The sequence below is a fragment of the Variovorax ginsengisoli genome (genome assembly GCF_030811835.1).
Classification (GTDB): Bacteria; Pseudomonadota; Gammaproteobacteria; order Burkholderiales; family Burkholderiaceae_C; genus Variovorax; species Variovorax ginsengisoli_C.
The window spans coordinates 54378-167339 of sequence record NZ_JAUSRO010000005.1 but is presented as its reverse complement, the minus strand read 5'-3'; the positions used below and the strand labels follow the sequence as shown (position 1 = coordinate 167339).

Sequence of the window (112962 nt, the reverse complement as noted above, 5' to 3'; positions counted from 1 at the left end):
GCCATCGCGCTCGCGTTGGCGCGCAACACCCGCGTCATGATCTCCACCGCCACCGTGGCCCTGCAGGAACAGTTGGTCAACAAGGACCTGCCCGCACTCGCCGCGCTCATGCCGCAGCCCTTTCGCTTTGCGCTGGCCAAGGGGCGAGGCCGCTACGTCTGCCAGCTCAAGCTCGGTCGCCTCACCGGCCTGGCCGAGGAAGACGATGGCGAAGACGCCGACGATCTCTTTGCAGAGGAAGAGGCGATGCACCGCGCAGCGCGTCCTCAGCACGAAGTGGACGCTCGCATCCATTTCTACACCCACACCGCGCAGGCGCTGGCGCGCGGCGCCTGGGACGGCGACCGCGACACGCTCGATACGCCCCCTGCGCCCGATGTCTGGTCGGCCATGGCGGCCGATGCCGCCTCGTGCACCGGCAAGCATTGCCCGTCCTTCAACGGCTGCGTGTACTACGAGCGCCGCAAGACGCTGGTGGGCGCGCAGGTGATCGTGGTCAACCACGACCTGCTGCTTTCCTCGCTGGGCAATCGCCTGCTGCCCGAGCTCGACAACTGCCTGCTGGTGCTCGACGAGGCGCACCACCTGCCGGCGACCGCGCTGGCCCAGTTCGCCTGCCGCATGGACCTGGGGCGCCACGCCTGGGCCGAGCGGCTGGCGCAACGCGCGGTGCGCGTGGGGGTGCTGCTGGAAGTGACGGAGGTTGCCGACATTCCGACCCACGCCGCGCAGATGCGCCAGGCGTTGCAACAGGTCGAACGCCTGGTGATCGACCTGTACGGCGAGCGCCTGCGTGCCGATCTGGCGAACGGCGCGCCCGGTCGCGGCCCGGCGCGCGCGCGACTGCCGCGCGGCGAGTTGCCCGAGGCGCTGCAGGAGCCCCTGGGCCTGGTGGCGCACCACGCCAACGGTTTTCTCGATGCGCTGCGCGCCATCGCCAAGGCCTTGCGCGCCGAACTGCGCGACAAGCCCGAACAGGCACGCCGCCTGTCGACGATGTACGCGCAACTCGGCGCCATGGCGCCCCGGCTGGAGGCGGTGCTCGAAACCTCGCAGCTGCTGCTGCGCGAAAGCGCGAGCGGCGCCGTGCCCGCCGCCAAGTGGTTCACGCTGGAAACCGACGGCGAGCAGGCCACCCTGCAGGCCCACGCCAGCCCGCTGCTGCCGGGCGCTACCCTGCGCAACCATCTGTGGAGCAAGGTGCGCGGTGCGGTGCTGACCTCGGCCACGCTCACGAGCTGCGGCCGCTTCGACTTCTTCCTGCATGAAAGCGGCCTGCACCAGTTGCACGACGAGGGCGCCGCCACGTCGCTGGAAGTGCCCAGCCCGTTCGACTACGCCAGGCAGGGCCGGCTCATCGCCACGGAAACCCTGGCCGACCCGCGCGACGCGGCGGCCTACACCGCCGAGATGGTGCAGGCGCTGGTGGGCGATCTGGCCGAGGTGCGCCACGGCGCGCTGGTGCTCTTCACCTCGCGCGAACAGCTGCGGCTGGCGGTGCTGGCGCTCACCCCCGCACTGCGCCCGCGCGTTCTGGTGCAGACCGCGCTGCCGCGCCAGCAACTGCTGGCCACGCACCGCAGCCGGGTGGCCGACGGCGCGCCGTCGATCATCTTCGGCATGCAGTCCTTTGGCGAAGGGCTCGACCTGCCGGGGCGGCTGTGCGAATCGGTGTTCATCACCAAACTGCCCTTTGCCCCGCCGGACGACCCCGTGGGCGAGGCGCGCGCCGAATGGCTGCGCACGGTGGGGCGCGATCCCTTCACCGAGCTGGTGGTGCCAGCCACGGCGATCCGCCTGGCGCAGTGGGTGGGCCGGGCCATCCGCACCGAGGAAGACCGCGCGAGCGTGTACTGCTACGACCGGCGGCTGGTGCGCACGGCGTATGGGCAGCGGTTGCTGCAGGGGTTGCCGCCGTTTGCATTGACGACGGTGCGGGCGGGGGAATCGGCGGCCGTCGCGCAGTAAGCGGTTCAGCCGCCGTTGCCCGCCGGCTTGCGCATCGCACTGGCGCGCATCGCAAGCGCTCCGCTCAGCCGCAGGCGTTCGGTGTCGTTGAACAGGTTTTCGCGCAGCTGCGCCTGTTCGGCCTCGGAAGCGGCCGCATAACGGTCGAGCCGGGCGGTCCACTCCTGGTCGCGCGCGCCCGCTGCGGCCAGCTTGTCGGGATGCCGTAAAAATAGTCGATGTTCGTCGGACGCTGGCGCGCGAGCCGTCAACAGTATCGACACGCCGCTGGCCGCTGCATGGGCGACCGGCGCCGTGGCGATGATCGCCGCGGCGGACACACCGAGCGCACCGCAAAGAACAGCATTCAGTTTCCTGGCCATTTGAACTCTCCCGTCATTCGCCGGCTCGGCGATATAAAAGCACGAGCGTTCGTTTAAGCGGGCGCGTGAGTTTTTGTGCGTGCGTGCCTGAATGGAAGTGAGGTTTCCCCGCGACTCTTTTCGAATCGCCCTAAAATGCGCAGCATCCCGAGGAGCGTTGCAGCAGCCGGCCCAGAGCCAGTCGCCAGGCTCGGGCGTTTTCCTGCAACGACGCTCACCTGAACCTCTGCGAATCCAGGTGAGCCCATGTCGTCTTCTTCCTCAGCCAACCCTGAACCCCAATCCGGCGTTCCTCCCATGAAGCTGTCGGGCCTCGAGCCCGTGCAGATCGGCGAGGGCACGCTGTTCGTCAACATCGGCGAGCGCACCAACGTCACCGGCTCCAAGGCCTTCGCGCGGATGATCCTCAACGGCCAGTTCGAGGAAGCCCTGGCCGTCGCGCGCCAGCAGGTCGAGAACGGCGCGCAGGTGATCGACATCAACATGGACGAGGCCATGCTCGACAGCAAGGCCGCGATGGTCCGCTTCCTGAACCTCATCGCGTCGGAGCCCGACATCGCGCGCGTGCCGATCATGGTCGACAGCTCGAAGTGGGAGGTCATCGAGGCCGGCCTGCGCTGCATCCAGGGCAAGGGCATCGTCAACTCGATCAGCATGAAGGAAGGCGAGGACCAGTTCCGCCATCAGGCCAAGCTGCTGCGCCGCTATGGCGCCGCGGCGGTCGTGATGGCCTTCGACGAGAAGGGTCAGGCCGACACCTACGAGCGCAAGGTCGAGATCTGCCAGCGCGCCTACCGCATCCTGGTCGACGAGATCGGCTTTCCGGCCGAGGACATCATCTTCGACCCGAACATCTTTGCTGTGGCCACCGGCATCGAGGAACACAACAACTACGCGGTCGACTTCATCGAGGCGACCCGCTGGATCAAGCAGAACCTGCCGGGCGCCAAGGTGTCGGGCGGCGTGTCGAACGTGAGCTTCAGCTTCCGCGGCAACGACCCGGTGCGCGAGGCCATTCACACCGTGTTCCTGTACCACGCGATCAAGGCCGGCATGGACATGGGCATCGTCAACGCCGGCATGGTCGGCGTGTACGACGACCTCGAGCCGGTCCTGCGCGAGCGCGTCGAAGACGTGATCCTCAACCGCCGCCCCGATGCCGGCGAGCGCCTGGTCGAAGTGGCCGAGACCGCCAAGAGCGGCGCCAAGGACGAGAGCAAGCGCAACGACTGGCGCGGCACGCCCGAGGCACCGGTGAGCGTGGGCGACCGGCTCAGCCACGCGCTGGTGCACGGCATCACCGAGTTCATCGTCGAGGACACCGAAGAGGCCTACCAGGACATCCTCGCCAAGGGCGGCCGCCCGTTGCACGTCATCGAAGGCCCGCTGATGGACGGCATGAACGTCGTCGGCGACCTGTTCGGCGCCGGCAAGATGTTCCTGCCCCAGGTGGTGAAGTCGGCCCGCGTGATGAAGCAGGCGGTGGCGCACTTGCTGCCCTACATCGAGGAGGAGAAGCTGCGCGATGAAGCGGCCGGGCGCGACGTGCGCACCAAGGGCAAGATCATCATCGCGACCGTGAAGGGCGACGTGCATGACATCGGCAAGAACATCGTCACCGTCGTGCTCCAGTGCAACAACTTCGAGGTGGTGAACATGGGCGTGATGGTGCCGTGCCACGAGATCCTGGCGCGCGCCAAGGTGGAAGGCGCCGACATCGTGGGCCTCTCCGGCCTCATCACGCCGAGCCTGGAAGAGATGCAGTACGTCGCTGGCGAGATGCAGCGCGACGACCATTTCCGTATCAAGAAGATCCCGCTGATGATCGGCGGCGCCACCACCAGCCGCGTGCACACGGCCGTGAAGATCGCGCCGCATTACGAAGGCCCTGTCGTTTACGTGCCCGATGCGTCGCGCAGCGTGAGCGTGGCGCAGTCGCTGCTCTCCGACCAGGCCGCGAAGTACATCGACGAACTCAACGCCGACTACGACAAGGTGCGCCTGCAGCACGCCAACAAGAAGCAGGTGCCGCTGTGGCCGCTCGCGAAGGCGCGCGCCAACAAGACGCCGATCGACTGGACGAGCTACACGCCGCCGGTGCCGAAGTTCATCGGCCGCCGCGTGTTCAAGAACTTCGACCTGACCGAACTGGCCAAGTACATCGACTGGGGCCCGTTCTTCCAGACCTGGGACCTGGCCGGGCCGTTCCCTGCGATCCTCAAGGATGAAGTTGTCGGCACCGAGGCCGTGCGCGTCTACGCTGATGGCCAGCGCATGTTGAAGCGCCTGATCGAAGGCCGCTGGCTCAGCGCGAGCGGCATCGTGGGCTTCTGGCCGGCCAACACGGTGAACGACGACGACATCGAGCTCTACACCGACGAGACGCGCAGCGAAGTCGCGATGACCTGGTACGGCATGCGCCAGCAGACCGAGAAGCAGGCGATCGACGGCGTGATGCGCCCGAGCCGTTGCCTAGCCGACTTCGTCGCGCCGAAGGACAGCGGCATCAAGGACTATGTCGGCATGTTCGCCGTGACGGCGGGCCTCGGCGTCGAGAAGAAGGAGAAAGCCTTCATCGACGACCTCGACGACTACTCGGCCATCATGCTCAAGGCGCTGGCCGACCGGCTGGCCGAGGCGTTTGCCGAATCGCTGCACCACCGCGTGCGCACCGACCTGTGGGGCTACGCCGCCGACGAAGCCTTGAACAACGAAGACATGATCGCCGAGAAGTACCGCGGCATCCGTCCGGCGCCCGGCTACCCGGCCTGCCCCGACCACAGCGTGAAGCGCGAGATGTTCGAGGTGATGCAGTGCGCCGACATCGGCATGACGCTGACCGAAAGCCTTGCCATGACGCCTGCGGCCAGCGTGAGCGGCTTCCACCTGAGCCATCCGGCGTCGACGTATTTCAACGTCGGCAAGATCGGGCACGACCAGTTGGCCGACCAAGCCGCACGCCGACAGACAAGCGAGAGCGAGCTTGAGCGACTGCTGGCACCCAATCTGTAGGCGCTTACCCTTTTTACGTTTTGGACATGCACGGGACGCACGCAACGCGTTCCGGGCTGGCTAAGCTGCGGTCCAGTGCCCAACCCATCCCGACGTGGTGGTGGCACACAGGAAAAGAAAGGACACAGCCATGAACTCCATTCTGGAAACCAATCCGTCCAACGCCCGCGCGCCCAAGGCGCTGTGGGCCACCGTGGGTGTGCTGGCCGTCGCAGTGGCTGCACTCGGCGGCACGATGCTCTATCAGCATGCGAGCGCGCCTGCGGGCACCGCGATGCCGCTGGCGGCCAGCCAGCCCCTGCAGGGGCCGGACGACTTCAAGGCCGGTGAGGTGCCGCCGGCGCTGGCCTCGCAAGGCCCGGGCGGCCAGGCCGTCGCTCAGGCCCCAGCCCCCGCGAACACGGCGCGCACCCCGATACAGGCGCCCGCCAACGCCTTGCCTGCCGCGCCCGCCGTGGCGACCGCGCCTGCACCTGCCCCTCGCGCTGTCTGCGCTGTGTGCGGACGGGTCGAGTCGGTGCACGCTGTGCAGACCGCCGCACCAGCCACGGGCGTGGGCGCCGTCGCAGGCGGTGTGCTTGGCGGTGTGCTGGGCAACCAGATCGGGCATGGCGGCGGTCGCGCTGCGGCCACCGTGATCGGCGCCGTTGGCGGCGGCTACCTCGGCAACACCGTGGAGCAACGCACGCGCACCAAGACCACCTACCAGGTGCACGTGCGGATGGACAACGGCACCCTGCGCACCGTGACCACCGCGACGGCGCCACCCATCGGCAAGTCGGTGACGCTGGAAGGCGGCGTGCTGCGTCCGGCGGACGGACAAGTTTGAGCGGCTTCTCGCTACCGTGACTTGCCGAGGCCCGCTGCGCGCTTGCGTGCGGGCCGTGGAGCCAGTTTCAGGTCCTCAGGCTGCAGCACGAACGCGACGCTGTCTGTCAGCATCTCCACCGCGAGGTCGATGAAAGCACGCACACGCAGCGGCTGCGCCACCCGGCTACCGTAATAGACGTACAGGCCAAGGTGGTCCGTGATATGTTGCGTCAGCAACGGCACCAGTTGGCCGTTGCGTATCAGTGGTGCCGCCGTTGCACCGATCAACTGGCCGATCACCTGGCCTGCCAGCACCGCGCGGATCTCCAGGTCGACGTCGTTGGTGCATAGCGCAGGTGCGATGTCACGCGCGACGATCTGGTCGTCGACCTTGAACTCCCAGGGCATCAGCTTGCCGCTGGTCGGGTGCCGGAAGCAGCTGCAGCGGTGCTGTGCCAGGTCTTCGATGTGGTGTGGCGCACCGAAGCGCGCGATGTAGGCTGGCGCGGCGCACACGACCAGCTGGACCGGCATCAGCCGCCGCGCGATCAGCCCGTCCTGCGGCACCAGTCCGCTGCGGAAGCCGACGTCGACACGCTCCTCGACCCAGTTGCCGACGCGGTCGTCCAACTGCACGTCGGGTTCGATCTGCGGATGCTGCGCGCAGAAGGCTTCGAGCACCGGCCAGAGAACCTGCAGCATCGTCGCGCGCGGCGCCACGATGCGCAGCGGCCCGGCGATCTCTTCGCGGCCTCGACGCGCGTTGCGCAGCGCGCGTTGCAGCGTGGTCAAACCGGGCTGTGCGGCCTCGAGGAACTGGCTGCCTTCTTCGGTGAGGCTCAACCGCCGCGTGGTGCGGTGGAACAGACGTACGCCCAGATGCGATTCGAGTTGCATCAGCGCCTGACTGGCGGCCTGCGGCGTGATCGCCTGCGCAGCGGCAGCCTGCCGCAGGCTGCCCAGTTCGGCCGCCTGGATGAAGGTGGTGATCGCGCGTAGTTCGTTGAATGCCATGGGCGAATTATCACGATTGTCTTGCGGAATAAGCGAGCGAACGTGGGCTATTCCGATGCGGATGCAAAACCTACATTTCCCTCACCGCATCCCTTCATCACCCTGATTTCAAAGGAATCGACATGACTGCAACGAACGAATTCAAGCGCGTCTGGATGATCACCGGCGCCTCCCGCGGCCTCGGCGCCCGCATGGCCGAAGCCGCACTCGCCCACGGCGACGCGGTGGTGGCGACGGCCCGCAACGCTGCCGACGTGGCCAAGCGCTTCGGCGACCATCCAGGGCTGCTGGGCGTGTCGCTCGACGTGACGGACGAGTCCCAGGCTGCGCGTGCCGTCGAAGCGGCGATCGCCCGCTTCGGCCGCATCGACGTGCTGGTCAACAACGCCGGTTTCGGGCTGCTCGGCGCCGTGGAGGAAGCCACGGCCGACGAGGTGCGCAAGCTCTACGAGACCAACGTGTTCGGCCTGCTGAACGTGACGCGTGCCACGCTGCCGTCGATGCGCGCGCGTCGCAGCGGCCGCGTCCTCAACCTCTCGTCGCTGGGCGGCCACCAGTCCGGCCCCGGCTTCGGGCTGTACTGCTCGACCAAGTTCGCGGTCGAAGGCATCAACCAGGCGCTGCACAAGGAACTCGCGCCGCTGGGCATTCATGTGACAGCGGTCGAGCCGGGCTACTTCCGCACCGAGTTCCTCGAAGGCAACTCGCTCACCGTCTCGCCCAAGCGCATCGCCGACTACGAAGGCACGTCGGGCCAGGTGCGCATCGCCGCGCGCAGCATCAGCCTCCACCAGCCGGGCGATCCGGTCAAGCTGGCGCAAGCGGTGATCCGGTTGGTCGAGTCGCCGAAGCCACCGATGCGCCTGCCGCTGGGCACCGACACGTTGCAGGTGATCCGCGACCACATCGATGGCCTGCAGCGTGAAACCGCGGAATGGGCCGAGGTGGCCGCGTCGACCGACTACGCCGCAGCCTGAGTGCCCTGTGCCGGTAAATGGTCTTGCTTGAACATGCGCTCGCTCGCGAAATCGACGAAGGCGCGCACCTTGGGCGACAACTGGCGGCTCGACGGCCAGAGCGCGGAGAACTGGCCCTGGCGCACCAGGTGCGAGGCCAACACGCGCTGCAGTTCGCCGCGGCATAGCGCATCGCGCGCGAGAAAATCGGCCATGTAGGCGATACCGAGGCCAGCCACAGCGGCGCCGAGCATGGCTTCCATGTTGTTCGAGAGCAGGCCCGGCGGCAGCTGCGTCGGCAGGCCGGGCAGGTCCCAATCCTCGATCCTGCCGCCGGTCACGAACTTGTAGCGCAGACAGGCATGGCGTGCGAGGTCGGCCGGCACCTGCGGCACGCCGTGGCGTGCCAGGTAGGCCGGCGAGGCCACCAGCACAAAGTCGAAAGGCCCCAGCCGCCGGGCCACCAGCCGCGAGTCCGCCAGGTCGCCGCTGCGGATCGCGACGTCCACGTTCTCGGCGATCACATCGACCAGGCGGTCGTTGAAGTCGAGGTCGAGCTCGATTTCGGGGTAGCGCGCCTTGAAGTCCGGCAGCACCGGCAGCAGGAAGCGGTAGCCGATGGTCGGCAGGCTCACACGCAGGCGGCCGCGTGGCGTGGCGGCTGCGTCTTGCATCATCGTGCGCGCATCGTCGAGGTCGTCGAGGATGCGGCGGCAGCGCTCATGGAACATCGCGCCTTCCGCCGTGAGCCGCACCTGTCGGGTGGTGCGATGGAACAGGCGCAGGCCCAGTTGCGCCTCGAGCCGCGCGACGTTCTTGCCCACGGCCGACGCCGAAATGCCCAGCTGCCGGCCAGCGGCGGCAAAGCTCAGCAGGTCGGCTGCCCGTACAAAGGATTCGAGTCCGCTGAAGCTGTCCATGGTGATTGGCAACCTGGGGTTGGGAGTGAGAGGAGTCCGGCCGCTATTTTCATTCCATTGAATCCTTTTTATCTTGTGCTCCTTCCTCCCCTTCCCGTGTGAAAGCCATCCCGATGTCCTCTTCCGTTTCCAAGAACTGGCTGCTGGCCGCCGTCTGCCTGGCGGCGCTGGGCATGCCGCTGAGTTTCACCGGCCCCGCCGTGGTGCTGCCCGCGATCCGCGATGCGTTGGGTGGCAGTCCGGTGCAGCTCAACTGGATCACCAATGCCTTCATGCTGAGCTTTGGCGCCGCGCTGCTGGCGGCCGGCGCGCTCGCCGATGCCTGGGGGCGCAAGCGCGTCTTCCTGCTCGGGCTGATCGCGGTGACGCTGAGCTGCGCGCTGCTGACGTGGGCCCCGGGCATCGTCGCGTTCGACGCGGTGCGCGCGCTGCAGGGGCTGGGTTCGGCCGCCGCATTTGCTGCCGGCACCGCCGCGCTGGCCCAGGTGTTCGACGGCGCGGCGCGCACGCGGGCCTTCAGCCTGATCGGCACCTCCTTCGGCGTGGGACTGTCCTGCGGCGCGATGCTGTCGGGCTGGCTGGCCCAGACCTTCGGCTGGCAGGCCGTGATGTTGAGCCCGGGCGCGGTGTGCCTGTTGGCGCTGGGCATCGCCGCGCCCGCCATGCGCGAGTCGCGCAACCCACAGGCGCAGGGGCTGGATCTGCCTGGCGCCCTGAGCTTTACCGCCGCGCTGAGCCTGCTCACGCTCGGCGTGCTGCAGGCGCCCGACAGCGGCTGGCGCAGCCCGTGGGTGATCGCTGCGCTGGCCGGTGCGGCGCTGATGGGCGCGGCCTTCGTCGCCGTCGAGCGCCGCGCCGTGCATCCGATGCTCGACCTGTCGCTCTTCCGCTTCCCGCGTTTCGTCGGCGTGCAGCTGCTGGCCGCCGCACCGGCCTATGGCTTCGTCGTGCTGCTGGTGCTGCTGCCGCTGCGCTTCGTCGGGCTCGAAGGGCGCAGTGCGCTGGAGGCGGGCGGCTTCATGTTCGCGCTGTCGGGGCCGATCCTGGTGGTGCCGACGCTGGCGGCCTGGCTTGCCCAACGCTATCCGGCCGGCACCTTGTCGGCGCTGGGCCTGCTGGTGTGCGCGGCGGGCCTCGTCTGGCTCAGCCGCTGCGCGCCCGGCACCCCCTTGCACGCCATGGTGTGGCCCCTGCTGCTGATCGGCACGGGCATCGGCCTGCCCTGGGGCCTGATGGACGGCCTCGCAGTGAGCGTGGTGCCGCGCGAACGGGCCGGCATGGCCTCGGGCATCTTCAACACCGTGCGCGTGGCCGGTGAGGGCATCGCGCTGGCGCTGGTCGGTGCCGGGCTCACCTCGCTCGTGGCGCTGCAGCTTGCCCACCTGCCGGGGCACACGGCGCAGGCCGCATCGCAGGCCGCGCAGCGCCTGACGACCGGTGACCTGCCGCAGGCCTTGGCGCTGCTGCCAGGGCTGGGCCGCGAGGCGCTGCTGCATGCCTACGGCGCAGCCTTCGCGACGTTGTTGTGCGTGCTGGCGGGCGTCACTGTGCTGACGGCGCTGGCGGTGTTCAGCTTCCTGCGGGGCGAGACGCCGGCCGAGAAACCGTTGGGCCAGGCGCAAGCATCGGAGCCGCAGGCTTGCGCGTGAGCGCGCAGCGCTTCAGTGCGTCAACACCACCGGAATCTCGGTAGCCGGCGGCGTGTTCCGGCTGCGGCCACAGCGCACCAGCCCGTCGATCATCACCATCCCGACGCCGGGAATGTCGCCGAGCTGGACGCTTTCGAGCAGGCCCGGCGCGGGCGAATGCTGGGCACGGTCCATGAAGACGAAATCGGCGTCGCGGCCCACTTCGACCAGGCCGCAATTGAGTTTGCGGATCTTCGCCGTGTTGCCGGTGGCAAAGCAGAACACCAGTTCGGCCGGGATGTTGGCGATGCTCGACAGCATGGCCACCATGCGCAGGATGCCCAGCGGCTGCACGCCCGAGCCTGCGGGCCCGTCAGTGCCAAGGATCACACGGTGCGGACACTTGAGTTCCAGCGCCGCCTTGGCCGCGGCGATGGCCACCTTCTCGTTGCCGTTGTGCACGATCTCGATGGCGCGCGAGCTCTTCTCGCACAGCTCGCACACGTGTGCTTCGGGCAGCGAGGTGTGGCCGCCATTGATGTGGCCGATGATGTCGGCATCGGCTTCGAGCACCACGTCCTTGTCGATCAGGCCGGAGCCGGGAATCGACGGGCCGCCGGTGTGGATGGTGCTCTGGATGCCGTATTTGCGCGCCCACGCCACCATCTCCTTGGCCTCGTAGCCGGCCTTCACCGAGCCCAGGCCGACTTCGCCCAGCAGTCCGACGCCGGCTTCTGCGAGTTCCTTGAAGTCGCTCTCGACCATGCCCTTTTCGATGACCGGCGCACCGGCCAGCACCTTCACGCCACCGGGGCGGAAGTTGTCGAAGGCGCGCTGTGCGGTGATGGCCAGCGCCTTCAGGCCGACGATGTCCTTGGGCCGGCCCGGCAGATGCACTTCGCCGGCCGAGATCATGGTGGTCACGCCACCGTGCATGGTGGAGTCGATCCAGCCGATCTGGCCCTGGCGCGGCGTCCAGTCACCGAAGACCGGATGCACGTGGCTGTCGATCAGGCCGGGCGCCACGCAGGTCTGGCGCGCGTCGATGACGGTCTGGGCGCCTTCCAGGTCGCAGTCCTTTTCCTTGCCGACCGCGACGATCAGGCCATCGTTCACGACGATGGTGTCGGCGTCCAGGATGGGGCGGTCGATGTCGCCCGAAAGCAGCAGACCTATGTTCTTGATGACGACTTTGCCGGACTTGGCGCCGGCGGCGACTTCTGCCATGGGGAGACCTCGTGGGGTGGGGAAATGCGTTCTTGGGGCTCGTCCGCGCGCACGGTGCGCAGGACGGTTTCGATGACAAAATCTTCCCAGTGCGTGACCGCTTCCGGGGTTTCCAGCGTCTCGCCGAGGAAGGCGGTCAGCGTGTGGCGGTTCGACGTGTAGAAATAGCCAGTCGCCGTGATGAGCAGGTACACGTCGCGCGGCGCCAGATCAGCGCGGAACAGGCCTTGGGCGGCGCCGCTGGCGATCAGCTCCTGCACGATCGAGATGGCGCGCGACGAGTACTCGCTCGCGCGCAGCGACTTGGCGATGTGCCGGCCCTTGTGCAGGTTCTCGGTGTTGAGGAGCGTGACGAATTCGGGATTGCGGCGGTAGTAGCCCAGCACGAAGCGGATCACCGCGGTCAGCGCCTCGACCGGCTTGCCCGTGTCGAGTTCGAGTGCAGCCTCGGCCTCGTCCATGCGCCTGTAAATACCTTCGAGCACCGCAATGAAGAGCCCTTCCTTGCTGCCGAAGTAGTAGTAGATCATCCGGTCGTAGGACTTCGCAGCCTTGGAGATTTTCTCCACGCTGCCGCCGTCATAACCGTACTTGGCGAACACCTTGGTGGCCGCCTTCAGGATGGCATCGCGCGTGGCCTGCGCCGCGGCCTCGCGCACGCCGGTCTTGCGCTGGGGCTTGGCTGCGGTTCGGCTCGTGGCCATCGTCTTATTTTTCAGCGAAGGCGCGTTCGACGACGAAATCGCCGGGGGTGCTCGTGTTGCCTTCCTTGAAGCCGCGGCCTTCCAGCATGTGCTTCAAGTCGACCAGCATGCCCGGGCTGCCGCACAGCATCACGCGGTCTTCCGCGGCGTTGATCGGCGGCAGGCCGAGGTCGTCGGTGAGTTTTCCGCTTTCGACCAGCTCGGTGATGCGGCCCATGTTGCGGAACTCTTCGCGCGTGACCGTCGGGTAGTACAGCAGCTGCTTCTCGATCAGTTCGCCCAGAAACTCATGCTTGGGCAGGTGGTCGACAACAAGGTCGTGGTAGGCCAGTTCGTCGACCTGGCGCACGCCGTGCACCAGGATGACCTTCTCGAACTTCTCGTAGGTCTCCGGGTCGCGGATGATGCTCATGAAGGGCGCCAGGCCGGTGCCCGTGCCGAACAGGTACAGGCGCTTGCCCGGCAGCGTGTAGTCGATGAGCAGCGTGCCGGTGGGCTTGCGGCCCACGATGATCTTGTCGCCGACCTGGATGTACTGCAGGCGCGAGGTGAGCGGGCCTTCGTCGACCTTGATGCTCAGGAACTCGAGGTATTCCTCGTAGTTGGCGCTGGCGATGCTGTAGGCGCGCAGCAGCGGCTTGTCGTTCACGCGCAGGCCGATCATGGTGAAGTGGCCGTTGGAGAAACGCAGCGACGGATCGCGCGTGGTCGTGAAAGTGAACAGGCGGTCGGTCCAGTGGTGGACGGAGAGGACGGTTTCTTCGTTGAAGGCACTCATGGCAGTCGGCGGTAGTTCAAGTCAAGTCAATAAGAGCGGGTTCGCAGGCCAGGGCGCTGCGGGCGGCTGATTCCGGAGCTTGCCACGACCGCCTTGCGGGTCAACCGCCTGCAGCCGTCACCTTCCAAAAGAAGGGGACGACCCGGATGAAAACGCCGTTGCGCGTTGGCACTGCTTTTGCTACATTGATTTTAAATGTAGTGTTTGCAACATGAAAGTGGAGTGAATGCTACACAAAGAGCAGGTCGATCACAAGCATCTTCCGGGCCACCAGAATCAGTGACACCACGACATTTTCCGCGATGACCGAACACACGAAAACAGATGGCCTTCCCGGCATGGACATGCCCGTGTTGCCAGAGGCTGCGGGCAAGCCTGCATTGCGCAACGAGCGCATGAATGCGGCCAAGGTCGAATGCAATGCGTGCCCGGTGCTCTGCCAGATTTCCGATGGCCGCACCGGTGCTTGCGACCGCTACGCCAACCGCGACGGCGTGCTGGTGCGGGTCGATCCGGTGGTGCTGCTGCGGCGCGCGGTGGCCAGCGAATCGCCGGCGCTGGTGCCTTTTGCACGAAGCGGTGCGCAGGAGGCACCGTCAGAGGGCGCCGACCCCGACTGGAACGGCGACCTGCTGCACGCCGACGAGGTGTTCGTCACCGGCGTCGGCTCTTCCACCACTTACCCCGACTACAAGCCTGCGCCCTTCATCGTGGCTTCCAAGGCGCAGGGCGTGGACATGGTGACCGTGGTCACCGAAGGCATCTTCAGCTACTGCAGCTTCAAGGTGAAGATCGACACCGACCGGTTCCTCGGCGCCGAACAGGCCAACGTGCGTTACCGCGGCGAGGTGGTCGGCCACGTCACCACGGCCGAATACGGCTCTCAGATGCTGTCGCTCGGCGGCGTGCACCACCTGACCGGCGGCAGCAAGAAGGAAGGCCGCATGACGGCCGAGCTGATGCAACTGCTGGGCAACAAGAAACCGGTGGAGTGCGTGATCGACGGTGGTGCGAGCATGGTCATCCAGGCCGGCAAGGCGCCCATCGTCAACGGCGTGGAGGAGCAGCGCATGCGGGTGGGCTGCGGCTCGGCCGCGGTGGGCATCTTTGCACGCCAGTTCGCGGCCGTGGCCGACGAGGTGGTGGTGGTCGACGACCACATCACCGGCGTGCTGACCGAGCACCAGGCCGGGCGCTGCCTGGACATGCCGCGCTCGGGCATCCAGATGCGCGGGCGCAAGTCGACGCCGGGGCGCTACTTCCAGGTCGCCAATCCGGGCAATGGCTGGGGGGGCACCGACATCGCCGATCCGCTGTCGATCATCGAGCGCTGGGAAGAGGGCGTGGCCAAGCCAGGATTGCGCCTGCTCATGACGTCGACCACGGGTGAGCACGCGCAGTGGTACGTGCTCGACGACGCGTTGCAACCGGTCGAGCAGCCCATGCCCGATGCGGTGCGCGCCATCGTCGAGCGCATCGGCGAGAACTGCGAACCGTCGCTGTGCACCGTGCTCTTTCTCGGTGGTGCGGGCGGCAGCCTGCGCGCCGGGGTGAGCGAGAACCCGGTGCTGCTCACGCGCGCCATCAAGCGCGCGCTGGTCAACGTGACCTGCGGCGGCGCGCCTGCCTATGTGTGGCCCGGCGGTGGCATCACGGTGATGGCCGACGTCATGCGCATGCCCGACAACAGCTTCGGCACGGTGCCCACGCCGGCCATCGTGGCGCCCATCGAATTCAGCATGCGCCTGGACGACTACGCCGCACTCGGCGGCCACGTGGACCACGTCTTCCCGCTGGAACAGGCGCTGGCACGCGGCGCGTGGCAGGACGACGGCGCACCCCTGGCGCGCCAGTGGGTGCAGATCGACCCGGCCAACCCGTGGCCGATCGGTCAACCTCCGATGCTCGGCTGAACGCAAGCTGCGCCATGTCCGCCCAACGCACGCCGCTCGACGGCCATCGCTGGCACTGGCACCACGGCCCGATCGACATCGTGGCCGAGGCGCACGGCGAAGCCGCTGCCGTGGCCGCCGCGCACGAAGCGGCGTGGCAGCGCTTCGCGGGCCTGCTCGACGAACTGGTGGGCGAGCTGCCACTGCTGCGCCAGCCCGTGGGCCCTGCGCACGGGCTGCACGGACTGCACGGACTGCACCACCTGCAGGGCCCGGTGGCGCGGCGGATGTGGCAGGCCTGTGCGCCCTTTCGCGCCGGCTTCATCACGCCGATGGCGGCCGTGGCGGGCGCCGTGGCGCAGGAACTCATCGCTTGCTATCAGCGTCCGGGCATCGAGCGCGCGTGGATCAACAACGGCGGCGACATCGCGCTGCATTTGGCGCCCGGCGCATCGGCACGCATCGGCGTCTTTGCCGACCTTGCGAACTACGACGTGCGCGATGCGCTGGCGCCGGGGCGCGATCTGCCGGTCGATGGCGCTTTCGAGCTGCATGCCGACATGCCCGTGCGCGGCGTCGCCACCAGCGGCTGGCGCGGGCGCAGTTTTTCGCTGGGCATCGCCGACAGCGTGACGGTGCTTGCCGCCACGGCCGCCCAGGCCGATGCAGCGGCCACGGTGATCGGCAATGCGGTCGACGTGGTCGACGCGGCCATCACGCGCCGACCGGCCAGTGAATGCAAGGATCAGAGCGACCTGGGCGACATTCCCGTGACGGTCGATGTACCGCCGCTGGCGCCCGCGCAGGTGCGCCGTGCACTCGATGCGGGCGCGGCCCGCGCCCTCGCGCTGCAGGGCGAAGGCCGCATCTGGTCGGCCGTGCTGGTGTGCCAGGGCCAGTGGCAGGTCGTGAACCCTTTATGCTCCAGCGCCAAGGGCGTGCACAGGCTCTCTTCGCAGGCAGCCCGTCATGCAGTTGGTTCAGTATTTGCTTAACGAAAAGCAAGGCCATTCAATGATCGATATCCGTCGCGTTTTCACCCATGTCGAGCACATCCACCACGAGTTCGGTCCGCGCGCCGCGGTGCCGCTGGTGCGCGGTGCCGTCGGCGTGGTGCTGACCAATCCCTTCGCCGGCCGTTACGAGCCCGACATCCTGCCGATGATGAAGCTGCTCGACCCCGTGGGCGTGGACATGGCGCATCGCCTGCGCGCGGCCATGGACGTGCCGGTCGAGCGCATCGCCACCTACGGCAAGGGCGCCATCGTCGGCGCCGCCGGCGAGCTGGAGCACGGTGCGCTCTGGCACGTGCCCGGCGGCTACGCGATGCGCGAGCTGCTCGGCTGGAAGGGCGATCGCGATGCCTACCGGCAAGGCAAGGCCGAGGACAAGACCGGCCAGCCGGCCAACGCGCTGTCGATCGTGCCCTCGACCAAGAAGGTCGGCGCGCCGGGCACCACGCTCGACGTGCCGCTGACCAACATCAATGCGAGCTACGTGCGCGGACAGTTCGACGCGATCGAGGTGCGCGTGCCCGGCGCGCCTGCAGCCGACGAGATCGTGTTCATCCTCGCGATGACCACCGGCTACCGCATCCACGAACGCGTGGGCGGGCTGCGTGCAGAAGACATTTCCAAATGGGACGGCCTGCGCTGACCCGACGAGACCAAGGAGCATCCATGACTGTCGAAATTCGCAAACTCATCGTCCAGGTCGACGAGACCCGCAAGGAAATGGGCCAGGACGTCACGCCGCCCACGCGCCGCGCCGTCGCCATCGCCGTGATCGAGAACCCCTACGCGGGTCGGTACAGCGAGAACCTCGATGCGTTGATTGCCATCGGCGAAGAGCTCGGTGCGCTGCTGGGCCAGAAGGCCGTGGCCGCGCTGGGCATCGAACCCGGCCAGGCGCAGAGCTACGGCAAGGCCGCGATCGTCGGTGAAGCGGGCGAGCTCGAGCATGCCGCGGCGATCCTGCATCCCAAGCTCGGTGCGCCGCTGCGCGTGGCGGTCGAGAAGGGTGCTGCGCTGGTGCCCTCGGCCAAGAAGCGCGGCACGCTGGGCACGGCCATCGACGTGCCGCTCGGCCACAAGGATGCGGCCTTCGTTCGCAGCCATTTCGACGCCATCGAGGCGCGCGTGTCCGACGCGCCGCGCGCCAACGAGATCGTCGTGGCCGTGGCGGTGACCGACAGCGGCCGACCGCTGCCGCGCGTCGGCGGCCTGCAGCACAGCGAGGTCAAGGGCCAGGACGGCCTGCGATAGCGCCGGCCTTGCGCCTGACTTTTTTTGCGTCTCTTTTCTTGTCCCCTAGGAGTTTCCCGATGAATCACTTGCGTCATGTCTTCAGTGCAGCCGCCCTCGCCACGCTCGCCACCGCCCTTGTGCCCGCGCATGCCCAAGGCGTGATCAAGATCGGCGAGGTCAACAGCTACAAGGCCCAGCCCGCCTTCCTCGAGCCCTACAAGAAGGGGATGGAGCTGGCCGTCGAGGAGATCAATGCCAAGGGCGGCGTCAACGGCAAGAAGATCGAACTCATCACGCGCGACGACAACGCCAACCCAGGTGACGCCGTGCGCGTGGCCGAGGAACTGATCTCGCGCGAGAAGATCGACGTGCTCGCCGGCACCTTCCTGTCGAACACCGGCCTGGCCGTGGCCGACTTCGCCAAGCAGAAGAAGTTCTTCTTCCTGGCCGGCGAGCCGCTGACCGACAAGATGACCTGGCAGGGTGGCAACCAGTACACCTTCCGCCTGCGCCCGGGCACCTACATGCAGGCCGCGATGCTGGTGCCTGAGGCCGTCAAGCTCAAGAAGAAGCGCTGGGCCGTCGTGTACCCCAACTACGAGTACGGCCAGTCGGCCGTGGCTGCATTCAAGACGCTGCTCAAGGCGGCGCAGCCCGACGTCGAGTTCGTCGCCGAACAGGCACCGCCGCTGGGCAAGGTCGATGCGGGCAGCGTGGCGCAGGCGCTGGCCGATGCGAAGCCCGACGCGATCTTCAACGTACTCTTCGGTGCCGACCTCTCCAAGTTCGTGCGCGAAGGCAACACGCGCGGCCTGTTCAAGGACCGCGAGGTGGTCAGCGTGCTGACCGGCGAGCCCGAGTACCTCGACCCGCTCAAGGACGAAACGCCCAACGGCTGGATCGTCACCGGCTACCCGTGGTACGGCATCCAGACGCCGGAACACAAGGCCTTCTTCCTGGCCTACCACGAGAAGTACAAGGACTATCCGCGCCTGGGCTCTGTGGTCGGCTATTCGATGATCAAGTCGGCCGCGGCCGGCATCGCCAAGGCCAAGAGCACCGACAGCGCCAAGCTGGTCGAGGCGTTCAAGGGCCTGCAGGTCGACACGCCCTTCGGCAAGATCACCTACCGCGCCGAGGACCATCAGTCCACCATGGGCGCCTTCGTCGGCAAGACGAAGAACGACAACGGCAAGGGCGTGATGGTTGACTACACCTACTTCGACGGCGCCAAGTTCCAGCCGCCTGCCGCCGACGTCAAGAAGTCGCGCGCCGCCGACTGACCTTCCGAGCAAGCCCACCATGAGTTTTTCCGGTTTCATCGTTCAGCTGCTCAACGGGCTGGCGGGGGCGTCCTCGCTGTTCTTCGTGGCCGCGGGGTTGTCGCTGATCTTCGGGGTGACGCGCATCGTCAATTTCGCGCACGGCTCCTTCTTCATGGTGGGCATCTACATCGCTTACACGCTGGTCGAGAAGCTGGGCACGGGCCTGGGCTTCTGGCCGGCGCTCGCGCTCGCGGCGGTCTCGGTGGGCGTGCTGGGTGCCCTCATCGAGGTGGTGCTGCTGCGCCGCATCTACAAGGCGCCCGAGCTGTTCCAGTTGCTGGCAACCTTTGCGCTGGTGCTGGTCATCAAGGACGCCGTGCTGTGGCTCTGGGGGCCGGACGAACTGCTCGGGCCGCGCGCGCCGGGCCTGTCGGGCTCGGTCCTGATCCTCGGGCGCCAGTTCCCGGCCTATGACCTGTTCCTGATCGTGGTCGGACCCATCGTGCTGGCGCTGGTGTGGCTGCTGCTCACGCGCACGCGCTTCGGAACGCTGGTGCGTGCGGCCACGCAGGACCGCGAGATGGTCAGTGCGCTGGGCATCAACCAGGCCTGGCTGTTCACGGCGGTGTTCGCACTGGGCGCCATGCTCGCAGGCCTGGGCGGTGCGCTGCAACTGCCGCGCGAGCCGGCCACGCTGGAGATGGACCTCAACACCATCGGCGCGGCCTTCGTGGTCGTGGTGGTGGGCGGCATGGGCTCCATTCCGGGTGCCTATGCGGCTGCGCTGCTGATCGCCGAGATCAAGGCCATCTGCATCTGGCTCGGTGTGGTCGACATCTTCGGCTACAGCGTCTCCTTCTCGAAGCTCACGCTGGTGGTGGACTTCATCGTGATGGCAGTGGTGCTGGTGTGGCGTCCGTGGGGCCTGTTCGGTCGCCCGCAGGCGCCCAGCCGTTACGTGGGCATGCAGGAAGAGCCGCTGCGTCGGGCAAGTCGCACCTACCTCGTGGCCGCCGCGCTGTTCGGTCTGGTGCTGGTCGCGCTGCCGTGGCTCACGGCCGACTCGCCCTACACCATGGTGCTGGCCATCGACCTGCTGATCGCGGCCCTGTTTGCAGCCAGCCTGCACTTCATCATGGGTCCGGCCGGCATGCATTCCTTCGGCCACGCAGCGTACTTCGGGCTCGGCGCCTATGGCGCGGCGTTGCTGGTGCGTGCGAGTGGCATGCCGATGGAAGCGGCGCTCGTGGTCGCACCTTTCGTGGCAGCGCTCGGCGCCTTCGTCTACGGCTGGTTCGCCGTGCGGCTGTCGGGGGTGTACCTGGCCATGCTCACGCTGGCCTTCGCGCAGATCACCTGGGCCGTGACCTACCAGTGGGACGCGTTCACCGGTGGCAGCAACGGGCTGACCGGCGTGTGGCCCTCGGAATGGCTGTCGGACAAGCGCGTCTACTACGTGCTCACGCTGGTGCTGGTGGGCGCGGGCGTGATGTGGCTGCGCCGCGTGCTGTTCTCGCCCTTCGGCTATGCGCTGCGGGCCGGGCGCGACTCGGTGCTGCGCGCGGATGCGATCGGCATCGACGTCAAGCGCATGCAATGGGCTGCCTTCGTGATCGCGGGTGGCGTGGCCGGCCTGGCCGGTGCGCTCTATGCGTTTTCCAAGGGCAGCATCTCGCCCGAGAGCATGGCGGTGGGCAAGTCGGTCGACGGGCTGGTGATGGTGCTGCTGGGCGGCATCCAGACACTGGCCGGTCCGGTGGTCGGTGCGGTCACCTTCACCTGGCTGCACGACACGGTGGCGCGCAACACCGACTACTGGCGCGCGATGCTCGGCGCCATCATCCTGATCCTGGTGCTGCTGTTCCCGCAGGGCATCGCCGGCTTTGCCAAGCAACTGTTCGACCGCGTGCGCGGTGGCGCGAAGGAAACGAAGGCATGAGCCTGCTGCAAGTCAACAACCTGGGCAAGTCGTTCGGCGGCGTGAAGGCCGTCGACGGCATCAGCTTCGAGCTGGCCGCCGGCGAGCTGCTGGCGCTCATCGGGCCCAACGGCGCGGGCAAGTCGACCACCTTCAACATGGTCAATGGGCAGCTCAAGGCCGACCAGGGTTCGATCCTGTTCGACGGCGAGGAACTCGTGGGCCGCAGGCCGCGCGAGATCTGGCGCCGTGGCGTGGGCCGCACCTTCCAGATCGCGGAAACCTTCGCGTCGCTCACCGTGGTGGAGAACGTGCAGATGGCCTTGCTCTCGCACGACGGCAAGCTGTTCTCGACCTGGCGCCGTGCGGCCGACTACCGGCGCGACGACGCCCTGCAGCTGCTCGACCAGGTCGGCATGCAGCGCCAGGCGGACCGGCCCTGCAGCGTGCTGGCCTATGGCGACGTCAAGCGCGTCGAACTGGCCATCGCCATGGCCAACAGCCCGAAGCTGCTGCTGATGGACGAGCCCACGGCGGGCATGGCGCCCCAGGAACGCAACTCGCTCATGGCACTGACCAAGGAGCTCGTCGTCCAGCGCGGAATGGCCGTGCTCTTCACCGAGCACAGCATGGACGTGGTGTTCGCCTATGCCGACCGCATGATCGTGCTGGCCCGTGGCCGGCTGATCGCGCAGGGCAAGCCCCTGGAGATACGCGACCACCCGAAGGTGCAGGAGGTGTACTTCGGCAGCGGCAAGACATTCGAAAACAAGGAGGCCGCGACATGACCGACACACTCCTCGAAGCCAAGTCGCTGTGCGCCTGGTACGGCGCTGCGCAGATCCTCTACGACGTCGACCTGGAGGTGCGCCGCGGCGAAGTCGTGGCGCTCATGGGCCGCAACGGCGCGGGCAAGTCGACCACGCTCAAGACGCTGATCGGCATGCTTTCCAAGCGCCGGGGGAGCGTTCGCTTTCTCGGCCAGGACATCTCGCGCAGCGAGCCGCACGTGGCCGCGCGCATGGGCCTGGGCTTCGTGCCCGAAGACCGGCGCGTGTTCACCGACCTCACGGTCATGGAGAACCTCGAGGTCGGCCGGCAGCCCGCGCGGCGCTGGGCCGACGGCACCGATGCGCCGCTGTGGACACCCGAGCGGCTCTTCAAGCTCTTTCCCAACCTGGGCGAGATGCCCCAGCGCCCGGGTGGCCGCATGAGCGGCGGCGAGCAGCAGATGCTCACCGTGGCCCGCACGCTGATGGGCAACCCGTACCTGGTGCTGCTCGACGAGCCCTCCGAAGGTGTGGCGCCCGTCATCGTCGAGCAGATGGCCCAGATGATCCTGGAGCTCAAGGCGCAGGGCGTGAGCATCCTGCTGTCCGAGCAGAACATGCATTTCGCCGAGCTGGTGTCCGACCGTGCCTACGTGCTGGAGAAGGGGCAGATCCGCTACCAGGCCAGCATGGCCGAACTCTCGGCCAACGACGAAGTGCGCCGGGCCTATCTTTCGGTATGACCAGGAGACCGTGAATGCGCACCTTTCCCGCCCATGTCGCGCTGATCGTGGTGGACGTACAGAACGGCTTCATCGAAGGCGGCGGTCTGCCCGTGGTGGACGGCGCCGCCGTGGTGCCGGTCATCAACCGCCTGGCGCCGGCCTTCGAGAACATCGTGATCACCCAGGACTGGCACCCGGCCGGGCATGCGTCCTTCGCCAGCAGCCACGCGGGCCGCAAGCCCTATGACCTGGCGACGCTGCATTACGGCCCACAGGTGCTGTGGCCCGACCATTGCGTGCAGGGCACGCACGATGCGGCGCTGCACGCCGACCTGCATCTGCCGACGGCGCAGCTCATCATCCGCAAGGGCTTTCATCCCGGCATCGACAGCTACTCGGCCTTCGAGGAGGCCGACCGCCAGACCTCGACCGGCCTGGCGGGCTACCTGCGGGCGCGTGGCATCGACACGGTCTATGTGACCGGCCTGGCCACCGACTTCTGCGTGGCCTGGACCGCGCTCGATGCGCGCAAGCACGGCTTCGCGGCTTACGTGATCGAGGACGCCACGCGTGCGATCGACCTGAACGGTTCGCTCGCCGCGGCCTGGGCGCAGATGACGGCCCAGGGCGTCGGCCGCGTGCAGTCGGGCGAGCTGGCCTGAGCGTCCCGCTGCGCGGCCGAGCCCCCACCGACGAATGCCGACTTTCGAGCTCACGGTCAACGGCCAGGCACAGGCACTGACGGTGTCGCACACGGCGTCGCTGCTGCACGTGCTGCGCAACGACCTGGGCCTCAACGGCCCCAAGTACGGCTGCGGGCTGGGCCAGTGTGGCGCCTGCACGGTGTGGGTCGACGGCGTGGCCGCGCGGGCCTGCGTGATTCCGGCGCACGGCGTGGCAGGCCGCGCCATCACCACGCTGGAAGGCCTGGGTTCGCGTGGCGACTGGCATCCGGTGCAGCAGGCCTTCGAGGACGCCCAGGCCGCGCAGTGCGGCTACTGCCTCAACGGCATGGTGATGCAGGCCGCCGCGCTGCTCGCGCGCGAGCCGCATCCGGACGCGGCGCGCATCCGCAGCGAACTGTCGGGCAACCTGTGCCGTTGCGGCACGCACGTCGAAATCCTCGACGCAGTGCACCGCGCGGTCGTGCTGCTGGCGTCTCGTCGCGAGACACCGGCCTGCCGTGAGGCGCCGGTGTGACGCGCCGCGCCGACCTGCCCGCCACGCGCGCCGCATTCTTCGCCGCCCAGGGCGTGCTGCTGGTGGTGCGGCCGCCGCTGCCCGCACCGCCACCGGCGCAGGGTCAGCCCCCGCTGGTCACCGGCCATCCAATGGAAGGCGACGAGGTGCTGCTGGCCGTGTGGGACGACGGCAGCGCCACCGCACTGAGTGGCCACGTCGACCTGGGCACGGGCCTGCAGACCGCGCTGGCGCAGGTGGTGGCCGAAGAACTCGACCTCGGCCTGCCGCGCGTGCGCGTGATGCTCGGCGACACCGCGCGCGCGCCCAACCAGGGCGCGACCATTGCCAGCGCGTCATTGCAGATCCATGCGCAACCGCTCAAGCTCGCCGCGGCGCAGGCGCGCGCCTGGCTGCTGGCGCGCGCCGCCGAGCGGCTGGGCGTGGCGGTGGCGGCGCTCGCGGTAGACGACGGCACGGTGCGGGTCGTGGACGACACCGCGCATGCGGTCGGCTATGCCGAACTCCTCGCCGGCGCGCGCATGGTGCTGCACCTCGCGCATGACACGCCGCTCAAGGACCCGGCCGATCACCGTGTGGTCGGCACGCGCGTGCCACGGGTCGACATTCCGGCCAAGCTTGCGGGCGAGCTGGCCTTCGTGCACGACATGCGCGTGCCCGGCATGCTGCATGGTCGCGTGCTGCGCCCGCCCTATGCGGGCGCGGACCATGGCGACTTCATCGGCAACACGCTGGAGTCGGTCGACGAGGCCTCCATCGCGCACATCCCCGGCATCCGCTGCGTGGTGGTGATCCGCGACTTCGTGGGCATCGTGGCCGAGCGCGAGGAGCAGGCCGAGCAGGCGCTGCGCGAACTGCACGTGCGCTGGAAGCCGTGGCCCGGCCTGCCTGCGCTCGACGACCTCGAAAGCGCCTTGCGCGCCAACCCGTCGACCCAGCGCCTGCTGGTGGACGAGGGCGATGTCGACGGGGCACTGGCTGCGGCCGCGCAACCGATGGCACGCACCTACGTGTGGCCGTACCAGATGCATGCGTCGATCGGGCCGTCCTGCGCGCTGGCGCAGTGGCAGCCCGAAGGCGAAACCCTGAGCCTGCGCGTGTGGGCCGGCACGCAGAACCCGCACGTGCTGCGCGCCGACCTCGCCCGGCTCGTGGGCGTCGACGACCTGGCCGTCGACGTGGTGCGCATGGAAGCCGCCGGCTGCTACGGCCGCAACGGCGCCGACGACGTGGCCGCCGATGCCGCGCTGCTCGCGCGCGCGGCCGGTGCGCCGGTGCGCGTGCAGCTCACGCGCGAGCAGGAGCATGCGTGGGAGCCCAAGGGCGCGGCGCAGCTCATGCAGGTGCAGGGTGGGCTCGATGCCGCGGGCGGCCTGGCGGCCTACGACTTCGAGACCTCCTACCCGTCGAACGGCGCACCCACGCTGGCGCTGCTGCTCACGCGCACGGTCGAGCCGGTCGCGCAGGCCTACGAGATGGGTGACCGCACCGCGCGACCGCCTTACGCGTTCGACAACCTGCGCGTCAAGGTCAACGACATGGCGCCGATCGTGCGCGCCTCGTGGCTGCGCGGTGTGTCGGCGCTGCCGAACTCCTTCGCGCACGAGTCCTACATCGACGAGCTGGCCACCGCTGCGGGCGTGGACCCCGTCGCTTTCCGGCTGCGGTACCTGCACGATCCGCGCGCGGCCGAGCTGGTGCGCGAGACCGCGCAGAAGGCCGGCTGGCGCATGCGCACCGGACCGCAGGAAGGCGCGGATGGCGGCGACGTCCTTTTTGGTCAGGGCTTTGCCTACGCCCGCTACGTGCACAGCAAGTGGCCCGGCTTTGGCGCCGCCTGGTCGGCCTGGGTGGCCGATGTCGAGGTCAACCGCAAGACCGGCGAAGTGCACGTGCGGCGCGTGGTGGTCGGCCACGACGCGGGGCTGATGGTCAATCCGGCCGGCGTCGAGCACCAGATCCACGGCAACGTGCTGCAGACCGCCAGCCGCGCGCTCAAGGAGAAGGTGCGCTTCGCGCCGCAGCAGGCGCCAGGCACGGTGCTGACGCCCGGCCAGCAAGGCTCGGGCGTGGTGACCAGCCGCGAATGGGGCAGCTACCCGATCCTGAGCTTTCGCGACGTGCCGGTGATCGAGGTCGTGCACATGCAGCGCCCGGGCGAGCCGTCGCTGGGCGCGGGCGAATCGGCCTCCGTGCCCGGCACGGCGGCCATTGCCAATGCCATCTTCGATGCGACCGGGGTGCGCTTTCGCGCGCCGCCGTTCACGCCCGAGGTGGTGCGCGCTGCGCTGAATCCGCTGCCTTCCCCTTCGGCGGAGCGCGAGGGCCAGGGTGAGGGCACGCCCCCATTCCAGTCTTCCCGCCAGCGGGAAAGGGCGCAGGTCGATGCGCCCTGGCCCCGCAGGAAAAGCCTCTGGGCCACCGGCGCCGCGCTCGTCGTCGGCGGGTTGGGCGTGGTTGCGGGCCTGCTCGGCGGGCGCTCGGCGATCGCGCCGGTCACATTGAGCGCTTCGAGCGCACCGGTCTATAGCCAGGCCACCATCGAACGCGGACGGCAACTGGCCGCGATGGGCGACTGCGCGGTCTGCCACACCGCGCCCGGTGGTGCGCCCCACGCCGGCGGTCGCGCAATGCAGACGCCCTTCGGCACGCTGTACAGCACCAACCTCACGCCCGATGCCGAGACCGGCCTGGGCCGCTGGTCGTTCAGCGCGTTCCAGCGCGCAATGCGCGAAGGCATCTCGCGCGACGGCCATCACCTGTACCCCGCGTTCCCGTACACCGCCTTCGCCAAGACCAGCGACGACGACCTCCAGGCGCTGTACGCCTACTTCACGGCCATGGCCCCGGTGCACGCCCCCACGCCCGCGGCCGAGTTGGCCTTCCCGTTCAGCGTGCGCCCGCTCATGGCCGGATGGAACGCGCTCTTCCATGACTCCGCGCCCTACCAGCCGGTCGCCACGCAAAGCGCCGAGTGGAACCGCGGCGCCTACCTGGTCAACGGCCTGGGCCACTGCGGCGCGTGCCACACGCCACGCAACGCACTCGGCGCGGAGCAGGGCGGAAGTGCCTTCCTGTCGGGCGCGATGGTCGACGGCTGGGAGGCGCCCGCGCTCACGGCGCTGTCGAAGTCCGCCGTGCCCTGGGATGCCGATGCGCTCTACCGCTACCTGCGAAACGGCCATGCGCCGTCGCACGGCACCGCCGGCGGCCCGATGGCCGAGGTGGTGCGCGAACTGCAGCAGGTGCCCGACGAGGACATCCGCGCGATGAGCACCTACCTCGCGTCCTTCAACCCGAAGGTGCCTGACCCGAAGGCGCTGGCCGCGCAGGCCGTGCAGACGGCTGCCGCCAACAAGGGCCGGCTGCTCGGCGCGCCGCAGCGCCTGTTCGACAACGCCTGCGCCGCCTGCCACCACGACGGCGACGGGCCGACGCTGCTGGGCGTGAACACGCCGCTCGCGCTCAACACCAACCTCACGAGCGACCGGCCGGACAACCTGCTGCGCACCATCCTCGACGGCGTGCGAGAGCCGGCCACGAAGGACATCGGCTTCATGCCGGCCTTCGGCGATGCGCTGGACGACGCGCAGATCGTCGAGCTGGCCGGCTACATGCGCGCGCGCTTCGCGCCGCAGGCCGCGCCCTGGCCGACGCTGGCGAAGGACGTGGCGCGGCTGCGGGCGGGGAGCCCACGATAAGGTGGCCAGTGCAGCGGCAAGGTTCGTGCGTCAAGGCCGCCAGAGTTCATTGGAGAAAAGGGTCAGTTGGCGCTGGCGTTCTTTCACGGCGAGCGCAAAAGCCTGCTCGTAGCCATGAAGGTCTATCCGGAAAGAGCGACTGATGGGGCGGCCGTTGACCACCGTGACCGCCTTCCAGCACTGGGTTCCTGTTGACCTTGTGTAGAGCGATACGCCGGCCACGCCGCTGGTGTTGTTCGGGCGAAGCTGGGTGGCATAGCCTTCTTTGGTGTAACCCGGGTGCGTCGCGAAGATCTCGTCGCGCCATGCCTGGGCGGCCCGCAGCGAGGCCTTCTTGCCGCCATACACCGAGTCGCTGAAAACGCTGCGAAATAGTTGATGACTTCGTCGGATGTCAACGTACCAGGCTTGGCGACTTGCGCGTCGCCCGATGCAGCGCATTGGGGATACCTGAATCATCAAAGCACCATTCGTCGGTCGCTTGCCCTGAAAAATCTGCTCGTCCAATCTCACATGGGCCCGCGCTTGGCGGCATCGATCAGGGTCTGGGGGTCGCCATCCCACATGGGGAGTTCGGCGGGGGGTAAAGGCAGTACCTTGTCCAGGTTGGGCAGGCGCAGATCTGGGTTGCGTTCGAGGGCTGCTCGGAGTTCGCGGTAGCGGTCTGCGCGGGCTGTATCGATTGTGTATGCGTTCAGAGGTTCCGCATCCCGAAAGGTTGCAGACAAGTAGCCCGCACTTTGTGAGCTACCGAATTTCACTGCATCGTGGAGGATGTTGAGGGCGCGAGCGTAGTACGAGGCGGCTTGACCGGGCATGAGCCCCAGCGACATGCCTAACTTAAAGGCACCATCCCCATTGGCCTGTGCATAGCTACATTCCAACATCTTGAGACCCACCTTCTCGTTGCCCCAGAACCCTTGGCTTGGGTTGTCATAGGTGGCATCCAACTTCTCACCCAAGAAGGCTTGCGCGTCCGCACTCCCCATGTCGGCCGCCAGTTGCCAGAACCCATAGGCTCGGCTTGTGTCGCCCTTCACACCGATGCTGCGCTGGTGGTACGTGCCCATCTTGTCGAAGGCGGCCGGCACACCTTGCTTCATCAAGCCTTCGACGATCAGCACCGCCTTCTCGGTGTCTTGCTCGACGCCCAGGCCCTGCTCGTACAGGCCCGCCAGATTCAAAGCAGCCTTCCAGTGCCCCAGGTCCGCCGCCTTCTTCCACAGCACCGCAGCCTTCGCATAGTCGCGCTTGTCCTCGGTCCATGACCGCTCGTAGCGGGTCACGGCCATGCCCTCCTGGAAGAGCGCGTCTGCTTCTGCGGTGATCGGTGGATTCGCATCAGCCTCGTACTTGCAGGTGAAGTCGGCCCGATGCGGGTCGAAGGCCTTGAGGTTCATGTTGCGGGGCAGGCTACTCAAGGTACAACCTGCGGCGCCGATCAGCATCGCGGCCAGCGACAGCAGGATGCCGGCGTTGCAGGTGACCGTGGCCATGCATGGCCCGCGTGATTCACGGTGAATCACGCCAACGGCTTTCCTTGGTCATCGTGCAGATCGGTCAGCGTCACGTCGACCCGCCCCGAGGATCGGACCTGGTTGGCGTTGTCCAGCCACAGCCAGCTCACCTGGTGCACTTCGATCTCCAGGTGCTGCGCCTTGGGGTCCGGGAAGCGCTGGCCCTGCTTCACATACGCAAAGCCACGATCGCCTGCGTTGTAGACCTTCGCCAGAGGATGGCCCGGTCGCACCTGCCCGACCCACACGCCGGTCTGGGGGCAAGGGTGTGCGCCGTGGCAGCGCAGCAAGGGCTCCGGCACGCGGGTGCCGCGGGCGATGCCCTGCACGACCAGGGGGTGCGCCGGCGCAGCGGGGAGTTGGATGGCTTCACCCAGGTAGTGCCAACTCGCGGGATTGAACCGGGCGTACTCGCCCATGCGCCGGCGATCGGTGGCATCGAAGGTTTCACCCTTGGCATAGCGCAGGGGAATCTGAAGATCGTTCCACTCGCGCTGGAATGCCCGGCCCACATCCTTCACCCGTGCGATCCAGTAGCCGCTGTAGGGCACCACGGCTTGTTCGGCCTGGGGGTCGATGAGGTAGTGGCCGCTGTAGTTGAGCGGCTGGGCGACACGTTCGGCGGCTGGTGGCAGGGGCTGGCGCGCCAAGCCGTAGCCTTGCGGAATGTGGGCGCGGCCCGTGCGCTGCGAGCCGGCGCTGGGAGGGGTCTTGGGCACGGGCACCAGCCGCTTGGCGGCGTCGATCAGGGTCTGGGGGTCGCCGTCCCACATGGGGAGGTCGGCGGGAGGCAGGGGGAGTACCTTGTCCAGGTTGGGCAGGCGAAGGTCGGGGTTGCGTTCGAGGGCGGCTCGGAGTTCGTGATAGCGGTCAGCGCGGGCGGGGTCGATCAAGTTTCCAGTGAGAGGCCGCCCTTGATTGAAGTACGAAGATAGGTAGCCCGCGCTCTCGGGACTACCGAATTTCACGGCATCGTGCAAGGCTTTCAGGGAACGGCCGTAATTCTCTCCGAGCGACTTGTCGTCACCGTTGATGGTCACGCCCAACTCAAAAGCTCCAGTTCCATTTCCCTGCGCATAGCTGCACTCCAGCATCTTGATTGCAACCTTGCGATTGCCCCAAAAGCCCTGACCTGGATTGTCATAGGCTCCTGACATCTTGGTGCCCAGAAAGGCCTGCGCGTCCGCGCTCCCCATGTCCGCCGCCAGTTGCCAGAACCCATAGGCGCGGCTGGTGTCACCCTTCACACCGATGCTGCGCTGGTGGTACGTGCCCATCTTGTCGAAGGCGGCCGGCACACCTTGCTTCATCAGGCCTTCGACGATCAGCACCGCCTTCTCAGTGTCCTGCTCCATGCCCAGCCCCTGCTCATATAAGCCGGCGAGGTTCAAGGCGGCCTTCCAGTGCCCCAGGTCCGCCGCCTGCTTCCACAGCACCGCAGCCTTCGCATAGTCGCGCTTGTCCTCGGTCCACGATCGCTCGTAGCGGGTCACCGCCATGCCCTCCTGGAAGAGCGCTTCGGACTCCGGGGTGATTGGTGGATTGGCGTCGGCCTCGTACTTGCAGGTGAAGTCCGCCCGATGCGGATCGAAGGCCTTGAGGCTCATGTTGCGGGGCAGGTTACTCATGGTGCAGGCGATCAGGCTGAAGGAGGTCAAGACAGCGGCCAGCAGCAGGGCAGGCCGAAGGGAGTGTGAGGGGCGATACGTGCTCATCCGAAGCGGATCGTGCTGGTGCGGTCGTCAAAAAACTTAACGAGGGAGCAGGAGAGTGCATGGCCCTTTAGCTTTCTTGTGGCGTTGTCTTTGGCCTCTGTTTCCCATTTCTCAAACGTCTTTCCCAACACCTTCTGATCCGCGGCGTCTGTTCCCCCATCCATATCCTTAAGCCCCGCCGTGTGCTGCGCCCACACCCGCTGCCGCAGCGCCGTGGCCGCTGCCCAGTTGTCGCTGGCCATGTTCATTTCGCTGTCCACCGCGAAGCTGCGCAGGTTCAGGTTGGCGCTGCCGAGCGTGAAGAACGCGTCGTCGATGATCATCAACTTGCTGTGGATGTAGATCTCCCGATAGCGCTGGGCCGTGGCCTGCTGGAGTTGCTTGCTGCGGTCGGGCGGCTGCGGGATGGGCGCCTGGCTGTCGGTGTGGTTCTCCCACCCGCCCAGCGACACGTTGCGCGCCTGCGCCGCCGCGCGGTCGGCCTCGGCACGGCCGCGCTCGCGCAGCGCCCTCTCGTAGTCCCGCCGTTCAAGGTCGGCCTGCCGGCCCACCTTCGTTTTGCCCAGCGACCATTCCCGGTCGTACGTCCACAGGCTGCAGACGAGGGTGCGCATGCCCAGGGTGTTGGCCAGTTCGTCGCGCACGGCCTGGGCGTCCTTGTCGCCGCTGCTGGCCTGATGGGCCTTCGCCAGTTCGGACAGGGGCTGGGCGTGGGGCGGTGACATCGGGAAGGGCAGTCCCTTGGCCTCGAAGGACTTCTTCTTGGCCTGGTAGTCGGCCATGTCCCGCTTGTACTGCGCATGGGCGGCCAGCTCCTGCTTGATGCGCTTGTCCTGCTCGGGCATGGAGTCGCCCTGGCCGAGGTCGGTCACCACGTCATGGGTGCGCGGCACCATCTGCCCGCGTTCGGGCGTGGGGGTGACCGCCATCACATGCAGCGTGGGGACGCGGGTCACCGGCACACCGGCTGCGCCCAGGCCCTGCACGTATTTCTTGCGCTGGTCCTTGAGGTAACGCGCCCAGTCGCTGTTCTGGAAGTACTGGTTCTCGATGTAGATGAAGTGGCGCGCAAAGCTGCTGGCTTGGTAATACGTTCGCTCGATGGCGTGCTCGCCGCCGCCATCGGCACTGGGCAGGGTGCGCACGATCTGCACTCGTTGGCAGGGCCCCTGGATGTGCTGCGTGAGGTTCTTCGGCACGCTCTTGAGATCGACGCGACGCGCGTCGTTGCTGCCCGCGCACGCGTCCTGCTGGCGCGCCGTGTTCCAGGCTTCGACGAAGTTCTTGAAGACCGGGGCGATGGCCTGGCCTTTGATTCGGCACACGAAGTCCTGATAGGGCTTGAGCGTGGCCTGCCCCGAACTGGCGTATTCCCAGCCCGAGCCGACGGAGTGGTCCGCGCCGTCGCCCTCGTGGTTCTGGCCGCGCAGCGGGTCGTTGAAGGTGTGGGCGGGCGTGTCCCAGTAGTCGGTGACGGAGTTCAGGCCCATGACGTACGCCACGGGCGGTGCGTCGGCATCCGTGCTGTCGTAGTCGATGACGATGGTCTTCTGGTGGTGGGTGGCGGTCAGCTCCAGCGTTGTGTTCTCGGCGACGGTCCGGGGACTGGCGCCATAGCCCCGGTCGGCCTTCAGGCTGGCCACGACATCGGCGTGGTGGCTCCCGCGCGTGCGCAGCGATAGGCCTTCGATCCTGCCGCTCACGGTGTCGTGGTACCAGGAGGCGTTGAACGTCGCTCGGCGTGCTTCGGGTGACTGGTCGCGCCGCGCGTCGGCGGATGCGCCCAGCGGGGTGTTGGCGCCGCGCGCATAGGTGTCGCCAGGCTGGCCTTTGCTGCCATTGTTGGTCTTGTAGCCGGGCATGTTGCCCATCGCAAGGTTCAGGAGCGGGTCGTACCAGACCAGCAGACGCACCTTGACGCCTCTTTGCACTGCAGCCCGCAGCAAGTCGCCGTAGGTGGTGCTGGTGTCGTTGACGGACGTGCCTCCGCGTGGCCAGCTGCCGCCTTTGTCGCCGCGTATCAGTTCCATGGCTGGGTCGAAGCCCCAGGCAATGATGTCGATGCTTTTGCGCGCGCGCCGGATGTCGCCGGCGATCTTCGCGAAGCTTTCCTGGCCGCACAGGAAGACGGCCAGGTTGTTGAAGTGATAGATGGGCGTTCCGGCGTCTTCGGCGGATTCGAGCAGCCACTGGCTGCATCCGGTGGCTGTGCGCGTCTGGTCGCTCAGCGGGACGGTGGACCTGTGCTGGGTTTTAGGAGCGGACATGTCGGCACTCCGATCTCTCGCTTGCGGTGCTTGCGGAACCGCATCGCTGCACGGGCTGCACTGCAGGCTGGCCAGAGACCAGGGCATTGGCTGGCCAATGGATGCTCAAGGCGTGCGAACACACACCGTTGGAAACGAACATAGGGACTCCCTGGCATGCCAGCCTCTCACGGTGAGGGCCGATCTGAGCGCATTATTCAATGCACTACAGACCTTTGCGGCAGTGGCGGCAGGGTCTTCTGAAATGCATATCCACTATGCGTGACCGATTTAACGCCCGTTGAAAGCGCCGGAATCGGGTCCAGGGATGTCTATCCAGGAATTCAGGGTTTCAGATGCACGCCGTCGCCTGATGCCGTCCGCGTTGCCAGCAGCCCGTCGATCTCCGCATCCTTGAACGCCCAGAGGCCAGCCAGCCAGCGGTGGAACTTGCCGCGGAAGACCGAGTCGGCGACGTAGTCGCCCTGCGCGAACTCGGCCGGAATCGGCACTTCGCGCGCCCGCACCACCACCCGCGTCGTGCGGCCGCAGAGAAAGTCCCAGAAGCTCGGCACGCCGTCGGGGTAGACGATGGTCACGTCGATCAGCGACTGGAACTTGGCGCCCATCGCTTCGAGCGCCAGTGCGAGCGCACCCGATTTCGGCTTGAGCAGGTGGCGGTAGGGCGAGCCCTGCGCCTTGTGCTTGTCGGCGGTGAAGCGCGTGCCCTCGGCGAAGTTCATCACGCTGGTGGGCACCAGCGCGAATTTCTCGCAGGCGCGGCGTGTGGTCTCGCGGTCCTGGCCGCGCAGGGCGGGGTTCTTGCGCAGGTCGGCCTTCGAATGGCGCGCCATGAAGGGAAAGTCGAGCGCCCACCACGCCAGGCCGATGACCGGCACGTAGATGAGCTGCTGCTTGAGGAAGAACTTCAGCAGCGGGATGCGCCGGTTCATGGTGTGCTGCAGTACGAAGATGTCGACCCACGACTGGTGGTTGGCATTGACCAGGTACCAGCCGCGGTAGGCCAGGCCGTCGATGCCCTGGACGTCCCACTTCGTGCGCTGGGTCAGGCGCATCCAGCCGCTGTTGCAGGCGATCCAGGCCGTGGCCACGCCGTTGAGCACCGGGTCGATGGCCTTGCGCACGGCGGCGAAGGGCAGCACCAGCTTCACCAGCGCGAGCAGGAAGACCAGGCTGCACCAGAACAAGGTGTTGACGACGAGCAACAGGAAGGCGATGACGCCGCGGACGACGGGGGGCAGGAAACCGAGCATGAAGGTTCAGTGTTCTTTGGGCAGCAAGCCGGAAGTGGCGGAGCGCTGGCCGGCAGCGAGCCGGGCGCACGAGCGCGCCATTCTCCGCCTTGTTGCATGGCACGACCCTGCGCTGCATCAGTCTTCGTGCCTGCCGATGCATTGCAGTTCAGAATCCGGAGATTCCAACAACATCCTGAATGAAGAGACACGCCCATGCCCCAACCGACACCTGCTGCCACCGCCACCCTCCACCCCACGGCAACGACCACCCCTTCCACACTGCCGCACGATGCGGACCGCGCCACGCTGATCGGCCGCGTCTGGCAGCCTGAGCTCGGCCCGGTGCTGGTGGCGGTGCATGCGGGGCAGCTGCACGACCTGTCGCGTCTTGCGCCGACCACCAGCCAACTGCTCGAACGCGAGACCCCCGCCGCCGATGTGCAGCAGGCGCTGCGCGACGGCAGTGCGCCAGCCATTGCCGCGCTCGACGCGGTCTTGGCCAACAGTGACGAGGCCACCCGCGACACCGGCCGCGCCTGGCTGCTCGCGCCTTGCGACCTGCAGGCCGTCAAGGCCAGCGGCGTCACCTTCGTGGCCAGCCTGCTGGAACGCGTGATCGAGGAGCAGGCCCGCGGCGACGCCTCCCGCGCCGAAGCCACGCGCGCGGCGCTCGGCGGCGTGCTGGGCGACAACCTCGCGGGCATCGTGCCGGGTTCGCCCGAGGCCGCGAAGGTCAAGGAGCTGCTGATCGCGCAGGGTGCCTGGTCGCAGTACCTGGAAGTCGGCATCGGCCCGGACGCCGAGATCTTCACCAAGGCGCCCGTGCTCGCCGCCGTGGGCCAGGGCGCCGACGTCGGCATCCATTCGGGCTCGGCCTGGAACAACCCGGAGCCCGAGGTGGTGCTGGCGGTCGACAGCCGTGGTCGCACCCTCGGCGCGGTCCTGGGCAACGATGTGAACCTGCGCGACTTCGAAGGTCGCAGCGCGCTGCTGCTGGGCAAGGCCAAGGACAACAACGCGTCGTGCGCCATCGGCCCGTTCATCCGGCTGTTCGACGCGCACTTCGGCATCGACGATGTGCGCCGCATCACCGTGGCGCTGAAGGTCGAGGGTCCGGAAGGCTTCGTGATGGAGGGGGCCAGTTCGCTGGCGAAGATCAGCCGCGACCCGCTCGACCTGGTGGCGCAGGCCATCGGCACGCACCACGACTATCCAGATGGGCTGATGCTCTTCCTGGGCACCATGTTCGCGCCCACGCAGGACCGCCACGGCCCGGGCCAGGGCTTCACGCACGTGGTCGGCGACCGCGTGACGATCTCGGCGCCGGAGCTCGGCGCGCTCGCCAACCGCGTGGTGCATGCACAGGACGCCGCGCGCTGGCGCTTCGGCATCGGCGCGCTGATGCGCAACCTGGCGGGGCGCGGGCTGCTCTGAGGCCTCACCCGCCCTGCAGTGCCCGCCGGTACTGCACCGCCTCCGCCACATGCGCCACCTGCACCTGGTCGGCGCCGGCCAGATCGGCGACGGTGCGCGCCACCTTCAGTGCGCGGTGCGTGGCGCGGGCGCTCCAGCCCAGCTTGGCCGACGCGGTCTGCAGGAAGCGCATCGCGGCATCGTCGAGGCCGGCATGCCGGTCGATTTCTGCGCCGTGCAGGGCCTGGTTGGGCTTGCCCTGGCGTTCCAGCGCGCGGGTGCGGGCGGCCTCGGCTCGCGCGCGGATGTCGGCGGTCGCTTCGCCGGCCGGCGCGCTCAGCAGCTCGGTGGCTGGCACCGCAGGCACCTCGATGTGCAGGTCGATGCGGTCGAGCAGCGGGCCGCTGAGCTTGGACTGGTAGCGCGCGATCTGGTCGGGCGTGCAGCGGCAGGCCTTGGCCTTGGCGCCGAGGAAGCCGCAGGGGCAGGGGTTCATCGCCGCGATCAGCTGGAAGCGGGCCGGGAATTCGGAGCGCCGCGCCGCGCGCGAGATGGTGATGGTGCCGGACTCCAGCGGCTCGCGCAGGGCTTCCAACGCGCTGCGGGGGAATTCGGGCAGTTCGTCGAGGAACAGCACGCCGTGGTGGGCCAGCGAGATTTCGCCCGGCCGGGGCGGCGAGCCGCCGCCCACCAGCGCCACCGCACTGGCCGTGTGGTGCGGCTGGCAGGTCGGCCGCAGCCGCCAGCGCGCGAGCTTGAAGCGGCCCCCCAGGCTGGCGACGGCCGCGCTTTCCAGCGCCTCGTCCACCGTCATCGGTGGCAGCAGGCCGGCAAAGCGGTGCGCCAACATCGATTTGCCGGAGCCTGGCGGGCCGACCATCAGCAGGCTGTGGCCGCCGGCTGCGGCGATTTCGAGCACGCGCTTGGCGGCGGTCTGGCCCTTCACGTCGGCCAGGTCCGGGTACGCCTCGGTCTGGATGGCGGTGTCGGGTACCACGCGGGCCCAGCCGTCTGAATCGGGCGTGAGCGGCTCGGGCGGTTCGACGCCCGGCGGCAGGAACTGGCGTACCACGTCGAGCAGGTGGCGCGCGCCATAGATCTCGGCGCCGGGCACCAGCGCGGCCTCGCTGGCGCTGGCGGTGGGCAGCACCAGGCGGGTGGCAATGTGGTGCGCATGCAGCGCGAGTGCCATGGCGAGCGCGCCGCGCACCGGGCGCAGTTCGCCCGACAGCGACAGCTCGCCAGCGAACTCGTGGCCCGCCAGCCGACTGGCGTCGATCTGGCCGCTGGCTGCCAGGATGCCCAGTGCGATGGGCAGGTCGAAGCGACCGGAATCCTTGGGCAGGTCGGCCGGCGCCAGGTTGACCGTGATGCGCTTGTTGTTGGGGAATTCCAGACCGGCGTTCTGCAGCGCCGAACGCACCCGCTCGCGGGCTTCCTTGACTTCGACGTCGGCCAGACCGACCAGCGTGAAGCTCGGCAGGCCATTGGCCAGATGCACCTCCACAGTGACATTGGCGGCGTCGAGGCCCACCAGTGCACGACTTTGGACCAAACACAGACTCATTCGGACAAAACTCCCCAAAAAGGTGCCAAAGAATGCCGGTGCGGTCTGGCGCACTCTTTGTGTGCACCCATGGACGTAACAGTCGGCAAGCAATTGGAACCCGTCTGCGCGGACTGAATCATCGCTGCGCTGCACCAACTGTGCGGTTTGGCACGCTCCCTGCTTTGACAAGGTTCCCATTCAATCAAAGTTCCAGGAGTCACTCGATGATGCACCGTAAAACTGCCCAGGCCTTGGCCGTGGTCGCCCTTGCAGCCCTGCCCATGCTGGCCAGCGCCCAACTCACGGCCAACATCGGGTTGACTAGCAACTACAAGTTCCGTGGCCAGGACCAGGATTCCATCGGCAGCAACGGCACGGTGAAGTCCAAGGCATTCAAGCCGGCCATCCAAGGCGGTTTCGACTACGCGTTCGGCGAAACCGGCTGGTACGTCGGCAACTGGAACTCCAGCGTCAACTGGCTCGCTGGCAACAGCATCGAGAGCGACCTCTACGGCGGCTACAAGTTCACCGCCGGCGGCATCGGCTGGGACGTGGGTGCGCTGACCTACATCTACCCGGGCAACAAGAACGGCAACACGACCGAGCTCTACGGCGCCGGCTCGTTCGGCCCGCTGACCCTCAAGTACTCGCACACCGTCTCCAAGGACTACTTCGGCTGGGCCGGCGAGAACTCGGGTTCGGGTCTCAAGGGCACCAACACCGGCTACCTGAACCTGGCGTTCGCCCAGGAAGTCGCACCGTCGGTGACGCTCAAGGCCGCCGTGGGCTATACGCGCTTTGCCAGCGACATCAAGGACCTGGGCGTGCCCAACTACGTGGACTACGCGCTGGGCGTGTCCTATGACTTCGGCAGCGGCGTGGCCCTGTACGGCGGCGTGCAAGGTGCCAACAAGAAGAACTACTTCGGCGACGTGAACAAGGCGCGCGTCATCGTCATGCTGAGCAAGACGCTGTAAATACAAAAGGCGCGGCCCATGCTGCCGCGCCGAAGCTTTTCATCTCAAGGAGAACTTCCATGAAGTTGGTCACAGCCATCATCAAACCATTCAAGCTCGACGAGGTCCGAGAGGCCCTCTCGACGATCGGTGTGCAGGGGATCACCGTGACCGAGGTCAAGGGCTTCGGTCGCCAGAAGGGTCACACCGAGCTCTACCGCGGTGCGGAATACGTCGTCGACTTCCTGCCCAAGGTGAAGATCGAGGCAGCCGTGTCCGACGATCTGGTCGAGCGCGTGATCGAAGCCGTCGAAGGCGCTGCGCGCACGGGCAAGATCGGCGACGGCAAGATCTTCGTCTACAACCTCGAGCAGGTCGTTCGCATCCGCACGGGCGAAACCGGCCGCGAGGCGCTCTGACGCATTGAGTTCACAAGGCACGAAAGAATAATCGACATGAAAAAACTGCTTGTCTCACTGGCGCTCGGTCTGAGCATATTGACGGCCGGCGTGAGCGCTATCGCTCAGGCCCCAGCCGCCGATGCCGCGGCGTCCGCTCCTGCTGCTGCGGCGGCACCGGCTCCCGCCGCAACGCCTGCGCCTGCCGCTGCCGCGGCCGCGGCACCTGCCGCCGAGGCCCCCGCAGCCGCCGCGCCGTCGTTCAACAAGGGTGACACCAGCTGGATGATGCTGTCCACCCTGCTGGTCATCATGATGACCGTCCCCGGCCTGGCGCTGTTCTACGGCGGCTTGGTCCGCAGCAAGAACATGCTGTCGGTGCTCATGCAGATCATGGTCACCTTCTCGCTGATCGTGGTGCTGTGGCTGATCTACGGCTACAGCCTCGCGTTCACCGAGGGCAACTCCTTCATCGGCGGCTTCGATCGCCTGTTCATGAAGGGCATCTTCGATCCGGCCACCGGTGTGTTCGCGCCGGGTGCGACCTTCAGCAAGGGTGTCTACATCCCCGAGCTGCTGTTCGCTGCCTTCCAGGCCACGTTCGCCGGCATCACCTGCTGCCTGATCGTCGGTGCCTTCGCGGAGCGCGCCAAGTTCTCCGGCGTGCTGCTGTTCATGGTCCTGTGGTTCACCTTCAGCTACCTGCCGATCGCCCACATGGTCTGGTTCTGGATGGGTCCTGACGCCTACACCGCCGCCAACGTGGTGGACAGCATGAATGCCAAGGCCGGCCTGATCTGGCAATGGGGTGCGCTCGACTTCGCAGGCGGTACCGTGGTGCACATCAACGCCGCCGTCGCCGGTCTGGTCGGTGCCTACGTGATCGGCAAGCGCGTTGGCTACGGCAAGGAAGCCTTCACGCCGCATTCGCTGACGCTGACCATGGTCGGTGCCTCGCTGCTGTGGGTGGGCTGGTTTGGCTTCAATGCAGGTTCGGCCCTCGAAGCCGGCACCAGCGCTGTCCTCGCCTTCATGAACACCTTCTCGGCCACCGCCGCCGCCGTGCTCGCATGGTGCATCGGTGAAGCACTGATGCGCGGCAAGTCGTCGATGCTCGGTGCCGCCTCGGGTGCCGTAGCCGGCCTCGTGGCCATCACCCCTGCCGCCGGCAACGTGGGCCTGATGGGCGCCATCGTGATCGGTTTCGTCGCCGGCTTTGCCTGCCTCTGGGGCGTCAACGGCCTCAAGAAGATGCTCGGCGCGGACGACTCGCTGGACGTGTTCGGCGTCCACGGTGTCGGCGGTATCGTCGGCGCGCTGCTGACCGGCGTGTTCAACACGCAGGCCCTCGGTGGTCCTGGCCTGGTCGGCGACTGGGTCACGGCGGCGGTCACGTCCAACGGCATCGGCGCGCAGGTCTGGATCCAGCTCAAGGCTGTGATCCTGACGATCGTGTGGTCGGGCGTGGTGGCGTTCATCGCTTTCAAGATCGCCGACCTGACGATCGGTCTGCGTGTCACGGAAGAAGAAGAGCGCGAAGGCCTCGACATTTCTTCCCACGGCGAAACCGCCTACAACCGCTGATCTTCCCGCTGATTTTCCGGAACGGCGCCGCGTCCCTGAGGGGATGCGGCCCGTCCCGAACCAAAGAGTTTTCACGCGAGAGTCTCCTTTGGATGTTCGGCCCGCTCGTGCTTCGGCACTGGCGGGCCTTTTTTTCGTCCAGGTCCGACCTGCAGCCCGAAGCGCCAGCACCCATGCACAATGGTCGGTATGTGGCACAACCTCAACGACAGCCTCAGCGCGCTGGGCGAATCACCTTTCTGGCATCCGCAGGAGCGCTCCCTCTATTGGCTGGACATCGCCGGCCGCGCACTGTTGCGCACCCGTGGCGACATCGCCGACGCGAGCGTCGAACGGTGGGCGCTGCCGAGCGAGCCGGGCTGCGTCGCGCCTGCGCGCCGCGGCGGTCTGGTGATCGCGCTGCGCGACGGCATCTACCGCGCCCGTGAATGGGGCGGTGCGCTCACACGCATGGCCGCCTTCGACTACGACACGCGCACCATGCGCTTCAACGACGGCAAGTGCGACCCGCGCGGGCGATTCTGGGCCGGCACACTCAACGAGGCGAAGGACGGCCCCACCGCCCGGCTCTACTGCCTGGATGCGCGCGACGGCATCGCACCGCGCGTGACCGAGATGGCGGGCGACGCCACCACGGCCAACGGCCTGGCGTTCTCGCCGGACGAGCGCACCGTGTACTGGTCCGACACCGCCGCCCACGTGGTGCGCGCCTGGGACTGGGACGCCGAGACCAACGCCATGCGCCAGCCGCGCGTGTTCCACCAGTTCCCCGCCAAGCCCGAAGGCTGGACGCCGGACGACGGCGCCAGCTATGCGGGCCGCCCCGACGGTGCCACGGTCGACGCCAACGGCCACTACTGGGCCGCGATGTACGAGGGCGCGCAACTGCTGCGCTTCACCCCGCAGGGCGAACAGGTCGAGGCACTGCCGCTGCCGGTGCAATGCCCGACCATGCCCTGCCTGGGCGGCGACGACCTGCGCACGCTTTTCGTCACCAGCGCGCGCCGTGGCCGTCCAGAGGCCGAGCTCGCGGTGCGGCCGGCTTCGGGCAGCGTGCTCTGGACGCGCGTGGCCACGCCGGGCCTGCCCGTGCATTTCTTCGAGGACTGACGCGCACGGCGCACGCAGGCGACGCCCGCGGCCGTACCATTGCCGACATGGACCCCGAGCTGCATCACATCGTCGAGCGCATCCGGGCGGCGACCGCCACGGCCAGCCCCCTGCGCATTCGCGGTGGCGACACCAAAGACTTTTATGGCGAGGCGGTGGCGGGCGACGTGCTCGACCTGCGCCCGCTTTCCGGCATCGTCAGTTACGAGCCCAGCGAACTGGTCGTGACCGTGCGCGCGGGCACGCCGCTCGCAGAGCTGGAAGCGCTCCTGAAGGGGCAGGGGCAGTGCCTGCCTTTCGAACCGCCGCATTTCAAGCCGGGCGGCACGGTGGGCGGCATGGTCGCCGCGGGGCTGGCCGGCCCGGCCCGGGCCAGCGTCGGTGCGACGCGCGACTATGTGCTCGGCGCTATGCTGGTCAACGGCCGTGGCGACGTGCTGGGCTTTGGCGGCCAGGTCATGAAGAACGTGGCAGGCTACGACGTCTCGCGCGTGCTGGCCGGATCGCTGGGCGTGCTCGGGCCGATCACCGAAGTCAGTCTGAAGGTGCTGCCGGTCGCCCCGGCCGAGACCACGTTGAAGTTCGACTGCTCGCAGGCCGATGCGCTTGAGTTGCTCCACGGCTGGGGCGGTCGGCCGCTGCCGCTGAACGCGAGTTGCTGGGTCGAGGACCAGGGCGTCGGCACGCTCTACCTGCGCCTGCGCGGCGCCGTAGCGGCCGTCGACGCGGCCTGCGCGCAGCTCGGCGGCGAGCGCCAGCCCGATGCGGCCGCCGACTGGATCGCCTGCCGCGACCTGCGGCTGCCCTGGTTCGCCGGGCGGCGTGGCACGCACGCGCTCTGGCGGCTTTCGGTTCCGCAGACCGCACCGGTGCTGCCGGTCGCGGGCACGCCCTTGATCGAATGGCATGGCGGCCTGCGCTGGTACTTCGCCGAAAGCGAGCCAGAGGGCCAGGCGCTGCGCGCGGCCGCGCGCGCCGTGGGAGGGCATGCCACGCTCTTCGAGCCAGCCGAAGGCCACCGCGGCACGCTGCCACGCTTCGACACGCTCAGCGTGCCGCTGCAGCGCATCCACCGGGCGCTGCAACGCGAGTTCGATCCGGCCGGCATCTTCAATCGCGGCCGCCTTCTCGCGCATTGATCAGACTGCACCATGCGCCGCCTGCTTCACCTCTCGGGCCAGCACCGCACCTTGTCGCTGGACCGCATGTTCGGCCTGCTGCTTGCCTTCAACGCGGGCGCGGTGAACGCCGGCGGGCTGCTGGTGGTGCACATGTACACCTCGCACATGTCGGGCTTCGCTTCGCAGGTGGCCGACGGCCTCGTGCTAGGGCATCTGCCCTTGCTGCTCGGTGCCGTCGGTGCGCTGCTGGCCTTCACCGTCGGCGCCGCCACCAGCGCCATGATCGTGCACTGGGGCCGGCAGCATCACCTGCGCAGTGCCTATGCGATGCCGCTGCTGCTCGAGGCAGCCTTGCTGCTGGTCTTCGGGTTGCTCGGCGCCCTCACGCTGAGCTGGCACACGCCCTTCGCGGTGCCGCTGACCGTGCTGCTGCTGTCCTTCATCATGGGCCTGCAGAACGGGCTGAGTTCCATCATGTCGCACGGCAAGATGCGCACCACGCACATGACCGGCCACGTCACCGATCTGGGCATCGAGCTGGGGCGGCTGTTCTATCGCAACCAGCGCCACACGCCCGAGCACGTCCGCGTGCGTGCCAGCCGGCCGGCGATCGCCCAGCACGGCGGCCTCATCGGCATGTTCATCGTCGGCGGCCTGGTGGGCGCGGCGGGCTTCAAGTACGTCGGTTTCGTGTGGGTGGTGCCGCTCGCTGCACTGCTGCTGGCGCTGTCGTTGCCGCCGTTCCGGCGCGACCTGCGCCGGTCGGCCTTTCTGCGTGCGCGGCTGCATGGCCTGGTGGCGCGCCTGAAGCCCGCGCGGCGCCGGAGCACGCCCGCGACGGCATCGCCGCCGCCTCCAGAAACAACAACGGCAAGACCGGGACCCACCCACGATGCAAACCGAACTCGCTCCTGAATTCCAGGGCACGGCCGAGGGCCTGGAGGCCGAAGCCATCCTGCGCAAGTGCGTGCACTGTGGCTTCTGTACGGCCACCTGCCCGACCTACCAGCTGCTCGGCGACGAGCTCGACGGCCCGCGCGGCCGCATCTACCTGATCAAGCAGGTGCTCGAAGGCAAGACGCCCACGCGCGCCACGCAACGGCACCTGGACCGCTGCCTGACCTGCCGCAACTGCGAGAGCACGTGCCCGAGCGGCGTGCAGTACGGCCATCTGGTGGACATCGGGCGCCGGATCGTCGACGACAAGGTGCCGCGCCCGGCGCTCGAATCCGCCACGCGCTGGCTGCTCAAGGAGGCGTTGCCGTCGCCCGTGTTCGGCCCGGCCATGAAGCTGGGCCAGGCGGTGCGCGGCCTGTTGCCCGAGGCGCTGCGGGCCAAGGTGCCTGCGCGCCAGGCTGCCGGCAGCTGGCCCACGCGCACGCATGCGCGCAAGGTGCTGCTGCTCGCGGGCTGCGTGCAGCCGTCGATGAAGCCCAACATCAACAGCGCGACCGCGCGCGTGCTCGACGCGGCCGGCATCCAGACCGTGATCGCGAAGGACGCCGGCTGCTGCGGCGCAGTGAAGTTCCACCTCAACGACCAGGAGGGCGGCAAGGCGCAGATGCGCGCGAACATCGACGCCTGGTGGCCGCAGGTCGAGCAGGACGCGGTCGAGGCGATCGTCATGAACGCCTCGGGCTGCGGCGTGACGGTGCGCGATTACGGCCATCTGCTGCGCGACGACACGGCCTACGCGCTGAAGGCCCGGCGCATCAGCGAACTCACGCGCGACCTGAGCGAGCTGCTGCCTGACCTGGTGCCGCTGCTCCGAGGCCGCGTGCAGGCCCCGTCCGGCGTGGTGGCCTACCACCCGCCCTGCACGCTGCAGCACGGTCAAAAGCTGCGCGGCGGTGTCGAAATCAACCTGCGCGCGCTGGGTTTCGACGTGCAGGTCGCCAAGAGCGAGGCGCACCTGTGCTGTGGCTCCGCGGGCACCTACTCGGTGCTGCAGCCCGAACTGGCGTACCCGCTGCGCGACCGCAAGCTCGGCCACCTCAACCAACTGCAGCCCACCACCATCGTGTCGGCCAACATCGGCTGCATCACGCACCTGCAGAGCGGCAGCGCGATTCCCGTGGCGCACTGGGTCGAGCTGCTGGATTCGGCGCTGGCGCCGGCCTGACAGCCGCCACCGCCATCGGCTGACGCGCACGGACCGGTGCGCGCGGCATGCTTGTCCGCATGTTCAAGTCAGAGGAGTCGCCCATGTCCCCCCGTCGTCTGCTGGTCGTTCAAAGCTGTGTGGCCCTGGCCTGTGTCGGTGCGAGCGCGCTCACCCTGGTGCAGGCACAGAGTGCGGTGCCCCCGATGCGCAGTGAAGGCCCGGTGAGCTACGCCTGCGGCGGGATCGGCGTCGACGAATCCACCGCGATGCGCGCCGCGATGAAGTCGCACCCGCTCTCGTTGCTGTTCGCGCGTGCGGACGGTGCCTATGTGGCGGACGTGTCGGTCACGCTGACCGGCGCAGGCGCGCCCGTCCAACTGCGCGCGGGCGGCCCCGTATGCCTGCTGAACCTGCCTGCTGGCCAGTACACGGTGGAAGCGGTCACCGACGGCATGAGCAAGCGGCAGGCCGTGACGGTGGGCGGCGCGCCCAAGACGCTCGACTTCCGCTTCTAGTTTCTGCACCGATGTAGTCGCATCCCACACATCGGTGCGCGTTTGGGATGAACCGTCGCCTCAGGTTGGGGGGGCGACATCGATGCACTTGACAGGGCCGGGTATTGCGCTTCAGATTTGAGTCCGTCGCGCGGCATTTCAAACACGAATCGCCACACTTACTGTGGTAATTGCTGCAACACCTCATTAGTAAAGTAGGGTTCGTCCTCGACCCAGAAAATATAATCCAGCCCGAGGTGGTTTCGGGAGAAATCGATAATATCGGCAACCGTGTTTTTCTTTCCTGTTTTGGGGTTGATTTGGCGCAGATTGCCGTTCTGGACTGCCATCCCTTTTGCCAAGGTATCTGGATATGCCTTGAAGAACCCGTAGGTTTGTGCCATATGACTTTTACGATAGGGCATCAAGTCCGGTCCACCTACTCTCATTTTCAGTTTCTTCGCTTCGGCGAATAAGCTGCGCATATAGCCCTTGTCCTGCTAGGGTAGCCACTCGCCAGGTAGAAAATTCACCTACACCATTTGTGTCGATTTTCTGAAAGCGCGACTCAGTGCCTCCATATTTGACTTGATCGCATTCGCGTATGTTTTTGGATCAAAATCCTTTGGGGGAAACGGTCGTGCCGTCCGGCTGCTCGATGCCGATTTCGATAGGGCTCTCGCTAAAATTCATTCCTTCGATTTGCCCGTCTAGTTCCTTTCCTGACGCAGCAATTAGCTTTTGGAAGCGATCGCGCACCGGTTTCTCCCACATCTTTGCCGACCACCTGTATTCGTCATCAGTCTCGGGTTTTTTAGGATCGCGCTCTGAAGCTGAGAGCATGCTCTGTTTCAATACGCCACCCTTGTAGATGGGATCGAGCAACAGATCATTCGGTACATTTTTTCTATTGGTCTGGAAGGATTTTTCCTGTAGTTGTATCCAGAGTTTCTTGTTGATAGAACTCAAATAGCCAAAGTCCTGCTTGATCGCGGAAAAATCGTATTGGTCTTTGACTGGCTCCAGGCTGCGCCAGGCATAGACAATTTGCGCCCCGCTAAAACGCGAATCGAACAAGGCCTTTTCCGCTCTGACATTTGGGCCGTTTGCTTCGCGATTAGGGAGGTAAATGTAATTTTTGGCGGGCTGGCCTAAAGCAAAAGCCGTGCTGGTTATGAGTAGGGCTAGAGTAAAAATTAAATTATTTATTTGGTTCATCTTGTAATTTTTTATTTAGAAGTACATTCAATAGACGGATGAACGCTGATCTTTACTCTTCGGCGCGAACCCATTCCAGCCGGTAGCCTTGCCCGTACACAGTTTGAAGTCGAATGCCGTTGGCGGGATGAAGGCCGAGTTTGCTGCGCAATCGGTAAATATGGCTGTCCAGGGCGCGGGACGACAGGTTTTCGCCGCGATAGCTGGACTGCTCGAGCAGGTAGGAACGTGAAACCGGCTGCCCGATGTGCCTGAACAGTGCCAGCGCCATGCGGAATTCGCGGTCGGTCACGCAATGTTTTTGCGCCCGCTCGCCGGCACGAGCGGAAAACTCCACGAACAATTGCCCGCGATCGAACAGCCAGGCGCCGTAGCGTTCCTGCAAAGGCGTCTGGGTGATGGCCTTGGCCTGTGTCGAATCCCTGCGTTGCTTGAGTAGCCGACGCACCCGTGCACACAACTCGAGCGTTCGGAACGGCTTGACGACGTAGTCGTTGGCGCCTTCGTCCAGCGCCTGGACCACCTGACGCTCGGATCCCTGCGCGCTGAGCATGAGAACCGGCGTCGTGTCTTTCTGGGAATCGCGCAGCCAGCGCAGCAGATCGATGCCATCGAGATCGGGCACGATCCAGTCGAGGATCAGCAGATCGAAGGTGTCCACGCGAATTGCCCGGCGCAACGCCTCGCCGTTGTCGAAGGTGCAGATTGCGATGTGTTCATCGGATATCACCATCTGCTGACTCAGGGCCTTGATCAAGTGGACCCGTTGATGAGTGTCCTCCTCCAGCACTGCGATGCGCATCATTCGAATTTCTCACCCTGTATTTATCTCTCTTATTTCCCCTGCCGCAACGATCACCAGACCTGCACTCGACGATCGCTCCCTGCAGCTTCCTCGGCAATTCTAGAAGTGTGTGAAACACCGCAGCGTTTTGTAAATGCCAACTAAGTTGCATTTTCAGATTCGATCTTCGCGCAAATATCGCTAAATCTCGCGCCTCCCGCTGCGGACGCCCCTTTGTCGGCACCATCCGCCCCCTGCTAAAGAAAGTTGACCCCAAGCAACAACAACAACGTTGCGCCGGGCCATTGAACAACTACGGAACAGGGGCGAAAGCATGAACAGGACTTATCGATCGGTATGGAACGAGGCGCTCGGCGCCTGGGTGGCAACGTCTGAACTCGGCGGTGGTCGCCGCAAGGGAGGGCTGCGGGTGAGCGTCGCAACGGCGACGTTGCTGTTGGCAGTGGGCGCGGCACAGGCACAGTCGCAAGGGGCGAAGTTTTACGGACCGGTGCAAATCACCGACGGCACAGCCGATATCAACCCGGGCTCCATGCTCGAAGTTGAAAGCACCAACCGCGGCGTGCTGATGCCGCGCATCGCTTTGAAAGACCGAGCGACCTGGGGCCTCAACGGCAACAAGCCGGTCGAAGGCATGATGGTCTACAACACCACTGCCACCACGGGAGCCAACGGCCTGCAGGCTGGCATGGCTGTCTGGAAGGGCGGACAGTGGGTCAGCGTGGACGAGACGCCGTACCTGCACGTGAACTCGACCGCCACGGGCAACTCCACGCTGGCCAATTCCGGGGCGACCGGAGCCAACTCCATCGCCATCGGCCCGGGGGCTGCGGCAAACACAGCCGACTCGATCGCCTTGGGTCGCAACGCATCGGTCGCGGCTGGCAACTCCAACGTCCAGGCGGGCGGCCTCGCCATCGGCGTTGGAGCGCAGGTCAAGCACAACGACGTCAAGCTGTCGGACGGTACCGTGGTGACGCCCGGCGGCAATCTGGGCTCCGTCGCCATCGGCCAGAATGCACACGCCAACTACAACAAGGAAACCGTCGTCGGTGCCAACGCCGGGTTGAACGGCAAGCGCTACATCCCGGAGGGCGAGACGGCGGCCGACATCCGGACCTATGGCAGCGACAGTGTCATGTTCGGCACCAACGCGGGCCAGGATTCCCAGTACCTCTATGCCACGTTCATCGGTGACGAAGCCGGGCGCGGCAGCGCGGGCCAGCACAACTCGTACGTGGGCCAGAACGCAGGCCGCTGGCGGGATGGCAGTTTCAACACCACGTTGGGCAGCAACACGTTGGCTGGCACGAGTTCGTCATCGCACTTGACCGGTAACAACAATGCGGCCATCGGCACCTTCACGGGGGCGGGTTCTAGCGGGGACTACAACACCTGGACCGGTTACTTCGCAGGCGGCTATACCAAGGGCAACCACAACACGGCAACCGGTGATGGTGCTGGCGGCGGCGTGACGGGCGACAACAACGTCGCCAGCGGAACAGCCGCCGGTGCTGCCGTGAACGGCAGCGACAACGTGGCGATCGGCAATTTCGCAGGTTATGGCGTGTCCGCCAACCGAACGATCTCGATGGGGAGTAGCGCGCAGGCCTCCGCGGATGACGCCATTGCCATCGGTAGCTTCAGCACGGCCTCGGGCGCGAGCAGCATCAGCGTCGGTACGGGCAACACCGTCAGCGGTAACAAATCCGGCGCCTTCGGCGACCCGACGACCATTACAGGTACGGGCTCGTATTCGGTGGGCAACGACAACAAGATTGATGCCAACAACGCTTTCGTCGTGGGCAACAACGTGACCATCGACAAGGGTCTGGATGGCGCGGTGGGTATCGGCAACAACAGCACCGTGGCGGCCTCGACTGTTGCTTCGTACAACCCGGGCACCGGCAAGGTGGCGGGTACGGCCACCGGCAGCAATGTGGTGAGCGTGGGTGCCGAGGGCGCCGAGCGTCGCCTCACCAATGTGGCGGCGGGTGGTGCCGATACCGATGCGGTGAACGTGTCGCAGTTGAAGGCGACCGACGCGACGGCCAACAAGGGCTGGAACGTCTCGGCCCAAGGTGCGAACAGCACGAACGTGACGCCGGGTGCTTCGGTGGATCTGAAGAACAGCGACGGCAACGTCGTGGTCAGCAAGACCACCGACAGCAACGATGTGACCTTCAATCTGGCGAAGGAACTGGCGGCTAACAGCATCACCACCGGCAACAGCAAGCTGGACACGAACGGCCTTGTCGTCAACGACGGCACGAACAACACCAGCTATGGTCCGACCGGCATGACCATTGCCAACGGCCCGAGCGTGACGATCAATGGCATCGACGCTGGAAGCAAGAAGATCACCAATGTCGCCCCTGGCACGATCTCGTCGAGCTCGACCGATGCGGTCAATGGCTCGCAGCTCTATGCGGTCAGCACGGCAGCCAACGCCGGCTGGAACATTTCGGCCCAAGGTGCGAACAGCACCAATGTCGCCCCAGGCGCCTCGGTGGACTTGAAGAACAGCGACGGCAACATCGTTGTCAGCAAGACCACCGGTAGCAACGATGTGACTTTCAACCTGTCGAAGAACCTGATGGCGGACAGCATCACCACGGGCAATTCGAAGCTGGACACCAACGGCCTGACGATCGCGAACGGCCCGAGTGTCCTGGCGAGCGGTATCGATGCAGGTGGCAAGAAGATCACCAATGTGGCTGCTGGTACCGCCGGCACGGACGCCGTCAATCTGAACCAGCTGGCGGCAGCCCAGGCGGCGGCCACCACCCATTACTACAGCGTCAACTCGACGGGCGGTACGAACCAGGACAACCTGGGCGCGGCAGGTGCGGATGCCATCGCATCCGGCAAGAATGCGTCGGTTGCAAGCACCAGTGCTGGCGGTGTTGCCATGGGCTTGGGCGCGACCGTGCAGGCGAATGCGGCGCAGGGCGTGGCCCTCGGCGCGGGCAGCCAGGTGACGCAGGCCGGTGGTGTCGCACTGGGCGCGGGCTCCGTCGCGTCGACGGCCGCTGGCGTCGCAGGCTACGTGCCACCGACCGCGACAGCCGAGCAGCGCGCAGCGATCGGCGCGACGACCAGCACGCAGGCGGCGGTGTCGGTGGGTGATGCGGCCAATGGCCAGTACCGCCAGATCACCGGTGTGGCCGCAGGCACGGGCGACAGCGACGCGGTGAACGTGAACCAGTTGAAGGCGGTGCAGGGCCAGGTCATGCAGATGGACCAGGGCGCGGTGAAGTACGACACCAATGCGGATGGCTCGGTCGACCACAGCAACGTGACGCTGGGGGGCAGCAATGCCACGGGTCCGGTCACGGTCCACAACGTGGCGCCCGGCGTGCAGGGCAATGACGCCGTCAACGTCAACCAGTTGAACGCTGTCAACAACAACCTCAACAGCCGCATCGATTCGGTGAACAACCGCATCGATGGTGTCGCCAGGAACGCCTATGCGGGCGTCGCCTCGGCGATGGCCTTGCAGATGCCTGGAACCTACGTACCGGGCAAGACCGTCATGCGCCTGGGCGTCGGCGCCTTCAAGGGCGAGAGTGCGGTGGGCCTCAGCTTCCGCCGCACCTCCGAAAACAACGCATGGAGCGTGACGGGCGGTGTCGCCACCAGCCGTGCGGGCGTCGGTGCCACGGTCGGCGCCGAGTGGGTCTTCAACTGATCACGACAAGGACTGCATTCATCATGAAAACGATTTTTCAAACCAAGACCCCCGTCGTCGGCTCTGCGCTGCCGCTCATTGCAGCCTGCGTGTCGGCCCTGCTGACGGTGGGTTGTGCCTCGCCGAGCTACACCATCACGCCGGAGATGCAGGCGCGCGCTGCCGCCGACAACCCGGCACCACCGAAGGACGCCGACTTCCCCGCCATGACTTCGGCCAAGTGGCAGCAAGGCAGCTTTCCGAGCCTTGAGGCCCTGCGCGCCATGCGCACGGGCATGGGCAAGGACCAGGTGCGCGATCTGCTGAGCTTTCCGCATTTCAGCGAAGGGCTGGGCGGCGTGCGCGAGTGGAACTACATCTTCCACTTTCGCACCGGTCGCGGGCCGGAGTACATCACTTGCCAGTACATGGTGCGTTTCAATGCCGACGTGCTGACCAACGGCATGTATTGGAAGGGACCGGGTTGCACAGAGCTGCTTGCGCCCCCGGTCGCAGTGGCGCCGCCGCCGCCCGTCGTGCTGCCACCGCCTCCACCCGTGGTGCCCGCGAAGACCATCCTGGGCGCCGACGGAATGTTCCGTTTCGACCGCAGCACGCAAGGCGATCTGCTGCCCGAGGGCCGGCAGCGCATCGAGAAGCTCGCATCGGACCTGCGTGGCCGGTCCTTCGACCGGATCGTCGTCACCGGCCATACGGACCGGCTGGGCTCCGCGGCCTACAACGACACGCTGTCGCTGGCACGTGCACAGACCGTACGGCAGTTGCTGGTGCAGAACGGGGTTGATCCCGCACGCGTGCGTGCCGAAGGCCAGGGCGAACGGCAGCCGATATCCCACTGCGCCGGTACGGCTCGGACGCCTGAGTTGATCGCGTGCCTGCAGTCGGACCGCCGCGTCGAGATCGAGGTCATCGGCTTGCGGTAGGGCGGACATGCCGGGCGCATCATTCGTACCGAGTGTTTCCAAGGCCAAGGCGCGTGCATATGGCGTCGTCCTTGGCGCCATGCCGGCCATGCTGGCATGGCCTTCGCACCGCTCGGCGTGACGATCGCACGCACCGATGCGGCTGCGACGAGCCTGGGGAGCGCCTCTTTTGCGCCGACCCTGCGCGGACGTGGCGGCGCAAGACCTGCGCTACACCCAGCCGCTGCAACGTCTGGGCGACCAGATCGTCGTCGTTCCCCACAGCGCGACGCACCATGTCTATCTGATCCGCACCGCGGGAGGATGCGTCAGCGTGATGAAGGAAATGATCTACTCGTGAAGGCGCTGCCTGCGCCGGTGCGCCGATGCGCAGCCCCTCATCCCCGCAGCGCGGCTTCGATGTCCTTTGCCAGCGATGCGGGTGTGTCGAGCGGTGCGTAGCGCTTGATCACCTGGCCGTCGCGGCCGACCAGGAACTTGGTGAAGTTCCACTTGATGGCGGTGCTGCCGAGCAAGCCCGGTTTCTCCTGGACCAGCCATCGGTACAGCGGGGCGGCGTCGTCGCCCTTGACGGCGATCTTCTCCATCATCTGGAAGCTGACGCCGTAGTTCTTCGTGCAGAAGGCACCGATTTCATCGTTGCTGCCCGGGTCCTGTCCGCCGAACTGGTTGGACGGGAAGCCGAGGATGCTCAAGCCCTCATCGGCATAGCGTTGATGCAGTTCCTCGAGCCCGGCGAACTGCGGCGTGAAGCCGCACTTGCTGGCGGTGTTCACGATGAGCAGCACACGGCCGCGGTAGTCGCCCAACGAAATGGCCTGGCCGTCGATGGCCTGTGCGGTGAAGTCGTAGATCGATGCCATCGGCGTTCCTCGTGGGTAGGTGTGAAGGAAAGGCGCGCCGCCGGCTGTGCGGCACTCAGTGGTGCTTGTCGCTGCGCGCGATCGACAGCAGGTGTTCGACCTCTTCGGGGTATTTGCGCAGGTTGCTTTCGTGCCAGCGCTTGATGACCCACATGAAGCCCGCGACCACGATGCCGAAGGCGGTGATGGCGGAATACGCCGACAGGCCCAGGCCGGTGCAGGCGCTGTAGAAGGCGCCCAGCACCAGGATGCAGGCCTGCTCGTTGAAGTTCTGCACGGCAATCGAACGCCCTGCGCCCATGAGGTTGTGCCCGCGATGCTGCAGCAGCGCGTTCATCGGCACCACCAGGAAGCCGCCGAAGGCGCCCAGCAGGATCAGGAAGGGCACCGCGACCCACAGGTTGCCGATGAAGTTCATGCAGATCACCAGCAGGCCCATGCCGATGCCCAGCGGGATCACGCGCGTGGCCATGTCCAGCCGCATGCGCATCGAAGCGACCACGGCACCCACCGCAGTGCCGATGGCGACCACGCCGGTCAGTGACGACGCCTGCGCAGTGCTGTAGCCCAGCGCGAGCGACGCCCATGCCAGCACGATGTATTTCAGGTTGCCGCCCGCGCCCCAGAACAGTGTGGTCGTGGCCAGCGAGATCTGGCCGAGCTTGTCGCGCCACAGGCGCGAATTGCACTGCCAGAAGTCGGGCAGCAGGGCGCCCAGGTTGCGCAGGAAGCCGTGCTCGGGGTTCGAGCGCAGTGGGCGCATCTTGACGCCGGTGTGCGGAATGCGGGTGTTGAACCAGGCCGCGATCATGTACACGAAGATGAGCGAGGCGATGGCGGCGGCCGGTGGCGAATCGACACCCGTGTCGATGAACGGGAAGTCGAAGGCCAGCAGGTGGCTGGACACGGTATGGCCGACCAGCGTGCCGCCCAGCACGATGCCCAGGATGATCGACGCGATCGTGAGACCTTCGATCCAGCCATTGGCCTTGACCAGCTGCGACGCCGGCAGCAGCTCGGTGAGGATGCCGTACTTGGCGGGCGAATAGGCCGCCGCGCCCAGTCCCACGACGGCATAGGCCAGCAGGGGATGGGAGCCGAACAGCATCATCAGGCAACCCACCACCTTGATGGCATTGCTGATGAACATGACCTTGCCCTTGGGCAGCGCGTCGGCGAAGGCGCCCACCAAGGGCGCGAGTGCCACGTAGAACAGCGTGAAGATCGGCACCAGGGCCGCACGCTGCCATTCGGGCGCCCCCGACGAGCGCATGAGCTCGACGGCGGCCACGAAAAGCGCGTTGTCGGCCAGCGACGAAAAGAACTGGGCCGACATGATGGTGAAGAAACCGCGCTTCATCGATGGGCTGGCTGGCCAGAGATCTGCTGGCGATGGGTAAGAGGGCGGTTGAAGAAACTTCGCGGGCGTAGCCCTGAGGCGAATGCGCGGTTATAGCATGGGGTGAAATGAGAAAATGTCGGCCACAACCCGACATCTTGTCGCCCCCGTGGCATGCGAGGCGGGTGAATCCCCACGCTCACCAGGTTTTTTTCGTGCCACGCCCCATTCTTGCCACCGTCCATCCGGCTGCCCTGCGCCACAACCTCGACCGTGCACGCCGTGCGGCGCTCGACGCGCGGATATGGGCCGTCGTCAAGGCCAATGCCTATGGTCATGGCATCGAGCGCGTGTTCGACAGCCTGCGTGCGGCGGACGGCTTTGCCATGCTGGACCTGGCCGAGGCCGAGCGCGTCCGTGCGCTCGGCTGGCGCGGCCCCATCCTGCTGCTCGAGGGCGTGTTCGACGCGCGCGACCTCGAACTCTGCTCGCGGCTGGACCTGTGGCACGCCGTGCACTGCGACGCGCAGATCGACTGGCTGGCCGCCCACAAGACGCAGGTGCCGCAGCGCGTGTTCCTCAAGATGAATTCGGGCATGAACCGCCTGGGCTTCGCGCCCGAGCGCTTCCGTGCGGCCTGGACGCGGCTGAACGCGCTGCCGCAGGTCGACGAGATTTCGCTGATGACGCACTTCAGCGACGCCGACGGCCCGCGCGGCGTGGCCGATGCGCTCGCCGCGTTCGAGCACGCCACACAGGACCTGCCGGGCGAGCGCTCGATCGCCAACAGCGCGGCCGTGCTGCGCCATGGCCCGCAGACGCGTGCCGACTGGGTGCGCCCGGGCATCGTGCTCTACGGCAGCGCGCCCGACTTCCCGGCGCACGACGCGGCGCATTGGCAACTTCGGCCCACGATGTCGCTGCGCACCAGGCTGATCGGCGTGCAGACGCTGCAGCCCGGCGCCACGGTCGGCTATGGGTCCAGCTTCGTCGCCGATGTCCCCATGACCATCGGCGTGGCCGCCGTGGGGTATGCCGACGGCTATCCGCGCCATGCGCCGACCGGCACGCCGGTGCTGGTCGACGGCGTTCGCACACGGGTCGTCGGGCGTGTCAGCATGGACATGGTCACCATCGACCTCACGCCCGTGCCGAACGCCGGGTTCGGCAGCGAGGTCACGCTGTGGGGGAGTGCCTCGACCGGCGCCGTGCTGCCCATCGACGAGGTGGCGCAAGCGGCGGGCACGGTCGGCTACGAGCTGATGTGCGCCGTGGCGCCGCGGGTGCCCTTCGCGGTCGAAGCCGACTGAAAAGGGTGCACGGCCGTCGGGCGTGCGCTTCAAAGTCCGGGATACAGCCCCAATTGGCGCGTGCGCAACCGCGCCAGACCCAGGAGCGCGTCGGTAAAGGGCGTCGGTGTCTGCGTGAGCTGGCCGAGTTCGCGCACCACCGTCACCAGCGCGTCGAGCTCCACCGGCCGCGATGCTTGCACGTCCTGCAGCATCGAGGTCTTGAAAGCGCCGAGCTTGCGGGTCACGACGTGGCGGTCTTCGGGGCTGTCGGCAATCGGCACGCCGATGCGCGCACCGATCTCCTTGGCTTCGAGCATCACGCGCGAGATGAAGCCGAGCACCAGATCGTCCTGCATGATCAGGTCGGTGGTCGTCCCCGTGAGCGCGCTGATCGGGTTGACCGTCATGTTGCCCCAGAGCTTGTACCAGACGTCTTTCTGGATCTGGGGCGACACGGTGGCCTGGATGCCGCCGCGCACCAGCCGTTCGGCCAGCGCCTGCACGCGGGGCGTGGCTTGGCCCGAAGGCTCGCCGATGATCAGCCCGTTGCCGAAGTGATGCCGCACCACGCCGGGCGCGTCGAGCGAGCAGCTCGCATGCACCACGCCGCCGATGACATGGCGCGCCGGTATGGCGGCGGCGATCTGCCCGTCCGGGTCGACCGCAGCCAGCCGCTGGCCGGCCAGCGGGCCACCGAAGCCGCCTTCCAGGAACCACCACGGCACGCCGTTCATGGCGGTCAGCACGACCGTGTCGGGGCCGATCAGCGGCGCAATGCGTGCCGCAACCGACGCCAGCGCCGGCGCCTTGACCGCGATCACCACCAGGTCCTGCACGCCGAGCGCAGCGGGGTCTTCCTCGGCGCGGACCGGCATGGACGTGCGGACTTCGCCCTGCACCAGCGTCAGCCCGTCGGCGCGCAAGGCCGCAAGGGTCGCGCCGCGTGCCACCACGTGAAGCTGCTCGCCTGCGCGGACCAGCGCCGCACCGATCCACCCACCGATGGCGCCGGCGCCATAAATGCAGATTTTCATGTCAGTTCTTGTAGCTGTCGTCGATGCGGTCGACCTGCCGCACCAGGGCGTCGAACACGTCCTGGCCGGCACCGTGGTTCGGATTGAACTGCAGCGCATCGCGCGTGCAGCGGGCGGCCACGGCTTCGCTCACAGGAATCGCACGGCCCATCGAGAACGTCGCCATCTGGATTTCGCAGGCGCGTTGCAGCGTCCAGAGGATGGCAAAGGTCTGCGGCAGGGTGTGGCCCCAGGCCAGCAGGCCGTGGTTGCGCAGGATCACCGCCTGGCGCTCGCCAATGCTTTGCAACAGCCGCGGGCCTTCGTCGGCATGGATCGTGATGCCTTCGAAGTCGTGGTACGCGACCATGCCGTGCAACTGCGCGGTATAAAAGTTGGTCTGCTGCAGGCCGCCCTCCAGGCAGGCCACCGCCACGCCGGCCGTGGTGTGCGTGTGCATCACGCAGTGCGCACCGGGCAGGCCGTCGTGGATCGCGGCATGCACCGTGAAGCCGGCCGGGTTGACCGCATGCGTCGAGCCGTCGAGCACGCGGCCCTGCAGGTCGATCTTCACCAGGTTGCCGGCGGTCACCTCGCTGTAGTGCAGTCCGAAGGGGTTGATGAGGAACTGCTTGTCCCCGCCCGTCACGCTGTCGGGCAGCCGCAGCGTGATGTGGTTGTAGATCATCTCCGTCCAGCCCAGCATCGCGAAGATGCGGTAGCAGGCCGCGAGCTGGAGGCGGGCGGCGCGTTCGTCGGGGTGGATCGTCGGATGGACCAGGGTCGAGGCGGTGGTGTTCATGGCAGCTCCTTCACGCTCAGCCTTCCGCGGTGAAGCCGACCTCCTTGACGATCGGTCCCCACTTGGCCGTGTCCTTCTTGAGCAACTCGGTCAGCTCGGCCGGGGTCGACGACATGGCCTCCAGGCCGAAAGTGCCCAGCCCATCGATCACGTCCTTTTGCGCCAGCGCGGTCTTCATCGATGCGTTCAGGCGGGCAACCAGTTCCGGCGAGGCCTTGGCAGGCAGGAAGAAGGCGAACCACTCGCTGTGCGCCATGTCCTTGATGCCCTGTTCGCCGAAGGTCGGCACGTCGGGGGCAAAGCGGTTGCGCTTGGCACCCGACACACCCAGGATGCGGACCTTGCCCGAGGGCAGGTGCTGCGTGATGTCGCCGATCGGGCCGGACACCGCCGAGATGTTGCCGCCCAGCAGGTCGAGCATGGCCGGCTGCGTGCCGCGGTAGCCCGCGTGCTTGAGCTCGACGCCGCCCTGCTTGCCCAGCAGCGCGCCGATGAAGTGCGGCGTGGAGCCGGCGGCCGGCGAGCCGAAGTTGGCGCCCGCCGGGTTGGCCTTGGCCCAGGCCAGGAATTCGGGCACGGTCTTCACGCTGGCCGGCACCGACGGGCCGACCGCAAAGCCGAAGTCGAAGATGCAGCCGATGCTCACGGGCGTGAGGTCGACCATCGGGTCGTACGGCAGCTTCTTGTAGATGTGCGGGTAGATGGTGAGGATCGAGGTCGGCGTCTGCAGGATCGTGGTGCCGTCGGCGGGCTTGCCCTTGACGTAGGTGACCGCGATCTGGCCACCCGCACCGGTGCGGTTTTCCACCACGGCGGTGCGCGCATAGTCGCCGCCGAGCTTCTGCGCCAGCCGGCGGCAGATGTTGTCCGAGGTGCCGCCCGCGGCGAAACCGGTGACGATGGTGGCCGTTTCGATCGACGCCTGCGCGAAGGCCCGCTGGCCGATGGCGGCGAGCAGCGCCGAGGCACCGGTGGTCTGCAGCAGATGGCGGCGGTTGAAATTCATGTCTGTCTCTCTTCGGTGGGATGGCTTTTTCAGGATGCGTCGCGCAGCCAGGTGACTGCGCCCGAGTGGGTCACGGCGCCGCGATGGGCCGGGCGCACGGTGAGGGCGTATTTTTCCAGCAAGCCGCGGTGTTCGACCCCCTCGTTTACCTCACGTCGGGCGAGCCGGTCGGCAATTTCTGCCGCGCTCAGCTCGACCGTGATGGTGCGTGACCCGGCACGCGCGTCGATGGCGATCAGGTCGCCGTCGCGCAGCGCCGCGATCGGCCCGCCGTCGGCCGCTTCCGGCCCGGCATAGCCGATGCACAGCCCGCGCGTGGCCCCCGAGAAGCGCCCGTCGGTCAGCAGCGCCACCTTGTCGCCCATGCCCTGGCCGTAGAGCAGGGCGGTAATGCCGAGCATCTCGCGCATGCCGGGGCTGCCCTTGGGGCCTTCGTTGCGGATGACGATGACGTCGCCGGCCGCGTAGCGCAGGTGCTGCACCGCGGTCTGCGCTTCTTCCTCCGACTCGAACACGCGCGCCGGGCCGCGGAACACCAGGCCCTGCAGCCCCGCCGTCTTGAGCAGTGCGCCGTCGGGGCACAGGTTGCCCTTGAGCACGGCCAGCCCGCCGTCCTGCGAGAGCGGGTCGCCCGCCGCGCGCACCACGCGGCCATCGGGCAGTGGCGCGCCGGCCACCTCCTCGGCCAGCGTGCGGCCGGTGAAGGTGAGGGCGTCGCCGTGCAGATAACCCTGGTCGAGCAGCGTGCGCAGGATCACGCCCGCACCGCCGACGTAGAACACGTCGCGCGCCAGGTAACGGCCGCCGGGCCGCAGGTCGGCAATGAGCGGCGTGCGCGCGAAGACTTCGGCCACGTCGTCGAGGTGGAACTGGATGCCAGCCTCGTGCGCGATGGCCGGAATGTGCAGCGCCGCGTTGGTCGAGCCGCCGGTGGCCGACACCACGGCGCAGGCGTTCTCCAGCGCCTGGCGGGTGACGATGTCGCGTGGCAGCGGACCGTCGCCCAGGACGGCCTTCATGAGGGTCCTGGCGGCACGGCGCATCAGCGGCGCGCGTTCGCTGAACACGGCCGGCACCATGCTCGAGCCGATGGGCGCGAGGCCCAGCGCTTCGCTCACCATGCCCATGGTGTTGGCCGTGAACTGGCCCGCACAGGCCCCTGCGGTCGGCAGGCAGGCGCGGCTCATGGCATCGAGCTCGTCGGGCGTCGCGCTGCCGGCGAGCACCTTGCCGATGGTTTCGTAGGTGTCGACCACGTTGAGGTCGCGCCCCCGTACTTCTGGATGTGGGCCGGGCATCTGGCCGGGCAGGGCGGAGCCGCCGTGCACGAACACGCTGGGCACGTTGCAGCGCACCATGCCCATCATCAGCCCCGGCAGATTCTTGTCGCAGGCGCCGATCGCGAAGATGCCGTCCCACTGGTGGCCGCGGGTGGACGCCTCCACGCTGTCGGCGATCAGCTCGCGCGAGACCAGCGAGAAACGCATGCCCGAGTGCGCCATCGTCAGGCCATCGCTCACCGACACCACCGGGCATTCGTGCGGCGTGCCGCCACCGGCATAGATGCCGGTCTTGGCATGCTGGGCCTGCTCGCGCAGGTTCAGGTTGCAGGGGCTCATCTCTCCGCCGGTGTGGAAGACGCCGACGTGCGGGCGCTCGATGTCCTCGTCGTCCTGGCCCAGTGCGTGCAGGAAGCTGCGCGTGGTGGCGCGGATGGTGCCGGTGCGGATGGTGGCCGAGCGCAGGGGCAGCGGTGGCGCGTTCGTGGGTTCGGTCATGCCTGCGCGCGCCTCAGTAACCGTTCGGGCCAGCGCCCGGCTTCGACGTGTAGGTCGCCAGCAGCTGCTGCGCCGCCGCCGTGAGCAGCATGGTGTCGACCCCCACGGCCACGAACAGGGCGCCGGCCGCGAGCCACTTGCGCGCCTGTTCCTCGGTGGTCGACAGGATGCCGGGCGCCTTGCCCGCCTTCAGGATGCGTGCGATGCCGTCGGCGATGGTGGCCTGAACTTCGGGATGGTTCGGCTGGCCGACGAAGCCCATCGAGGCCGACAGGTCGGCCGGGCCGATGAACACGCCGTCCACGCCGGGCGTGGCCGCGATGGCGTCAAGGTTCTTCATCGCCTCCACCGTCTCGGCCTGCACCAGCAGGCAGGTCTGCGCGTTGGCCTCGTGCAGGTAGTTCGGGTACGCCTGCCAGCGCGAGGCGCGCGCCAGGGCACTGCCCATGCCACGGATGCCCTCGGGCGGGTAGCGCATGGCCTGCGCCAGTTGCGCGGCCTGCGCGGCGGTGTCGACCATCGGCACCAGGATGGTCTGGGCGCCGATGTCGAGCATCTGCTTGATCAGCGCGGTTTCGCCCACCGGCACGCGCACCACCGGCTGCGACCGCCCCGCCGCGTCGGGCTGGGCCGACCAGGCGCTGTAGATCCCCTGCAGTTGCGCGCTGATCGAGCGCACGTCGTTGGGCGCGTGCTCGCCGTCGACCAGCAGCCAGTCGTAGCCGACGCCTGCAAGGATTTCGGCCGCGTAGCCGTCGGCCAGGCCGACCCACAGGCCGATCTGCGGTTGGCGGTCGACCAGGGCTTGCTTGAAGGTGTTCAGGGGTGTCTTCATGGGGGGGAGAGGTGACGTCGTGGGAATGCGATAGATTGAATCATCCCGGCCGTGCTTCATTGCACCGATCGGTCAGGGTTTTCCCTGGGTCCGTGCCGCCATGTCGCCCCCTTGCTGCCTACACTTGTCCGATGGCCAAGGAAAAAACCAATTACGTCTGCACCGAGTGCGGCGGCACCAGCGCGAAGTGGCTCGGCAAGTGCCCCAGCTGCAACGCCTGGAACACCCTCGTCGAACAGGTGGCGACGCCCGCGGGCGGCCCGGCCCACAACCGCTTCGGCACGCAGTTCGCGTCGCTGGCGGGCACCGGCGACCTGTCGGTGCTCTCGGAGATCGAGGCCAGCGACGTCGACCGCACCTCCACGGGCATCGAGGAACTCGACCGCGTGCTGGGCGGCGGCATCGTGCCCGGCGGCGTCACGCTGATCGGCGGCGACCCGGGCATCGGCAAGTCCACGCTCTTGCTGCAGGCGGTCGACGCGTTGCAGCGCGCGGGGCAGAACGCGCTGTACGTCACGGGCGAGGAGAGCGGCGCGCAGGTCGCGCTGCGCTCGCGCCGGCTCGGCCTGGACCGTTCGCAGGTGCAGGTGCTCGCCGAGATCCAGCTGGAGAAGATCATCGCCACGCTCGACGCACACCGGCCCGCCATCGCGGTGATCGACTCGATCCAGACGGTGTATTCCGACCAGCTCACCTCCGCGCCCGGCTCGGTGGCCCAGGTGCGCGAATGCGCGGCGCATCTCACGCGCTTTGCCAAGGCCAGCGGCACGGCCATCGTGCTGGTCGGCCACGTCACCAAGGAAGGCGCGCTCGCCGGCCCGCGCGTGCTCGAACACATGGTCGACACGGTGCTGTACTTCGAGGGCGACACGAATTCCAGCTTCCGGCTGGTGCGCGCGATCAAGAACCGCTTCGGCGCGGTCAACGAGATCGGCGTGTTCGCGATGACCGAGCGTGGCCTCAAGGGCGTGGCCAACCCGAGCGCGATCTTCCTGAGCCAGCACAGCGATCCGGTGCCCGGCAGCGTCGTGCTGGTCACGCTGGAAGGCACGCGGCCGATGCTCGTCGAGATCCAGGCGCTGGTCGACAACGGCGGGCCCAGTCCGCGGCGCCTGTCCGTCGGCCTCGACCGCGACCGGCTCGCGATGCTGCTGGCGGTGCTGCACCGCCACGCCGGCGTGGCCTGCATGGACCAGGACGTGTTCGTCAATGCGGTCGGCGGCGTGCGCATCAGCGAACCGGCGGCCGACCTGGCAGTGATGCTGGCCATCACCTCGAGCCTGCGTGGCAAGCCGCTGCCCAAGGGTTTCATCGCTTTCGGTGAGGTCGGCCTGGCCGGCGAGGTGCGCCCCGCGCCGCGCGGCCAGGAGCGCCTGCGCGAAGCCGCCAAGCTCGGCTTCAGCGTGGCGGTGGTGCCCAAGGCCAATGCGCCGAAGAAAGGCAGCAAGGAGATCGAGGGGCTGACGATCCATCCGGTCGAGCGCATCGAGGAAGCCCTGGACATCGTGCGGCGGCTGGACTGAGCCGGCGCCTGTCGCGGCGACAATGCGGCGCATGCAATTTCAGAAATTCCTGGTGCCGATCGGCGGGCTCGTGCTGCTCGGCTTCGCCTATCGCAGTTATGGCTGGTCCGGCGTGGCGCTGGTCTCGGGCGCCATCGTCATGTTCCTGCTGATGCACTTCAACCGCACCATGCAGGTGCTCAAGCGTGCAGCAGACAAGCCCATCGGCTACGTCGCCAGCGCGGTGATGCTCAACGCCAAGCTCAAGAAGGGCGTGACGCTGATGCACGTGATGGCACTGACCCGCGCGCTCGGCGAACTGCGCTCGCCCAAGGACACGCAGCCCGAGCACTACCGCTGGACCGACACCGGCGGCTCGTACGTCGACGCCGTGTTTTTGGGGGGCAAGCTGCAGAGCTGGTCCTTGACGCGACCCGAAGTCGGGCCTGAAGGGGTCACCTCGCAACCTGGCAAGCAGGCGGGCTGACGCTCAGGTCTGCCGCCGGGGTGGATTCACCTTGGCATGGTGGCGCGCCTCTTTCGCGAATTCGCTGCAGGCGTGCGTCATGAGGTCGACCGAGCGGTAGACCAAAAACACCTCGAAGTCGGGCAACCGGTCTGTGATCGGCAGCTTTTCCAGAAAACCAGGCTGCAGGCGCAGCGGTCCGGCCCCGTGAAACACGAAATCCGACCACATGCTGATGAGGTCGGTCTGCGTGGCCAACTGCAGGCCCAGCAGGTTCGAAGCGCTCTGCACCATGCGCGTTGGCAGCTCCAGCCCGTGCATGTGCATCATGCTGACCAGCGGGCTGCCGGCGTCGTCGATGGGGTCGAGCACCAGCCAGTCGGCGTCCAGCAGCGGCTGCAGCTTGCGCACGCGCCGCAGCGGATGGCCGGCGCGCACCGACAGATGCATGGCCACCGAGAACAGCGGCTCCCATTGGAAGCCGCCTGCCCCCGGGCCATTGCAGGTCGAGACGAAGCCCATGTCGAGTCGGCCTTCGCGCAGGCCTTCGAAGATCTGCTGCGGCCGCAGCTCGAAGCCGCGCAATGCCACGTTCGGATGACGCTGGCGGAACGTGGCCATGGCATCGGGCAGAGGCCCGCTGGAGGACACGGCGGTGAAACCGATGTGCAACTGCGCCTCGTCGTGGCCGCGAATCGCCTCGATGTCCTCCAGCGCGTGGCGCAACTCCTGTTCGACCACGCTGGCGCGCTTGACCAGCGCGGTGCCGTAGGCGGTCAGGCTCACGCCCCGTGTGGAGCGCGACATCAGCGTCACGCCCAGTTCCCGCTCCAGCTCGGCAATCGTCTTGGACAGCGCGGGTTGCGTCGTGTGGAGACTGCGCGCGGCCTCATGGATGCTGCCGTGCTGCGCAACGGCCAGAAGGACGCGCAGTTGCTGAAGCTTCATCGTGGTGCCCTTCTGCGCAAAAAGGATGATTCATGCACGGTCCGAAGACCGACATTCCCTTGGGACCCACGTCCTGGAAAGGGTGATTCCATTTGGTTATCAATATGAAAATATGTGATTCTCCGCGTTCGCCGTTTGCCTGAATACTCCGCCGCATCGGGGCCTCGATGGTCCCTTCTTCCACCTGTCCTGGAGATGCACTTCAATGAGCGACGCCGTCTTGTCCGCCAGCCCCGTCCTCGGCTCGCCTTCCGTCACGGCCGCGCCGCCGGGCAGGGCCAGGCAAAGCCAGTTCAGGCTCATTGCCGCCTGCTCACTGGGCAATGCGCTGGAGATGTACGACTTCACGGTCTACAGCTTCTTCGCACTGCTGATCGGCAAACTGTTCTTCCCGTCCCACAGCCCCTACGGCTCGTTGCTGCTGGCCGTGGCGACCTTCGGCATCGGCTTCGTGATGCGGCCGCTCGGCGGCGTGATCATCGGCAACTTCGCCGACCGCAAGGGCCGCAAGGCGGCCATGACGCTGACCATCGGCTTCATGGTGCTCGGCACGCTGTGCATCGCGTTCGCGCCGACCTACGGGACGGCCGGCGTGCTGGGCTCGCTGATGATCGTCGGTGGGCGCCTGCTGCAGGGCTTCTCGCTCGGCGGCGAAGTGGGCGCGTCCACGGCGATGCTGATGGAGGCGGGCGGCGTCAAGGGCCGCGGCTTTCGCGTCAGCTGGCAGCTGGCCAGCCAGGGCATTGCGGCGCTGCTGGGCGCACTCACTGGGGCAACGCTGTACGCGCTGCTGCCGCAGGCATCCCTCGAAAGCTGGGGTTGGCGCTTGCCGTTCCTGCTCGGGTTGCTGATCGCACCTGTCGGCCTCTACATTCGCTCGCACCTCGACGAAACGCACACGCCCGACGCGAACGAACACAGCCCCATCGGTCGGCTGTTCCGCGCACACGGGCCGCTGGTGCTCAAGGGCGTCCTCGCCACCACCGCCGGCACGGCCACCATGTACCTCGTGGTCTTCTTCATGCCGACCTACATGATCCGCGTGCTGAACATGCCGCCGTCGCTCGCGCTGATCTCCGGCTGCGTCACGGGCATCACGCTGTTCGTCGTGTCCCTGGTGGCCGGTCGCCTGGCCGACCGGCTGCCCCACCGTAAACCGCTGGTCATCGGCTCGCTGTTGTTCAGCCTGTTGGCCGTGGGTCCGGCGTTCTGGCTCATCACCCACTACCCGAGCGTGCCGCTGGTGCTGGCGCTGTCGGCGCTGTTGACCGCCAGCGTGAACATCGGCACCACACCCATGTTCCTGATGCTGCTCGAGTTGTTGCCGATCGGCGTGCGGGCCAGCGGTATCTCGGTGATCTACAGCATCGGCGTGACGGTCTTCGGTGGCTCGTCGCAGTTCATCGTGACCTGGCTGCTCGCGAAGACCGGCAACCCGATGTCGCCTGCGTTCTACATGATGGCTTGCGGCGTGCTGAGCCTGTGCGCCCTGCTGGCCCTGCGCGAGCGCAAGGCCGATTGAACGAGATCCAACGCGAAAGACACCATGACCCGTCAACTCAGCCTCCACACCCGCAAGCTGCTGTCGCGCCTCCTGCCCGACGCCGACACCGAAACCTTCGTCGGCATCCGCCGTCAGATCCATGCGAATCCCGAACTCGGCTTCGAGGTCGGTGCCACCAGCCGGCTCGTGGCCGACCTGCTGCGTGCCTGGGGGTACGAGGTGCACACCGGTGTGGGCAAGACCGGCATCGTGGCGCAGCTCAGGCTCGGCACCGGCACCCGCAAGCTGGGCATTCGCGCCGACATGGACGCCCTGCCGATCGTCGAGGCCACCGGCCTGTCGTATGCGAGCCAGACGCCAGGCCGCATGCATGCCTGTGGCCACGACGGCCACACGGCGATCCTGCTGGCCGCTGCGAAGGCGCTTGCCGAGCGTCGCGATTTCGACGGCACGCTGAACCTGATCTTCCAGCCCGACGAAGAGAATCTCTGCGGCGCGCGCGCCATGATCGCGGACGGCCTGTTCGAGCGCTTCCCCTGCGACGCAGTCTATGCATTGCACAACGCGCCGGGCGTGCCTGTGGGCACCGTGCTGGCCGTCGAAGGCCCCGTCACGCTGTCGTCCGACGTGGCCGACGTGACGGTCGACGGCGTCGGTGGCCATGGTGCAATGCCGCACCGCGCACGCGATCCGGTCGCCGCGTCGGCTGCCATCGTCACGGCCTTGCAGACCGTGGTCGCGCGCAACGTGGCGCCCGACGATGCGGCCGTGCTGTCGGTCGGCTTCATTCGCGGTGGTGCCACGCACAACGTGATTCCGCAGACGGTGACGCTGGGCCTGAACGTGCGCGCGGCGCAGCCCGACACCCGGGCGCTGGTGGAGCAGCGCATTCGAGAGATCGTGAGCCTGACCGCACAGGCGCATGGCGTGCAAGCCACGATCGACTACCGCGCGCTGGTGCCGCCCGTGGTCAACACGCGCGCCGAGACGCAGCTGATGGCGCGCGTGTGCGCCGAACTGGTGGGCGAAGCCAACGTGCTCTCGCAGCTACCCAAGGGCTTTGCCGGCAGCGAAGACTTCGCATGGATGCTGGCCGAGCTGCCCGGCTGCTACCTGCTGCTGGGCAACGGCGAGGGCGAGTTCGGTGGCTGCATGGTGCACAACCCCGGCTACGACTTCAACGACCAGGTCTTGCCATTGGGCGCTGCCTGCTGGGTGCGGCTGGCGCAGACGTACCTGGTCGCTTGAGGCCCTGCCCACAAGGGCGTCGCACGCGCATCAGAAGGGCGCGTCTTCCGCTTGCTCCGAGGCGGGCGCAGGTGGCGACAGGGACGCCGGTGCGTCGGGAACGGCCGCCGTGAACGCGGCCTCGCCGCCCAGCGCTTCCAGGAGCGCGGGCACCAGTTGGCCGAGCTCACCGGTGGCAATGGCCACGTCGGCGTCGAAGTTGTCTTCCTTCTTGCCGTCCTTGGCGCCATCGGTGCTCTCGAGGAACACGATCTTGCGCACCTGCATCGACTCGCTCAACTCGAACGACACGCGGTCTTCCCAGGTCATGGCCAGGCGCGTCGGGCGCTTGCCGGCGGCGATGTGCTGGCGCACTTCCTCGATGTCCAGGGCGTGCTTGGCGTAGCGCACCACCGACTTCGACTCGTCTGTGGCCTTGAGCTCGCACTCGCGGTCGATGGTGAAGCCCGCAGGTGGCTCCTGGCTGGCCAGCCAGCCGGCCATGGCGCTGGCCGGCTCGATCGCGGTGTTGACCTGCGAGACGGCAAAGCCTTCGAGCGCCTGCGTGAGGCTGGTGATGACCTCGTCGGCGCGCGACGCATTGCTGCAGTTGATGACCAGCCGGCGCTCCGACGGATCGATCCAGACTGCGATGCGCGAGAAGCGCGCGAAGGCCATCGGCAGCAGCTCGTGCGTGATGTCTTCCTTCAGGTCGCGCTTTTCCTTCTTGCCAGGCTTGCGGCCGGTGGTCTGCTCGATCTGCGCGCAGCGCTCGTCGACCTTGCGGCGCACCACCGCACCGGGCACGGCCTTGGTCTCGACCATGAATTCGAGCACCCACTGGCCGCCGATGGATTCGACCAGCGGGCCGTGTTCCTGGCCGCGCGGCTCGATCCAGCCGATCGACTTTTCCTGCGACGGACTGGACGGGACGTACCGCAGCTTTCCGATCCCTTCTTCCGCGTCGCCCAGCGATGGCGACCACTGCGGTTCGATGCGATAGACGATGACGTTCTTGAATACGGACACTGAAACCCTTTTCAGACTGGTTGGCAAAGCCTTCCATTGTCGGCGCCCCGGCCGCTGGCGCCGCCGTAAAATCGAAAGCTTTTGCGACTTCCCCCTCGTCGCTTCAAAGGATGAACAACATGAGCGTGCTCCCCCCTTCGCTGGACGACCGCGACGGCAAGATCTGGATGGACGGCCAGCTGGTCGAATGGCGCGATGCCAAGATCCATGTCCTGAGCCACACCCTGCACTACGGTTGCGGCGCTTTCGAGGGCGTGCGCGCCTACAAGACGGTCGACGGCACGGCGATCTTCCGCCTGCAGGAGCACACCGACCGCCTGTTCAACAGCGCGAAGATCCTGCGCATGACGCTGCCCTTCACCCGGGAAGAGCTCAACGAGGCGCAAAAACAGGTCGTGCGCGAGAATCAGCTCGAGAGCTGCTACCTGCGCCCGCTGGTGTGGATCGGTTCCGAAAAGCTGGGTGTGAACCCACGCGGCAACAAGATCCACGCCATGGTCGCGGCCTGGGCCTGGGGTGCCTACCTGGGTGAGGAAGGCATGCGGCGCGGCATCCGCGTGAAAACCTCCAGTTACACACGCCACCACGTCAACATCACCATGACGCAGGCCAAGGCGGTCAGCAACTACAGCAACTCGATCCTCGCCAACATGGAAGCGCTGGACGACGGCTACGACGAGGCCTTGCTGCTCGACGCGAGCGGCTTCGTCTCCGAAGGTGCCGGCGAGAACGTGTTCGTGGTGAAGGACGGCGTGGTCTACACGCCCGACCTGTCGGCTGGCGCGCTCAACGGCATCACCCGCAACACCATCCTGCACATCTGCAAGGATCTCGGCATCGAACTCGTGCAGAAGCGCATCACGCGCGACGAGGTCTACATCGCCGACGAAGCCTTCTTCACCGGCACCGCCGCTGAAGTGACGCCCATCCGCGAGCTCGACCGCGTGGAGATCGGCAACCGCGGCGACGGCGGCTCGCGCGGTCCGGTCACCGAAAAAATCCAGTCTGCCTTCTTCGACATCGTGAACGGCAAGAATCCCAAGTACGCTCATTGGCTCACCAAAGTCTGAACACCATGGCCACCAACGCCGTCATCGAATTGCTCGCCAAAGACCTGAACCACCAGGGTGGCGTCTTCTGCCCGAATCCGCAGGCCGACATGAAGCTGTGGAACAGCCACCCCAAGGTCTACCTCGACGTGGCCCGCTCCGGCGAAGCCAAGTGCCCTTACTGCGGCACGGTCTACCGGTTGAAAGCCGGCGAGACAGCCCATGGTGCCCACTGAGGGCGTCAGCGGCTCACTGGCTTCCCCTTCCCGCGCGCCGCGGCTGTCGGTGGCGATCCTGACCAAGAACGAGGCGCACGGCATTCTCGAATGCGTGCGCAGCGCCGCCTTTGCCGATGAGATCGTCGTGGTCGACAGCGGCAGCACCGACGACACCGTGGCGCTCGCGCGCCAGGCCGGCGCGCAGGTCCATAGCTACCCGGACTGGCAGGGCTTTGCGGTCCAGCGCAACCGGTTGCTCGCGCACGTGACCGGCGACTACGTGTTTTTCCTGGACGCCGACGAGGTCATCACGCCCGCCGTGCAGGCAGAACTGCAGGCCATCGTGCAGGCCAACCAGCGTGGCGTGTGGAAGATCCGCTGGCGCATGGTCGCATTCGGCCGTGAACTCACCTACTACCGGGCGCAGTCCACCGTCGAGCGGCTGTTCCGGCGCGACATGCTGATCGAGTACATCGGCGTGGTCCATGAAGAGGCCGTGCTGACCGAGCCCGGCACGCCGCGTCATACGCTGCGTGCGCCACTGCTGCATCACTCGCGCCCGACCATCCGTGCGAGCCTGGAGAAGCTCACGCAGTACGCCATGCTCGGCGCGGCCAAGCGCGCGGCGCTCGGCAAGCGCGGCGGCGTGTTGCGCGGCCTGGCATCGGCCACTTCGATGTTCGTGCGGCTCTATGTCGTTCGCCTGGGATTCCTGTGCGGCGGGCCGGGCTTCCTCTATTGTTTGTTCGTGGCGCTGGAGAGTTTCTTTCGCTACGCCGCGCTGTATTACGACCGCGCGGACCTGACTGAAAGCGTGGGCCGATGAAGTTGGCGCAAAGCACCGAGCGTTACTGGATCTGGGCGGCCACGGCGGGCGCCTTTCTTCTGCCCGGCGTCGGGCTCTGGATTCCTTCGGGCTACTCCATCGGCACGGTGGTCCTGCTCCTCGCGGCCCTCGCGTCGGTGCCGTACTGGGTGCCGCGCATGCGGCCGCTCGGCGCGATGGGCTGGCTGGCGGCGTCGTTCGCGCTGATGGGGCTGCTCTGGTGGGTCGATGCCGAGCCTGCGACCTACGGCACCGGGTCTTACGAAAAGCCGTTGAAGTACCTGCTTGCGCTGCCCTGCGTCTTTTTCCTGCGTGTGTACGCACCGCGCCCGGCGGCGCTGTGGAGCGGCTTTGCCGTCGGTGGCATCGGTGCCGGGTTGATCGCCATCTACCAGGTCCTGGTGCAGCACCTGCCGCGCGCCGAGGGCTACACCAACGCCATCCAGTACGGCGACCTGAGCCTGCTGTTCGGCCTGATCTGCCTGGTGTTCCTGGCAGCCCGGCCGCCGGGCATCGACCGTGCGCTGCGCGGGCTGCTGGCGCTAGGCGCGGCACTCGGTGTGTTGGGTTGCATCATGTCGCAGTCGCGCGGCGGCTGGCTGGCGCTGGTGCTGGTGCTGCCGGTGCTGGCGGTGCTGCTGGCGCGCTATCTGCCGCGCCGCACGATGGTGCTGATGGGCGTGCTCAGCGTGGCCGGCATCGTGGCCCTGGTGGCGACCCAGTCGCGCCAGGTCGACGAACGCATCGAGCGGGCCGCGCAGGAAATCGCGCTGTTCAAGGCCGGCGACACCGAGGTGACCTCCGTGAGCCAGCGTCTCTATCACTGGCAGCTGGCCTGGCGCATGGGCATGGACAAGCCGCTGACCGGCTGGGGCCGCAAGGGCTACATCGACGAGAAGAAGCGGCGCGTCGAGGCGGGCCTGGCCAACCCGAGCGTGCTCGAATTCACACATGCCCACAACGAGGCGCTGGACCTCTTCGTCAAGCATGGCGTGCCCGGCGTGCTGGTGCTGCTGTTTTTCTACGGCGTGCCGATCGCCATCTTCTGGCCGACCGCGGCGCGCATGCGGCGGCGCGATGGCACCGTCGACCGCACGGCGCTCAGCCTGCGCGTGTCGGGCCTGCTCGTGCCGCTGAGCTGCATGGGCTTCGGCCTCACGCAGGTCTTCACGGCGCACAACAGCGGCAACCTCAACTACCTGTTCCTCAACATGCTCATCTATGCCAGCCTGCGCGGCCATGAGCAGTCGCTGAGGAACGCCCTCCCGCCGGCGTCGGCCGGACGGATGGCCTGAAGCGGCCAGCCCGCGAAAGTCCCTGGCGATGCACATCCTGCTGGTCAACAACTCCGTCATTCCCGTGTTCGCCTATGGCGGCACCGAGCGCGTCATCTGGGACCTGGGCAAGCAACTCGTGGCCATGGGCCACCGGGTGAGCTACCTCGTGCCCGAAGGCTCGACCTGCGATTTCGCCCAATTGCTGCCGATCCAGCCGGCGCGGCCGTGGCGCGAGCAGGTACCTGCGGACGTCGACGTGGTGCATTTCCAGTTCAACCCGCGCTTTGCGACGGAGGACGAACTGGGCAAGCCCTACCTGTTCACCGAGCATGGCAACGGCACCAAACCCAAGCCGTTGCCTCTGAACACCGTGTTCGTGTCCGGCAACCAGGCCTCGCGCTACGGCTCGACCGCCTTCGTGGCCAACGGCCTGGACTGGTCGGCCTACGGTCCCGTGGACTTCGACAGCCCGCGCGCGCACTTCCATTTCCTGGGCAAGGCCGCGTGGCGGGTCAAGAACGTCAAGGGTGCGATCGACGTGGCACGGCGCGCGGGCGTGGAGCTCGACGTGCTGGGCGGAGACCGCTTCAATTTCCGGCGCGGCATCCGGCTGACCTTTTCGCGCCGCGTGCACTTCCACGGCATGGTCGGCGGCGCGCAGAAGGCCCAGTTGCTCAATGCCTCGCGCGGCATGATCTTCCCGGTGCGCTGGCATGAGCCCTTCGGGCTGGCCATCGTCGAGAGCATGTACTTCGGCTGTCCGGTGTTCGCCACGCCCTACGGTGCCCTGCCCGAGCTGGTGCCCGAAGACTGTGGCGTGCTGTCCGACCAGGCCGGCGTGCTGGCCGATGCCGTGCGCAGCCGGAATTTCGACCGCCGCGCCTGCCAGGCCCACGTGATGAAGCACTTCAGCGCCGAGGCGATGGCCCGGGGCTACCTGGCCTGCTATGAGCGGGTGATGGCCGGCGAGACCCTCAACCCACGCCCGCCGATCATCCAGGGCCAGGCCCGCGCGCTGCCCTGGCACCGCTGAAGAACCACGGGCACGGGTCGGGCAGACCGGGCAGGTCAGCCGGATCGGTCAGCCCGATGTGGCTGGCAATTCGATCACGAAGCTCGCGCCGGGCAGGCCGTCGGGCCGGCTCTCGCAGCGCACCGTGCCGGCATGGCGCCCGACGATCGACTTCACCAGGGCCAGCCCCAGGCCCACGCCGCCGTCGCGCTCGCTCGCGCCGGGCAGGCGATAGAAGGGTTCGAAGATGCGCTCGCGCAGTCCGGGCGGCACGCCCGGTCCACGGTCGTTCACGCGAAGGAGCGCCTTGCCACCCCGTGTTTCGAGCTGCACGCTGATCTCGCCCGCCCCGTAGCGGCGCGCGTTCTCCAGCAGGTTGCGGATGGCGCGCCGCAGCAGCCGGGGGATGCCCTGCACCGCCAGCGCGTCGCTGTGCGTGCCTTCGGCCAGGTCCAGTTCAGCGCCAGCGCGTGCGCATTCCTCGGCGGCCAGGCCGGTCAGGTCGACGGTCTCGACCGTGCCCACGTCGGCCTCGCTGGCGTCGAGCCGGCTGGCCAGCAGGATCTCGTCGATCAGCTGGTCGAGCTCGCCGATGTTGCGGTTGATCTCGTCGCGAAAGCCCGGGCTCGGGCGCTCGCCCATCAGCTCCAGGCCCATCCGGATGCGGGTGAGCGGCGACCGCAGTTCGTGCGAGGCATTGGCCAGCAGCGACTTGTGCGAGCGCACCAGCGTCTCGATGCGTCCGGCCGCTGCGTTGAAGCGCTTGGCCAGGTCGGCCACTTCGTCCTCGCCGCCTTCGGGCACGCGCACGCTCAGGTCGCCCTCGCCCCAGCGCTGCACACCGCGCTGCAACGCTTCGAGCCGCTGCGTGAGCCGGCGCACGATCGGGAACAGCGCCACCGCCACGGCCAGCCCGACGATGCCCAGCATCCAGAGGTAGCTGGTTTCCGGGCGGAACCAGGGCGGCGGTCCACTGCGGTCGTCGCGGTTGCGGGGCAGCAGTTGCAGGTTGAAGACCTGGCCGTTGTCGAGCGTCACGTCAAAGCGCAAGCCCTCGCCGGGCCGGCCGGTGCGCATGGCCGTGCCTTTGCCCAGCGGCTGGTCGTCGGCGTCGCGCACGATCAGCTCGCGCGGCAAGGGCTGTGTGCGCTCGTTCTCGGCGGCGATGCGCCAGGCCATGCCCGCTGCGAAGGTGAGGGCGGCCACGCCTGCGAGCACGGCGACCCAGATCCGGACATAGAGATGGCGGGTGAACAGGCCGACCATGGCAGCGTGTGCGTCAGTCCTGCTGCTTGGCGAACACGTAGCCCACGCCGCGGACCGTGAGGATGCGCTTGGGGTTCTTCGCATCGACCTCGATGGCCGCGCGAATGCGGCCCATGTGCACGTCGATCGAGCGGTCGAAGGCCTCGAGCTCGCGTCCGCGCACGGCTTCCATGATCTGGTCGCGCGTGAGCACCCGGCCTGCGCGTTCGGCCATGGCCACAAGCAGGTCGAACTGGTAGGAGGTGAGTTCGGCCGGCGCGCCGCCCACCGTGACGGTGCGGGCGTTGCGGTCGATCTCCAGCGTGCCGAAGCGCACCACCTCGGCGGCAGTGGATTCGGCGGCGGTCTCGCTGCGGCGGCGCAGCACGGCGCGGATGCGCGCGAGCAACTCGCGCGGCTCGAAGGGCTTGGGCAGGTAGTCGTCCGCGCCGATTTCCAGGCCGATGATGCGGTCCATCGGATCGCCCTTGGCCGTGAGCATCAGCACCGACACCTTGGCCAGCGCACCGGGCAGCGCCCGGATGCGGCGGCACAGTTCCAGGCCGTCGATGTCCGGCAGCATCAGGTCGAGCACGACCAGGTCGGGCGCGTGCTGCTGCAATTGCTCCAGGCCGGAGGCGCCGTCGGCCGCGTGGTGGACGTTGAAGCCCGACTGCTGGAGGTACTCGCTGACCATCTGCGCGAGTCGGGCGTCGTCTTCGATCAGCAGGAGTTGGGGTGTGCTCATGACCGCCATGATTGCGCGTCGCCGGCAAGGCGGGTTGAACGCCCCGTAAAGTTGGGTAAAAGATGATCGCAGGAAAACGGGCGCATGGCCGCCGTCATGCGGCCTCGAACAGCAGCGTGCCCGGGGCCGGACTGGTAGAGGCGACCGCCATGCGCCGCGCCAGCAACGTACGCAGCGCGCTGGCATCGACCGTTGGATTTGCAAGTGTTGCGCGCTCGACGATCTCGCCGGCCAGCACGCGCAATTGCTCGGTCGAGGCGCGCAGGCGCTCCTTGAAGGCCTCGCCATCGAGCGTGTCGGTCAGGCTGCGGTTGAGTTCGGCGAACCAGGGCAGCGCAGCCTGGTCGAGCATCACTGCCGGGTTGCGCTTGTCGCTCACGTCCGACCAGGCGCGCAGGAAGTGCTGCACCGCTACGTTGAGCTGCTGGCAATGCTGCAGCTCGTCTTTCAGGCTCCCGAGCATGGCCAGATCGGTCAGGCGGTCGTGGAAGAAGATCTGTGAGAGCACGCCCCAGTAATAGGTGTAGTCCCAGATCACCTTGACCGGCAGTACCTGGGGATCGCCGAAGATCGCGTACTGGTCCTGGTAGAGCGCGAGCGTGCTCTCGTAGAACGAGTGATAGAGCTGGTCGTAGAGTTGCGCGCGCGCCTCGATGGCGTGGCCTGCGCGGTCGTGGCCGATCAGGTCGCAGATGTAGGTGTTGCCGATGGCGATGAAGTCGCTGCCTGGCGAATAGAAGGGGTCGAGGAACAGGCCGGCCTCACCCGTGAGCGCCCAGCGGTTGCCCGAGAAGACCTGCTTGCAGCCGTAGGAAAACTTGCGAAAGAACGCGAAGTCCTGCAGCAGGTGCCGCTTGCCGTCGAGCTCGTCGAACAGGCGCGGCTGGTAGGTTTCCAACCAGGCCATCGCCTTGTCGAAGCTGTCGATGGTGTCCAGCGGATGCAGCTTCGGGTCGGCGACGATGCCCACCGAATGCGAGCCCGAAGCCAGTGGAATCAGCCACACCCAATAACCTGCGCCGACCAGGTGGTTGGTCGACAGCCAGCGTGCGCGCGGCTCGCAGCGCGCCTGCCATTCGGGGTCGTCGCTCCACTGGTCGAGCGTGATGCGGTCGCTGATGCGAAACCACACGGCGTTGACGTCGTGCGCGTTCGGCTCGGCCAGGCCCAGCTTGCGCTTGAGCAGCCCGGCGCGGCCGCAGGCGTCGATGAGCCAGCGTGCCTGGATGCTGTGCGTCTCGCCGTCCTGCGTCCAGCTCAGGCGATGCAGCGCGTCGCCCTCCGCGCCCGCTTCGGCCAGGTCGATCTGCCGCACCATGGCATGGTCGACGAACTGCACACCGCGCGCGGCGGCCTCTTCGGCGAGGTAGTTCTCGAAGATTCCGCGGTCGATCTGGTAGCTTGCGACCGCCAGCGGCCGGCTCGCGCCGATCTCGGTGACCTGGTCGATGTCGCGGCGCCCTTCGCTGAAGAAGAAGCGAAAGCCGAACTTGCGCAGCTGCGCTTGCTGCAGGTGGGGCTTGAGGCCCAGCACCGTGTCGAAGTAGTGCGCGCCGATTTCCACCGACGACTCGCCCACCTTGTGCGCGGCATGCGGCACGGGATGGCTGCGTCGCTCGAGCACCAGCACGTCGATGTCGGTGAAGCGCCGTTTGAGCTGCAGGGCCAGCGTCAGGCCGGCGAGTCCGCCGCCCATGATCACCACGTCGTGCTGTCGCTGTAGGGTTGTCATGGCAGGTTCAGTCGGTGTGCAGTTGCAGGCGCAGGGCCAGTGTGGGGGAAAGCGGCATGTCGAGCGTCTTCGGCGAGGCGTGGCTGACGGCGAGCGCTTCGAACAAAGGCAGCGCGTCGGCCATCGCATTGCCGCGCAGGGCGGTCGCGGCGTCGGACAGGGCCGCTCGCGCGGGCATCGTCGCTGCTGCTCCCGCGCCGGCTTCGCGGGCGGCGAGCGACCAGTCGATGGCTGCCACGGTGCGCTCGGTGCGTTGCGGCGAGATCACCAGCGCCACCGCCAGCAGGCCACGGCTGGTGGTCACTGAAGACAGCGCGCCCACCGAGGGCATGTCGTAGCCGACCAGCAACACGGCCTGGTCGTCGGCCGCACACTGGGCCGCGGCTTCGAGCAGGCCCGAGGCAAAGCTCTGCGCATAAGCCGAGATTGAATTGCTCGCGGCCATGCAGCCGGTGCCGATGGTCCAGTACCCCACGGCCGCGTTGTGCACGGAGTTGTGGAACTTGATGGGCGAGAGCAGCATCGGGTCCTTGGCCAGCGTGCTGCACATGTAGTCGTTGATGCCCAGGTCGCCGTGGGCCGAAACGAACACGCAAGGCAGGTCCTTGGCATCGCGGCCTGCGCCGGCGATGGCTGCGGAGGCGACCTCGAGCGCCAGCGCCACCGTGTCGGGCGCGCGGCGGCGTTCCGCGGGGGCGAGCACCTGCGGCGACGGCCGCTTGGCCGGCGGATCGACAGGGGCACCGGTGCCTGCGAACACCGCGCGCGCGGTGGCCCAGTCCGGCAGCGTGGGCGACCAGAAGGCCGGCCCTTCGATGTAGAGCGTGGGTGGGGTGACGGTCGACGCGCTCATGCGGCTACCCCCTTGCCGAAGATCAGTGCGCAGTTGTTGCCGCCAAAGCCGAAAGAGTTCGACAGCACGTGGCGCACCTTGCCGTGTGCGGGCGTGAGCCGCACCTGCGGTCCGCAGTCCGCGTCCAGCGTTGTGGTGTTGACGGTGCCAGGCATCAGGCCGGTTTCCAGCGTCAGCAGGCTGACTGCGGCTTCCACGATGCCCGCGGCGCCCAGCGTGTGACCTGTAAAACCCTTGGTCGAGCTGGCATGCGTGTGCTCGGGGAAGCGGCGGGCGATGAGTGCGCCTTCGACCTCGTCGTTCTTGGTGCTGGCCGTGCCGTGCATGTTGATGTAGTCGATGTCGTCGGTCGTGAGGCCGGCGCGCGCGAGGGCTTCGTCCATCGCGCGCTCGGCGCCCAGTCCCTGGGGATGGGGCGTGGACATGTGGTGCGCATCGCTCGCTTCGCCGTAACCCTGCAGTTCGAGTGCGCCCGGGCCGCGTTCGAGCAGCGCGAAGCCAGCGGCCTCGCCCAGGCTGATGCCGTCACGCGCCGCGTCGAACGGCCGGCAGGGCGCGCTGGAGACCAGTTCCAGTGAGTTGAAACCGTACAGCACACTGCCGCACAGCGTGTCGACGCCGCCGACCACGGCCGCGTCGACCAGGCCGAGCCGGATCAGCCGTTCGGCCGAAGCAAACGCCTTGGCGCTCGACGAGCAGGCGGTGGAGATCGTCTCGCACGGGCCTTCGAGACCCAGCGCCTCCTGGACGAACAGCGCGAGCGAATGGGGCGTGTGCACGTCGGGACGGCGTTGCGCCTCGGCAAACCCGCCGTCGGCGTCGAGCTGGGTGTAGGCCAGTTCGGTCTCGCCGATGCTGGAGGTCGAGGTGCCCAGGATCAGCGCGACGCGCGTCGGGCCGTAGGCAGCGCGCACGCGCGCCACGGCGTCCATGAAGCCGTCGGCCTGCAGGCCCATCCAGGCCAGGCGGTTGTTGCGGCAGTCCCAGCGGGCGAGGGCTTCGGGCAGGTGCAGTGCTTCGAGCCCGTCGACCCGGCCGATCCACGTGGGCAGGTGCGGCGCGGCGCCGAAGTCGTTGGCCCGCAGGCCGCTGCGCGACTGCGCAAGAGCATCGCGCAGCGCGGCCTTGCCCTGGCCGACGGCCGAGGTGGCGGTGTAGGCACTGATGTGGAGAGGAGGAATGCGGGAGGGCACAGGTGGAACTTGTTCGACGGGAAGCCGCAAAGCCTACCAGTTGCCGGACCGCCGCCGCGTCGGCGTTTTCCGATAACCCGCCGGGGTGCCCGCCGTGCCGCCCACGCAGCGCAGCGGCGCTAACGCAGGCGTCGCGACGCCAGCGCCACCAGAGCCAGCACGGGCAGCCCGAGCACCGCGGTCGCCACGAAGAAGGTGCTGTAGCCATAGGCGTCGACGAAGGCGCCCGAGTAACCGGCCACGAACTTGGGCAGCAACAGCATCAGTGAACTGAACAGCGCGTACTGGGTGGCCGAGTAGCTGATGTTGGTCAGGCTCGACAGGTAAGCGATGAACGCGGCCGAGGCGATGCCGCCGGCCAGGTTGTCGGCCGACACCACGGCCACCAGCGCCGTGAGGTCGTGCCCGCGCGTGGTCATCCAGGCGAACAGCAGGTTGCTCGCCGCGCTGAGCACGGCGCCCAGCATCAGCACGCGCATCACGCCCAGGCGCATCGACAGCACGCCGCCCACGAAGGCGCCCACCAGCGTCATGATCACGCCGAACACCTTGCTGACGTTGGCCACTTCGTCCTTGGTGAAGCCCATGTCGACGTAGAACGGGTTGGCCATGATGCCCATCACCACGTCGCTGATGCGGTAGATGGCGATCAGCGAGAGGATCAGCACCGCTTCCCACTTGTAGCGGCGCAGGAAGTCGGCGAAGGGTTCGACCAGCACGCTGCGCAGCCAGTCGGCGATGTTCTTGGCACGCTGCAACTCGCGCTGCGCCGGCTCGGCCGACAGCAGCACCGTGAGCACGCCGACCGCCATCGAGGCGGCCATGGCGTAGTAGGCGATCTTCCAGGCCTGGTTCTGGTAGCCGCTGGTGCCGGGAATCTCGGCCCAGGCCGCGATCCACAGCACGCCCGCGCCGGCCCAGATCATCGCCAGCCGATAGCCCGTCTGGTAGGCGGCGGCCAGCGCGGCCTGCTTGCGGGTTTCGGCCGACTCGATGCGAAAGGCATCGAGCGCAATGTCCTGCGTGGCCGAGCCGAAAGCCACCAGCAACGCGCACCAGACCAGGGGGGGCAGACCGTCGCGCGGGTCGTTCAGGCCCATGCCGATCAGCCCGGCCACCACCAGCGCCTGCGCCACCAGCAGCCAGCTGCGACGGCGGCCGAGCATGCCGGTGAGCAGCGGAATCGGCATCCGGTCGACCAGCGGCGCCCAGACCCACTTGAAGGCGTACACCAGCCCGACCCAGCTCAGGTAGCCGATGGCGGTGCGCGCCACCCCGGCCTCGCGCAGGCGAAAGCTCAGCGTGCCGAGCACCAGCAGCAATGGCAGTCCGGCCGAGAAGCCCAGCGTCAGCATGCGCAGCGTGGCGGGCTCAAGGTAGACCTTGAGCGTTTCGCGCCACGACGGGGGAGCGGCAGGCGGGGGTGGCGTGGGTGCTGGGAACGCGTCGGAAGAAGCGTGGGAAGCGGTGTGGGAGGAGGTGTCGGATGCGGAAGGTGGGGACATGGCGCGGCGAGGGAGGTGGCTGCTCATTATTCACGCATGTGTTCATGCGGAGGTTTCCCCGGCGCTGGCACGCCACTTGCATCTCAACATGTACACAAGACAGGATGCTTGATGATGGTGCATGCAAAGACTTCGCTGACGACCGATGACGCGCAATCCGCTGACCGTGGTGTTGCCGACCCTGGCGCCGCCGCCTGGATCATGCGGATCGACCCGCCGATCACCGCCCCTGGCGCTGTGGCCCACGGCCCGCTGGCCGGGCTGCGCTTCGCGGTCAAGGACAACATCGACGTGGCCGGCCTGCCGACCACCGCGGCCTGCCCGGCCTTCGCCCGCGAGGCGGTCACCCACGCTCAAGTGGTGCAGCGCCTGCTCGACGCCGGTGCGGTGCTGGTCGGCAAGACCAACCTCGACCAGTTCGCCTGTGGCCTGAACGGCACGCGCTCGCCCTACGGCGCGGTGCCCAACAGCTTCGATGCGCGCTATGTGTCGGGCGGCTCCAGCTCCGGCTCGGCGCGGGTGGTGGCCACGGGCGAGGTCGACTTCTCGCTCGGCACCGACACGGCGGGCTCCGGTCGCGTGCCGGCAGGGCTCAACAACATCGTGGGCCTCAAGCCGACCAAGGGGCTCATCAGCGCACGCGGCGTGGTGCCGGCGGCGCAGAGCGTCGACTGCGTATCGATCTTCGCGCGCACCGTCGCGCTGGCGGCGCGCGTGCTGAGCGTTGCCATGGGGCATGACGCACACGACCCGTACTCGCGCGCCCTCGCGCCGCTCACCGCACCGCTGCCGTCGCGCTTGCGCATCGGCGTGCCCTCGACGCTCGAATTCTTCGGCGATGCCGATTCGGCCGCTGCCTTCGAGCGCTCGCTCGCGCAGTTCGAGGCGCTGGGCGCCACGCGCGTGCCGATCGACTACGCCCCACTCGCCGAAGCCGCGGCGCTGCTCTACGACAGTGCGCTGGTGGCCGAGCGCTACGCCGCGGTGCGCCCCTTCTTCGACGCGCACGAGGACGAGGTCATCGAGCCGGTGCGCAGCATCCTGGCGCGCGGGCGCCAGTACAGCGCCGCCGACTTCGTCGATGCCCAGACCCGGCTGCGTGCGCTGGCCCAGCAGGCCGCACCGATGTGGCAGAACATCGACATCCTGGTCGTGCCGACCGCGCCCACGCACTACACCATCGCCGCGATGCGGGCCGACCCGGTCGCGCTCAACCAGCACCTCGGCGCGTACACCAACTTCGTCAACCTGCTCGACTACGCGGCGCTGTCGGTGCCGACCTGCCTGCGCAGCGACGGCCTGCCTTTCGGCCTGACGCTGATCGGCCCCTGCGCCAGCGACTTCCAGCTGGCTGAACTGGGTCAGCGGTTGCACCACGCCACCGGGCTCACGCTCGGTGCAACCGGCGCAGCGATGCCGGCACCTGCCGCCCTGCCGGCGCTCAAGCCTGCCGCCACCGTGAAGGTGGCCGTGGTCGGCGCGCACCTGTCGGGCATGCCGCTCAACAGCCAGCTCACCGAGCGCGGCGCGACGCTGCTGCGCGAGACGCTCACCGCCCCGCAGTACCGCCTCTACGCCTTGCCCGGCACGGTGCCCCCCAAGCCCGGCATGGTGCGTGTGCCGGCCGGCGGGGCTTCGCTCATCGTCGAAGTGTGGGAGATGCCGGCCACCGCCTACGGCTCATTCGTCGCGCTCATCCCCGCGCCACTGGGCATCGGCACGCTCACGCTGGACGACGGCAGCAGCGTGCAGGGCTTCGTCTGCGAGTCGATCGCGCTCGACGGCGCCGAGGACATCACGCACCACGGCGGCTGGCGTTCGTACATCGCATCCCGCCAGGCAGCGCTTGCCTGAGCGCCACCCTTTCCTTTCGCTTCAACCATCCATCCACGCAGGAGTCGGCCCATGGAATCCCCGAACAAGTCATTCGCGGCGCGCGCGCCCCAACCATCGCGCCGCCATGTGCTGCAGGCCGGTGCCGCCGGCATCGCGGCACTCGCCGCCCCGTCGCTGGTGCTGGCGCAGGCCACGCCCAAGATCCGCATCGGCTTCTGGCCGGTGGCCGCGGGCCTGCCCTTCTTCGCTGCTGTCGACAAGGGCTACTTCAAGGAGGCCGGCCTCGACGTCGAGCCGCTGAAGTTCGCCGGCGCGCAGCAGGTGATGGAAGCGATGCTCTCAGGCCGCTCCGACGGCAGCGCCAACGGCACCGGCTCGGCCAACCTGGCCATCGGCGAGATCGCGCAGCCCGGCCTGTTCAAGATCTTCTGCACCAACCCGAGCAATGCCAAGTTCGTGCTGGACGAGTTCATCACCGCCAAGGACAGTCCCATCAAGACCATGGCCGACCTGAAGGGCAAGAAGGTCGCCTCGGGACCGGGCATCCAGAACGTCACGCTGTGCAAGACCATGCTGGAGCGCGCCGGTGCCACCGGCGCCACGGTGACCGAGCTGCCCATCGGCCAGCACGTCGCCGCACTGGTGGCGGGCCAGGTCGACGCCTGCTACACACTGGAGCCGACCGGCACCATCGGCCGCATGAACGGCACCACGCGCGTCATCGAGGCCGGCGTGGTCGCCAAGTACATCCTGGGTGACCCGATGGCCCCGTGGCATGGCGGCGCGGCCAGCCTCACGACCGAGTTCATCAAGAAGAACCCGGAGCTGACGAAGAAGTTCATCGCGGCCTACGCGCGCGGCGTCGAGCTGGTGCGTACCCAACCCGCCGAGGCGCGGCAGTACATGAAAGGCTACACCGCCATCGAAGGCCCGCTCACCGCCGAGGTGCCGCTCGCGTCGTACATGCTCTACAACGAGTTCAAGCCGAGCGACGTCGCCTACTTCCAGAAGTTCTACGACCTGTTCACCGAGAAGGGCATCTTCGAGAAGAAGGTGCTGGTGGACGCACTTCTCTACAAGGCCTGAAATGTTGCTCGCCCCCAGTCTGCGCGCACTGCGTGTCGCTTCGCCAACCCCCTACCGGGGGCGATACCAGAGGCCCGGCAAAGCCGGTTCCTCGGTATCCCTGAAACTGAAGGAGTGCCGATATGGCTGAAGCCACCGCTCCCGCCACCAAGCCCTGGTCACCGCCCGCCAACGGCGCTGCCTCGGCGGCGCCCAAGCCGCCGCTCTGGGACAAGCTGCTGCCCTTCATCGGGCCGGTCGTGCTCTTCATTCTCTGGGACCTGGTGGTGCGGCTCGGCTTCATCAAGCCGATCCTTCTGCCGGCGCCCGCGGACACGGTCAGCACGCTGATCACCGGCCTGGCCGGCGGGCCGCTGCTCACCGATTTCGCCGTCACGGTGTGGCGCACGGTGCAGGCCTTCCTGATCGCCGCCGTCGTCGGCGTGCCGCTGGGCGTGCTGCTCGGAAGCAACGAGCGGGTCTACCGCAGCGTCGAGTTCCTGATCGACTTCTTCCGTTCCACGCCATCGTCGGCACTGATCCCGCTGTTCCTGTTGATTTTCGGCGTGTCGGACATCAACAAGATCGCCATCGCGGCTTTCGGTGCCTTCCTCATCGTGATCTTCAACAGCGCCTACGGTGTCATCAATGCGCGCAAGCAGCGGGTGATGGCTGCGAAGGTGATGGGCGCCTCGCGCTGGCAGGTGTTCAAGGACGTGCTGATCTGGGAAAGCCTGCAGCCGTCGTTCGTGGGCTTGCGCTCCGCGGTGTCGATGGCCCTGGTGATCGTGATCGTGGCCGAGATGTTCATCGGCTCGGACGCCGGCCTGGGCCACCGCATCATCGATGCGCAGCAGGTGCTCAACGTGAAGAGCATGTACGCGGCCATCCTTGCCGCCGGGGCGTTGGGCTATGCGCTCAACATCCTGTTCCTCGTTGCCGAACGCAAGATCGTTCACTGGAGTGGAAGATGAGCGCAGTCCTCAACGGCCCGGTGTACGCCGACGTGCCCACCCCCACCTTCCAGCCCGGCCCGGCCGGCACGCACATCACGATCCGCGGCCTCACCAAGTACTTCGCGGGCTGGCCGCTGTACGAGAACTTCGATCTCGACATTCCCAAGCACAAGATCGTCTCGGTCTTCGGGCCGAACGGTTGCGGCAAGTCGACGCTGATCAACATGATCGCGGGGCTGATCCCCATCGATTCGGGCGAGATCCTGTTCGACGGCAAGTCGCTCAAGGACACGAAGATCGGCTACGTGTTCCAGAACTACCGCGAGGCGATGTTCCCGTGGATGCGCACCATCGACAACATCGCCTATCCGCTGAAGCTGGAAGGCCGGTCGAAGGCCGAGGTCGACCGTCGCATGGAAGAACTCGTCGCGTCCTTCGACGTGAAGTTCGACCTCAAGCGCTATCCGTACGAGCTGTCGGGCGGCCAGCAGCAGACCGCGTCGATCATGCGGGCGCTGGCACCCAACCCGGAGGTGCTGTTCCTCGACGAGCCCTTCTCCGCGCTCGACTTCGAGATGACGCTGTTCATCCGCGAGAAGCTGCAGGAGGTGTTCATGAAGACCGGCACCACCATGCTGCTGGTGTCGCACGACCTGGAGGAGGCCGTGTACCTGGCCGACCAGGTGCTGTTGCTGACCAAACGGCCGACCAAGGTGGCGGAGATCCTCGACTACGGCGACGCGCGTCCGCGCACGCTGGAGACGCTGAGCTCGGCCAGCTTCGTCGCGATGAAGAAACTGAGCCTGGAGATCTTCCAGCGCGAAGTTCGGAGATAGCGCGATGACACCCGCCCAGGTCGAAACCTATGTCGACGCGGCAGCCGCCGCGCTCGACCTGAACCTGCGTCCCGACCACCGCCCCGGCGTCCTGCGCTTCTTCGCGCTGGCCGCCGAGATGGCCGCCGTGGTCGATGCCGTCCCGCTCGAGCCACACGTCGAATCGGCGGTGAGCTTCGTGCCGGTGAGCCCGAAGGAGAGGGATGTATGAACGCCGACGCCTTGATCCTGCAGGACGCCGCGGCGATGGCCGAGGCCGTGCGCAGCGGTGCGGTCAGCGCCGTCGCGCTGACACAGGCGAGCCTCGACCGCATCGGCGCCACCGATGGCCGCATCAACGCCTTCACCGACGTGGTGCGCGAGCGCGCGTTGCGCCGTGCCGCGCAGGTCGATGCTTCGCTGGCCTCGCCGAACGCCGCGCGCACCCGCGAACTGCCGCTGCTCGGCGTGCCCTTCGCGGTGAAGAACCTGTTCGACATCGCCGGCCTGCAGACGCTGGCCGGCTCGAAGATCGAGCGCGACAGCGCGCCCGCGCGGGGCGACGCGCTGCTGGTGCGCCGCCTCGAAAGCGCCGGCGCGGTGCTGGTCGGCGCGCTCAACATGGACGAGTACGCCTATGGCTTCACCACCGAGAACAGCCATGTCGGCCCGGCCCATAACCCGCACGACCTGACACGCATTGCGGGCGGCTCGTCGGGCGGTTCGGGCGCGGCGGTCGCTGCCGGCCAGGTGGCGCTCACGCTGGGCTCCGACACCAACGGCTCGATCCGCGTGCCCGCGTCGCTGTGCGGCATCTTCGGCCTCAAGCCGACCTTCGGCCGGCTGCCGCGCACCGGCAGCTACCCGTTCATCTCCAGCCTCGACCACCTGGGCCCGTTCGCGCGTTCGGTGCGCGACCTGGCGCTGACCTACGACGCGATGCAGGGACCCGAGACGCATGCGCCGCGCGACCCCGGCTGCGCGCAGCGCACGGCCGAGCCGGTGTCTGCACAGCTGTCCCACGGCACGCGCGGGCTGCGCATCGGCGTGCTGGGTGGCTACTTCCGCGAGCGCGCCTTGCCCGAGGCGTTGAGCGCGGTCGACCGCGTGGCGGAGGCGCTCGGCGCGCACCAGATGGTCGAGCTGCCGATGGTCGAGGCCGGTCGCGCCGCGGCCTTCCTCATCACCAATGCCGAAGGTGCCGCGCTGCATCTGCACGACCTGCGCCAGCGTCCTCAGGATTTCGAGCCGCTGTCGCGCGATCGCTTCCTGGCCGGTGCGTTGATCCCGGCGGCGTGGGTGGCGCGTGCGCAGCGCGTGCGACGCCTTTATGCCGAGCAGGTGGCCAGGTTGTTCGAGCGCTTCGACATCCTGCTGGCCCCATCGACACCGTGCGCCGCGACGCCCATCGGCGCCGAGTGGTTCGAACTCAACGGCCAGCGCCTGCCGGTACGCCCCAACATGGGCGTGCTGACCCAACCGATCTCGTGCATTGGCCTGCCGGTATGCGCCGTTCCGGTGTGGGGCGCGCACGCCAGCCTGCCCATCGGCGTTCAGGTGCTCGCGGCACCGTGGCGTGAAGACCTGGCATTGCGCGTTGCTGCTGCGCTTGAGGCAGCAGGCGTGGCGCAGGCGCCTGTCGCAGCGCTATGAGAAACACAGAAGACCGATGCAATTCGGGACGGGCTCACGCCGACGGCGTACTCCCCTCCGCGAATGTCCCCCGCCGTCAGCCTTCGGCTGCCGGCTCCTCCTTTATTTCGCTGCGGGGAGCACGCCATCGACGCGAGCCTAGGGCGGGATCGTGGTTCATCGACGGCACACCACGGGCGCGTCCAAGTGCGCAGGGCGCCGGGTGCTTCTCGCAGCGAAGTAAAGGAGGAGCCGAAGGCGGGGGACATGAGCGGAGGGAAGTACCCGGTGCCCTGTGCACGCGCCCCGGATGAGCGTCCCGAAAAGCAGCGCCCCACCCACACACAAGAACCATGACCCCAGAAATCAACATCCCCGCCGTCCTCGCCGAAGTCCAGGAAGCCTTTGCCCGCTACGAAGACGCGCTCGTGCACAACAAGGTCGAGGTGCTCGACGAACTGTTCTGGAACAGCTCGCACACCCTGCGCTATGGCGCGACCGAGAACCTCTATGGCTACGACGCGATCCGGGCCTTCCGCGCGGGGCGCCCGGCCGTCGGACTCATGCGCGAACTGCTGCGCACCGAGATCACCACCTACGGCACTGATTTCGCCACCGCCAATTGCGAGTTCCGCCGCGAAGGCAGCGCCAAAACCGGGCGCCAGAGCCAGACCTGGATGCGCACCGCACAAGGCTGGCGCGTGGTGTCTGCGCACGTGAGCCTGCTGTCTTGAGGCGCCTGCCAGCTCGGCACACTTTATGCATCCCCACTTGTATCCAAGTTTGATCCCCATCCGTCCAGCTGTTGCCCCAACCCGGAGAGAGCCATGAAACATCAATTCAACCGTCGCGATTCCCTCAAATCCATCGCCGCCCTCGGCGCCGCCGGCACGCTCGGTGGCTGGAGTGCCCTGGCCAGCGCCCAGGCCAAGCCGCTGACCGTCGGCGTGATCTATGTCGGCCCGCGCGACGACTACGGCTACAACCAGGCGCATGCGCAGGCCGCAGCCGAAGTGAAGAAGATGCCCGGCGTGAAGGTGGTCGAGGAAGAGAACGTGCCCGAGACCGCGGCCGTGCAGAAGACCATGACCGGCATGATCTCGCAGGACGGCGCCAAGCTGCTGTTCCCGACGTCCTTCGGCTACTTCGACCCGCACATCCTGGCGCTCGCGCCGAAGAACCCCGACGTGCGCTTCTCGCATTGCGGCGGCATGTGGACCGAAGGCAAGCACCCGAAGAACGTCGGCAGCTTCTTCGGCTACATCGACGAGTGCCAGTACTTGAACGGCGTGATCGCCGCGCACATGACGAAGAGCAACAAGATCGCCTTCGTCGCGGCCAAGCCCATTCCGCAGGTGCTGCGCAACATCAACGCTTTCACGCTCGGCGCGCGCTCGGTCAAGCCCGGCATCACCTGCAGCGTGATCTTCACCGGCGACTGGTCGATGGCGGTGAAGGAGGCCGAAGCCACCAACAGCCTGGCCGACCAGGGCTGCGACGTGTTCACGATGCACGTCGACGGGCCGAAGGTCGTCGTCGAGACGGCGGCCAAGCGCGGCAAGATGGTCTGCGGCTACCACGCGAGCCAGGCCAAGCTGGCACCGCAGGCCTACCTCACGGGCGCCGAGTGGAACTGGCTCACCGCGTACAGGACCATCATCGACGCAGCGCAGGCCGGCAAGCCGCATCCCAACTTCCTGCGCGGCGGCCTGAAGGAAGGCTACGTGAAGATGTCGGCCTACGGCCCGGCCGTGACCGACGCCGCCAAGAAGCAGGCCGACGGCATCAAGGCCCAGATGATCGCGGGCACCTTCGACATCTTCAAGGACGGCATCAAGGACAACAAGGGCGCGGTCGTGGTGCCGGCGGGCAAGTCGCTCAAGCAGACCGACCTGGAGCTCGAGAAGATGAACTACCTGGTCGAAGGCGTCCTAGGCTCGATCTGAGCGCACGGCCATGCGCAACGCGCTGAAGGAAATCGCCCTGCCGGCCTTCGCCATCGCGGCGGCGCTGGGGGTGTTCGGGCTGCTCGTCTGGTTCGCCGGGGTCAGCCCGGTGGACGTGTGGGTCACGCTTTTCAAGGGCGCCTTCGGCGACTGGTTCTCGTGGCAGAACACGCTGCAGCGCGCCGCGCCGCTGATGCTCACCGCGCTGTGCGTGGCGATCCCGGCGCGCGCGGGGCTGGTCATCATCGGTGGCGAAGGTGCGGTGGTGCTGGGTGGGCTCGCGTGCGCTGCGCTTCCGTACGCCATTCCGCTGCCGGGCAACATCGTCGGCACGGTCGCCATCTGCATCGCCGGCGCGGTGGCGGGCGCGCTGTGGATCATGCTGGCGGGGTGGCTGCGGCAGTACCGTGGCATCAACGAAACCATCAGCAGCCTGCTGCTGGCCTACATCGCCATCGGCATCTTCAAGCACCTAGTCGAAGGCGCGCTGCGCGACCCAGCCAGCCTGAACAAGCCGTCGACGCGCTCGCTGCCCGAGGGGCTCGGCATCGGTGGCATCGCGGGGTCGGACGTGCATTGGGGGCTGGTCATCGGCATCGTGGCGTGCGTCGGGCTCGGCCTGTGGCTGCGCGTCACCGCATCGGGCTTCTCGGTGCGGGTGGTGGGCGGCAATCCGCGCACCGCGCAACTCGTCGGCCTGCCGGCGACACGGCTCATCCTGGCCGCCTGCGGTGTGGGCGGTGCCTGCGCCGGCGTGGCGGGCGCGGTCGAGGTGGCGGCGGTGCACACCAACGCCAACGCCTCGATCATCGCGGGCTATGGCTACGCGGGCATCCTGGTGTCGTTCATTGCGCGGCACAACCCCATCGCGATCATTCCCGTCGCGATTCTGTTCGGCGGCTTCGGCGCGGCGGGCAGCTTGCTGCAACGAAGGCTGGGCCTGCCCGATGCATCGGTGCTGGTGCTGCAGGGCATCGCCTTCGTGCTGATCCTGGCGAGCGAGGGGCTGCGCATGATCGACTGGAAGACGCTGCTGAAGAACCGCATGCCCAAGGCGGTGCAACCCAAGCTCACCAAGGAGGTGGCATGACCGCCGACCAATGGATCGCGTTGGTCGCCGGCATCGTCGGCGGCGCATTGCGCGTGGGCGCACCCTTTCTCTTCGTGAGCCTGGGCGAATGCCTTACCGAGAAATCGGGGCGCATCAACCTCGGCCTCGAAGGCGTGCTGGTGCTGTCGGCCATGGCGGCCTTCGGCGGTGCGTACCTCACCGACTCGGCCTGGCTCGGCGTACTGATCGGCGCGGCGGCGGGCGCCGTGCTCGCGCTGTTGCACGGCCTGCTGTGCTCGCTCGACCGCGTGAACGACGTGGCCACCGGCATCGCGCTGATGCTGCTGGGCACCGGGCTCGCCTTCTATCTGGGCAAGCCGCTGATTCAGCCGCAGGCGCCGCAGCTGCCGGCGATTCCGCTCGGCTTCTGGAGCGACAACACGGTGGTGCAGTCGGCGCTACAGGTCAATGCGCTGGTGCCGCTGGGCATCGTGTTGGCGGGCCTCATGTACTGGGGCTTCGCGCGCACCCGCGCCGGGCTGCTGGTGCGCATGGCGGGCGATTCGGCGAATGCGACGCGGGCGCTGGGCTATTCGGTGTCGGGCATTCGCATCGCGGCGACGACGGCGGGCGGTTTCATCGCGGGGCTTGGCGGTGCGTCGCTCACGCTGTTCTACCCCGGCAGCTGGAACGAAGGCATCTCCAGCGGGCAGGGCCTGATCGCGGTGGCGCTGGTGATCTTCGCGCGCTGGAGCCCGCTGCGCTGCGTCGGCGCGGCTTTTCTGTTCGGCGGTGCGGGCGCCATCGGCCCGGCCTTGCAATCGATCGGTGTCGGCTGGGGCTACCACCTCTTCAACACGGTGCCCTACGTGCTGACGCTGGTCATCCTGGTATTCACGTGCAAGCCGGGCAGTGTCGCCATCGGCAGTCCGGGCGAGCTTTCGTCCACACGTTGAGGAACATCCCATGAGCGGTTTCGGTGGTCTGAACAAATCCGAGAATGGCGTCGTCATCGGCCTGGTGCAGTGCCAGTTGCCGGTGGTGCGCACCCCGGAGGAACTGGCGGCGCAGACGCAGCGCATCGTCGAACTGGTCGGCAAGGCCCGGCGCAACCAGGGCACGATGGATCTGGTCGTGTTCCCGGAGTATTCGCTGCACGGCCTGTCGATGGACACCTCGCCCGAGATCATGTGCACGCTCGACGGGCCCGAGGTCGCGGCCTTCCGCAAGGCCTGCATCGACAACACCATCTGGGGCTGCTTCTCGATCATGGAAGCCAACCCCGGCGGCAACCCGTACAACAGCGGCCTGATCATCGACGACATGGGCGCCATCCGCCTCTACTACCGCAAGATGCATCCGTGGGTGCCGGTCGAGCCGTGGGAGCCGGGCAACCTGGGCATCCCGGTGTGCGACGGCCCCAACGGCAGCAAGCTCGCGCTCATCATCTGCCACGACGGCATGCTGCCCGAGATGGCGCGCGAGGCCGCGTACAAGGGCGCCGAGATCATCATCCGCACCGCCGGCTACACCGCGCCCATCCGCCACGCCTGGAAGATCACCAACCAGGCCAACGCCTTCTGCAACCTGGCCTACACCGCGAGCGTGTGCATGTGCGGCAGCGACGGCACCTTCGACTCGATGGGCGAGGGCATGTTCTGCAGCTTCGACGGCACGGTGATGGTCGAGGGCGGTGGCCGTGTCGATGAGATCATCACCTGCGAGCTGCGGCCCGACCTGGTGCGCGAGGCGCGCACGGGCTGGGGCGTGGAAAACAACATCTATCAGCTGTATCACCGTGGCTACGTGGCGGTGAAGGGCGGTGCGCAGGACTTTCCGTACACCTACATGCAAGACATGGCGTCGGGCCAGTACAAGCTGCCTTGGAGCGACCAGGTGAAGGTGGTCGACGGCACCTCGTGCGGCTTCACGGCGCCGCTGCGCGCGTACAAGGGCCCCGAGTCGCACCCGCTGGTGCCGCAGGTACCGAGGACCGTGCCCGACATCCCCGATCAACCCGATTCTTCGCACCGCAAGGCGACTGGCGCATGACGACCGTTGCAGCCCAGCCTTACGCATGGCCCTACAACGGCGACCTGCGCCCGGAGAACACGGCGCTCATCGTCATCGACATGCAGACCGACTTCTGCGGCAAGGGCGGCTATGTCGACGTGATGGGCTACGACCTGTCGCTGGTGCAGGCGCCGATCGGGCCGATCCGCAAGACGATGGCGCGCCTGCGCGAATTGGGCTTCCACATCCTCCACACGCGCGAAGGCCACCGGCCCGACCTGGCCGACCTGCCGGCCAACAAGCGCTGGCGCTCGCGCCAGATCGGCGCCAACGGCGTGGGCATCGGCGACGACGGGCCGTGCGGGCGCATCCTGGTGCGCGGCGAGCCGGGCTGGGAGATCATTCCCGCGCTGGCGCCGCTGCCCGGCGAGGTGGTGATCGACAAACCGGGCAAGGGATCGTTCTATGCGACCGACCTCGAACTGATCCTGCGCACACGCGGCATCGAGAACCTGATCCTCACGGGCATCACGACCGACGTGTGCGTGCACACGACCATGCGCGATGCGAACGACCGCGGCTTCGAATGCCTGCTGCTGTCGGACTGCACGGCCGCGACCGACCACGGCAACCACCTCGCGGCGCTGAAGATGATCACGATGCAGGGTGGCGTGTTCGGCGCGCATGCCGATTCCGAGGCACTGCTGGCCGCCCTGGCCTGAGCCCCACGCAAGGACCGAGTTCATGAACGCTGTCGTCACCCCCATCGGTGCCTTGCCCGCCGCCACCGGCGCGCTGGCGCTCGACACCTACCAGCTCACCAAGCGCTTCGGTACCTTCACCGCGATGGACAGCGTGACGATGCATGTCGAGCCCGGCACGGTGCACGCGCTGCTCGGCGAGAACGGCGCGGGCAAGAGCACGCTGGTGAAGTGCGTCGCCGGCTTCCAGCGCGCGGAGGAGGGCAGCATATTGATCGACGGGCGCGAGCAGGACATCGCCAACCCGATCGTCGCGCGCGCGCTCGGCATCGGCATGGTCTACCAGCACTTCACGCTGGCGCCGGGCATGACGGTCGCCGAGAACCTGCTGCTGGCCGGCGGCAAGACGCCCGCGCTGATCGACTGGAAGAAGAAGCGCGCCGAGCTGGAGGTATTCCTAGCGACCACGCCCTTCCGCCTCGACCTCGATGTGACGCCGTCGTCGCTCGCGGCCGGTGAGAAGCAGAAGCTCGAACTGCTCAAGCAGCTATACCTGCGCCCGCGCCTCTTGATCCTCGACGAGCCGACCTCGGTGCTGACGCCGCAGGAAGCCGACGAGGTGCTGGGCCATGTGCGCGACTTCGCCAAGAGCGGCATGTGCACCGTGCTCATCATCACGCACAAGTTTCGCGAGGTGATGGCGTATGCCGACAGCGTGACGGTGCTGCGACGGGGCAAGGCGGTGCACCATTGCCAGGTCGGCGACACCACGCCGGCGCTGCTGGCCGCGGCCATGATGGGCGCCGGCGCGGCACCACCCTCCGAAGGCGACACACCCACTGTCCAAGCACCGACGGGGCGCGCGTCGCACACCATGAAGGCCGTGGCCGCCGATGCGCCGGTCGCCTTGAACGTCGATCGCCTGCAGGCCATGGGCGATCGCGGCACGCTGGCCGTGCACGACCTGAGCCTGTCGGTGAAGGCGGGCGAGATCCTCGGCGTGGCCGGTGTTTCGGGCAATGGCCAGCGCGAGCTGGTCGAGGCGCTGGTCGGCCAGCGCGCGCGGCTGTCGGGCCAGGTGACGGTGATGGGCCAGCCCTATGCCGCCACCCGCAGCGAGAACCGCGAACTGAAGGTGCGCAGCCTGCCCGAGGAGCCGCTGCGCAACGCCTGTGTCGGTGACCTGAGCGTGGCCGAGAACATGGCGCTGCGTGACTTCGACCAGGCGCCGTTGGCACGCGGTGGCCTGCTGAACTTTCCGACCTGGCGCAGCCGCGCCCGCGAATGGATCGCCGAGTATGGCGTGAAGACGCAGGGCGAGGGCGCGCCGATCCGCAGCCTGTCGGGCGGCAACGTGCAGCGTGCCGTGCTGGCGCGCGAGCTGGCAGGCGACATCAACGTGCTGATCGCGGCCAACCCGGTGTTCGGCCTCGACTTCGCAGCCGTCGCGGAGATCCATTCGCGCATCGTGCAGGTGCGGGAGAAGGGCGGGGCGGTGCTGCTGATCAGCGAAGACCTCGATGAGCTGCTGGAGCTGTCGGACCGCATCGTGGTGATGAGCGAAGGGCGCGTGGTGTTCGAGACGGCGGCTGCGACGGCGCAGCGGCATGAGTTGGGGGCGCATATGGGGGGAGGGCATCATTGATGTGTTCTCTCGCTTTCTTTGGGGCGAGCGCCCGGCAGACGGTGCGGGCCGATCGACCCCACTGCGCCGGCCCTTCGGGCTGCCTTGCGGTGCTCGCCTGTCGCGGGGTCCCGCTCAAACTCGCTGCGCTCAGACAATCGCGAGCCCTGGTCCGCGACAGGCTGCGCTCCTCAGCGGCGCAGAGGGGATCGCCCGGCCCGCACCGCCTGCCGGGCTTGGTGAGCGCAATCGCTGCGCTCGCCGGAGAGATGCACAACGATCGTGTCCACGTCGGTGGGTGGTATGTCTTTGGGCGGCTGTTGAGGCTCCGGCGAGCACCGCAGCGGCAGGCGGATCAGGGCCGCGCGTGTTTGAGCGAAGCGAGTTTGCGCGGACCCCGCCTGACGCGAGGAGCAGCAGCGAAGCCCGAAGGGCCGGAGACGTCTGCCGCCCAAAGGCATGCCGCCCACCGACGCTCCCCGCACATCAACGAACAAATCGGCGAAGGCATCTCATGCGCATAGAACAAGCCCAACCCTTCCCCTACGACTTCGACCTGCAGAAGACCGCACTGGTCCTCATCGACATGCAGCGCGACTTCATCGAGCCTGGTGGCTTCGGCGAGACCTTGGGCAACGACGTGTCGCTGCTCGAAGCCATCGTGCCGACAACGAAAACCGTGCTGGACGCATGGCGAGAAGCCGGCGGCCTGGTGATCCATACACGGGAGGCGCACCAACCCGATCTTTCCGACTGTCCGCCGGCGAAACTGAGCCGTGGCAACCCCACGCTCCGCATCGGCGACGAAGGCCCGATGGGCCGCATCCTCGTGATGGGTGAACCTGGCAACCAGATCATCGACGCCCTCGCGCCCATCGCGGGCGAATGGGTCATCGACAAGCCGGGCAAGGGCATGTTCTATGCGACCGGCCTGCACGAGAAGCTGCAGGCGCGCGGCATCACGCACCTGCTGTTCGGCGGCGTGACGACCGAGGTGTGCGTGCAGACCAGCATGCGCGAGGCCAACGACCGCGGCTACGACGGCCTGCTGCTGGAAGACTGCACCGAGAGCTACTTCCCCGCCTTCAAGGCCGCGACCATCGAGATGATCCGCGCGCAAGGCGCCATCGTCGGCTGGACGGCGCCGAGCGCCGCCTTGCGCGCTGCGCTCAACGTCGTGCCGGGCAACGACTAACATCCCGGGGTGTCTACCGTTCCAGCCGCTCCTCCGCTCGCCGCCGATGCCGTCGTGTTCCGTACGCGCGCCGACGAGGTCTATGCCCAGCTCAAGCGCGACGTGGCCGAGTTCCGCATGGTGCCCGGCGATCGCTTCACGGAAAACGAAGTCAGCGAACGCCTGGGCGTGTCGCGCACGCCGGTGCGGCAGGCGCTCTTCAGGTTGCAGCAGGAGGGCTACGTCGAGGTGCTGTTTCGCAGCGGCTGGCGCGTGCTGCCCTTCGACTTCGACCAGTTCGAGCAGCTGTACGACCTGCGCATGGTGCTGGAGACGACCGCGGCACGGCGCCTGTGCGAAACCGACCGCCACATCGACCTCGGCCTGCTCGACCAGCTCGTGAGCATCTGGCTGGTGCCCGCTGCGCAACGCAGCACCCATGCAGCGCAGGTCGCGCTGTGGGACGAGCAGTTCCACTGCGCGCTGGTCGCCGCTGCCGGCAATGCCGAGATGGCGCGCGTGCACGGCGACGTGACCGACCGCATCCGCATCATCCGCCGGCTGGACTTCACCAAGCAGCCGCGCATCGACGCGACCTACGACGAGCACGCCAAGATCCTCAAGGCGATCCGCGCCCACCGCGGCGACCAGGCCGCCATGCTGCTGCGCGCGCACATCGAGACCAGCCAGGCCGAGGTGCGCAAGATCACGCTGCATCAGGTGCACATGGCACGGCACGCCCCGGGCTGACGGGCGTCTTGAATCCTTGCCTATGATCGGGCCGATGTGCCTGTGCTGTGAAACCCTGTCGACCCCGCCCGCCGGCCCTTGGCACGCGCGCCGTGCGTTCATGCTGGCGGCCGCAGGCGCCGCGCTGGCCGGCACGCCCGCCCTTGCGCAGGTCGACGTCGGCCGGCCGTCCATGGCGCGCAACCTGGTGCCCGCCGCCAACATCGAGCAGGCAGGCGTGCAGCAGTACGCCCAGCTCCTGGCGCAGGCCAGGGCCAAGGGCGCGCTGGCGGGCGACGACCACGCGCAGCTGCGGCGGCTGCGCGCCATCGCGCAGCGGCTGATTCCGTTCACCACGCCCTGGAACGAGCGCGCCCCGCAGTGGAAGTGGGAGGTCAACCTGATCGGCAGCCCGCAGATCAACGCCTTCTGCCTGCCGGGCGGAAAGATCGCGTTCTACACCGGCATCATCGACAAGCTCCAGCTCACCGACGACGAGATTGCGATGGTGATGGGCCACGAGATGGCACATGCGCTGCGCGAGCATGCCCGGGCGCGGCTGGCCAAGAGCACCGGCACCGGCGCGGCGCTCTCGATCGGCGCGCAGCTGCTGGGCCTGGGCGAGCTCGGCAACCTGGGCGCGCGCGCCACCACGCAGCTCATCACGCTCAAGTTCAGCCGCAACGACGAGACCGATGCCGACCTGGTCGGCCTCGACCTGGCCGCGCGCGCCGGCTACAACCCCCAGGCCTCGGTGGCGCTCTGGAAGAAGATGGCCGCGGCGTCGAAGAACCAGGGTGGCCTGAGCTTTCTGTCGACACACCCGAGCGGCCCGGACCGCATCCGCATCCTCGAGGCCAATGTGCCCAAGGTCGAAGGGCTGTACCGCGCCAGCGCGCGCCGTGCGGGGGCGGTCCGATGAGGGCCAGGCCCGCGGCCGCCCCTGGGCGCAGAAGGCGTGCCGTCAGGCGGCGTCCGTGACACGCCGCCAGGCGTCCAGGCCGAGGCGGTCGCGGAACGTCCTCGCACCATCGGGCGAGATCACCAGCGTTCGGCTCCCTGCTGCCCGGGTCAGCCATCCCTTCTCGAGGCAGTGCGTGCAGATCAGGGCGCCGAGCCGGCCGGCGAGGTGCGCCTTGCGTTCGCTCCAGTCCAGGCAGGGGCGGCAGTAGGGTCGGGTGTGGCGGGAGGTGTGTGGGTCCGGCGCCAGCGTGAGGCCCCACTGCTGAAGCACTTGGGGTGCCCGGCCCGTGACTTGGCCTCCGTCACCATCGAACTCGATCGCCTGCTCCGCCAGCAATGACTCGGCGATGGCCAGGCCAAGCCGGCCGGCGATGTGGTCGTAGCACATGCGGGCCCTTCGCATCGCGTCGTCACGCGGACCGACCACGAGCGCGCGATGGGCCGGGGGCTCGCCTGCGATCCGCATGAGGCCCTCCAGGACCTTGGCGACCTCGCCGGACGCGAGCCGGTGGTACCTGTGCCGTCCTCGCTGCTCCACGCACATCAGGCCCGACGCCACCATCTGCGCCAGGTGCCGGCTGCCCGTCTGCGCAGACACGTTGCCGGCCCTGGCCAGTTCGGTGGCAGTGAGCATGCGTCCGTCCATCAGTTGCAGCAGCATTGCTGCGCGCGTGGGTTCTCCTACGAGGGATGCGATTCGGGCAATGTGGTTGGTGTTCATGGGGTCGCCTGGGGGTCTAGCGTACGGCACGCGGCCGCCCTGACGCTTCGTTGCGCAGCGAAGTGTTCGAGGTGGCCAGGGCTGCAGCATCGAGCGCATCGCGGCACATGCCGCCTCCACCGCTGCCCGCACCATGTCCACCATGTCGTCACTGCCTTCAAAGCACGCCTCCCACCTCCATGGCGATGCCGTCGTACGCGCCGCATTCGCTGTCGCGCTGTTCGGCTGGGGGGTGGGGTTCTACGGTCCTCCGGTCTTCCTGCATGCGGTCCTCGTTCGCACCGGATGGTCGCTGCCCCTCGTCTCTGCGGCGGTCACCTTCCACTTTCTGTTCGGTGCCGGCGTGGTCGCTTTCCTGCCCAGAATCCACAAGCGTTGGGGAGTCGCTGCGACCACCATGGCCGGCGCTGTGCTGCTGGCCGCCGGCGTCCTGGGTTGGGCGGCTGCCGCCGAGCCTTGGCAGCTGTTCGTCGCCGCCATGTTCACCGGCGGGGGCTGGGTACCGTTGGGCGCGGCCGGCATCAACGCGATCATCGCGCCCTGGTTTGTCGACAAGCGGCCCCTTGCGTTGGCAAAGGCCTACAACGGCGCCAGTGTCGGCGGCATGGTTTTCTCTCCGCTGTGGGCCGTGCTGATCGATCGCGCCGGCTTTCCTGCAGCCGCCATGATGGTGGGGCTGGCCATGGTCGTCGTGGTGATGTCCATCGCGACGCGCGAACTGGCCGGCACCCCTCGTGGCGAAGGTCAAGACGGCGATGGGCGGGTGCGTGTCGATCACCCGGCCGCCGCCAGCCCGGCGCTCTGGAGAGACCGCAGATTCCTGACACTGGGGGCCGCGATGTCGCTGGGTCTGTTTGCCCAGATCGGGCTCATCACCCAACTCTTCTCCTTGATGGCGCCCAGCATGGGCGTGCGGCTGGCAGGCGGGACCATGGCGCTGGCGACCGGCTGTGGCATGGCCGGCCGGTTGATCATGGCGCGGCTGCTGGGGGAGCGGACCGACCGGCGCCGCGCGGCAGCCGCCAGCTACGCCGTGCAGGCACTCGGCACGCTCCTCCTGTGGATGGCGGGGCCTGAACACCTGGCGCTCTTCATGCTGGGTGTCGTGCTCTTCGGGCTGGGCATCGGCAATGCCACCTCGCTGCCGCCGCTGATTGCGCAAGCCGAGTTCGCACCGACCGATGTGCCACGCGTGGTGGCGCGGAGTGTGGCGCTGTCGCAAGCGCTTTACGCACTGGCGCCCGCGGTGCTGGCCGGGTTGCTCGTCGGCGGTTCTGGCGGAGCGGCATCGGCGTCTTCGGGCACGGTGACCGGCGCCTACTTCCTCGTGATCCTTGGGCTTGAACTCCTGGCGGCGGCGTGCCTGTTGAGCGGGCGCCGCTTCAAGGCCCGGGCGATGCCGGCGGTAGTAGCGCTCCAGCAAGGCACACCCTATGACGGCCTGATCGACCCTGGAACGCGTGGCTGCCAAACCCGCAAGGCAACCGGTCAACCAGAATGATGGAAATTGTTCTTGTTGTCATTCATGTGTGCCGCCGTATCGAGGCTGGCCCGGTGCTGCTTCTATGTGAGAATCATTCTCATAAACGGCTATGATGCCGGCTCCATGAATCCTTCCACGCCGTCGACCGGCGTTCTCCTCTCCGCTTTCGAGCAGCACTACGCCGAACTGGTCCGCTACATCGCGCGACGCACCGGCAGCATGGAAGAGGCTCGCGGCCTGGCGCACGACACCTGGCTGCGCATCGCGGAGCGGCAGGCCGACCAGGACGTGGCCCTGGCCGATCCGCGGGCCTACCTGTTCACCATCTCGCACAACGTGGCGATGAACCACCTGCGGCGCGGCAATTGGCTGCAGGGCTACCTGGCCGAATGTGGCGCGATCGACGGCGCGGCGCCGGCCCAGGCGCCTGACGTGGCCGAAAGCGCGATGTACCGCCAGGCCGTGGCCCGCGTCGAGGCCGCACTCGGCAGCCTCCCGGCCCGGGTGCGCGACAACTACCTCGCGCATGGCCTGCATGGCGAAAAGCAGGTCGACATTGCCGAGCGCCTGGGCCTGTCGATCGACACCGTCAAGCGCGACATCGCGCAGGCCACACGTTGCATCGAGGACGCGTTGCATGCCTGGCGGCACACGCAGAACGCGAACCGGGGCGGCGGCGCGGCCATCGCCGGGCGCACCGGTCGCCGCAAGTCGCTCGCCGCGCTGCTGGGCGTGTTCGCCGTCGGCGTGAGCGGCACGGCCGTGTGGCAGCACCTGCAGCGCGAAGCCCTGCGCTACCAGACGACGCTCGCGACGCTGCGTGGGCGGCTGCTGCAGCGCAGTCTGCCCGACGGCTCGGAGGTCACACTCGACGCCCAGAGCCGCCTGGAGGTCGACTACACGGCCACGCGCCGCCTCACGCGGCTGCGTGAAGGCGCGGCCTTTTTCTCGGTGCAGCGCGACGAGGCACGGCCTTTCGTCGTGCAGGCGCTGGGCGTCGAGGTCGCCGTGCTGGGCACGCGCTTCGGCGTGGAGATCGACGGTGGCCGGGGGGTCGTCGTGCAGGTCGAGTCCGGCCGTGTGCAAGTCGATGCCGATGGACGGCGTGCCGAACTGGGTGCCGGCCAGAGCCTGCGGATCGCCGGCGGCGAGCGCGTGCTGACGACCGTCGCCCACCCGGCCGCGTGGCGTCAGGGCGAACTCGCGTTCGACGCCGTGCCGCTGGCCGATGCGTTGGGCCGGATGGCGCGTTACTCGCAAACCGAACTGCGCGTGGCGCCTGCGGCCGCCCGCTTGCCGATCAGCGGCAAGGTGCGCGTGGCCGAGGCGCAGAGCTGGCTGGCGTCACTGCCGAGCGTGCTCCCGGTGCGCGTCGACCGGCAGCAGGACGGCAGCATCGACATCGTGCGTCGCTAGCGACAACAGACGGACGGTGCAAAAAGTCTGCCCGGTTTTTCCGCCTCGTGGGTCCTACAGGTTGTGAACCCGAAACAACCAACCCAGGTCCCCGTCATGCAGAAAAAACGTCAGGCCCGCCGCAGCGCAACGGCACGCGCCATCGCATCCCTCGGCTTTGCGCTGACCCTCCAGTCCGCGCTCGCCCAGAACATCGCCTTCGACATTCCCGCCCAGCCGCTGGCGACCGCGTTGAAGGCCCTCGCCGACCAATCCGGACTGCAGCTCGCGTTCTCGCCCGAGCAGGTGCGGGGCAAGCAGGCGCGCCGCCTGCAAGGCACGCGCGACCCGCGCCGCGCGTTGAACGAATTGCTGCAAGGCTCGGGTCTGCAGGGCCGGGTGGAGGGCACGACGCTGACGATCCAGCCGGCACCGGCGGCCTCGGACGTTGGTGATGCGACCCTGCCGTCGGTCACCGTGAGCGCGCAGGCCGATCGCAGCGGCACCACCGAGGGCACCGGCTCGTACACCACGCGTGCGACCTCGGCTGCTACCGGGCTCGCCCTGTCGCTCAAGGACACGCCGCAGTCCGTCAGCATCGTGACGCAGCAGCGCATCGAAGACCAGCATCTGCAGAGCCTGACCGAGGTGATGGCCAACACCCCGGGCATCTCGGCCAGCATCAACGACGGCAACCGCATGACGTACTTCTCGCGCGGCTTCTCGATCACGAACTTCCAGTACGACGGCATCCCCACGGCCGGCACGTCGAACTGGTATGCCGGCGAAAGCGAACTCGACGCTGCGCTGTACGACCGGGTGGAAGTCGTTCGCGGCGCGACCGGGCTGCTGACGGGCGCGGGCAACCCGGCGGCGTCGATCAACCTGGTGCGCAAGCACGCCGACAGCAAGGTGTTCACGGGCGAAGTCTCGCTGGGCGCGGGCTCCTGGGACAACTACCGAGGCGCAGTGGACCTCAGCACGCCCATCACCGCCGACGGTCGCATCCGGGGCCGCATCGTGGCCGCCTACCAGGACGCGGATTCCTACGTGAAGCTCAGCAACGTGAAGAAGAAGGTCTTTTATGGCGTCATCGATGCGGACCTCACGCCATCGACCAGGGTGAGCATCGGCGCCGATTACCAGAACAACGACCCCAAGGGCACGCCGTGGGGCGGCCTTCCGCTGTGGTACAGCGATGGATCGCGCGTCGAGTGGCGCCGATCGGCGACGCCTGCCCCATCGTGGTCCTACTGGGCAACGCAGACACAGACGGCCTTCGCCACGCTCGAGCACCGTTTCGACAACGACTGGAAGGCCAACGTGGGTGTCACCCACAGCAAGCAGTCCCTCGACACCAAACTTCTCTATCTCTGGGACTGGCCTGATCGAACGACCGGCCTGGGCATGAAGGCGGTCGCCAGCATGTACAACGGTTATCGCGCGCAGGACAGCGTCACTGCGCAGGTCGGCGGACCCGTGCAATGGCTTGGCCGCAAGCATGAGGTCACGCTGGGGTTTCTGGGCAGCGAGCAGAAGTACCGCTACGACTACCGCCAGGGACGCGACCTTGCACCCATCGTCTTTCTCGATGGTGGCGTCGACCCGTATCCCGAGCCGCAATGGGCCGCGTCGAGAACGCTGGAGCAGGGAAAGACCACGCAGCGCGGCTTGTACGGCGCTGCCCGCTTCTCGCTGAGCGATCGCATGAACCTGATCGCCGGCGGCCGCTACAGCACCTGGCGCGACCGCCAGCCGGAGTCCCAGCGCGAGGACAAGAAGTTCATTCCCTACATGGGGCTGACCTTCGACATCAGCAAGACCACCACGGCCTACGCCAGCTACACGAGCATCTTCGACCCGCAGGATGCGCGTGACCGCGAAGGTCGCTATCTCGATCCGATCACCGGCAAGAATTTCGAGCTCGGCATCAAGAACAGCCTGAACGACGGCCGGCTCAACACCTCGCTTGCGGTGTTCAGGATCGAGCAGGACAACCTCGCGCAGGCCGACGGCAAATTCTTGATTCCGAATGGCCTCGATCAGGCCTACTACGGTGCAAAGGGCGTCGAGAGCACCGGCTTGGACGCCGAGGTGTCGGGTGAAGTCCTGCCGGGCTGGAACGTGTTCGGCGGTTTCACGCACTACACCGCCAAAAAGGCATCGGGTGAGGCCGTCAACACCCACCTGCCGCGGACCCTGCTCCGGTTGTTCACGACCTACCGGTTGTCGGGCTCATGGAAAGACGTGACGCTCGGCGGCGGCGTGAACTGGCAGAGCCGCAACTATTCCATCGCGGACGGTCCCAACGGGCAGGAGCGCGTGGGCCAGGGCGCATACGGCCTGGTCAACCTGATGGTGCGTTACCAGGTCAATCCGCGCACCTCGGTGCAGGTCAATCTGAACAACGTGTTCGACAAGGCCTATTACAGCCAGATCGGCTACTTCAGCGATGCCGCATGGGGTGCGCCGCGGAGCGTGATGGCGACGCTCAGCTACAAGTTCTGAGCATTCCTGGCGGGCGTGAAGGAGGGCGCGAGGTTGCCCTCTGCGTGTTCGACCCTGGCCTGAAGGCCGTTCGAGGGATGACCCTTTTTCCGATCTCGTTGGTCCTGTATCGGGAAGGGCGCTTTTCCATGTGCGCCACCCGACCACCACCCGAAAGCGGCGATGTGGGAGTTGTGGCCGTCGGATGCCACAGGCGGCGGTGAACTGTCGGTCTTCTGGCTCAACGAGAAGCAGCAGTACGAGGCGGCGCGGCTGGACCCGTCGACCGGGCGCGCACTCGCTGAATCGCCGACCGCCCCGGTGCGCGGCACGCAGGCCGGCCACCACTTCGTCGACTTCCACTGCGAGCTGCATGCGGGCGCGGCATAAGGCTGGCGACGCTAGCGCCGTGCGCCGCCCGTGAGGCCCAGTCGGTTGAATGCGCCCAGCGTGGCCAGCACCGAGGCCGTGGCGATGTTCTCGTGGATGCCCACGCCGAAACGGCTGCCCGCCACACGGGGGTGTGCCACCTCCACGATGCTCATCGATCGCGCCTGTGCACCGGTGCCCAGGCTGCGCTGCTCATAGCCGTCCACCCGCATGGAGGGGTCCAGTGCCGCGACAGTGGCCGCAATCGGCCCATTGCCGCGGCCGTGGCGTTCGATCCGGTCACGCTGCGCTGCATCGTCGAGTTGCAGGCGCAGCGCGTCGCCCTCCCCATCTTCTTCCAGCGTGTGGCTGGCGTAGCGCCAGGCGCCCTGGTACGGCGACTCGAGATAGGTCTGCTGGAACAACCGCCAGATCTCCGCGCTGGCGATCTCGGTCTCGCTGGCATCGGCGTGTTTCTGCACGATGGCGCTGAACTCGATCTGCATGCGCCGCGGCATCACCACGCCGTTGTCGCGCTCGAGCAGGTAGGCGATGCCGCCCTTGCCCGACTGGCTGTTGACGCGGACGATGCTGTCGTAGGTGCGGCCGATGTCCTTGGGGTCGATCGGCAGGTAAGGAACCCGCCAGGGCGCGTCCGGCCGCTGCGCAGCGAAGCCCTTGGCAATCGCATCCTGGTGCGAGCCCGAGAAGGCAGTGAACACCAGGTCGCCCACGTAGGGATGGCGCGGATGGATCGGAAGGGCGGTGCATTCCTCGACGATGCGCGCCACGGCCGCAATGTCGGAGAAGTCCAGCCCCGGCGCGATGCCCTGCATGTACAGGTTCAGCGCCAGCGTCACGACGTCCAGATTGCCGCTGCGTTCGCCGTTGCCGAAGAGGCAGCCTTCGACGCGTTGCGCGCCGGCGAGCAGCGCCTGTTCTGCGCAGGCCACACCGGTGCCGCGGTCGTTGTGCGGATGCACCGACAGCACGATGTGCTCGCGCCGGTCCAGCCGGCGATGCATCCACTCGATCTGGTCGGCAAAGACATTGGGCGTGGCAACCTCGACCGTGGTCGGCAGGTTCACGATCATCGGTCGCGCGGGCCCCGCATCCCAGGCGGCAATGGCCGCATTGCAGACCGAGAGCGACACCTCCGGCTCGGCCATGCAGAAGGTCTCGGGCGAATACTGCAGCACCCATTGCGTTTCGGGCGCCTCGTCGGTGAGCCGGCGCAGCAGACCCACGTGCTGCGCCACCATCTCGACGATCTGAGGAACGCTCAGGCCGAAGACGATCTCGCGCCAGGCCGGTGCAATGGCGTTGTACAGGTGCACGATGACCCGGCGGGCGCCGCGCACGCTGCGCACCGTCTCGCGGATCAGGTCCTCCCGCAGCTGTGTCATGACCATCGGCGTCACGTCGTGGGGGATCAGTTGCTCGTCGACCAGCGTGCGCACGATGTCGAAATCGGTTTTCGACGCGGCCGGAAAGCCGACCTCGATCTCCTTGAAACCGAGCCGCACCAGTTCAGCGAACAGCTTGAGCTTGCGCGACCGGCTCATGGGCTCGAACAGCGCCTGGTTGCCGTCACGCAGATCGGTGGACAGCCAGATCGGCGCCTGCGTCAGCGTGCGAGAAGGCCAGCTGCGGTCGGGCAGATCGATGGGGGGATGGGGTCGGTACTTGTGTTGGGGTTGGGCGAGCATGAAAGAGACCTCGGTTGCGGACAGGAGAAGAAGACATCGCCTGATCCCCCTGCTTCCATGGGAAGCTCGCCGAAGTCGGGGTCAGGGGAACTCAGGACAGGTCGGGCGCCCCACAGGTGCGCCCGGACCCCGACGAAGGGGTGGGAGCCGTAGGGGTAGTCGCAGCGAGCGGGATGTGTGCATGACGAAGGTTTTCAGGGACGAAACGCAGACTAACGGCCGGGATGGCAGGCTGTCTCCATACAATTGGACGATTGATGTACTGAAATGGACATTCAAAAAGCATTCGGAGATCGTTTGGCTTTGACTTCCATGCAACGGCTTCAGACCGACCCGCACGACCATTCGGCCTTCGCCTCATGGATGACGGGGGTGGCGGCGGACCATCCGGCGGACTTCGAAATCGACTTTCATCGCCATGCGCGTGGCCAACTGCTGTACGCGTTGGACGGCGTGATGGTGGTCGAGGCCACGACGGGGCGCTGGATCGTGCCGCCCACCACCGCCGTGTGGCTGCGGCCCTATACCGAACATCGCCTGGCGATGCGCAGCGCGGTGCGCATACGCAGCGTGCTGGTGATGCCGGACGAAGCGCGCCCTCTGCCGCCCACCGACCGTGTGGTGCATGTGTCGCCCTTGCTGCGCGAGCTGATTGCCGCGGCCGCCGCATTGGGCACCGACGTATGCGCCACGGCGCGCGGAGAGGCCGTGGCGTCCTTGCTGCTGGAAGAACTGCGGCAGCCCAGCGCGCTGCCGTTTTACCTGCCGTGGCCGGACGATCCGCGCATGGCGGCCGTCTGTCGTGCGATCACCGAAAAGCCGGCGCAGGCTTGCCTGGCAGACGACTGGGCGCGGTCACTGGCAATGAGCGCGAAAACCTTCCATCGGCATTTCGCCAGAAGCACCGGAATGAACTTCGGCCAATGGCGCCTGCAGGCCCGGCTGCTGGGAGCCATGGATGCGATCGGGGCCGGCCAACCCTTGATGCGCGTGGCGCTGGAATGCGGCTACGAAAGCCACAGCGCCTTCACGCAGGCGTTCAAGCGCCAGTTTGGCCTGGCGCCCTCGAAGTTCTTGCCGTCGAACCGGCCGGCGGGCGATGGCACCGACCTTTCTGGTCAGCACTGAATCACGCCCAGGTCCGTCCGAGTAGGAACAGGGCCACGCCGGCAGACAACAGCGCGAAGCCGACTTGAAGCCGTGGACCTGGCAGGTGCGGTGCTGTCACCCTGCCGCAGGCCATGCCGATCATGGATGCGCCGATGAAAAAGGCGCCGACGCGTGAGATATGCGCGCCCGCGCCCAGCGCACTGAAGGTCGCCCCGATGGACACCAGCGCCACCACCAGCAGCGAGGTCGCGACCACGCTGTGCATGCGGATGTCGGTCCATTGGCGGAAGGCCGGCACGATCAGGAAGCCGCCGCCGACGCCGAGCATTCCTGTCAACAGGCCGGACACCGACCCGATGCCGGCCAGCGTCATGGCGCAACGGCGCGTCCAGCGCAGGCGCCCGGTCTGCGGACTGAGCATGCAGTTCTTTTCCAGCGCCTGCTGACCCGCACCATCGTTCGCCGAGGCGCGGCCTTGCAGCAGCGGGCGTGTGGAAGCCGCGAGCATGGCGATGGCGAACAACGTCATCAGCGTCTTCTGTGGCAGCACGTGCGCGGCATGCACGCCCAGCGGCGAGAACAGCACACCCAGCGTGGCCATCAGCAAGGCGGCGCGCCAGCGCACCAGCCCCTTGCGCAGCCCATCGACCGCGCCCAATGCAGCCGCCAGGCCGACCGCGAGCAAGGCGACCGGTGTGGCCTGCGGCAGGCTCCAGCCAAGGCCGATTACCAGTGCGGGCACGGCAAGGATGCCGCCGCCAGCGCCCGTCAGGCCCAGCACGAGGCCGATGGCAAGGCCGAAGAGGGTTCCGAGCAGCATGGCGTGTCCGTCGTGGGGCGAGGTGCGCCGCCGTTCAGATGCGCGCCTGGCTGCGCTGGCAGAGCGTCGTGGCACGCGCGCCGCTGCGGCAATAGCCGAGCACCGGGCCGGGCAGGGTGCGCAGCAGCGCCGCGAAGGCGTCGACCTGTGCGTCGGAGATCTGTCCCGGCACAACGGGGAGGTAGGCGAAGGCGAGGCCGAGTGACCGTGCGGCGGCAGCGAGTTCATCGCTGGTGGGTTGGTCGACACCGCCTTCGCCGTCCGGCCGGTTGCAGACGATGGCCCGGTAGCCGGCCGCCGCAATGGCCGGCAGGTCGTCCGGGTGGATCTGCGGCGCGCTGGCGAAGCCGGCACTCTGCACGGTGATGGGTGTTGTCATGTCAGGTCTCCGGTGTGGTTCTTCCGCTTCGGACGTTGTTCGATCCAGGTGAACAGGGCCATGCCGGCCACCATGGCGGCCACGAACAGCCAGGCCTCGCGGTGTCCGGAGGCTGCACTCACCAGCGCCGGGCCGGGGCAGAAGCCCGCCAGGCCCCAGCCCGCACCGAAGGCCAGGCTGCCCAGCACGAGGCGGCGATCGACGACGGTGCGCGTGGGCCATTGCAGCGGCGTGCCGAGCAGGCTGTGCGTCCGCCGCCGTAGCCAGGCGAAAAGGGGTGCCGCCACGGCGATCGCGCCGCCCATGACCAGCGCCAGCGACGGGTCCCACGCGCCGGCGACGTCAAGAAAGCCGAGCACCTTGGCCGGGTCGGTCATGCCCGAGAGGATCAGGCCCAGGCCGAAGACCAGGCCGGCGAGCAGGGCGAAGAAATTCCGCATGGTCATGCACTCCCCAGATGGCGCAGGACGAAGACCGTCACGAAGCCCGCGCCCATGAACGCCGCGGTGGCGGCCATCGAACGTGGCGAGCCGCGCGACAGCCCGCACACGCCATGGCCGCTGGTGCATCCCGCCGCATAGCGGGTGCCGATGCCGACCAGCAGGCCCGCGGCGACCAGCGCCGGCGCACCCGCATCGATGGTCGCGCCGGGCAGGGCATGCACCATGCGCCAGAGCGGCACGGCCAGCAGCAGGCCAACGATGAACACGGCGCGCCACAGCCGGTCGCCCGAAGCGCTGCGCCCGATCAGCCCCCCCAGCACACCGCTGATGCCTGCGATGCGCCCGTTGAACGCCATGAAGAGCGCGGCGGACAAACCGATCAGTGCGCCGCCCGCGAGCGACGACCAGGGTGTGAAGTGCGTCCAGTCGATGGTCATTTCGTGGCCCCTTTCGAGGTCTTGACGGTTTTTGAGGCAGCACCAGCGTGCGCCCGCGGCTGCACGCTCCCGCACACACTCGCATACAGCGCCTGCATGACCGCAAGCACCTCCGCGCTGGCGAGCTGGTAGTAGATGAACTTGCCCTCGCGCCGTGTCTCGACCAGGCCCTCGTCGCGCAGCACGCCGAGTTGCTGGGACAGCGTCGGCTGCACGATGCCGGTGTTGGCCTGCAGCTCGCCCACGTTGCGCTCGGCCTCGGCCAGTTGGCACAGCAGCAGCAGGCGGTCTTCGTTGGCCATGGCCTTGAGCAAGGCGCATGCGCGGCCGGCCGATGCGCGCAGTTGCAGCATGGCTTCGGGTGAGGGGGTGAAGAGAGACGTCTTCATGGCGTCGAGGGCAGTGGACATGTTTTCAGTATATTGAAAAACAAAATGTATTTCAATATACTGTCATTCAATAGATTGTTTTCGATCGCCTCGCGGCGGTTCCTCCGGCCATGAACAACCCTCGTGCTTCCACCCTCCCGTCTCCGACCCCGGCTCCAGCGCAGGTTCAGGCCTTCTTCGATCCGGGCACCTCCACCATCACCTATGTGCTCTTCGAGCGCGAAGGCAGTCCCTGTGCGGTGATCGACTCGGTGCTCGACTACGACCCCAAGGCGGGCCGGACGTCGACCGCCGCGGCCGACCGCGTGATCGAATTCGTGCGTGCCAAGGGGCTGCAGGTGCAGTGGCTGCTGGAGACCCACGCCCACGCGGACCATCTGTCGGCGGCGCTCTATCTGCGCGAGCACCTGGGCGGCACCATTGCCATCGGCTCGGCCATCCGCACCGTGCAGGGCGTGTTCGGCAAGGTCTTCCATCTGGAGCCGGAGTTCCGTCTCGACGGCTCCCAGTTCGGCCATCTCTTCGCGCCTGACGAGGTGTTCCACGTCGGCGCGCTGCGCATGAAGGCGCTGCACGTGCCGGGTCACACGCCGGCCGACATGGCCTACGTGCTGGAAGACGAGGCCGGTGTTGCGCAGCTGGCCTTCGTCGGCGACACGCTCTTCATGCCCGACGTGGGCAGTGCGCGTTGCGACTTTCCCGGCGGCAACGCCCACACGCTCTATGCCTCGGTGCGCAAGCTGCTGGCCTTGCCTTGTGCCACGCGCCTGTTCATGTGCCACGACTACCCGCCCGAGGGCCGCGAACCGCAATGGGAGACCACGGTCGCAGCGCAGCGCGAGGAGAACATCCACCTGCACGACGGCATCGACGAGGCCGCCTTCGTGGCCATGCGTGAAAAGCGCGACGTCACGCTCGCCATGCCGGTGCTCATCCTGCCGGCGATCCAGGTCAACATTCGCGCCGGCGCGCTGCCGCCGCCCGAGGCGAACGGCACGCGGTACCTGAAGATTCCGTTGAACGCGCTGTAGACCACGGGGGCCGTGGCCCAGGCGCCTCATGGCGCGCCCAGCACATGCCCGGCGACCGTGCTGCCGTACATCGAATCGCTCGGGTCGTCGTGGTACTTCTTGCGCGTCGCCTCCACCGTGCCCAGGAAGCGCGGGTCCTGCGGGCGCTCGTGGCTGTTCATGAACAGGGCGACGTCCCAGGCGTCCTGCTCGCTCAGCGTGCCGCCCTTGCCCAGCGGCATGTTGGCCTGGATGAAGCCGGCCGCATTGCCGATCTGGTGCATGCCGGCGCCCCAGTTGAAGGAGCGCGGGCCCCACAGCGGCGGGAACACCTGGTGATCGCCCGCACGCTGGCCCAGGCCGTCCGCGCCATGGCACAGCGCGCAGTTCTGCGCATAGACCTTTTCGCCGCGCACGAAGTCGGGCGCTTGCGCGGGCTTCTTGAGCTTGGGGTAGCCGCTGCCCGGCAGCGGCGTGCCCACTGGCGCGCCCTTGGCCAGCCAGAAGGCGTAAGTCTGCAGCGCCGTCATGATGTCGTCGTCCTGCGGTGGCGCCTTGCCGTTCATGCTGAACTGGAAGCAGCCCTGAATGCGCGAGGCCAGCGTGTCGACCTTGCCGGTCTTGCTGCGGAAAGCGGGGTAGTGGATGAACGACGCCCACATCGGAGCTGAGTCGGGCTTGCGGCCCGCGTCGAGGTGGCAGCTCGCGCAGTTGAGGTCGTTGCCGACATAGCGGCCGGCGTACTTCCCGGTCTGCATGAAGACCTGTTCGCCAAGCCGGATCACCTTGCCGTAGTCGCCGCCGGGCATGGCGCTTTCAGGCGGCGGAGAAAAAGCGGTAGGGATGATCGCTGCGCTGGCGGGCGCGCGTGCGACCTGCACCGCGGATGCGGACTCGGCCGCCGGTGCCACGGCAACCTGCGCAGTCTGCGGCGCGACGGGCGTCTCGAGCGAGCGTTCAAACATCACGTTCGCGCCGATGGCCACGCCGATCGCGGCCACGACGGAGAGGCCGGCGAAGACGGCCAAGCCGTTGAAGCGCGGCGTCGGTGCGCCGTTGTCCTTGGTGTCAACGCTCATGGCTGTTGTCCCTTGCGCTGGGTGTCGGCTGCAGGTACCGCCGTCCGGGCGGCGGAATCGGCGTAATAAGCGGCAACCGCGTCGATGTCCTTGTCCGACAGCTTGCGTGCCACCGCCGGCATCAGGCTCAGCGGGCCCGGTGGCCGCGTGCCGGCCTTCCAGGCCTGCAGCTGTTCGGTGAGGTACGCCACCGGCAGGCCCGCGAGCGGCGGGAACTGGGTGCCGACGCCGCTGCCGCCCGGGGCATGGCATTGCGCGCATGCCGGGAGCTGGTCGGCCCAGCGCCCCCGGGTGGCGAGCCAGGCGCCTGCATCGTCGGGCGCAGGCGACGCCGTGTCGGCCGCCACGAAGGGCGCTTTCAGCTGGCTGTAGTACATCGCCAGCGCGGTGCGCTCGGGGGCCGAGAGCTTCTGCGCGAAGGGCTGCATGATGGGGTTCTTGCGGCTGCCGTCGGCGAACGCATCGAGCTGCGCCTGCAGGTAGGCCTGGCCGGTGCCGGCCAGGCGCGGGAAGGCCGCGTTGCCTTCCCCCAGGGCGCCGTGGCAGCCGATGCAGGCCGCCACGCCCTGCGGCGTGCCCTGGGCGGCGATCTGCTGCCCCTGGGCCACACTGGGCTGTTGCGCCAGGGCCGGCGCCGCGCTGGCAACCCACGCGAGCAGCAGGGCTGCACACCATTCACGCGCGCACATAGCACCAGCCTTCCCTCTGCAGGCGTGCGATCGCGAGCACGGCGCCTTCGGGCAGCACCGTCAGCGGGTCAGGCGCTGTGCGGCCGATCTTGGTCAAGGTGTTGGGGCATACCCATGTGAGCGCGTCCGCGGCTGCGTCAGGCGCATCCAGCGTCGCAGCGACGGCCTCTGAATTGACGACGATGCGCACGGTCCGGTGAGGTGCGTTCTTGGCGATGTTGGCGACGTTGCCGCGCGCGCGGATCAGCGCGCCGGCCGTGGGCGCATGCAGCAGGATGCGCGGCTCGGAATCATCGGGGGAGGTCATGCGGTCTCTCACGTGTTTTCTGTGGGTGCGGGCATCAGCGCGGCCCCATGATTGCCGCCAGGGTTTGCTCCGGCACACCGGTGCGCATCTGCAGCCCGCCCCGTGCGTCGCGCCAGACCACCGCCGGCGTGGCACGCAGGGCGAGGGCGGCCATGATCTGTTCGTTGGCGTCGAGCTGCGCCTGGATGGCGGGCGGAATGGTCGCCAGCGGCTGGATGCCTTCATCGCCGAGCGGGTGGGGCCGGCCCGATGCCAGCGCCTTGGCGGTCGCGGCCACCTGCCCGCGCTCGTAGTCCGCCAGCGTCGCCGCGGGGTTCTTGCTGGTGAGCAAGGCCGCGGCCTTGCCCGGACTGGTCGGCGTGAGGATGCCGACGATGACGTGGCGCAACTGCACCTTGCCGGCGTCCACCCACGGGCGGGCGTCGGACCAAAACTTGTTGCAGTACGGGCAGTTTGGGTCGGTGAACACATAGACCGTGCGCGGCGCCTTGTCGGCGCCATTGGCGAGCCAGCGGCTGTTCTGCAGCAGGCCCCACACGGTCTCGGTCATCGCGCGGTCGGCGGGCGTGTCCGCTGCGCGGAATGGCGAGGTGCGATCCTGCGCCTGGGCGCACGGCAGGACCAGCATGCCCGCTGCCACGACGGTGGCTGCGAGCGCCCACGAACGGGCCGCGCGGGCCCAGGGCAGGGTCAAGAGGGAGGGGCAATAAAGGGACGGTCGCATGTGCTGGTCTCACGGTGGGGTGGTGGGGGATGGCCGCAAGGCGTCGAGCCGCTGCGCCAGGGTGGCCTGCGACAGCTCGCCGATGCGCTGGTCCACCAGGCGGCCGGTGGCGTCGAAGAAGAGGGTGGTCGGCAGCGCGCGCTGGCCGAAGTGCGCGCCGGCCTGCCCTCTGGCATCGAGCAGCACGTTGCGCAGGTCGAACCGGTGGCCAACCAGGAAGCGCTGGATCACCTCCGCAGACTCGCCTTGGTTCAGGAAGACGAAATGCACGTCGGGGTGCTCGGCCTGGGCACGCTGCAGCACCGGCATCTCGCGCTGGCAGGGCGGGCACCACGTCGCCCACAGGTTGACCACGGTCGGCTTGCCTTCGAAGGACTGGAGCGAAGTGGTGCCGCCTTCCAGACGGGCCAGGGTGATGCCGGGCAGCGGGGCTTCGTTCTGCGGCAGCAGGGCCAAGGCGATCGTCCCGAGGACGAACACCGCGCTGGCGCTGGCCAGCGCCGCGAGCAGCGGGGCGCGCAGCGCACGGCGGCGCCAGACCCAGAGGAGTCCGGCGACCCAGGCCGCTAACAGGCCCGCCGGCGCGTTCCAGCCGCCGTCGCGGATGTCCAGCATGCCCAGCGGTGCATCGAGATAGGCGGCCCGGTACTGCCAGACGAAGGCGAAGCGCGCGACCACCACGGCGACCAGCAGCACCCGGAAGGCATGGGGCTCCACATCGACGCCCGCCCTGCGGCCGATACGCTGGGCGACGACGCTGCCCAGGGCCACGGCGACCATGACGAGCAACAGGGTGTAGGGCAGGGCCAGCGGCCCGATCTCCAGCGAGGCGCTCACGAGCGGTCCCCGAGGGCCATCGGCGAGGCCGCGCCAGGCTGGCGCTGCAGCAGGTCCGCGACGCCGAACTCGCCGACCAGCCGGGCGTCGCGCCGCTCCTGGCCGCGGGCGTCGAACAGCATCACGGTGGGCGGGCCGAGCACTTGGTGGTCGCGCATCAGTGCCTGCTGCCCGGCGTCGCCGTGCGTCACGTCGGCCCGCAACAGCACCACGCCCGCCAGGGCCTGTCGCACCTGCGGATCCGTGAACACCTCTCGCTCAATGGTCTTGCAGGAGATGCACCAGTCCGCGGAGAAGTCCACCAGCACCGGCTGGCCCGCGCTGCGCGCAGCCGCGAGCCGCGTCTGCAGTGCCTGAGGGCTGACGATGGTCTCGAACGGAAGGGTCGTCGATGCCGAGGCCGATTCACCGGCGGCCAAGCCTGGCGCTGCGTTCGCGCGCAGGACGAAGGCGAGCGGCCGCAACGGGTCTTCGAAGGCGAGCGGCCGCAACGGGTCTTCGCCGCCCGCCGCCGCGCCCAGCAGCAGGGCGCAGGCCCAGATACCGCAGACGCCCGCCGCGCTGCGCGCCAGCAACCGCCCGCCCACCCCCGCTGCTGTCGCAAGATGGGCCAGCGTCACCGCGAAACCAGCCAGCCACGCGCCCCACAGGCCCAGCGCCCACGGCGCGGGCATCACCCGCTGGACCATCCAGATCGCCGTGCCCAGCAGCACAAAACCCATGGCGCCCTTGAGCCGGCCCATCCAGGGGCCCGGCTTGGGCAGATAACGCGCGCCCACCGTCACGATGAGGATCAGCGGCAGGCCCATGCCCAGCCCCAGCGCGAACAGCAACAGCGCGCCCGAGGCCACGTGGCCGGTCTGGGCGATGTAGAGCAGGGTGCCCGCCAGCGGCGCCGTCATGCAAGGCCCCACCAGCAGCGCCGAGAGCACGCCCAGCGCGGCGGCGCCTGGCACGGTGCCGCCGCGCCGGCGCTGGCTGGCGCCATCGAGGCGATGGCGCACGAAGGCGGGCAGCTGCAGCGTGAAGAAGTCGAACATCGCCGCGGCGAGCACCACGAAGACGGCGGCAAAGGCGGCGAGGGTCCAGCGGTTCTGCAGCAGGGCCTGCAGGTTGGCGCCCGCCAGCGCCGCACCCGCGCCCAGCAGTGCATAGGTCAGCGCCATCGGCAGCACGAAGGCGAGCGACAGCGCGAAGGCGAGCCGTGGCGGCGCCTGCTGGCCGACCACGATGCCCGAGACGATCGGCAGCATCGGCAGGACGCAGGGGGTGAAGGCGAGGGCGATCCCGAGCAGGAAGAACAGGGGCACGGTCCACACCAGCGTGCGTTCGCCGAGCAGTTGGGTGATGCGGCTGTCGCTGGCGCTGGCGGCCTCGGCGATCGAGGTCGGCGCCTCGGGGGTGGGCGCGCTGCCCGCCACGGCGATGGTCCGGGTCAGCGGCGGATAGCACAGCCCCGCCTCCGCACAACCCTGCCAGGTCACCGTCAACGCCTGTGCGCCGGGGGCACTCACCCCGACGGTGACGGCATCGTGGTAGACCGCCATCACGCCGAAGTTCGGGTCTTCCTTGCGTTCGCCGGCGGGCTTGTCGACGGTGGTCGCGCGGTCC

At 67.6% G+C, this 112962-nt stretch carries 103 protein-coding genes and 1 riboswitch (2 of these 104 running past the window's edge); of the genes, 60 read left to right on the top strand and 43 right to left on the bottom strand.

Going from position 1 to position 112962, the window contains the following annotated elements; translation table 11 throughout:
- A protein-coding gene (gene dinG, locus J2W36_RS09005) for an ATP-dependent DNA helicase DinG (RefSeq protein ID WP_307689373.1) crosses the window boundary here: on the top strand, nt 1-1968 show its 3' portion. Its footprint begins 234 nt before the window's first position; only the last 1968 of its 2202 coding nucleotides appear in the window; its start codon lies beyond the left edge, outside the window; it ends in the stop codon at nt 1966-1968.
- A 5-nt stretch (nt 1969-1973) separates the two neighbouring features.
- Here the strand turns inward: dinG and J2W36_RS09000 are convergent, their stop codons facing one another.
- Nucleotides 1974-2330 (bottom strand): hypothetical protein, encoded by a 357-nt coding sequence (locus J2W36_RS09000; RefSeq protein WP_307689372.1) that lies wholly within the window; start codon nt 2328-2330, stop codon nt 1974-1976.
- Nucleotides 2331-2473: 143 nt separating this feature from the next.
- A riboswitch (S-adenosyl-L-homocysteine riboswitch) is annotated at nt 2474-2553 on the top strand.
- A 23-nt stretch (nt 2554-2576) separates the two neighbouring features.
- On the opposite strand from J2W36_RS09000, the gene metH reads away from it, so the two are divergent.
- Together metH and J2W36_RS08990 are read left to right on the top strand one after the other, a co-directional pair.
- Nucleotides 2577-5342 carry a methionine synthase gene (gene metH / locus J2W36_RS08995; RefSeq protein ID WP_370869286.1) on the top strand — a complete coding sequence of 922 codons (2766 nt, stop codon included), beginning with the start codon at nt 2577-2579 and terminating at the stop codon, nt 5340-5342.
- A 130-nt stretch (nt 5343-5472) separates the two neighbouring features.
- Entirely contained in the window at nt 5473-6171 is a 699-nt protein-coding gene (locus J2W36_RS08990; protein WP_307689371.1) for a glycine zipper 2TM domain-containing protein, read from the top strand.
- Between the two features lie 11 nt (nt 6172-6182).
- Here the strand turns inward: J2W36_RS08990 and J2W36_RS08985 are convergent, their stop codons facing one another.
- Nucleotides 6183-7166, bottom strand: coding sequence for a LysR family transcriptional regulator (locus J2W36_RS08985; protein WP_307689370.1), 984 nt, complete (start codon nt 7164-7166; stop codon nt 6183-6185).
- A gap of 122 nt (nt 7167-7288) precedes the next feature.
- Here J2W36_RS08985 and J2W36_RS08980 point away from each other — a divergent pair, with 122 nt between their 5' ends.
- Nucleotides 7289-8143 carry an oxidoreductase gene (locus J2W36_RS08980; protein ID WP_307689369.1) on the top strand — a complete coding sequence of 285 codons (855 nt, stop codon included), beginning with the start codon at nt 7289-7291 and terminating at the stop codon, nt 8141-8143.
- On the opposite strand, the gene J2W36_RS08975 is transcribed toward J2W36_RS08980, so the two are convergent.
- Nucleotides 8128-9042 (bottom strand): LysR family transcriptional regulator, encoded by a 915-nt coding sequence (locus J2W36_RS08975; protein ID WP_307689368.1) that lies wholly within the window; start codon nt 9040-9042, stop codon nt 8128-8130. The genes J2W36_RS08980 and J2W36_RS08975 overlap by 16 nt on opposite strands.
- Nucleotides 9043-9155: 113 nt before the next feature.
- On the opposite strand from J2W36_RS08975, the gene J2W36_RS08970 reads away from it, so the two are divergent.
- A complete protein-coding gene (locus tag J2W36_RS08970; protein WP_307689367.1) occupies nt 9156-10691 on the top strand; it encodes an MFS transporter in 1536 nt (511 codons plus the stop codon).
- A 12-nt stretch (nt 10692-10703) separates the two neighbouring features.
- Here J2W36_RS08970 and J2W36_RS08965 read toward each other — a convergent pair whose 3' ends face one another.
- Genes J2W36_RS08965 through J2W36_RS08955 form a run of 3 tightly spaced genes read right to left on the bottom strand, consistent with a single transcriptional unit; the run spans nt 10704 to nt 13379 of the window.
- On the bottom strand, nt 10704-11897 hold the full coding sequence (locus J2W36_RS08965) for an amidohydrolase family protein (protein WP_307689366.1): 1194 nt from the start codon (nt 11895-11897) through the stop codon (nt 10704-10706).
- Nucleotides 11843-12601, bottom strand: a complete 759-nt coding sequence (locus tag J2W36_RS08960; protein WP_307689365.1) for a TetR/AcrR family transcriptional regulator — start codon at nt 12599-12601, stop codon at nt 11843-11845. Before J2W36_RS08960 ends, J2W36_RS08965 begins: the two co-directional genes overlap by 55 nt.
- A gap of 4 nt (nt 12602-12605) precedes the next feature.
- Nucleotides 12606-13379, bottom strand: coding sequence for a ferredoxin--NADP reductase (locus tag J2W36_RS08955; protein WP_307689364.1), 774 nt, complete (start codon nt 13377-13379; stop codon nt 12606-12608).
- Nucleotides 13380-13681: 302 nt separating this feature from the next.
- Here J2W36_RS08955 and J2W36_RS08950 point away from each other — a divergent pair, with 302 nt between their 5' ends.
- The 11 genes from J2W36_RS08950 to J2W36_RS08900 are packed head-to-tail and all read left to right on the top strand — an operon-like array spanning nt 13682 to nt 27096.
- Nucleotides 13682-15292, top strand: coding sequence for a 6-hydroxynicotinate reductase (locus tag J2W36_RS08950; protein WP_307689363.1), 1611 nt, complete (start codon nt 13682-13684; stop codon nt 15290-15292).
- Nucleotides 15293-15306: 14 nt separating this feature from the next.
- On the top strand, nt 15307-16266 hold the full coding sequence (locus J2W36_RS08945) for a UPF0280 family protein (RefSeq protein WP_307689362.1): 960 nt from the start codon (nt 15307-15309) through the stop codon (nt 16264-16266).
- A gap of 19 nt (nt 16267-16285) precedes the next feature.
- On the top strand, nt 16286-16927 hold the full coding sequence (locus J2W36_RS08940) for an amino acid synthesis family protein (RefSeq protein WP_307689361.1): 642 nt from the start codon (nt 16286-16288) through the stop codon (nt 16925-16927).
- A gap of 23 nt (nt 16928-16950) precedes the next feature.
- The gene (locus J2W36_RS08935; protein WP_307689360.1) at nt 16951-17535 is read left to right on the top strand and encodes an amino acid synthesis family protein; all 585 of its coding nucleotides are present in this window, start codon (nt 16951-16953) and stop codon (nt 17533-17535) included.
- A gap of 59 nt (nt 17536-17594) precedes the next feature.
- Nucleotides 17595-18800 (top strand): ABC transporter substrate-binding protein, encoded by a 1206-nt coding sequence (locus J2W36_RS08930; RefSeq protein ID WP_307689359.1) that lies wholly within the window; start codon nt 17595-17597, stop codon nt 18798-18800.
- A gap of 19 nt (nt 18801-18819) precedes the next feature.
- Nucleotides 18820-20721 (top strand): ABC transporter permease, encoded by a 1902-nt coding sequence (locus J2W36_RS08925; RefSeq protein WP_307689358.1) that lies wholly within the window; start codon nt 18820-18822, stop codon nt 20719-20721.
- Entirely contained in the window at nt 20718-21488 is a 771-nt protein-coding gene (locus J2W36_RS08920) for an ABC transporter ATP-binding protein (protein ID WP_307689357.1), read from the top strand. Before J2W36_RS08925 ends, J2W36_RS08920 begins: the two co-directional genes overlap by 4 nt.
- Entirely contained in the window at nt 21485-22213 is a 729-nt protein-coding gene (locus J2W36_RS08915) for an ABC transporter ATP-binding protein (RefSeq protein WP_307689356.1), read from the top strand. The genes J2W36_RS08920 and J2W36_RS08915 overlap by 4 nt, the downstream gene beginning before the upstream one ends.
- Nucleotides 22214-22227: 14 nt before the next feature.
- Nucleotides 22228-22857 carry a bifunctional nicotinamidase/pyrazinamidase gene (gene pncA, locus J2W36_RS08910; RefSeq protein WP_307689355.1) on the top strand — a complete coding sequence of 210 codons (630 nt, stop codon included), beginning with the start codon at nt 22228-22230 and terminating at the stop codon, nt 22855-22857.
- A gap of 34 nt (nt 22858-22891) precedes the next feature.
- Nucleotides 22892-23395, top strand: coding sequence for a (2Fe-2S)-binding protein (locus J2W36_RS08905; RefSeq protein WP_307689354.1), 504 nt, complete (start codon nt 22892-22894; stop codon nt 23393-23395).
- On the top strand, nt 23392-27096 hold the full coding sequence (locus J2W36_RS08900) for a molybdopterin cofactor-binding domain-containing protein (RefSeq protein WP_307689353.1): 3705 nt from the start codon (nt 23392-23394) through the stop codon (nt 27094-27096). The genes J2W36_RS08905 and J2W36_RS08900 overlap by 4 nt, the downstream gene beginning before the upstream one ends.
- A 30-nt stretch (nt 27097-27126) precedes the next feature.
- On the opposite strand, the gene J2W36_RS08895 is transcribed toward J2W36_RS08900, so the two are convergent.
- The 5 genes from J2W36_RS08895 to yihG form a co-directional block, all read right to left on the bottom strand.
- Nucleotides 27127-27603, bottom strand: a complete 477-nt coding sequence (locus J2W36_RS08895) for a hypothetical protein (protein WP_307689352.1) — start codon at nt 27601-27603, stop codon at nt 27127-27129.
- Nucleotides 27604-27605: 2 nt separating this feature from the next.
- Nucleotides 27606-28592 (bottom strand): tetratricopeptide repeat protein, encoded by a 987-nt coding sequence (locus J2W36_RS08890; RefSeq protein ID WP_307689351.1) that lies wholly within the window; start codon nt 28590-28592, stop codon nt 27606-27608.
- Between the two features lie 26 nt (nt 28593-28618).
- Nucleotides 28619-30241, bottom strand: coding sequence for an SEL1-like repeat protein (locus J2W36_RS08885; protein ID WP_307689350.1), 1623 nt, complete (start codon nt 30239-30241; stop codon nt 28619-28621).
- Nucleotides 30242-30324: 83 nt separating this feature from the next.
- Entirely contained in the window at nt 30325-32595 is a 2271-nt protein-coding gene (locus J2W36_RS08880) for a phospholipase D-like domain-containing protein (RefSeq protein WP_307689349.1), read from the bottom strand.
- Nucleotides 32596-32918: 323 nt separating this feature from the next.
- Nucleotides 32919-33848, bottom strand: coding sequence for a 1-acylglycerol-3-phosphate O-acyltransferase, YihG family (yihG, locus tag J2W36_RS08875; RefSeq protein ID WP_307689348.1), 930 nt, complete (start codon nt 33846-33848; stop codon nt 32919-32921).
- A 195-nt stretch (nt 33849-34043) separates the two neighbouring features.
- Here yihG and J2W36_RS08870 point away from each other — a divergent pair, with 195 nt between their 5' ends.
- Nucleotides 34044-35264, top strand: a complete 1221-nt coding sequence (locus J2W36_RS08870) for a fumarylacetoacetate hydrolase family protein (protein ID WP_307689347.1) — start codon at nt 34044-34046, stop codon at nt 35262-35264.
- 4 nt (nt 35265-35268) lie between these two features.
- On the opposite strand, the gene J2W36_RS08865 is transcribed toward J2W36_RS08870, so the two are convergent.
- Complete coding sequence (locus tag J2W36_RS08865) at nt 35269-36810, bottom strand: YifB family Mg chelatase-like AAA ATPase (RefSeq protein ID WP_307689346.1); 1542 nt, start codon at nt 36808-36810, stop codon at nt 35269-35271.
- Nucleotides 36811-37019: 209 nt separating this feature from the next.
- Between J2W36_RS08865 and J2W36_RS08860 the strand changes: the two genes are divergently transcribed.
- From J2W36_RS08860 to J2W36_RS08825, 8 genes are all read left to right on the top strand, one after another.
- Nucleotides 37020-37769 carry a TorF family putative porin gene (locus J2W36_RS08860; RefSeq protein ID WP_307689603.1) on the top strand — a complete coding sequence of 250 codons (750 nt, stop codon included), beginning with the start codon at nt 37020-37022 and terminating at the stop codon, nt 37767-37769.
- Between the two features lie 59 nt (nt 37770-37828).
- Nucleotides 37829-38167: a P-II family nitrogen regulator gene (gene glnK, locus J2W36_RS08855; RefSeq protein ID WP_307689345.1), complete on the top strand. Its 339-nt coding sequence runs from the start codon at nt 37829-37831 to the stop codon at nt 38165-38167.
- Nucleotides 38168-38203: 36 nt separating this feature from the next.
- Nucleotides 38204-39730, top strand: a complete 1527-nt coding sequence (locus J2W36_RS08850) for an ammonium transporter (protein WP_307689344.1) — start codon at nt 38204-38206, stop codon at nt 39728-39730.
- A 189-nt stretch (nt 39731-39919) separates the two neighbouring features.
- Nucleotides 39920-40840 carry an SMP-30/gluconolactonase/LRE family protein gene (locus tag J2W36_RS08845; protein WP_307689343.1) on the top strand — a complete coding sequence of 307 codons (921 nt, stop codon included), beginning with the start codon at nt 39920-39922 and terminating at the stop codon, nt 40838-40840.
- Nucleotides 40841-40887: 47 nt separating this feature from the next.
- On the top strand, nt 40888-41979 hold the full coding sequence (gene glcE / locus J2W36_RS08840) for a glycolate oxidase subunit GlcE (protein WP_307689342.1): 1092 nt from the start codon (nt 40888-40890) through the stop codon (nt 41977-41979).
- 12 nt (nt 41980-41991) lie between these two features.
- Entirely contained in the window at nt 41992-42876 is an 885-nt protein-coding gene (locus J2W36_RS08835) for a YoaK family protein (protein ID WP_307689341.1), read from the top strand.
- Nucleotides 42854-44083, top strand: a complete 1230-nt coding sequence (gene glcF / locus J2W36_RS08830) for a glycolate oxidase subunit GlcF (RefSeq protein ID WP_307689340.1) — start codon at nt 42854-42856, stop codon at nt 44081-44083. The genes J2W36_RS08835 and glcF overlap by 23 nt, the downstream gene beginning before the upstream one ends.
- 83 nt (nt 44084-44166) lie before the next feature.
- Nucleotides 44167-44580, top strand: a complete 414-nt coding sequence (locus tag J2W36_RS08825) for a peptidase associated/transthyretin-like domain-containing protein (RefSeq protein WP_307689339.1) — start codon at nt 44167-44169, stop codon at nt 44578-44580.
- Nucleotides 44581-44738: 158 nt separating this feature from the next.
- Here the strand turns inward: J2W36_RS08825 and J2W36_RS08820 are convergent, their stop codons facing one another.
- From J2W36_RS08820 to J2W36_RS08810, 3 genes are all read right to left on the bottom strand, one after another.
- Nucleotides 44739-45044, bottom strand: coding sequence for a hypothetical protein (locus J2W36_RS08820; protein ID WP_307689338.1), 306 nt, complete (start codon nt 45042-45044; stop codon nt 44739-44741).
- Between the two features lie 130 nt (nt 45045-45174).
- Nucleotides 45175-45777, bottom strand: a complete 603-nt coding sequence (locus tag J2W36_RS08815; RefSeq protein WP_307689337.1) for a hypothetical protein — start codon at nt 45775-45777, stop codon at nt 45175-45177.
- 52 nt (nt 45778-45829) lie between these two features.
- Nucleotides 45830-46582 (bottom strand): response regulator transcription factor, encoded by a 753-nt coding sequence (locus J2W36_RS08810; protein WP_307689336.1) that lies wholly within the window; start codon nt 46580-46582, stop codon nt 45830-45832.
- A 313-nt stretch (nt 46583-46895) separates the two neighbouring features.
- On the opposite strand from J2W36_RS08810, the gene J2W36_RS08805 reads away from it, so the two are divergent.
- The 3 genes from J2W36_RS08805 (at nt 46896) to J2W36_RS08795 (ending at nt 51536) form a co-directional block, all read left to right on the top strand.
- On the top strand, nt 46896-50273 hold the full coding sequence (locus J2W36_RS08805; protein WP_307689335.1) for a phage tail-like protein: 3378 nt from the start codon (nt 46896-46898) through the stop codon (nt 50271-50273).
- Nucleotides 50274-50296: 23 nt separating this feature from the next.
- A complete protein-coding gene (locus J2W36_RS08800; RefSeq protein WP_307689334.1) occupies nt 50297-51196 on the top strand; it encodes an OmpA family protein in 900 nt (299 codons plus the stop codon).
- Nucleotides 51197-51332: 136 nt separating this feature from the next.
- Entirely contained in the window at nt 51333-51536 is a 204-nt protein-coding gene (locus J2W36_RS08795) for a hypothetical protein (RefSeq protein WP_307689333.1), read from the top strand.
- 37 nt (nt 51537-51573) lie between these two features.
- On the opposite strand, the gene J2W36_RS08790 is transcribed toward J2W36_RS08795, so the two are convergent.
- The gene (locus J2W36_RS08790) at nt 51574-52059 is read right to left on the bottom strand and encodes a glutathione peroxidase (RefSeq protein ID WP_307689332.1); all 486 of its coding nucleotides are present in this window, start codon (nt 52057-52059) and stop codon (nt 51574-51576) included.
- A gap of 55 nt (nt 52060-52114) precedes the next feature.
- Complete coding sequence (gene lplT / locus J2W36_RS08785) at nt 52115-53419, bottom strand: lysophospholipid transporter LplT (protein WP_307689331.1); 1305 nt, start codon at nt 53417-53419, stop codon at nt 52115-52117.
- 194 nt (nt 53420-53613) lie between these two features.
- Between lplT and alr the strand changes: the two genes are divergently transcribed.
- Nucleotides 53614-54708: an alanine racemase gene (gene alr / locus J2W36_RS08780; protein ID WP_307689330.1), complete on the top strand. Its 1095-nt coding sequence runs from the start codon at nt 53614-53616 to the stop codon at nt 54706-54708.
- Nucleotides 54709-54737: 29 nt separating this feature from the next.
- On the opposite strand, the gene J2W36_RS08775 is transcribed toward alr, so the two are convergent.
- Genes J2W36_RS08775 through J2W36_RS08755 form a run of 5 tightly spaced genes read right to left on the bottom strand, consistent with a single transcriptional unit; the run spans nt 54738 to nt 60124 of the window.
- A complete protein-coding gene (locus J2W36_RS08775) occupies nt 54738-55724 on the bottom strand; it encodes a 2-dehydropantoate 2-reductase (protein ID WP_307689329.1) in 987 nt (328 codons plus the stop codon).
- A 1-nt stretch (nt 55725) separates the two neighbouring features.
- Nucleotides 55726-56505, bottom strand: coding sequence for a class II aldolase/adducin family protein (locus tag J2W36_RS08770; protein ID WP_307689328.1), 780 nt, complete (start codon nt 56503-56505; stop codon nt 55726-55728).
- 16 nt (nt 56506-56521) lie between these two features.
- Complete coding sequence (locus tag J2W36_RS08765; protein WP_307689327.1) at nt 56522-57511, bottom strand: Bug family tripartite tricarboxylate transporter substrate binding protein; 990 nt, start codon at nt 57509-57511, stop codon at nt 56522-56524.
- A 29-nt stretch (nt 57512-57540) separates the two neighbouring features.
- Nucleotides 57541-59289, bottom strand: coding sequence for a dihydroxy-acid dehydratase (ilvD, locus tag J2W36_RS08760; RefSeq protein ID WP_307689326.1), 1749 nt, complete (start codon nt 59287-59289; stop codon nt 57541-57543).
- 13 nt (nt 59290-59302) lie between these two features.
- Nucleotides 59303-60124 (bottom strand): aldolase/citrate lyase family protein, encoded by an 822-nt coding sequence (locus J2W36_RS08755; RefSeq protein ID WP_307689325.1) that lies wholly within the window; start codon nt 60122-60124, stop codon nt 59303-59305.
- Between the two features lie 131 nt (nt 60125-60255).
- Between J2W36_RS08755 and radA the strand changes: the two genes are divergently transcribed.
- Nucleotides 60256-61647 carry a DNA repair protein RadA gene (gene radA, locus J2W36_RS08750; RefSeq protein ID WP_307689324.1) on the top strand — a complete coding sequence of 464 codons (1392 nt, stop codon included), beginning with the start codon at nt 60256-60258 and terminating at the stop codon, nt 61645-61647.
- A gap of 22 nt (nt 61648-61669) precedes the next feature.
- Nucleotides 61670-62113 carry a glycerate kinase gene (locus J2W36_RS08745; RefSeq protein ID WP_307689323.1) on the top strand — a complete coding sequence of 148 codons (444 nt, stop codon included), beginning with the start codon at nt 61670-61672 and terminating at the stop codon, nt 62111-62113.
- Between the two features lie 3 nt (nt 62114-62116).
- On the opposite strand, the gene J2W36_RS08740 is transcribed toward J2W36_RS08745, so the two are convergent.
- Complete coding sequence (locus J2W36_RS08740) at nt 62117-63040, bottom strand: LysR family transcriptional regulator (RefSeq protein ID WP_307689322.1); 924 nt, start codon at nt 63038-63040, stop codon at nt 62117-62119.
- A gap of 205 nt (nt 63041-63245) precedes the next feature.
- Between J2W36_RS08740 and J2W36_RS08735 the strand changes: the two genes are divergently transcribed.
- Both J2W36_RS08735 and J2W36_RS08730 read left to right on the top strand, forming a co-directional pair.
- Entirely contained in the window at nt 63246-64562 is a 1317-nt protein-coding gene (locus J2W36_RS08735; protein WP_307689321.1) for an MFS transporter, read from the top strand.
- A 24-nt stretch (nt 64563-64586) separates the two neighbouring features.
- Complete coding sequence (locus tag J2W36_RS08730; RefSeq protein WP_307689320.1) at nt 64587-65792, top strand: M20 aminoacylase family protein; 1206 nt, start codon at nt 64587-64589, stop codon at nt 65790-65792.
- 30 nt (nt 65793-65822) lie between these two features.
- Here the strand turns inward: J2W36_RS08730 and J2W36_RS08725 are convergent, their stop codons facing one another.
- Nucleotides 65823-66800: a recombination-associated protein RdgC gene (locus tag J2W36_RS08725; RefSeq protein ID WP_307689319.1), complete on the bottom strand. Its 978-nt coding sequence runs from the start codon at nt 66798-66800 to the stop codon at nt 65823-65825.
- A 119-nt stretch (nt 66801-66919) separates the two neighbouring features.
- On the opposite strand from J2W36_RS08725, the gene J2W36_RS08720 reads away from it, so the two are divergent.
- The 5 genes from J2W36_RS08720 to J2W36_RS08700 are packed head-to-tail and all read left to right on the top strand — an operon-like array spanning nt 66920 to nt 71203.
- On the top strand, nt 66920-67870 hold the full coding sequence (locus J2W36_RS08720) for a branched-chain amino acid transaminase (RefSeq protein ID WP_307689318.1): 951 nt from the start codon (nt 66920-66922) through the stop codon (nt 67868-67870).
- A gap of 5 nt (nt 67871-67875) precedes the next feature.
- Complete coding sequence (locus J2W36_RS08715) at nt 67876-68085, top strand: zinc-finger domain-containing protein (protein WP_307689317.1); 210 nt, start codon at nt 67876-67878, stop codon at nt 68083-68085.
- Nucleotides 68072-68893 carry a glycosyltransferase family 2 protein gene (locus tag J2W36_RS08710; protein WP_307689316.1) on the top strand — a complete coding sequence of 274 codons (822 nt, stop codon included), beginning with the start codon at nt 68072-68074 and terminating at the stop codon, nt 68891-68893. Before J2W36_RS08715 ends, J2W36_RS08710 begins: the two co-directional genes overlap by 14 nt.
- Complete coding sequence (locus tag J2W36_RS08705; RefSeq protein ID WP_307689315.1) at nt 68890-70188, top strand: O-antigen ligase family protein; 1299 nt, start codon at nt 68890-68892, stop codon at nt 70186-70188. Before J2W36_RS08710 ends, J2W36_RS08705 begins: the two co-directional genes overlap by 4 nt.
- Nucleotides 70189-70216: 28 nt before the next feature.
- On the top strand, nt 70217-71203 hold the full coding sequence (locus J2W36_RS08700) for a glycosyltransferase (RefSeq protein WP_307689314.1): 987 nt from the start codon (nt 70217-70219) through the stop codon (nt 71201-71203).
- A 48-nt stretch (nt 71204-71251) separates the two neighbouring features.
- Here the strand turns inward: J2W36_RS08700 and J2W36_RS08695 are convergent, their stop codons facing one another.
- The 6 genes from J2W36_RS08695 to J2W36_RS08670 all read right to left on the bottom strand — a co-directional run bounded on the left by J2W36_RS08695 (nt 71252) and on the right by J2W36_RS08670 (nt 78458).
- Nucleotides 71252-72448 (bottom strand): ATP-binding protein, encoded by a 1197-nt coding sequence (locus tag J2W36_RS08695; RefSeq protein WP_307689313.1) that lies wholly within the window; start codon nt 72446-72448, stop codon nt 71252-71254.
- 13 nt (nt 72449-72461) lie between these two features.
- Nucleotides 72462-73184, bottom strand: coding sequence for a response regulator (locus tag J2W36_RS08690; protein WP_307689312.1), 723 nt, complete (start codon nt 73182-73184; stop codon nt 72462-72464).
- 85 nt (nt 73185-73269) lie between these two features.
- Nucleotides 73270-74907 (bottom strand): NAD(P)/FAD-dependent oxidoreductase, encoded by a 1638-nt coding sequence (locus tag J2W36_RS08685; protein WP_307689311.1) that lies wholly within the window; start codon nt 74905-74907, stop codon nt 73270-73272.
- A 7-nt stretch (nt 74908-74914) separates the two neighbouring features.
- Nucleotides 74915-75760 carry a beta-ketoacyl synthase chain length factor gene (locus J2W36_RS08680; protein WP_307689310.1) on the bottom strand — a complete coding sequence of 282 codons (846 nt, stop codon included), beginning with the start codon at nt 75758-75760 and terminating at the stop codon, nt 74915-74917.
- Entirely contained in the window at nt 75757-76953 is a 1197-nt protein-coding gene (locus J2W36_RS08675; RefSeq protein ID WP_307689309.1) for a beta-ketoacyl-[acyl-carrier-protein] synthase family protein, read from the bottom strand. Before J2W36_RS08675 ends, J2W36_RS08680 begins: the two co-directional genes overlap by 4 nt.
- A 119-nt stretch (nt 76954-77072) precedes the next feature.
- Entirely contained in the window at nt 77073-78458 is a 1386-nt protein-coding gene (locus J2W36_RS08670; RefSeq protein WP_307689308.1) for an AmpG family muropeptide MFS transporter, read from the bottom strand.
- Nucleotides 78459-78569: 111 nt separating this feature from the next.
- Here J2W36_RS08670 and atzF point away from each other — a divergent pair, with 111 nt between their 5' ends.
- The 16 genes from atzF (at nt 78570) to J2W36_RS08590 (ending at nt 94922) form a co-directional block, all read left to right on the top strand.
- Nucleotides 78570-80312, top strand: coding sequence for an allophanate hydrolase (gene atzF, locus J2W36_RS08665; RefSeq protein WP_370869285.1), 1743 nt, complete (start codon nt 78570-78572; stop codon nt 80310-80312).
- Between the two features lie 51 nt (nt 80313-80363).
- Complete coding sequence (locus J2W36_RS08660; protein ID WP_307689307.1) at nt 80364-81380, top strand: ABC transporter substrate-binding protein; 1017 nt, start codon at nt 80364-80366, stop codon at nt 81378-81380.
- A gap of 122 nt (nt 81381-81502) precedes the next feature.
- On the top strand, nt 81503-82333 hold the full coding sequence (locus J2W36_RS08655; RefSeq protein WP_307689306.1) for an ABC transporter permease: 831 nt from the start codon (nt 81503-81505) through the stop codon (nt 82331-82333).
- On the top strand, nt 82330-83151 hold the full coding sequence (locus J2W36_RS08650) for an ABC transporter ATP-binding protein (RefSeq protein WP_307689305.1): 822 nt from the start codon (nt 82330-82332) through the stop codon (nt 83149-83151). Before J2W36_RS08655 ends, J2W36_RS08650 begins: the two co-directional genes overlap by 4 nt.
- A 4-nt stretch (nt 83152-83155) precedes the next feature.
- Nucleotides 83156-83362, top strand: a complete 207-nt coding sequence (locus tag J2W36_RS08645) for a DUF4089 domain-containing protein (RefSeq protein WP_307689304.1) — start codon at nt 83156-83158, stop codon at nt 83360-83362.
- Nucleotides 83359-84783, top strand: coding sequence for an AtzE family amidohydrolase (locus J2W36_RS08640; RefSeq protein WP_307689303.1), 1425 nt, complete (start codon nt 83359-83361; stop codon nt 84781-84783). Before J2W36_RS08645 ends, J2W36_RS08640 begins: the two co-directional genes overlap by 4 nt.
- A 332-nt stretch (nt 84784-85115) precedes the next feature.
- Nucleotides 85116-85496: an oxalurate catabolism protein HpxZ gene (hpxZ, locus tag J2W36_RS08635; protein WP_307689302.1), complete on the top strand. Its 381-nt coding sequence runs from the start codon at nt 85116-85118 to the stop codon at nt 85494-85496.
- Nucleotides 85497-85589: 93 nt separating this feature from the next.
- The gene (locus J2W36_RS08630; RefSeq protein ID WP_307689301.1) at nt 85590-86708 is read left to right on the top strand and encodes a BMP family ABC transporter substrate-binding protein; all 1119 of its coding nucleotides are present in this window, start codon (nt 85590-85592) and stop codon (nt 86706-86708) included.
- Between the two features lie 10 nt (nt 86709-86718).
- Nucleotides 86719-87798, top strand: a complete 1080-nt coding sequence (locus tag J2W36_RS08625; RefSeq protein ID WP_307689300.1) for an ABC transporter permease — start codon at nt 86719-86721, stop codon at nt 87796-87798.
- Entirely contained in the window at nt 87795-88715 is a 921-nt protein-coding gene (locus J2W36_RS08620; protein WP_307689299.1) for an ABC transporter permease, read from the top strand. The genes J2W36_RS08625 and J2W36_RS08620 overlap by 4 nt, the downstream gene beginning before the upstream one ends.
- Before the next feature lie 10 nt (nt 88716-88725).
- The gene (locus tag J2W36_RS08615) at nt 88726-89811 is read left to right on the top strand and encodes a formamidase (RefSeq protein WP_307689298.1); all 1086 of its coding nucleotides are present in this window, start codon (nt 88726-88728) and stop codon (nt 89809-89811) included.
- Entirely contained in the window at nt 89808-90494 is a 687-nt protein-coding gene (biuH, locus tag J2W36_RS08610; protein WP_307689297.1) for a biuret amidohydrolase, read from the top strand. Before J2W36_RS08615 ends, biuH begins: the two co-directional genes overlap by 4 nt.
- 22 nt (nt 90495-90516) lie before the next feature.
- Nucleotides 90517-92118 carry an ABC transporter ATP-binding protein gene (locus J2W36_RS08605; RefSeq protein WP_307689296.1) on the top strand — a complete coding sequence of 534 codons (1602 nt, stop codon included), beginning with the start codon at nt 90517-90519 and terminating at the stop codon, nt 92116-92118.
- Nucleotides 92119-92611: 493 nt separating this feature from the next.
- Nucleotides 92612-93292, top strand: a complete 681-nt coding sequence (locus tag J2W36_RS08600) for a cysteine hydrolase family protein (protein ID WP_307689295.1) — start codon at nt 92612-92614, stop codon at nt 93290-93292.
- A 9-nt stretch (nt 93293-93301) separates the two neighbouring features.
- A complete protein-coding gene (locus tag J2W36_RS08595) occupies nt 93302-94021 on the top strand; it encodes a GntR family transcriptional regulator (protein WP_307689294.1) in 720 nt (239 codons plus the stop codon).
- Nucleotides 94022-94055: 34 nt separating this feature from the next.
- Nucleotides 94056-94922, top strand: a complete 867-nt coding sequence (locus J2W36_RS08590; RefSeq protein ID WP_307689601.1) for a M48 family metallopeptidase — start codon at nt 94056-94058, stop codon at nt 94920-94922.
- Nucleotides 94923-94964: 42 nt separating this feature from the next.
- Here the strand turns inward: J2W36_RS08590 and J2W36_RS08585 are convergent, their stop codons facing one another.
- Nucleotides 94965-95684: an ArsR/SmtB family transcription factor gene (locus J2W36_RS08585; protein WP_307689293.1), complete on the bottom strand. Its 720-nt coding sequence runs from the start codon at nt 95682-95684 to the stop codon at nt 94965-94967.
- Between the two features lie 133 nt (nt 95685-95817).
- Between J2W36_RS08585 and J2W36_RS08580 the strand changes: the two genes are divergently transcribed.
- The 4 genes from J2W36_RS08580 (at nt 95818) to J2W36_RS08565 (ending at nt 101439) form a co-directional block, all read left to right on the top strand.
- Nucleotides 95818-97185 (top strand): MFS transporter, encoded by a 1368-nt coding sequence (locus tag J2W36_RS08580; protein WP_307689292.1) that lies wholly within the window; start codon nt 95818-95820, stop codon nt 97183-97185.
- Between the two features lie 105 nt (nt 97186-97290).
- Entirely contained in the window at nt 97291-98583 is a 1293-nt protein-coding gene (locus J2W36_RS08575) for a sigma-70 family RNA polymerase sigma factor (RefSeq protein WP_307689291.1), read from the top strand.
- 96 nt (nt 98584-98679) lie between these two features.
- Nucleotides 98680-101070: a ferric-rhodotorulic acid/ferric-coprogen receptor FhuE gene (fhuE, locus tag J2W36_RS08570; protein WP_307689290.1), complete on the top strand. Its 2391-nt coding sequence runs from the start codon at nt 98680-98682 to the stop codon at nt 101068-101070.
- Nucleotides 101071-101232: 162 nt separating this feature from the next.
- Entirely contained in the window at nt 101233-101439 is a 207-nt protein-coding gene (locus J2W36_RS08565; RefSeq protein ID WP_307689289.1) for a hypothetical protein, read from the top strand.
- An 11-nt stretch (nt 101440-101450) separates the two neighbouring features.
- Here J2W36_RS08565 and J2W36_RS08560 read toward each other — a convergent pair whose 3' ends face one another.
- A complete protein-coding gene (locus J2W36_RS08560; protein WP_307689288.1) occupies nt 101451-103127 on the bottom strand; it encodes a 2-isopropylmalate synthase in 1677 nt (558 codons plus the stop codon).
- A gap of 312 nt (nt 103128-103439) precedes the next feature.
- Here J2W36_RS08560 and J2W36_RS08555 point away from each other — a divergent pair, with 312 nt between their 5' ends.
- Nucleotides 103440-104255 carry an AraC family transcriptional regulator gene (locus tag J2W36_RS08555; RefSeq protein ID WP_307689287.1) on the top strand — a complete coding sequence of 272 codons (816 nt, stop codon included), beginning with the start codon at nt 103440-103442 and terminating at the stop codon, nt 104253-104255.
- Between the two features lies 1 nt (nt 104256).
- On the opposite strand, the gene J2W36_RS08550 is transcribed toward J2W36_RS08555, so the two are convergent.
- The 5 genes from J2W36_RS08550 to J2W36_RS08530 are packed head-to-tail and all read right to left on the bottom strand — an operon-like array spanning nt 104257 to nt 106705.
- Nucleotides 104257-105057 (bottom strand): sulfite exporter TauE/SafE family protein, encoded by an 801-nt coding sequence (locus tag J2W36_RS08550; RefSeq protein ID WP_307689286.1) that lies wholly within the window; start codon nt 105055-105057, stop codon nt 104257-104259.
- A 34-nt stretch (nt 105058-105091) separates the two neighbouring features.
- A complete protein-coding gene (locus tag J2W36_RS08545; RefSeq protein ID WP_307689285.1) occupies nt 105092-105436 on the bottom strand; it encodes a protein tyrosine phosphatase family protein in 345 nt (114 codons plus the stop codon).
- On the bottom strand, nt 105433-105876 hold the full coding sequence (locus J2W36_RS08540) for a YeeE/YedE family protein (protein ID WP_307689284.1): 444 nt from the start codon (nt 105874-105876) through the stop codon (nt 105433-105435). Before J2W36_RS08540 ends, J2W36_RS08545 begins: the two co-directional genes overlap by 4 nt.
- Nucleotides 105877-105878: 2 nt before the next feature.
- Nucleotides 105879-106316 carry a YeeE/YedE family protein gene (locus J2W36_RS08535; RefSeq protein WP_307689283.1) on the bottom strand — a complete coding sequence of 146 codons (438 nt, stop codon included), beginning with the start codon at nt 106314-106316 and terminating at the stop codon, nt 105879-105881.
- Nucleotides 106313-106705 carry an ArsR/SmtB family transcription factor gene (locus tag J2W36_RS08530; protein ID WP_307689600.1) on the bottom strand — a complete coding sequence of 131 codons (393 nt, stop codon included), beginning with the start codon at nt 106703-106705 and terminating at the stop codon, nt 106313-106315. The genes J2W36_RS08535 and J2W36_RS08530 overlap by 4 nt, the downstream gene beginning before the upstream one ends.
- 110 nt (nt 106706-106815) lie before the next feature.
- On the opposite strand from J2W36_RS08530, the gene J2W36_RS08525 reads away from it, so the two are divergent.
- Entirely contained in the window at nt 106816-107736 is a 921-nt protein-coding gene (locus J2W36_RS08525; RefSeq protein ID WP_307689282.1) for an MBL fold metallo-hydrolase, read from the top strand.
- Between the two features lie 26 nt (nt 107737-107762).
- Here J2W36_RS08525 and J2W36_RS08520 read toward each other — a convergent pair whose 3' ends face one another.
- The 6 genes from J2W36_RS08520 to dsbD all read right to left on the bottom strand — a co-directional run.
- Nucleotides 107763-108680 (bottom strand): c-type cytochrome, encoded by a 918-nt coding sequence (locus J2W36_RS08520; RefSeq protein ID WP_370869292.1) that lies wholly within the window; start codon nt 108678-108680, stop codon nt 107763-107765.
- A 110-nt stretch (nt 108681-108790) separates the two neighbouring features.
- The gene (locus J2W36_RS08515; RefSeq protein ID WP_307689280.1) at nt 108791-109483 is read right to left on the bottom strand and encodes a c-type cytochrome; all 693 of its coding nucleotides are present in this window, start codon (nt 109481-109483) and stop codon (nt 108791-108793) included.
- Nucleotides 109470-109790: a hypothetical protein gene (locus J2W36_RS08510; protein ID WP_307689279.1), complete on the bottom strand. Its 321-nt coding sequence runs from the start codon at nt 109788-109790 to the stop codon at nt 109470-109472. Before J2W36_RS08510 ends, J2W36_RS08515 begins: the two co-directional genes overlap by 14 nt.
- 34 nt (nt 109791-109824) lie before the next feature.
- On the bottom strand, nt 109825-110484 hold the full coding sequence (gene dsbG, locus J2W36_RS08505; RefSeq protein ID WP_307689278.1) for a thiol:disulfide interchange protein DsbG: 660 nt from the start codon (nt 110482-110484) through the stop codon (nt 109825-109827).
- 39 nt (nt 110485-110523) lie between these two features.
- Nucleotides 110524-111351: a TlpA family protein disulfide reductase gene (locus J2W36_RS08500; protein WP_307689277.1), complete on the bottom strand. Its 828-nt coding sequence runs from the start codon at nt 111349-111351 to the stop codon at nt 110524-110526.
- Nucleotides 111348-112962 carry the 3' portion of a protein-disulfide reductase DsbD gene (gene dsbD / locus J2W36_RS08495; protein ID WP_307689276.1) on the bottom strand. 266 nt of this gene lie beyond the right edge of the window, so 1615 of the gene's 1881 nt are visible here — the last part of the coding sequence; its start codon lies beyond the right edge, outside the window; its stop codon occupies nt 111348-111350. The genes J2W36_RS08500 and dsbD overlap by 4 nt, the downstream gene beginning before the upstream one ends.

Excerpts from the sequence above, each read along its gene's own strand:
- J2W36_RS09000 (WP_307689372.1), bottom strand. The coding sequence starts at position 2,330 with ATGGCCAGGAAACTGAATGCTGTTCTTTGCGGTGCGCTCGGTGTGTCC.
- metH (WP_370869286.1), top strand. The coding sequence starts at position 2,577 with ATGTCGTCTTCTTCCTCAGCCAACCCTGAACCCCAATCCGGCGTTCCT.
- J2W36_RS08990 (WP_307689371.1), top strand. The coding sequence starts at position 5,473 with ATGAACTCCATTCTGGAAACCAATCCGTCCAACGCCCGCGCGCCCAAG.
- J2W36_RS08985 (WP_307689370.1), bottom strand. The coding sequence starts at position 7,166 with ATGGCATTCAACGAACTACGCGCGATCACCACCTTCATCCAGGCGGCC.
- J2W36_RS08980 (WP_307689369.1), top strand. The coding sequence starts at position 7,289 with ATGACTGCAACGAACGAATTCAAGCGCGTCTGGATGATCACCGGCGCC.
- J2W36_RS08975 (WP_307689368.1), bottom strand. The coding sequence starts at position 9,042 with ATGGACAGCTTCAGCGGACTCGAATCCTTTGTACGGGCAGCCGACCTG.
- J2W36_RS08970 (WP_307689367.1), top strand. The coding sequence starts at position 9,156 with ATGTCCTCTTCCGTTTCCAAGAACTGGCTGCTGGCCGCCGTCTGCCTG.
- J2W36_RS08965 (WP_307689366.1), bottom strand. The coding sequence starts at position 11,897 with ATGGCAGAAGTCGCCGCCGGCGCCAAGTCCGGCAAAGTCGTCATCAAG.
- J2W36_RS08960 (WP_307689365.1), bottom strand. The coding sequence starts at position 12,601 with ATGGCCACGAGCCGAACCGCAGCCAAGCCCCAGCGCAAGACCGGCGTG.
- J2W36_RS08955 (WP_307689364.1), bottom strand. The coding sequence starts at position 13,379 with ATGAGTGCCTTCAACGAAGAAACCGTCCTCTCCGTCCACCACTGGACC.
- J2W36_RS08950 (WP_307689363.1), top strand. The coding sequence starts at position 13,682 with ATGACCGAACACACGAAAACAGATGGCCTTCCCGGCATGGACATGCCC.
- J2W36_RS08945 (WP_307689362.1), top strand. The coding sequence starts at position 15,307 with ATGTCCGCCCAACGCACGCCGCTCGACGGCCATCGCTGGCACTGGCAC.
- J2W36_RS08940 (WP_307689361.1), top strand. The coding sequence starts at position 16,286 with ATGATCGATATCCGTCGCGTTTTCACCCATGTCGAGCACATCCACCAC.
- J2W36_RS08935 (WP_307689360.1), top strand. The coding sequence starts at position 16,951 with ATGACTGTCGAAATTCGCAAACTCATCGTCCAGGTCGACGAGACCCGC.
- J2W36_RS08930 (WP_307689359.1), top strand. The coding sequence starts at position 17,595 with ATGAATCACTTGCGTCATGTCTTCAGTGCAGCCGCCCTCGCCACGCTC.
- J2W36_RS08925 (WP_307689358.1), top strand. The coding sequence starts at position 18,820 with ATGAGTTTTTCCGGTTTCATCGTTCAGCTGCTCAACGGGCTGGCGGGG.
- J2W36_RS08920 (WP_307689357.1), top strand. The coding sequence starts at position 20,718 with ATGAGCCTGCTGCAAGTCAACAACCTGGGCAAGTCGTTCGGCGGCGTG.
- J2W36_RS08915 (WP_307689356.1), top strand. The coding sequence starts at position 21,485 with ATGACCGACACACTCCTCGAAGCCAAGTCGCTGTGCGCCTGGTACGGC.
- pncA (WP_307689355.1), top strand. The coding sequence starts at position 22,228 with ATGCGCACCTTTCCCGCCCATGTCGCGCTGATCGTGGTGGACGTACAG.
- J2W36_RS08905 (WP_307689354.1), top strand. The coding sequence starts at position 22,892 with ATGCCGACTTTCGAGCTCACGGTCAACGGCCAGGCACAGGCACTGACG.
- J2W36_RS08890 (WP_307689351.1), bottom strand. The coding sequence starts at position 28,592 with ATGGCCACGGTCACCTGCAACGCCGGCATCCTGCTGTCGCTGGCCGCG.
- J2W36_RS08885 (WP_307689350.1), bottom strand. The coding sequence starts at position 30,241 with ATGAGTAACCTGCCCCGCAACATGAGCCTCAAGGCCTTCGATCCGCAT.
- J2W36_RS08880 (WP_307689349.1), bottom strand. The coding sequence starts at position 32,595 with ATGTCCGCTCCTAAAACCCAGCACAGGTCCACCGTCCCGCTGAGCGAC.
- yihG (WP_307689348.1), bottom strand. The coding sequence starts at position 33,848 with ATGCTCGGTTTCCTGCCCCCCGTCGTCCGCGGCGTCATCGCCTTCCTG.
- J2W36_RS08870 (WP_307689347.1), top strand. The coding sequence starts at position 34,044 with ATGCCCCAACCGACACCTGCTGCCACCGCCACCCTCCACCCCACGGCA.
- J2W36_RS08865 (WP_307689346.1), bottom strand. The coding sequence starts at position 36,810 with ATGAGTCTGTGTTTGGTCCAAAGTCGTGCACTGGTGGGCCTCGACGCC.
- J2W36_RS08860 (WP_307689603.1), top strand. The coding sequence starts at position 37,020 with ATGCACCGTAAAACTGCCCAGGCCTTGGCCGTGGTCGCCCTTGCAGCC.
- glnK (WP_307689345.1), top strand. The coding sequence starts at position 37,829 with ATGAAGTTGGTCACAGCCATCATCAAACCATTCAAGCTCGACGAGGTC.
- J2W36_RS08850 (WP_307689344.1), top strand. The coding sequence starts at position 38,204 with ATGAAAAAACTGCTTGTCTCACTGGCGCTCGGTCTGAGCATATTGACG.
- J2W36_RS08845 (WP_307689343.1), top strand. The coding sequence starts at position 39,920 with ATGTGGCACAACCTCAACGACAGCCTCAGCGCGCTGGGCGAATCACCT.
- glcE (WP_307689342.1), top strand. The coding sequence starts at position 40,888 with ATGGACCCCGAGCTGCATCACATCGTCGAGCGCATCCGGGCGGCGACC.
- J2W36_RS08835 (WP_307689341.1), top strand. The coding sequence starts at position 41,992 with ATGCGCCGCCTGCTTCACCTCTCGGGCCAGCACCGCACCTTGTCGCTG.
- glcF (WP_307689340.1), top strand. The coding sequence starts at position 42,854 with ATGCAAACCGAACTCGCTCCTGAATTCCAGGGCACGGCCGAGGGCCTG.
- J2W36_RS08825 (WP_307689339.1), top strand. The coding sequence starts at position 44,167 with ATGTCCCCCCGTCGTCTGCTGGTCGTTCAAAGCTGTGTGGCCCTGGCC.
- J2W36_RS08820 (WP_307689338.1), bottom strand. The coding sequence starts at position 45,044 with ATGCGCAGCTTATTCGCCGAAGCGAAGAAACTGAAAATGAGAGTAGGT.
- J2W36_RS08815 (WP_307689337.1), bottom strand. The coding sequence starts at position 45,777 with ATGAACCAAATAAATAATTTAATTTTTACTCTAGCCCTACTCATAACC.
- J2W36_RS08810 (WP_307689336.1), bottom strand. The coding sequence starts at position 46,582 with ATGATGCGCATCGCAGTGCTGGAGGAGGACACTCATCAACGGGTCCAC.
- J2W36_RS08805 (WP_307689335.1), top strand. The coding sequence starts at position 46,896 with ATGAACAGGACTTATCGATCGGTATGGAACGAGGCGCTCGGCGCCTGG.
- J2W36_RS08800 (WP_307689334.1), top strand. The coding sequence starts at position 50,297 with ATGAAAACGATTTTTCAAACCAAGACCCCCGTCGTCGGCTCTGCGCTG.
- J2W36_RS08795 (WP_307689333.1), top strand. The coding sequence starts at position 51,333 with ATGCGGCTGCGACGAGCCTGGGGAGCGCCTCTTTTGCGCCGACCCTGC.
- J2W36_RS08790 (WP_307689332.1), bottom strand. The coding sequence starts at position 52,059 with ATGGCATCGATCTACGACTTCACCGCACAGGCCATCGACGGCCAGGCC.
- lplT (WP_307689331.1), bottom strand. The coding sequence starts at position 53,419 with ATGAAGCGCGGTTTCTTCACCATCATGTCGGCCCAGTTCTTTTCGTCG.
- J2W36_RS08775 (WP_307689329.1), bottom strand. The coding sequence starts at position 55,724 with ATGAAAATCTGCATTTATGGCGCCGGCGCCATCGGTGGGTGGATCGGT.
- J2W36_RS08770 (WP_307689328.1), bottom strand. The coding sequence starts at position 56,505 with ATGAACACCACCGCCTCGACCCTGGTCCATCCGACGATCCACCCCGAC.
- J2W36_RS08765 (WP_307689327.1), bottom strand. The coding sequence starts at position 57,511 with ATGAATTTCAACCGCCGCCATCTGCTGCAGACCACCGGTGCCTCGGCG.
- ilvD (WP_307689326.1), bottom strand. The coding sequence starts at position 59,289 with ATGACCGAACCCACGAACGCGCCACCGCTGCCCCTGCGCTCGGCCACC.
- J2W36_RS08755 (WP_307689325.1), bottom strand. The coding sequence starts at position 60,124 with ATGAAGACACCCCTGAACACCTTCAAGCAAGCCCTGGTCGACCGCCAA.
- radA (WP_307689324.1), top strand. The coding sequence starts at position 60,256 with ATGGCCAAGGAAAAAACCAATTACGTCTGCACCGAGTGCGGCGGCACC.
- J2W36_RS08745 (WP_307689323.1), top strand. The coding sequence starts at position 61,670 with ATGCGGCGCATGCAATTTCAGAAATTCCTGGTGCCGATCGGCGGGCTC.
- J2W36_RS08740 (WP_307689322.1), bottom strand. The coding sequence starts at position 63,040 with ATGAAGCTTCAGCAACTGCGCGTCCTTCTGGCCGTTGCGCAGCACGGC.
- J2W36_RS08735 (WP_307689321.1), top strand. The coding sequence starts at position 63,246 with ATGAGCGACGCCGTCTTGTCCGCCAGCCCCGTCCTCGGCTCGCCTTCC.
- J2W36_RS08730 (WP_307689320.1), top strand. The coding sequence starts at position 64,587 with ATGACCCGTCAACTCAGCCTCCACACCCGCAAGCTGCTGTCGCGCCTC.
- J2W36_RS08720 (WP_307689318.1), top strand. The coding sequence starts at position 66,920 with ATGAGCGTGCTCCCCCCTTCGCTGGACGACCGCGACGGCAAGATCTGG.
- J2W36_RS08715 (WP_307689317.1), top strand. The coding sequence starts at position 67,876 with ATGGCCACCAACGCCGTCATCGAATTGCTCGCCAAAGACCTGAACCAC.
- J2W36_RS08710 (WP_307689316.1), top strand. The coding sequence starts at position 68,072 with ATGGTGCCCACTGAGGGCGTCAGCGGCTCACTGGCTTCCCCTTCCCGC.
- J2W36_RS08705 (WP_307689315.1), top strand. The coding sequence starts at position 68,890 with ATGAAGTTGGCGCAAAGCACCGAGCGTTACTGGATCTGGGCGGCCACG.
- J2W36_RS08700 (WP_307689314.1), top strand. The coding sequence starts at position 70,217 with ATGCACATCCTGCTGGTCAACAACTCCGTCATTCCCGTGTTCGCCTAT.
- J2W36_RS08695 (WP_307689313.1), bottom strand. The coding sequence starts at position 72,448 with ATGGTCGGCCTGTTCACCCGCCATCTCTATGTCCGGATCTGGGTCGCC.
- J2W36_RS08690 (WP_307689312.1), bottom strand. The coding sequence starts at position 73,184 with ATGGCGGTCATGAGCACACCCCAACTCCTGCTGATCGAAGACGACGCC.
- J2W36_RS08685 (WP_307689311.1), bottom strand. The coding sequence starts at position 74,907 with ATGACAACCCTACAGCGACAGCACGACGTGGTGATCATGGGCGGCGGA.
- J2W36_RS08680 (WP_307689310.1), bottom strand. The coding sequence starts at position 75,760 with ATGAGCGCGTCGACCGTCACCCCACCCACGCTCTACATCGAAGGGCCG.
- J2W36_RS08670 (WP_307689308.1), bottom strand. The coding sequence starts at position 78,458 with ATGTCCCCACCTTCCGCATCCGACACCTCCTCCCACACCGCTTCCCAC.
- atzF (WP_370869285.1), top strand. The coding sequence starts at position 78,570 with ATGATGGTGCATGCAAAGACTTCGCTGACGACCGATGACGCGCAATCC.
- J2W36_RS08660 (WP_307689307.1), top strand. The coding sequence starts at position 80,364 with ATGGAATCCCCGAACAAGTCATTCGCGGCGCGCGCGCCCCAACCATCG.
- J2W36_RS08655 (WP_307689306.1), top strand. The coding sequence starts at position 81,503 with ATGGCTGAAGCCACCGCTCCCGCCACCAAGCCCTGGTCACCGCCCGCC.
- J2W36_RS08650 (WP_307689305.1), top strand. The coding sequence starts at position 82,330 with ATGAGCGCAGTCCTCAACGGCCCGGTGTACGCCGACGTGCCCACCCCC.
- J2W36_RS08645 (WP_307689304.1), top strand. The coding sequence starts at position 83,156 with ATGACACCCGCCCAGGTCGAAACCTATGTCGACGCGGCAGCCGCCGCG.
- J2W36_RS08640 (WP_307689303.1), top strand. The coding sequence starts at position 83,359 with ATGAACGCCGACGCCTTGATCCTGCAGGACGCCGCGGCGATGGCCGAG.
- hpxZ (WP_307689302.1), top strand. The coding sequence starts at position 85,116 with ATGACCCCAGAAATCAACATCCCCGCCGTCCTCGCCGAAGTCCAGGAA.
- J2W36_RS08630 (WP_307689301.1), top strand. The coding sequence starts at position 85,590 with ATGAAACATCAATTCAACCGTCGCGATTCCCTCAAATCCATCGCCGCC.
- J2W36_RS08625 (WP_307689300.1), top strand. The coding sequence starts at position 86,719 with ATGCGCAACGCGCTGAAGGAAATCGCCCTGCCGGCCTTCGCCATCGCG.
- J2W36_RS08620 (WP_307689299.1), top strand. The coding sequence starts at position 87,795 with ATGACCGCCGACCAATGGATCGCGTTGGTCGCCGGCATCGTCGGCGGC.
- J2W36_RS08615 (WP_307689298.1), top strand. The coding sequence starts at position 88,726 with ATGAGCGGTTTCGGTGGTCTGAACAAATCCGAGAATGGCGTCGTCATC.
- biuH (WP_307689297.1), top strand. The coding sequence starts at position 89,808 with ATGACGACCGTTGCAGCCCAGCCTTACGCATGGCCCTACAACGGCGAC.
- J2W36_RS08605 (WP_307689296.1), top strand. The coding sequence starts at position 90,517 with ATGAACGCTGTCGTCACCCCCATCGGTGCCTTGCCCGCCGCCACCGGC.
- J2W36_RS08600 (WP_307689295.1), top strand. The coding sequence starts at position 92,612 with ATGCGCATAGAACAAGCCCAACCCTTCCCCTACGACTTCGACCTGCAG.
- J2W36_RS08590 (WP_307689601.1), top strand. The coding sequence starts at position 94,056 with ATGTGCCTGTGCTGTGAAACCCTGTCGACCCCGCCCGCCGGCCCTTGG.
- J2W36_RS08585 (WP_307689293.1), bottom strand. The coding sequence starts at position 95,684 with ATGAACACCAACCACATTGCCCGAATCGCATCCCTCGTAGGAGAACCC.
- J2W36_RS08580 (WP_307689292.1), top strand. The coding sequence starts at position 95,818 with ATGTCCACCATGTCGTCACTGCCTTCAAAGCACGCCTCCCACCTCCAT.
- J2W36_RS08575 (WP_307689291.1), top strand. The coding sequence starts at position 97,291 with ATGAATCCTTCCACGCCGTCGACCGGCGTTCTCCTCTCCGCTTTCGAG.
- fhuE (WP_307689290.1), top strand. The coding sequence starts at position 98,680 with ATGCAGAAAAAACGTCAGGCCCGCCGCAGCGCAACGGCACGCGCCATC.
- J2W36_RS08565 (WP_307689289.1), top strand. The coding sequence starts at position 101,233 with ATGTGGGAGTTGTGGCCGTCGGATGCCACAGGCGGCGGTGAACTGTCG.
- J2W36_RS08560 (WP_307689288.1), bottom strand. The coding sequence starts at position 103,127 with ATGCTCGCCCAACCCCAACACAAGTACCGACCCCATCCCCCCATCGAT.
- J2W36_RS08555 (WP_307689287.1), top strand. The coding sequence starts at position 103,440 with ATGCAACGGCTTCAGACCGACCCGCACGACCATTCGGCCTTCGCCTCA.
- J2W36_RS08550 (WP_307689286.1), bottom strand. The coding sequence starts at position 105,057 with ATGCTGCTCGGAACCCTCTTCGGCCTTGCCATCGGCCTCGTGCTGGGC.
- J2W36_RS08545 (WP_307689285.1), bottom strand. The coding sequence starts at position 105,436 with ATGACAACACCCATCACCGTGCAGAGTGCCGGCTTCGCCAGCGCGCCG.
- J2W36_RS08540 (WP_307689284.1), bottom strand. The coding sequence starts at position 105,876 with ATGCGGAATTTCTTCGCCCTGCTCGCCGGCCTGGTCTTCGGCCTGGGC.
- J2W36_RS08535 (WP_307689283.1), bottom strand. The coding sequence starts at position 106,316 with ATGACCATCGACTGGACGCACTTCACACCCTGGTCGTCGCTCGCGGGC.
- J2W36_RS08530 (WP_307689600.1), bottom strand. The coding sequence starts at position 106,705 with ATGAAGACGTCTCTCTTCACCCCCTCACCCGAAGCCATGCTGCAACTG.
- J2W36_RS08525 (WP_307689282.1), top strand. The coding sequence starts at position 106,816 with ATGAACAACCCTCGTGCTTCCACCCTCCCGTCTCCGACCCCGGCTCCA.
- J2W36_RS08520 (WP_370869292.1), bottom strand. The coding sequence starts at position 108,680 with ATGTTTGAACGCTCGCTCGAGACGCCCGTCGCGCCGCAGACTGCGCAG.
- J2W36_RS08515 (WP_307689280.1), bottom strand. The coding sequence starts at position 109,483 with ATGTGCGCGCGTGAATGGTGTGCAGCCCTGCTGCTCGCGTGGGTTGCC.
- J2W36_RS08510 (WP_307689279.1), bottom strand. The coding sequence starts at position 109,790 with ATGACCTCCCCCGATGATTCCGAGCCGCGCATCCTGCTGCATGCGCCC.